The sequence below is a fragment of the Asticcacaulis sp. genome (assembly GCF_051956075.1).
GTDB lineage: Bacteria > Pseudomonadota > Alphaproteobacteria > Caulobacterales > Caulobacteraceae > Asticcacaulis.
Genome location: NZ_JBQCGA010000008.1, coordinates 1 through 114,420, shown reverse-complemented (window position 1 = coordinate 114,420; position 114,420 = coordinate 1). Strand labels below are relative to the sequence as shown.

At 63.6% G+C, this 114,420-nt stretch carries 99 protein-coding genes and 1 riboswitch; of the genes, 60 read left to right on the top strand and 39 right to left on the bottom strand.

Annotated elements, in window-relative coordinates; all coding sequences use genetic code 11:
* Window positions 1-243: 243 nt before the first annotated feature.
* Window positions 244-1,191, top strand: a complete 948-nt coding sequence (locus ACTHLA_RS02235; RefSeq protein WP_440184909.1) for a TraB/GumN family protein — start codon at window positions 244-246, stop codon at window positions 1,189-1,191.
* A 4-nt stretch (window positions 1,192-1,195) separates the two neighbouring features.
* On the opposite strand, the gene ACTHLA_RS02230 is transcribed toward ACTHLA_RS02235, so the two are convergent.
* Window positions 1,196-2,905 carry a hypothetical protein gene (locus tag ACTHLA_RS02230; protein WP_440184907.1) on the bottom strand — a complete coding sequence of 570 codons (1,710 nt, stop codon included), beginning with the start codon at window positions 2,903-2,905 and terminating at the stop codon, window positions 1,196-1,198.
* Between the two features lie 173 nt (window positions 2,906-3,078).
* Between ACTHLA_RS02230 and ACTHLA_RS02225 the strand changes: the two genes are divergently transcribed.
* The 6 genes from ACTHLA_RS02225 to ACTHLA_RS02200 all read left to right on the top strand — a co-directional run bounded on the left by ACTHLA_RS02225 (window position 3,079) and on the right by ACTHLA_RS02200 (window position 7,659).
* Window positions 3,079-3,789, top strand: coding sequence for a response regulator transcription factor (locus ACTHLA_RS02225; RefSeq protein ID WP_440184905.1), 711 nt, complete (start codon window positions 3,079-3,081; stop codon window positions 3,787-3,789).
* Between the two features lie 26 nt (window positions 3,790-3,815).
* On the top strand, window positions 3,816-5,426 hold the full coding sequence (locus ACTHLA_RS02220; protein WP_440184903.1) for a stimulus-sensing domain-containing protein: 1,611 nt from the start codon (window positions 3,816-3,818) through the stop codon (window positions 5,424-5,426).
* A 38-nt stretch (window positions 5,427-5,464) separates the two neighbouring features.
* Window positions 5,465-5,893 (top strand): HPr kinase/phosphorylase, encoded by a 429-nt coding sequence (locus ACTHLA_RS02215; RefSeq protein WP_440184901.1) that lies wholly within the window; start codon window positions 5,465-5,467, stop codon window positions 5,891-5,893.
* Window positions 5,894-6,031: 138 nt separating this feature from the next.
* Entirely contained in the window at window positions 6,032-6,436 is a 405-nt protein-coding gene (locus ACTHLA_RS02210; protein ID WP_440184898.1) for a PTS sugar transporter subunit IIA, read from the top strand.
* A 121-nt stretch (window positions 6,437-6,557) separates the two neighbouring features.
* Complete coding sequence (locus ACTHLA_RS02205; RefSeq protein ID WP_440184895.1) at window positions 6,558-6,854, top strand: HPr family phosphocarrier protein; 297 nt, start codon at window positions 6,558-6,560, stop codon at window positions 6,852-6,854.
* A gap of 4 nt (window positions 6,855-6,858) precedes the next feature.
* A complete protein-coding gene (locus tag ACTHLA_RS02200) occupies window positions 6,859-7,659 on the top strand; it encodes a hypothetical protein (RefSeq protein WP_440184893.1) in 801 nt (266 codons plus the stop codon).
* Here ACTHLA_RS02200 and ACTHLA_RS02195 read toward each other — a convergent pair.
* Window positions 7,651-9,237 (bottom strand): carboxylesterase/lipase family protein, encoded by a 1,587-nt coding sequence (locus ACTHLA_RS02195; protein ID WP_440184890.1) that lies wholly within the window; start codon window positions 9,235-9,237, stop codon window positions 7,651-7,653. The two genes, ACTHLA_RS02200 and ACTHLA_RS02195, sit on opposite strands and share 9 nt — an antisense overlap.
* 167 nt (window positions 9,238-9,404) lie before the next feature.
* On the opposite strand from ACTHLA_RS02195, the gene ACTHLA_RS02190 reads away from it, so the two are divergent.
* Window positions 9,405-9,605: a CsbD family protein gene (locus ACTHLA_RS02190; protein ID WP_440184888.1), complete on the top strand. Its 201-nt coding sequence runs from the start codon at window positions 9,405-9,407 to the stop codon at window positions 9,603-9,605.
* Window positions 9,606-9,725: 120 nt separating this feature from the next.
* Here ACTHLA_RS02190 and argJ read toward each other — a convergent pair whose 3' ends face one another.
* Together argJ and ACTHLA_RS02180 are read right to left on the bottom strand one after the other, a co-directional pair.
* A complete protein-coding gene (gene argJ / locus ACTHLA_RS02185; protein ID WP_440184885.1) occupies window positions 9,726-11,159 on the bottom strand; it encodes a bifunctional glutamate N-acetyltransferase/amino-acid acetyltransferase ArgJ in 1,434 nt (477 codons plus the stop codon).
* An 83-nt stretch (window positions 11,160-11,242) separates the two neighbouring features.
* Window positions 11,243-12,340, bottom strand: coding sequence for a peptidylprolyl isomerase (locus ACTHLA_RS02180; protein ID WP_440184882.1), 1,098 nt, complete (start codon window positions 12,338-12,340; stop codon window positions 11,243-11,245).
* A 265-nt stretch (window positions 12,341-12,605) separates the two neighbouring features.
* On the opposite strand from ACTHLA_RS02180, the gene secA reads away from it, so the two are divergent.
* The gene (gene secA / locus ACTHLA_RS02175) at window positions 12,606-15,476 is read left to right on the top strand and encodes a preprotein translocase subunit SecA (protein ID WP_440184880.1); all 2,871 of its coding nucleotides are present in this window, start codon (window positions 12,606-12,608) and stop codon (window positions 15,474-15,476) included.
* Window positions 15,477-15,656: 180 nt separating this feature from the next.
* Here secA and ACTHLA_RS02170 read toward each other — a convergent pair whose 3' ends face one another.
* Window positions 15,657-18,155, bottom strand: coding sequence for a glucan 1,4-alpha-glucosidase (locus ACTHLA_RS02170; protein WP_440184878.1), 2,499 nt, complete (start codon window positions 18,153-18,155; stop codon window positions 15,657-15,659).
* A gap of 657 nt (window positions 18,156-18,812) precedes the next feature.
* On the opposite strand from ACTHLA_RS02170, the gene ACTHLA_RS02165 reads away from it, so the two are divergent.
* From ACTHLA_RS02165 to ACTHLA_RS02155, 3 genes are all read left to right on the top strand, one after another.
* Window positions 18,813-19,832 carry a LacI family DNA-binding transcriptional regulator gene (locus ACTHLA_RS02165; RefSeq protein WP_440184875.1) on the top strand — a complete coding sequence of 340 codons (1,020 nt, stop codon included), beginning with the start codon at window positions 18,813-18,815 and terminating at the stop codon, window positions 19,830-19,832.
* A 366-nt stretch (window positions 19,833-20,198) separates the two neighbouring features.
* Window positions 20,199-23,048 carry a TonB-dependent receptor gene (locus ACTHLA_RS02160; RefSeq protein ID WP_440184872.1) on the top strand — a complete coding sequence of 950 codons (2,850 nt, stop codon included), beginning with the start codon at window positions 20,199-20,201 and terminating at the stop codon, window positions 23,046-23,048.
* Window positions 23,049-23,118: 70 nt separating this feature from the next.
* Window positions 23,119-24,612, top strand: coding sequence for a tryptophan halogenase family protein (locus ACTHLA_RS02155; protein WP_440184869.1), 1,494 nt, complete (start codon window positions 23,119-23,121; stop codon window positions 24,610-24,612).
* On the opposite strand, the gene ACTHLA_RS02150 is transcribed toward ACTHLA_RS02155, so the two are convergent.
* The 5 genes from ACTHLA_RS02150 to ACTHLA_RS02130 all read right to left on the bottom strand — a co-directional run bounded on the left by ACTHLA_RS02150 (window position 24,587) and on the right by ACTHLA_RS02130 (window position 30,903).
* Window positions 24,587-25,558 carry a hydroxymethylglutaryl-CoA lyase gene (locus ACTHLA_RS02150; RefSeq protein ID WP_440184866.1) on the bottom strand — a complete coding sequence of 324 codons (972 nt, stop codon included), beginning with the start codon at window positions 25,556-25,558 and terminating at the stop codon, window positions 24,587-24,589. The genes ACTHLA_RS02155 and ACTHLA_RS02150 overlap by 26 nt on opposite strands.
* Entirely contained in the window at window positions 25,555-26,721 is a 1,167-nt protein-coding gene (locus tag ACTHLA_RS02145) for an isovaleryl-CoA dehydrogenase (protein WP_440184863.1), read from the bottom strand. The genes ACTHLA_RS02150 and ACTHLA_RS02145 overlap by 4 nt, the downstream gene beginning before the upstream one ends.
* Window positions 26,722-26,806: 85 nt before the next feature.
* On the bottom strand, window positions 26,807-28,498 hold the full coding sequence (locus ACTHLA_RS02140; protein WP_440184860.1) for an acetyl/propionyl/methylcrotonyl-CoA carboxylase subunit alpha: 1,692 nt from the start codon (window positions 28,496-28,498) through the stop codon (window positions 26,807-26,809).
* On the bottom strand, window positions 28,498-29,280 hold the full coding sequence (locus ACTHLA_RS02135; protein WP_440184858.1) for an enoyl-CoA hydratase-related protein: 783 nt from the start codon (window positions 29,278-29,280) through the stop codon (window positions 28,498-28,500). Before ACTHLA_RS02135 ends, ACTHLA_RS02140 begins: the two co-directional genes overlap by 1 nt.
* A 15-nt stretch (window positions 29,281-29,295) precedes the next feature.
* Window positions 29,296-30,903, bottom strand: coding sequence for a carboxyl transferase domain-containing protein (locus tag ACTHLA_RS02130; protein ID WP_440184856.1), 1,608 nt, complete (start codon window positions 30,901-30,903; stop codon window positions 29,296-29,298).
* A 75-nt stretch (window positions 30,904-30,978) separates the two neighbouring features.
* Between ACTHLA_RS02130 and ACTHLA_RS02125 the strand changes: the two genes are divergently transcribed.
* Window positions 30,979-31,869, top strand: coding sequence for a LysR family transcriptional regulator (locus ACTHLA_RS02125; protein ID WP_440184854.1), 891 nt, complete (start codon window positions 30,979-30,981; stop codon window positions 31,867-31,869).
* Here ACTHLA_RS02125 and ACTHLA_RS02120 read toward each other — a convergent pair.
* Window positions 31,801-33,063, bottom strand: a complete 1,263-nt coding sequence (locus ACTHLA_RS02120) for a class I SAM-dependent methyltransferase (protein WP_440184852.1) — start codon at window positions 33,061-33,063, stop codon at window positions 31,801-31,803. The genes ACTHLA_RS02125 and ACTHLA_RS02120 overlap by 69 nt on opposite strands.
* A gap of 190 nt (window positions 33,064-33,253) precedes the next feature.
* Between ACTHLA_RS02120 and ACTHLA_RS02115 the strand changes: the two genes are divergently transcribed.
* Window positions 33,254-34,804 (top strand): hypothetical protein, encoded by a 1,551-nt coding sequence (locus ACTHLA_RS02115; protein WP_440184850.1) that lies wholly within the window; start codon window positions 33,254-33,256, stop codon window positions 34,802-34,804.
* An 11-nt stretch (window positions 34,805-34,815) separates the two neighbouring features.
* Here the strand turns inward: ACTHLA_RS02115 and ACTHLA_RS02110 are convergent, their stop codons facing one another.
* Together ACTHLA_RS02110 and ACTHLA_RS02105 are read right to left on the bottom strand one after the other, a co-directional pair.
* Window positions 34,816-34,971: a DUF3309 family protein gene (locus ACTHLA_RS02110; protein ID WP_440184847.1), complete on the bottom strand. Its 156-nt coding sequence runs from the start codon at window positions 34,969-34,971 to the stop codon at window positions 34,816-34,818.
* 99 nt (window positions 34,972-35,070) lie between these two features.
* Window positions 35,071-35,805: a GntR family transcriptional regulator gene (locus ACTHLA_RS02105; RefSeq protein ID WP_440184844.1), complete on the bottom strand. Its 735-nt coding sequence runs from the start codon at window positions 35,803-35,805 to the stop codon at window positions 35,071-35,073.
* Between the two features lie 268 nt (window positions 35,806-36,073).
* Here ACTHLA_RS02105 and ACTHLA_RS02100 point away from each other — a divergent pair, with 268 nt between their 5' ends.
* Window positions 36,074-38,614: a family 20 glycosylhydrolase gene (locus ACTHLA_RS02100; RefSeq protein WP_440184842.1), complete on the top strand. Its 2,541-nt coding sequence runs from the start codon at window positions 36,074-36,076 to the stop codon at window positions 38,612-38,614.
* A gap of 7 nt (window positions 38,615-38,621) precedes the next feature.
* Here ACTHLA_RS02100 and ACTHLA_RS02095 read toward each other — a convergent pair whose 3' ends face one another.
* Window positions 38,622-39,473, bottom strand: a complete 852-nt coding sequence (locus tag ACTHLA_RS02095; RefSeq protein WP_440184839.1) for a glutamate racemase — start codon at window positions 39,471-39,473, stop codon at window positions 38,622-38,624.
* Window positions 39,474-39,660: 187 nt separating this feature from the next.
* On the opposite strand from ACTHLA_RS02095, the gene ACTHLA_RS02090 reads away from it, so the two are divergent.
* On the top strand, window positions 39,661-41,199 hold the full coding sequence (locus tag ACTHLA_RS02090; RefSeq protein ID WP_440184836.1) for a GGDEF domain-containing protein: 1,539 nt from the start codon (window positions 39,661-39,663) through the stop codon (window positions 41,197-41,199).
* Here ACTHLA_RS02090 and ACTHLA_RS02085 read toward each other — a convergent pair.
* From ACTHLA_RS02085 to ACTHLA_RS02070, 4 genes are all read right to left on the bottom strand, one after another.
* The gene (locus ACTHLA_RS02085; protein ID WP_440184833.1) at window positions 41,169-41,531 is read right to left on the bottom strand and encodes a hypothetical protein; all 363 of its coding nucleotides are present in this window, start codon (window positions 41,529-41,531) and stop codon (window positions 41,169-41,171) included. The two genes, ACTHLA_RS02090 and ACTHLA_RS02085, sit on opposite strands and share 31 nt — an antisense overlap.
* Window positions 41,532-41,620: 89 nt before the next feature.
* Window positions 41,621-43,129 (bottom strand): 2-polyprenylphenol 6-hydroxylase, encoded by a 1,509-nt coding sequence (gene ubiB / locus ACTHLA_RS02080; RefSeq protein ID WP_440184830.1) that lies wholly within the window; start codon window positions 43,127-43,129, stop codon window positions 41,621-41,623.
* A gap of 11 nt (window positions 43,130-43,140) precedes the next feature.
* Window positions 43,141-43,929 (bottom strand): class I SAM-dependent methyltransferase, encoded by a 789-nt coding sequence (locus ACTHLA_RS02075; protein ID WP_440184827.1) that lies wholly within the window; start codon window positions 43,927-43,929, stop codon window positions 43,141-43,143.
* A gap of 75 nt (window positions 43,930-44,004) precedes the next feature.
* Window positions 44,005-44,487 (bottom strand): response regulator, encoded by a 483-nt coding sequence (locus ACTHLA_RS02070; RefSeq protein ID WP_440184963.1) that lies wholly within the window; start codon window positions 44,485-44,487, stop codon window positions 44,005-44,007.
* Window positions 44,488-44,703: 216 nt separating this feature from the next.
* On the opposite strand from ACTHLA_RS02070, the gene ACTHLA_RS02065 reads away from it, so the two are divergent.
* From ACTHLA_RS02065 to ACTHLA_RS02050, 4 genes are all read left to right on the top strand, one after another.
* Entirely contained in the window at window positions 44,704-49,719 is a 5,016-nt protein-coding gene (locus ACTHLA_RS02065) for an alpha-2-macroglobulin family protein (protein WP_440184824.1), read from the top strand.
* 82 nt (window positions 49,720-49,801) lie between these two features.
* Window positions 49,802-51,889 carry a penicillin-binding protein 1C gene (gene pbpC / locus ACTHLA_RS02060; protein ID WP_440184822.1) on the top strand — a complete coding sequence of 696 codons (2,088 nt, stop codon included), beginning with the start codon at window positions 49,802-49,804 and terminating at the stop codon, window positions 51,887-51,889.
* Window positions 51,890-51,958: 69 nt separating this feature from the next.
* Window positions 51,959-52,261 (top strand): BrnT family toxin, encoded by a 303-nt coding sequence (locus ACTHLA_RS02055; protein WP_440184820.1) that lies wholly within the window; start codon window positions 51,959-51,961, stop codon window positions 52,259-52,261.
* On the top strand, window positions 52,197-52,478 hold the full coding sequence (locus tag ACTHLA_RS02050; protein ID WP_440184818.1) for a BrnA antitoxin family protein: 282 nt from the start codon (window positions 52,197-52,199) through the stop codon (window positions 52,476-52,478). Before ACTHLA_RS02055 ends, ACTHLA_RS02050 begins: the two co-directional genes overlap by 65 nt.
* Before the next feature lies 1 nt (window position 52,479).
* Here the strand turns inward: ACTHLA_RS02050 and ACTHLA_RS02045 are convergent, their stop codons facing one another.
* Window positions 52,480-54,138: an MFS transporter gene (locus ACTHLA_RS02045; protein WP_440184815.1), complete on the bottom strand. Its 1,659-nt coding sequence runs from the start codon at window positions 54,136-54,138 to the stop codon at window positions 52,480-52,482.
* A gap of 141 nt (window positions 54,139-54,279) precedes the next feature.
* On the opposite strand from ACTHLA_RS02045, the gene ACTHLA_RS02040 reads away from it, so the two are divergent.
* The 3 genes from ACTHLA_RS02040 to ACTHLA_RS02030 all read left to right on the top strand — a co-directional run bounded on the left by ACTHLA_RS02040 (window position 54,280) and on the right by ACTHLA_RS02030 (window position 56,311).
* Entirely contained in the window at window positions 54,280-54,543 is a 264-nt protein-coding gene (locus tag ACTHLA_RS02040; RefSeq protein ID WP_440184813.1) for a hypothetical protein, read from the top strand.
* A gap of 58 nt (window positions 54,544-54,601) precedes the next feature.
* Window positions 54,602-55,219 (top strand): carbonic anhydrase, encoded by a 618-nt coding sequence (locus ACTHLA_RS02035; RefSeq protein WP_440184810.1) that lies wholly within the window; start codon window positions 54,602-54,604, stop codon window positions 55,217-55,219.
* 183 nt (window positions 55,220-55,402) lie between these two features.
* Window positions 55,403-56,311 carry an aldo/keto reductase gene (locus tag ACTHLA_RS02030; RefSeq protein ID WP_440184807.1) on the top strand — a complete coding sequence of 303 codons (909 nt, stop codon included), beginning with the start codon at window positions 55,403-55,405 and terminating at the stop codon, window positions 56,309-56,311.
* Between the two features lie 230 nt (window positions 56,312-56,541).
* Here ACTHLA_RS02030 and ACTHLA_RS02025 read toward each other — a convergent pair whose 3' ends face one another.
* From ACTHLA_RS02025 to rimO, 3 genes are all read right to left on the bottom strand, one after another.
* Complete coding sequence (locus ACTHLA_RS02025; RefSeq protein WP_440184805.1) at window positions 56,542-58,149, bottom strand: tryptophan halogenase family protein; 1,608 nt, start codon at window positions 58,147-58,149, stop codon at window positions 56,542-56,544.
* A 66-nt stretch (window positions 58,150-58,215) separates the two neighbouring features.
* A complete protein-coding gene (locus ACTHLA_RS02020; RefSeq protein WP_440184803.1) occupies window positions 58,216-59,898 on the bottom strand; it encodes a M61 family metallopeptidase in 1,683 nt (560 codons plus the stop codon).
* Window positions 59,899-59,953: 55 nt separating this feature from the next.
* Window positions 59,954-61,369, bottom strand: a complete 1,416-nt coding sequence (gene rimO / locus ACTHLA_RS02015) for a 30S ribosomal protein S12 methylthiotransferase RimO (RefSeq protein ID WP_440184800.1) — start codon at window positions 61,367-61,369, stop codon at window positions 59,954-59,956.
* 124 nt (window positions 61,370-61,493) lie between these two features.
* On the opposite strand from rimO, the gene fsa reads away from it, so the two are divergent.
* Window positions 61,494-62,147 (top strand): fructose-6-phosphate aldolase, encoded by a 654-nt coding sequence (fsa, locus tag ACTHLA_RS02010; protein ID WP_440184797.1) that lies wholly within the window; start codon window positions 61,494-61,496, stop codon window positions 62,145-62,147.
* Between the two features lie 135 nt (window positions 62,148-62,282).
* Here fsa and glmM read toward each other — a convergent pair whose 3' ends face one another.
* Window positions 62,283-63,908, bottom strand: a complete 1,626-nt coding sequence (gene glmM / locus ACTHLA_RS02005; protein WP_440184794.1) for a phosphoglucosamine mutase — start codon at window positions 63,906-63,908, stop codon at window positions 62,283-62,285.
* Between the two features lie 284 nt (window positions 63,909-64,192).
* On the opposite strand from glmM, the gene glmS reads away from it, so the two are divergent.
* Window positions 64,193-66,028 carry a glutamine--fructose-6-phosphate transaminase (isomerizing) gene (glmS, locus tag ACTHLA_RS02000; protein WP_440184792.1) on the top strand — a complete coding sequence of 612 codons (1,836 nt, stop codon included), beginning with the start codon at window positions 64,193-64,195 and terminating at the stop codon, window positions 66,026-66,028.
* Window positions 66,029-66,193: 165 nt separating this feature from the next.
* A complete protein-coding gene (locus ACTHLA_RS01995; protein ID WP_440184789.1) occupies window positions 66,194-67,252 on the top strand; it encodes a glycosyltransferase in 1,059 nt (352 codons plus the stop codon).
* Here ACTHLA_RS01995 and ACTHLA_RS01990 read toward each other — a convergent pair.
* Window positions 67,229-68,005, bottom strand: coding sequence for a glycosyltransferase family 2 protein (locus tag ACTHLA_RS01990; RefSeq protein ID WP_440184786.1), 777 nt, complete (start codon window positions 68,003-68,005; stop codon window positions 67,229-67,231). The two genes, ACTHLA_RS01995 and ACTHLA_RS01990, sit on opposite strands and share 24 nt — an antisense overlap.
* Before the next feature lie 153 nt (window positions 68,006-68,158).
* Between ACTHLA_RS01990 and asnB the strand changes: the two genes are divergently transcribed.
* Complete coding sequence (asnB, locus tag ACTHLA_RS01985; RefSeq protein ID WP_440184783.1) at window positions 68,159-69,949, top strand: asparagine synthase (glutamine-hydrolyzing); 1,791 nt, start codon at window positions 68,159-68,161, stop codon at window positions 69,947-69,949.
* A gap of 88 nt (window positions 69,950-70,037) precedes the next feature.
* Here the strand turns inward: asnB and ACTHLA_RS01980 are convergent, their stop codons facing one another.
* The gene (locus tag ACTHLA_RS01980; protein ID WP_440184780.1) at window positions 70,038-70,718 is read right to left on the bottom strand and encodes a hypothetical protein; all 681 of its coding nucleotides are present in this window, start codon (window positions 70,716-70,718) and stop codon (window positions 70,038-70,040) included.
* A gap of 205 nt (window positions 70,719-70,923) precedes the next feature.
* Window positions 70,924-71,334, bottom strand: a complete 411-nt coding sequence (locus tag ACTHLA_RS01975) for a hypothetical protein (RefSeq protein ID WP_440184778.1) — start codon at window positions 71,332-71,334, stop codon at window positions 70,924-70,926.
* A 174-nt stretch (window positions 71,335-71,508) separates the two neighbouring features.
* Between ACTHLA_RS01975 and ACTHLA_RS01970 the strand changes: the two genes are divergently transcribed.
* The 9 genes from ACTHLA_RS01970 (at window position 71,509) to ACTHLA_RS01930 (ending at window position 79,016) form a co-directional block, all read left to right on the top strand.
* Window positions 71,509-72,009: an SRPBCC family protein gene (locus tag ACTHLA_RS01970; protein WP_440184775.1), complete on the top strand. Its 501-nt coding sequence runs from the start codon at window positions 71,509-71,511 to the stop codon at window positions 72,007-72,009.
* Window positions 72,002-72,313, top strand: a complete 312-nt coding sequence (locus tag ACTHLA_RS01965) for an ArsR/SmtB family transcription factor (RefSeq protein ID WP_440184772.1) — start codon at window positions 72,002-72,004, stop codon at window positions 72,311-72,313. Before ACTHLA_RS01970 ends, ACTHLA_RS01965 begins: the two co-directional genes overlap by 8 nt.
* 140 nt (window positions 72,314-72,453) lie before the next feature.
* A complete protein-coding gene (locus ACTHLA_RS01960) occupies window positions 72,454-73,665 on the top strand; it encodes an LL-diaminopimelate aminotransferase (RefSeq protein ID WP_440184770.1) in 1,212 nt (403 codons plus the stop codon).
* A gap of 388 nt (window positions 73,666-74,053) precedes the next feature.
* Window positions 74,054-74,281 (top strand): hypothetical protein, encoded by a 228-nt coding sequence (locus tag ACTHLA_RS01955; RefSeq protein ID WP_440184767.1) that lies wholly within the window; start codon window positions 74,054-74,056, stop codon window positions 74,279-74,281.
* 75 nt (window positions 74,282-74,356) lie between these two features.
* On the top strand, window positions 74,357-75,190 hold the full coding sequence (gene dapF / locus ACTHLA_RS01950) for a diaminopimelate epimerase (RefSeq protein WP_440184765.1): 834 nt from the start codon (window positions 74,357-74,359) through the stop codon (window positions 75,188-75,190).
* On the top strand, window positions 75,187-76,581 hold the full coding sequence (gene mtaB / locus ACTHLA_RS01945) for a tRNA (N(6)-L-threonylcarbamoyladenosine(37)-C(2))-methylthiotransferase MtaB (RefSeq protein ID WP_440184762.1): 1,395 nt from the start codon (window positions 75,187-75,189) through the stop codon (window positions 76,579-76,581). The genes dapF and mtaB overlap by 4 nt, the downstream gene beginning before the upstream one ends.
* Entirely contained in the window at window positions 76,581-77,534 is a 954-nt protein-coding gene (gene ftsY / locus ACTHLA_RS01940; protein ID WP_440184759.1) for a signal recognition particle-docking protein FtsY, read from the top strand. The genes mtaB and ftsY overlap by 1 nt, the downstream gene beginning before the upstream one ends.
* Window positions 77,531-78,247: an inner membrane-spanning protein YciB gene (locus ACTHLA_RS01935; RefSeq protein WP_440184757.1), complete on the top strand. Its 717-nt coding sequence runs from the start codon at window positions 77,531-77,533 to the stop codon at window positions 78,245-78,247. The genes ftsY and ACTHLA_RS01935 overlap by 4 nt, the downstream gene beginning before the upstream one ends.
* Window positions 78,248-78,362: 115 nt before the next feature.
* The gene (locus ACTHLA_RS01930) at window positions 78,363-79,016 is read left to right on the top strand and encodes a MarR family winged helix-turn-helix transcriptional regulator (RefSeq protein ID WP_440184754.1); all 654 of its coding nucleotides are present in this window, start codon (window positions 78,363-78,365) and stop codon (window positions 79,014-79,016) included.
* 18 nt (window positions 79,017-79,034) lie between these two features.
* Here the strand turns inward: ACTHLA_RS01930 and ACTHLA_RS01925 are convergent, their stop codons facing one another.
* Entirely contained in the window at window positions 79,035-79,304 is a 270-nt protein-coding gene (locus ACTHLA_RS01925; RefSeq protein WP_440184752.1) for a hypothetical protein, read from the bottom strand.
* Window positions 79,305-79,398: 94 nt separating this feature from the next.
* Between ACTHLA_RS01925 and ACTHLA_RS01920 the strand changes: the two genes are divergently transcribed.
* Window positions 79,399-80,940 (top strand): ArnT family glycosyltransferase, encoded by a 1,542-nt coding sequence (locus ACTHLA_RS01920; RefSeq protein ID WP_440184750.1) that lies wholly within the window; start codon window positions 79,399-79,401, stop codon window positions 80,938-80,940.
* A 299-nt stretch (window positions 80,941-81,239) separates the two neighbouring features.
* Here the strand turns inward: ACTHLA_RS01920 and ACTHLA_RS01915 are convergent, their stop codons facing one another.
* Together ACTHLA_RS01915 and ACTHLA_RS01910 are read right to left on the bottom strand one after the other, a co-directional pair.
* Window positions 81,240-82,286, bottom strand: coding sequence for a 1,9-bis(guanidino)-5-aza-nonane synthase (locus ACTHLA_RS01915; RefSeq protein WP_440184747.1), 1,047 nt, complete (start codon window positions 82,284-82,286; stop codon window positions 81,240-81,242).
* 142 nt (window positions 82,287-82,428) lie between these two features.
* A complete protein-coding gene (locus ACTHLA_RS01910; protein ID WP_440184744.1) occupies window positions 82,429-83,706 on the bottom strand; it encodes a type III PLP-dependent enzyme in 1,278 nt (425 codons plus the stop codon).
* A 356-nt stretch (window positions 83,707-84,062) separates the two neighbouring features.
* Between ACTHLA_RS01910 and ACTHLA_RS01905 the strand changes: the two genes are divergently transcribed.
* From ACTHLA_RS01905 to phnE, 3 genes are read left to right on the top strand one after another with little or no spacing between them, the layout of a single operon-like run.
* Complete coding sequence (locus ACTHLA_RS01905) at window positions 84,063-84,887, top strand: phosphonate ABC transporter ATP-binding protein (protein ID WP_440184741.1); 825 nt, start codon at window positions 84,063-84,065, stop codon at window positions 84,885-84,887.
* On the top strand, window positions 84,877-85,917 hold the full coding sequence (phnD, locus tag ACTHLA_RS01900) for a phosphate/phosphite/phosphonate ABC transporter substrate-binding protein (RefSeq protein WP_440184738.1): 1,041 nt from the start codon (window positions 84,877-84,879) through the stop codon (window positions 85,915-85,917). Before ACTHLA_RS01905 ends, phnD begins: the two co-directional genes overlap by 11 nt.
* An 11-nt stretch (window positions 85,918-85,928) precedes the next feature.
* Window positions 85,929-86,717, top strand: a complete 789-nt coding sequence (gene phnE / locus ACTHLA_RS01895) for a phosphonate ABC transporter, permease protein PhnE (protein WP_440184735.1) — start codon at window positions 85,929-85,931, stop codon at window positions 86,715-86,717.
* A gap of 360 nt (window positions 86,718-87,077) precedes the next feature.
* On the opposite strand, the gene ACTHLA_RS01890 is transcribed toward phnE, so the two are convergent.
* Window positions 87,078-88,139 (bottom strand): glycosyltransferase family 4 protein, encoded by a 1,062-nt coding sequence (locus tag ACTHLA_RS01890; protein WP_440184732.1) that lies wholly within the window; start codon window positions 88,137-88,139, stop codon window positions 87,078-87,080.
* A 400-nt stretch (window positions 88,140-88,539) separates the two neighbouring features.
* On the opposite strand from ACTHLA_RS01890, the gene ACTHLA_RS01885 reads away from it, so the two are divergent.
* The 4 genes from ACTHLA_RS01885 to ACTHLA_RS01870 all read left to right on the top strand — a co-directional run bounded on the left by ACTHLA_RS01885 (window position 88,540) and on the right by ACTHLA_RS01870 (window position 92,673).
* Entirely contained in the window at window positions 88,540-89,118 is a 579-nt protein-coding gene (locus tag ACTHLA_RS01885) for a TetR/AcrR family transcriptional regulator (protein ID WP_440184960.1), read from the top strand.
* Between the two features lie 45 nt (window positions 89,119-89,163).
* Window positions 89,164-89,547: a GxxExxY protein gene (locus tag ACTHLA_RS01880; RefSeq protein ID WP_440184730.1), complete on the top strand. Its 384-nt coding sequence runs from the start codon at window positions 89,164-89,166 to the stop codon at window positions 89,545-89,547.
* A 636-nt stretch (window positions 89,548-90,183) separates the two neighbouring features.
* Window positions 90,184-90,561 (top strand): aspartate 1-decarboxylase, encoded by a 378-nt coding sequence (gene panD / locus ACTHLA_RS01875; protein WP_440184728.1) that lies wholly within the window; start codon window positions 90,184-90,186, stop codon window positions 90,559-90,561.
* A gap of 240 nt (window positions 90,562-90,801) precedes the next feature.
* On the top strand, window positions 90,802-92,673 hold the full coding sequence (locus ACTHLA_RS01870) for a ribonucleoside-diphosphate reductase subunit alpha (protein ID WP_440184725.1): 1,872 nt from the start codon (window positions 90,802-90,804) through the stop codon (window positions 92,671-92,673).
* 78 nt (window positions 92,674-92,751) lie between these two features.
* Here ACTHLA_RS01870 and ACTHLA_RS01865 read toward each other — a convergent pair whose 3' ends face one another.
* Genes ACTHLA_RS01865 through ACTHLA_RS01855 form a run of 3 tightly spaced genes read right to left on the bottom strand, consistent with a single transcriptional unit; the run spans window position 92,752 to window position 94,112 of the window.
* The gene (locus ACTHLA_RS01865; RefSeq protein ID WP_440184722.1) at window positions 92,752-93,384 is read right to left on the bottom strand and encodes a glutathione S-transferase family protein; all 633 of its coding nucleotides are present in this window, start codon (window positions 93,382-93,384) and stop codon (window positions 92,752-92,754) included.
* 26 nt (window positions 93,385-93,410) lie between these two features.
* Entirely contained in the window at window positions 93,411-93,881 is a 471-nt protein-coding gene (locus ACTHLA_RS01860; RefSeq protein WP_440184720.1) for a VOC family protein, read from the bottom strand.
* A 12-nt stretch (window positions 93,882-93,893) separates the two neighbouring features.
* Complete coding sequence (locus ACTHLA_RS01855; protein ID WP_440184717.1) at window positions 93,894-94,112, bottom strand: zinc-finger domain-containing protein; 219 nt, start codon at window positions 94,110-94,112, stop codon at window positions 93,894-93,896.
* 126 nt (window positions 94,113-94,238) lie between these two features.
* Window positions 94,239-94,344, top strand: a riboswitch (SAM riboswitch).
* Window positions 94,345-94,393: 49 nt separating this feature from the next.
* On the opposite strand from ACTHLA_RS01855, the gene metX reads away from it, so the two are divergent.
* The 4 genes from metX to ACTHLA_RS01835 all read left to right on the top strand — a co-directional run bounded on the left by metX (window position 94,394) and on the right by ACTHLA_RS01835 (window position 98,186).
* Entirely contained in the window at window positions 94,394-95,398 is a 1,005-nt protein-coding gene (metX, locus tag ACTHLA_RS01850; protein WP_440184714.1) for a homoserine O-succinyltransferase MetX, read from the top strand.
* A gap of 6 nt (window positions 95,399-95,404) precedes the next feature.
* Window positions 95,405-96,574 carry a cystathionine gamma-synthase gene (metB, locus tag ACTHLA_RS01845; protein ID WP_440184711.1) on the top strand — a complete coding sequence of 390 codons (1,170 nt, stop codon included), beginning with the start codon at window positions 95,405-95,407 and terminating at the stop codon, window positions 96,572-96,574.
* Window positions 96,575-96,579: 5 nt separating this feature from the next.
* Window positions 96,580-97,206, top strand: coding sequence for an SAM-dependent methyltransferase (locus ACTHLA_RS01840; RefSeq protein ID WP_440184709.1), 627 nt, complete (start codon window positions 96,580-96,582; stop codon window positions 97,204-97,206).
* Window positions 97,207-97,316: 110 nt separating this feature from the next.
* Window positions 97,317-98,186, top strand: coding sequence for a hypothetical protein (locus ACTHLA_RS01835; protein WP_440184706.1), 870 nt, complete (start codon window positions 97,317-97,319; stop codon window positions 98,184-98,186).
* On the opposite strand, the gene ACTHLA_RS01830 is transcribed toward ACTHLA_RS01835, so the two are convergent.
* Window positions 98,168-98,668: a CAP domain-containing protein gene (locus ACTHLA_RS01830; RefSeq protein WP_440184704.1), complete on the bottom strand. Its 501-nt coding sequence runs from the start codon at window positions 98,666-98,668 to the stop codon at window positions 98,168-98,170. The genes ACTHLA_RS01835 and ACTHLA_RS01830 overlap by 19 nt on opposite strands.
* A gap of 121 nt (window positions 98,669-98,789) precedes the next feature.
* Window positions 98,790-101,375: a bifunctional aconitate hydratase 2/2-methylisocitrate dehydratase gene (acnB, locus tag ACTHLA_RS01825; RefSeq protein ID WP_440184702.1), complete on the bottom strand. Its 2,586-nt coding sequence runs from the start codon at window positions 101,373-101,375 to the stop codon at window positions 98,790-98,792.
* A gap of 168 nt (window positions 101,376-101,543) precedes the next feature.
* Here acnB and ACTHLA_RS01820 point away from each other — a divergent pair, with 168 nt between their 5' ends.
* Genes ACTHLA_RS01820 through ccmB form a run of 3 tightly spaced genes read left to right on the top strand, consistent with a single transcriptional unit; the run spans window position 101,544 to window position 103,698 of the window.
* Window positions 101,544-102,344, top strand: coding sequence for a response regulator (locus ACTHLA_RS01820; RefSeq protein WP_440184699.1), 801 nt, complete (start codon window positions 101,544-101,546; stop codon window positions 102,342-102,344).
* Window positions 102,345-102,398: 54 nt separating this feature from the next.
* Window positions 102,399-103,034: a heme ABC exporter ATP-binding protein CcmA gene (gene ccmA, locus ACTHLA_RS01815; RefSeq protein WP_440184696.1), complete on the top strand. Its 636-nt coding sequence runs from the start codon at window positions 102,399-102,401 to the stop codon at window positions 103,032-103,034.
* Window positions 103,027-103,698, top strand: a complete 672-nt coding sequence (gene ccmB, locus ACTHLA_RS01810) for a heme exporter protein CcmB (protein WP_440184694.1) — start codon at window positions 103,027-103,029, stop codon at window positions 103,696-103,698. The genes ccmA and ccmB overlap by 8 nt, the downstream gene beginning before the upstream one ends.
* On the opposite strand, the gene ACTHLA_RS01805 is transcribed toward ccmB, so the two are convergent.
* Window positions 103,695-103,988, bottom strand: a complete 294-nt coding sequence (locus ACTHLA_RS01805) for a hypothetical protein (protein WP_440184691.1) — start codon at window positions 103,986-103,988, stop codon at window positions 103,695-103,697. The genes ccmB and ACTHLA_RS01805 overlap by 4 nt on opposite strands.
* Before the next feature lie 130 nt (window positions 103,989-104,118).
* Here ACTHLA_RS01805 and ccmC point away from each other — a divergent pair, with 130 nt between their 5' ends.
* From ccmC to ACTHLA_RS01785, 4 genes are all read left to right on the top strand, one after another.
* A complete protein-coding gene (gene ccmC, locus ACTHLA_RS01800) occupies window positions 104,119-104,820 on the top strand; it encodes a heme ABC transporter permease CcmC (protein WP_440184688.1) in 702 nt (233 codons plus the stop codon).
* A 16-nt stretch (window positions 104,821-104,836) separates the two neighbouring features.
* Window positions 104,837-105,004: a heme exporter protein CcmD gene (gene ccmD / locus ACTHLA_RS01795; protein ID WP_440184685.1), complete on the top strand. Its 168-nt coding sequence runs from the start codon at window positions 104,837-104,839 to the stop codon at window positions 105,002-105,004.
* Window positions 105,001-105,537 (top strand): DsbE family thiol:disulfide interchange protein, encoded by a 537-nt coding sequence (locus tag ACTHLA_RS01790; RefSeq protein WP_440184682.1) that lies wholly within the window; start codon window positions 105,001-105,003, stop codon window positions 105,535-105,537. The genes ccmD and ACTHLA_RS01790 overlap by 4 nt, the downstream gene beginning before the upstream one ends.
* A gap of 116 nt (window positions 105,538-105,653) precedes the next feature.
* Window positions 105,654-106,130, top strand: coding sequence for a VOC family protein (locus tag ACTHLA_RS01785; RefSeq protein ID WP_440184680.1), 477 nt, complete (start codon window positions 105,654-105,656; stop codon window positions 106,128-106,130).
* Window positions 106,131-106,310: 180 nt separating this feature from the next.
* Here the strand turns inward: ACTHLA_RS01785 and ACTHLA_RS01780 are convergent, their stop codons facing one another.
* Together ACTHLA_RS01780 and ACTHLA_RS01775 are read right to left on the bottom strand one after the other, a co-directional pair.
* Complete coding sequence (locus tag ACTHLA_RS01780; RefSeq protein ID WP_440184677.1) at window positions 106,311-106,517, bottom strand: SlyX family protein; 207 nt, start codon at window positions 106,515-106,517, stop codon at window positions 106,311-106,313.
* A gap of 12 nt (window positions 106,518-106,529) precedes the next feature.
* A complete protein-coding gene (locus ACTHLA_RS01775) occupies window positions 106,530-107,393 on the bottom strand; it encodes a prephenate dehydratase (RefSeq protein WP_440184675.1) in 864 nt (287 codons plus the stop codon).
* A 273-nt stretch (window positions 107,394-107,666) separates the two neighbouring features.
* On the opposite strand from ACTHLA_RS01775, the gene ACTHLA_RS01770 reads away from it, so the two are divergent.
* The gene (locus ACTHLA_RS01770; RefSeq protein ID WP_440184672.1) at window positions 107,667-108,335 is read left to right on the top strand and encodes a c-type cytochrome; all 669 of its coding nucleotides are present in this window, start codon (window positions 107,667-107,669) and stop codon (window positions 108,333-108,335) included.
* An 86-nt stretch (window positions 108,336-108,421) separates the two neighbouring features.
* Here the strand turns inward: ACTHLA_RS01770 and ACTHLA_RS01765 are convergent, their stop codons facing one another.
* Window positions 108,422-109,834 (bottom strand): helix-turn-helix domain-containing protein, encoded by a 1,413-nt coding sequence (locus ACTHLA_RS01765; protein ID WP_440184670.1) that lies wholly within the window; start codon window positions 109,832-109,834, stop codon window positions 108,422-108,424.
* Window positions 109,835-110,017: 183 nt separating this feature from the next.
* Here ACTHLA_RS01765 and ACTHLA_RS01760 point away from each other — a divergent pair, with 183 nt between their 5' ends.
* From ACTHLA_RS01760 to aceB, 4 genes are all read left to right on the top strand, one after another.
* On the top strand, window positions 110,018-110,188 hold the full coding sequence (locus ACTHLA_RS01760; protein WP_440184667.1) for a hypothetical protein: 171 nt from the start codon (window positions 110,018-110,020) through the stop codon (window positions 110,186-110,188).
* 5 nt (window positions 110,189-110,193) lie between these two features.
* Window positions 110,194-111,483, top strand: coding sequence for an isocitrate lyase (aceA, locus tag ACTHLA_RS01755; protein WP_440184665.1), 1,290 nt, complete (start codon window positions 110,194-110,196; stop codon window positions 111,481-111,483).
* A 158-nt stretch (window positions 111,484-111,641) separates the two neighbouring features.
* Window positions 111,642-111,800 (top strand): hypothetical protein, encoded by a 159-nt coding sequence (locus ACTHLA_RS01750; RefSeq protein ID WP_440184663.1) that lies wholly within the window; start codon window positions 111,642-111,644, stop codon window positions 111,798-111,800.
* Window positions 111,801-111,950: 150 nt separating this feature from the next.
* Window positions 111,951-113,522 carry a malate synthase A gene (aceB, locus tag ACTHLA_RS01745; RefSeq protein WP_440184660.1) on the top strand — a complete coding sequence of 524 codons (1,572 nt, stop codon included), beginning with the start codon at window positions 111,951-111,953 and terminating at the stop codon, window positions 113,520-113,522.
* Window positions 113,523-114,420 lie beyond the last annotated feature (898 nt).

Here is a 114,420-nt window from a genome sequence, read left to right as displayed (position 1 = left end):
TCGGGGAGCCTCCCCAGCCTCTGCGAACCCGAAGGTCCGTTCCCGTGCTGGCGAAGGGGTCTGTTTTCGGAGCGCGCAAAGCCTCGCGCGCGGATGTGGCCGGTTCAATGACGCAAAAGCCGGGACGAGTCAAGCCGGGTGGAGTCAAGGCCGCGCCCCGGAATGCCGGGTCGGATGCAAACGCTCTGGGTTGTCGCCTTGGCTCGTGATAATCTCGCCTCGAACAAACGGGAGGGGGAAGGCGTGTTCAGGCGCTTCATTATAACCATTGCCGCCCTATGGGGCTGTGCGTCCACCGGCTTTGCACAGAACCCGAACGACGCGCGCTGGTCCGATGCGGTCACCGTCGTCGTGCATGCGCCGCCGACCATCACCGTACATGGGCGCTGTCCGGCCATGTGGCGGCTGTCGCGCGGCGGCGCCAGCGTCTGGGTGCTGCCGGTCCTGCTCGACGCGCGCGGCGATGGCTGGGACACAGGTTGTTTTACGCGCGCGCTGAAGGGCGCCAATGTCCTGTTGCTCAACAGCCCCTATACCGGCGTCAAGGCGGACTACCGGTATCTGCGCGCGCCTTTGCGCCTGAAAAATGTCGTGTCGCCAGAAACCTATGCCCGCTATGTGGCGGCGGCCAGACGCGTCCATGACGATCCGGCCCGCTACGATGTGCTGACTCCCGCGTGGGCGGCCTATCCTTTGTACGGAGACGCCTATGAGACGCATTTCCATCACGAAAGCGCTCCCGCTGACGCGGCGGACATGGCAAGGCGACGCAATGTGGCTGTGCAATATGTTCCTTTTTTCGACGGTGGGCCGCGCCTGCGCAATGCACGCAACGGCCTTGATCTCGCCGGACAGGAGGCGTGCCTGAACAGCATGCTCGACCGGCTGGACTTCACCCTCGGCGACATGGACGCCGAAATCCGCGCCTGGAAACGCGGCGATCTGGCCACGGTGCTGAAACTTTTCCCCAAGCGGGACGACCGCTGTACGCCGCCGGACGTCGCCACGGATGTCCCGGCGGAAAACAGTAACCGCTGGACGCAAAGCGTGATGGATGCGCTGGACAAACCCGGCAAGAGCATCGCCGTCATACCGCTCGACTGGTTCCTCGATCGCGGCGGCGTACTCGACCAGCTTCGCGGGGCGGGCGTCGAGGTCGCACCGCCTTCGGCCCTGCAGGACGCGCCGTAAGAGGCTACGCCGCCAGACCCGCCGCCTGCATCATCGGGCGCAGGCTGGCCAGAATCTGCGGCTGGCCCATCAGCGCCTGCCGCACGGAGGATTCGCGCAGCAGCTTCATCGCCGTCTCGCGGGCCTCATCGGCGAACGGCCCCTGCGGCGCGGTCTGGCCTGCGGCGAAGCCCATAAGCATGACCAGCTTCTGCACGGGAGTCGCCGGACTGCGCAGCACATGCGCGATCAGCTTGCTGTCCTGCGCGATCAGGGCGCCGATCTGACCCAGCCTGGCGCAGATGTCGTCGCCGTCCTTGTCGACAAGCTGGGCGGCGCGCACGCGCGTCTGCAATTTCCCCAGATGCTGCAGGCGCTGTACCGGTGGCAGATGCGACTCGCGTAAAAAACGCTCAAACTTCGTCTGACCGACAAAGGTCAGGAGCCAGCGCGCCGCCTGCCGCTTATTGGCGGCGCCCGCCATGTTTTCGCACAGCCAGATCAGCCGCTCGACCTCTTCGCCCGCATCGTCGGCGTCCTCCATCAGGGCGGTGACGAAATCGGCGGTCGCCAGCTTCTTCGAGCGTTCGGTAAAGGCGTCCTTGATGTCGTCGCGCTGTCCCTCGTCCTTACCGGCGGCGGTCATGCACAGGGCCAGGGCGCGCAGCGTCTCGATCTCGGCCATGGCGTCGCCCGGACACAGGCGGCGCGGGCCTTTCAGTTCGGTGACGCAGCGCCTCGAAACAATATAGTCCAGTTGCGGCATATGGCCGTCCTGAATCAGGCGGCTATACCCGGCCAGCGCGCCGTCCAGCGGCGGCATCATGCGGGCCACGCGCGCATCGTGCTGCGCGATCAAGGCGACTTCGCGCGCGGCGGCCAGTTGCGTCAACAGGGCCAGCGACCGGCCCAGATCCAGCTCCGCGCCGGTCAGGTCCGCCAGACTGCCGCGACCGGAAAAGATTTCCACGACCGGCATTTCGATCACCTGCATCGCCCAGGCGCGGTCGGCGACCACCCCGGACAGTTTTTCCGCCAGATCGAGCAGGGCGGCCAGCTTGGCGGCGGGGCCTTTGGCGTCTTTAAGCCGCCGCGCCAGAGCGCCGCCCAGCACATAGGCGCGCTCCGGGTGGTCGCGCAGCCGGTCGACTGTCGCGACAAAGCCGTCCGGCGTCAGATCGGGAAACAGATTCTTTTGCCCGTCCTGAATGACGCGCGCGCAGGCGCGGTCGAACAGGGCCTGCCAGCGGCGGATCAGTTCGTGCAGCGGCACGCCGGTGTCCTGACTTTCCGGCACGGACAGCTTCTGCGCGACATGCAACAGGTCGTTGCCGGAGGCGTCGAGTTTTTCGGCCAGATGCGGGCTGTGCAGCAATTCGAACGGCGTGGCGTCCATGCGCCGCAGCCAGTCTTCGAGCAGGCGGGCGATCTTTTCGCGCGCGGGCTGGGTGTAAAGGTCGGACGGGCTGGCGCAGACCGCGTCGGTTTCGCGAATGATGTGCGGCTTCTTCTCCGGCGCGACGACGCCCTTTTCCATCAGGCGGTGCGAGCGAAACTCGCCGGTTTCCGGGTCGAAGGTCTCCTTGGAGACGCGCACGGCGGCGCGACCGTCGGCCAGCAGGTCCTCGGCGGCGGCGAGGGCCTGTTCGCGCGACTCGGTGGCCATTTCCAGCCCCCACGACGCCTTGACGTTGCGGCGCGAAAACACTTCATAATGGACAGGACGGTCTGTCATTTGGCGCATTTGCCCCTTGATTTCGCAACAAAACCTACACACATCCCGTTAAATTATCCTTGAAAGTCCGAAATTTGCCGCGTTGACGCCCTGAAAAGAACCAGCTTAGGGTAAAATGGGATAGGCAGACGAACAGCGGCGCCGTCGTGCGCCGAAACCCCTGAGGAGACCTCATGGCCCGAATCACTCTGGTCGATGACGACGAAAACATCGTGACCAGCGTCTCGCTGGCGCTGGAAAGCGGCGGCCATACCGTACAGGCCTATTATGACGGCGCCGCCGGTCTGGCCGCGCTGGAAAAAGACCCGCCCGACCTGGCCATTCTCGACGTCAAGATGCCGCGCATGGACGGCATGGAGGTGCTGCGCCGCCTGCGCGCCACCTCCAATCTGCCGGTCATCATCCTGACCTCAAAGGACGACGAGATCGACGAGGTTCTGGGCTTCAATCTCGGCGCCGACGACTATATGCACAAGCCGTTCTCGCAGCGCCTCCTGCTGGAGCGCGTCAAGGCGGTCTTACGCCGGGCGGGCATTGTCGAGCAGGGCGAGGCGCCCGACGTGACCGAGGCGCGGAACGCCAAGTCGCTGAAACGCGGCAAGCTGGTCATGGACGCGGCGCGCCACGAATGCACCTGGGACGGCAAGCCCGTGCGGCTGACCGTGACCGAATTCCTGCTGCTGCACGCGCTGGCGCAACGTCCGGGCTTCGTCAAGAGCCGCGACAATCTGATGGACGCCGCCTATGACGATCAGGTCTATGTCGACGACCGCACCATCGACAGCCACATTAAGCGCATGCGCAAGAAGTTCCGCGTCGTCGATCCCGAATTTGATTCCATCGAGACCCTGTACGGCGTCGGCTATCGCTATCGCGAAGCCTGACCTGTGCGCAGGGCGGGCTGATCCCGATGGCTGACCGACACGACAGCGGCGACCTGGAGCGTCCAACTTCGTTACGCCCATCTTCATTGCGCCCGGCTTCGCTCCGTCTGACCTTCGGGCGCTCAAAGCTGGGACGGCTGATTTTCGGCCTTAACCTGATCGGCCTGCTGATTATCGCCATCGGCGCCCTGGTGCTGTCGGACTTACGTCGCGGCCTGATCGTCAGTCAGATGGATTCGCTGACCTCGCAGGCCCAGGTGGTCGGCGAGGTGATCGCGGTGGTCGCCACCGAAGGCGAACCCGAGCCCATGCTCGACGAGGACAATGCGCTGGAGGTGATGTCGCGCTTCATCCCCGCGGGTGAGCGCGCGCGCCTGTTTGACGCGCAAGGCAAACTGATCTCCGACTCCTACGTTGTGTCAGACGCCATTGACGTTTCGCAACTGCCGCCAGCGCGGAAAAGCAGCGCCCCGCCGCCGCCGGACAGGTCCGCGCTCAAGGCGTCGCGCCGCAGAACCGCTGAGGCGCAGCTTGAGCGCGAGGTCAGACTGGCTCTGAGCGGTCGCACCGCCGCCTCGGTGCGGCTGGACGAACGCGGCAAGAAGGTGGTGTCGGTGTCGATCCCCTTGCGCCGCGTCAAGGAGGTGCTGGGCGTTCTGACGCTGGAGCGCGGCGACGTCGATAAGATTGTCTGGGCGCAGCGCTGGGCGATGGCGCCGTTTATCCTGATCGCCTTTGGCGTCAGCCTGTTATCTTCGCTGCTGTTGTACTGGCTGGTCAGCCGTCCGATCGACCGTCTGAGCGCCGCCGCCGACCGCGTGCGCATGGCGCAGACGCGCGCCATCTCCCTGCCCGATCTGGAAAGCCGCAAGGATGAGATCGGGACGCTGGCGCGGTCGCTGGAAAGCATGACCGAGACCCTGTGGCGGCGCATGGAGGAAATCGACCGTTTCGCCGCCGATGTCAGCCACGAGATCAAGAATCCGCTGACCTCGATCCGCTCGGCGCTGGAAACCCTGCCCATGGTCAAGGATGAAGCGGCGCGCGAGCGGCTGATGAACGTGCTGGCGCAGGATGTGCGCCGTCTCGACCGCCTGATCACCGACATCTCCAACGCATCGCGCCTCGACGCCGAACTGTCGCGCGACACGCCGCGTCGCGTCGATGTCGGCGCCCTGCTGGAAGACATTGTCTCGCTCTATCAGCAAAGCCATCTGCCGGGGCAGGTCGGGGTCGTCCTGCGCCGCGACCTGCCCGCGAAAATGCGCGTGTCCGGTCGCGAAGGCCCGCTGGGCCAGGTGTTCCGCAACCTGATCGACAATGCGCGCTCCTTCTCGCCCGAAGGCGGCGAGGTGCGCGTCGCGGTCGCATCGTCGGGCGATCCGGCCCTGCCCGTGGCGATCACGGTCGAGGACGACGGCCCCGGCATACCGGAGGAGAATCTCGAAACCGTCTTCCAGCGCTTCTACACCTCGCGGCCCAAGGGGACGCGCTTCGGGCAGAATTCCGGCCTCGGCCTGTCGATCTCGCGTCAGATTGTCGAGGCGCACGGCGGTCGCATCTGGGCCGAAAACCGCAAGGACGCCGACGGTCAGGTCACCGGCGCGCGCTTTACGATTCACCTGCCGCAAGCCTGAGCTTTGCACGGGCCGAAGTCTGTGCGTAGATGCCGCCCATGAGCCAGCTTCTTCTTCACGCCACCAGCCTCAGCCTGCCGGTCGGAATGGCATGGCGCGGCGTTCTGATCCTCGGCCCGTCCGGCGTCGGCAAGAGCGACCTGGCCCTGCGCGCCCTGCAGGCTGGCTGCGCCCTGGTCAGCGACGACTATTCGCGCCTGTGGTCGTCGGGGGGCCACCTGTACGCCGGTCCGCCCGAAACCATAGCGGGTCGGATGGAGATACGCGGCCTTGGCGTCACCGGGGTGGCGCCGCGCGCCTTTACGCGCGTCCATCTGGCCGCGCTGGCGCAGGACGAGACGCCCGAACGCCTGCCGGAGACCGAGATCACCGATTTTCTTGGCCACCGCATCCCCACCATCCGCGTCAATCCGCGCCAGGCCTCCAGTTTAAGCAAGCTGTTGACCGCCCTGCGCGGACGCGTGTGAGCGACAGTTTTCCATCACAATACGCTTCACGCGAATTCTGTTTTGCAGTGCGATGAAATCGGGCATATGATGGCGAACTTCCGCAGGCGCGAACATGACGCTGGGGAAGCTGTAAGGGCTTAGGGACACAAAGGCTTTATGATCGGATTGGTGATCGTTACGCATGGCCGTCTGGCGGATGAGTTCGTCGCGGCCATGGAGCATGTCGTCGGCCCGCAGGCTCAGGTGACCGCCATCTGCATCGGCCCTGAGGACGATGTGGCCCGTCGCCGTCAGGATATTCTGGACGCCACCTTCGCCGCCGACACCGGCGACGGCGTCATCCTGCTCACCGACATGTTCGGCGGCACGCCGTCCAATCTGGCCATTTCGGTCATGGAGCAGACCAAGGCCGAGGTGATCGCCGGTCTGAACCTGCCCATGCTGATCAAGCTGGCCTCCTTGCGCAAGAACGAAACCCTGAGCCAGTGCGTGTGCCACGCTCAGGAGGCCGGGCGCAAATACGTCACCGTCGCCTCCTATGTGCTTTCCGGCGATAACTGACGCATCGCCTGGGAATTTTGCTTGCTCTACCGCTTCGCTGCTTGAGAGCTGAACGACAACTAACCCCTTTACGAAAAGCGCAAATCTCCCCATTCTCAGTCCTCTACCGGGAGGATGAAGCGTGGGCGACACCGACAATCCGGCGGACGCGGTTCGCGCTGAGGTCGAAATCTGCAACAATAAGGGCCTGCACGCGCGGGCCTCGGCCAAGTTCGTCAAACTGGCCTCGAACTTCGACGCCCAGATCTATGTGATCAAGGACGATAACCGCGTTGACGCCCAGTCGATCATGGGCCTTCTGATGCTGGCCGCCGCCAAGGGCTCGCACATCGCCATTGAGGCCGAGGGCGCGCAGGCGCGCGAAGCGGTCGCAGCCCTGTCCGAGCTGGTCGCCAACAAGTTTGACGAAGAGGCGTAAAGGCGTGCGCGGCAAGCTGCTCCTTCTGCTCACCGCTCTGTGTCTGTCGGCGCCCGCATGGGCGCATGCCGAGGGTGAGACCGGCGACGGCGCCAATCCGCTGCTGGCCCCCGTTAAGCCTGCGGTCCCCAGGCGCAGAGCGAAGCCCAAGGCCAAACCGACCCTGCCCGCCGCGCCGATTCCCTACACGGCCTACACCGCCGGCAAGGCGCCCGCCGCCAGCCCGGCCATCGCCAAGGCCCTGACGCCAGATTCGACCCCGCATTCTGCGCCGTCCGCCGCGCCGCTGACGCCCCTGCCGCCGCCGGTGGCCGTCGGCGAGGTTCCGGCGCCCGCCCCCGCCCTGCCGCAACAGCCCCTAGCGGCCCCGCCGCCGCCCGCGCCGCAGGCGGCGGCTTCTGCGGCGCAGCCGACCGCCCCCGCAGAGATCAGTCTGAAATGCGACACCCAGGTCACCGAGGGCAAACGTCAGGTGTCGCGCGGAAGCTTCTATATCAACCTGTTTCCGTCACCAGTCTTCCCCGATGCGCAGGCCGATTTCAAATTCCTGTTCGTCGATCCAGCGCATAAATCGCTGATCCGCGACTCGATCTGCCTTGATACGTCCTGTTCGGCTACGGTCTCCGGCGCCGCCTATTATCTGGTCAACCGCCGCACAAAGCACGGCGAAGCGCTGCGCATCACGCTCGACCGCAGCAATGGCGCCTTCTACGCCGAGGAGATCGACAAGGGCATGACCGGCGGCGCGCATCTGGGCGAACAGGGCTGGTGTACGCCGCAGAAGCTGCCGTCCGCGCTATTTTGATGCCGCATCGGCGGCCTTGGCCGTCACGTCCAGCCGCGCCTTCCACGGATCGGCGACCGCCTTGGCGCCTGCATCCGGCGTGAGGATCAGCAACTCGTCCTTCGTCGCGTCATAGACCGGCCATTGCGGCAGGCCCGCGCCGTTCGGATCACCGGTCTTGGCGAAATTGGCCCAGTAGGCGTGCATCAGCCGCGCTGCGGCATGATCCTCAGCCGTCGCCGCCTCGCCATAACGCGCCTCAACCGTCTCGAACACGAAGGGCAGTTCGCTGGCGTGCGGCGCGCCGAAGGGCGAACCGGCCTTTTTCTGTGAGGCTGTGTAATCGAAGCGGTATTCATAAACGGTGCGGCCATGCGCGCTCAAGGCCTGCGCGGTCAGGCGCGCGGGCTCCTCCATGACCTGATCCATGCCGACCTCGGCGTTCAGCAAGGGCAGAGGCGCAGAACCGTCCGGGTCGTAGGCCTTGCGCGCGGCGTCCGCCTCCGCGCCGAAACTGGCGAACAGCGCGTCCTTATCGGCAGCGAATTTCGGCATCAGATCGCCGCTGGTGGCGCCGACCATGACGGATGCGCCGACATCGCGTCCGGCGGCATAGGCCTTGTCCGGGTCTTCGACGACGATATGGCCGTCCAGCATCGGCCCGGCATAGGTGTCCGGCTGATAATCGGCCAGGCCAAGACCGCTGACAATGGCGTCGGCGGGCAGGGCGCGCAGCGCCTTCAGCGCCGCAGGGCCGGTTCCGTCAATGCCGTGCGCTTTTGCAAAGGCGACGCCGATGTTCTCGCCGGACGGGCGGCCCGGTCTGTCGTCATGCAACAGGCGCGGCCCCATCAGATTGCCACGCCCGCCACCCGATTCGATGATGGCGCGGTTGAACAGCCCCTTGCTTTGCGGCGAAGTCAGAAGCGTGTGCATGGCCGCGCCGCCCGCCGATTCGCCGAAAATCGTCACCTGATCGGGATCGCCGCCAAAGGCCGCGATATTGGCCTTCACCCATTTGAGCGCCGCAATCATGTCCATATAGGCGTAGTCGCCCAACTGGCCGTGATCGGCGTCTTCCTTCGTCAGTTCGGGAAAGCCGAAGAAGCCGAAACGCCCGACGCGGTAGTTGAAACTGACAAAGACGATTCCGTCGCGCGCGAACGCCTTGCCATTATAGATGGCGGGCGAGGTTCCGCCCGACACGTAGCCGCCGCCATACACCCAGACCATGACCGGCAGCTTCTCGCCCGACTTCGTATCAGCGGGCCGCCAGACATTCAGATAGAGGCAATCCTCCGACGGCTTAACGCCAAGCGGCGCATCGTCGCCGCGTAAGGGGTGTTGCAGGCAGTCCGGCGCAAAATGATCGGCGACGCGCACGCCCGTCCAGCCCGGCGCCGCCTGCGGCGCGCGCCAGCGCAAATCCCCAACCGGCGGCGCGGCGTAGGGAATGCCCTTGAAGCTCTCGACATCGTACTGGGTGACGCCCTCCACCGCGCCCTGCGGCAGGGCGACGGTTTGGGCCAAGGTGGTGCCGGGCAGGGCGGCGGGTAAGGTCAGGGCCAGCAGGGCGGCGACGGCGCTCAGGGTTTTCATAGCGGCTTCCTCCATTTTTGCGCAACCCTATCACGATGGCGCCAGCGCGCAAACCGCCGGATTTACGCGCTTCTTATCTGGCGGCGCGCTTAGGGCTTGGAAAATTTAGACGGCGCTGCGCTAAAGTGTTTTTCCATGAAATTCAAAGAGTTTTAAGGAGATAGATTATGAACAACGACCGTATCCAAGGTAGCTGGGATCAGGTGCGCGGCAATGTCCAGAAGATGTGGGGCAAGCTGACCGACGACGACCTCAACGTCATCGAAGGCGACCGCAAGGTTCTGGCCGGTAAAATCCAGGAACGCTACGGCATCGCCAAGGACGAGGCCGAAAAGCAGATCGACGAGTGGAACCGCACCCACCACTGATCCTGCCAGATTTGTCCCGACAGCATTGCCGACCCGGTTCCCGCCGGATCGGGTTCGGCATGACGGGCGGAAAAGCGTCTCCTCAGATGCGCTTTTCCGCCCAATTTTTTTGACCTGTTTTTACGATCGGTAATCGCCGTTGATGCTGATATAGCCGTGGGTCAGGTCACAGGTATAGACGTGCGCCGAGGCGCGCCCGACGCCGACATCGACGCTGATCTCCAGTTCGGCCTGTTTCATATAGGCGCTCATCGCCGCCTCGTCATAGCCGCGCGCCACAGCGCCGTTTTCCGCCGCGACGAGATCGCCGAAACGGATGCTTAAGTGTTCGCGATCGACCGGCTCTTCGGTCTTGCCGACCGCCATGACGATGCGGCCCCAATTGGCGTCCTCGCCCGCGATGGCGGTCTTGACCAGCGGGCTTTCGGCGATCGACTTGGCGATCTTGCGCGCCGAGGCCGGACTGGAGGCGCCGGTGACATTGACCCTGACGAATTTCGACGCGCCTTCGCCGTCGCGCACCAGTTGCGTGGCGAGGCTATGCATGACCTTTTCCAGCTTGGCCTTGAAGTCGGCCAGCCGCCGATCGCCCGCGCGCGCGATGCGCGGGGCGCCCGCCGCGCCGGTGGCGAACAGCAGGCAGGTGTCGTTGGTCGAGGTGTCGCCGTCCACCGTCACCGAATTGAAGGTGGTCCGGGTATAAAGCGCCAGCAGGCTTTGCAGCACGCCGGGCGCTAAGGTGGCGTCGGTGACGATGAAGGCCAGCATGGTCGCCATGTCCGGCGCGATCATACCTGAGCCCTTGGCGATGCCATTGATGCGCACCTGCACGCCGTCGATCTCCGCCGTTTCCGACGCCCCCTTGGGGAAGGTGTCGGTGGTCATGATGGTCGCCGCCGCGTCCGCCCAGACGTCGGCGCTTAAGTCGGCCTCAAGTTGCGGTATCTTCGCGGCGATCTTGGCGTCGTCCAGCACTACGCCGATCACGCCGGTCGAGGCCAGCATGATGTCGCGCTGGCGGCAGTCGATGCGCCGCGACAGGGCCGAGGCGGTGCGGCGGGCGGCGTCGGCCCCGGCCTTGCCGGTAAAAGCGTTGGCGCAACCGGCGTTGACGATCAGGGCGCGCACATCGCAGCCCTCATTGGCCGCCAGTTGTTTCTTGCACCAGTCCACGGGCGCCGAGCCGATGGTATGGCGCGTGAATACGCCCGCGCAGGTGGTCCCCTCGTCGAAGACCATCAAAAGGGTGTCCTTGCGTTCGTGCCTGTAAAAGCCTGACCGCGCCGTCGCCAGACGCGCGCCCGCAATCGGCGGCATGGCGGGCAGGGGCACGGCCAGCGGCGAGACGTCGAGACCCGGCTTTCCCGGCGCGGCGGGCGCTTTTTCGGGCGCGCTTTCGAGCGTCGGCGCCAGATGCCCGGCCAGATCGGCGACCGGCTGCACGGCGCGCTTGACGGCCTTGGCCAGCGGATCGAGCGCGCGTTCCAGACCACCTTGCGCCGCGCGGGTCTTTTGCGGGTTTGAAGGCGTGTCGGAAGCGGGCGGTCTGGCCATGAGCGCATCTCCAGTAAAAAGGCGCGATAAGGGGTTCAGCCCTTATCAGAGCCGGACCGCTTCGCCAATGGAGCAGACGGAAATTACTTCTTCTTCAGCTTGGGCGGCGCGAAGAAATGATGGCCCGGCGGCAGGGGGTCGCTCTTGAGCAATTCCTGCGACTTGCTGACCGGTTTGGCGTGGGCCAATGACGCCGAACTGGACGAAGCCGACGCCTTCGAATCGACGGCGGGCGCCGCGTTCGACGCGGAGTCGGCGTCAGCGGAATCGGCGGCCTCCATCGCCGCCGTGGCGGCGGCGGGCGGCGGCTCGGCATTGGCGCCGGAGGGCAGCGGAATCAGCCGATCGACCTTGGCGTGCTTGCGCAAATCGGTCAGCAGCCCGGCGACCTGATTATAGATCAGATAGCGCATAATGATCGGGCGCTCTTCATCGAGCGTCGGAACCTCTTCCGGGCGGCGGTCTTCGATGCGGAAGATCGCCCAGCCGTCATCGACCTTGACCGGGCCGACCGTGTCGCCGACCTTGGCGGTGGTCAGGGCGTCCTTATAGGCCTGCGGCATCACGTCTTCGCTGACATAGCCCATATCGCCGCCGCCAAAGCGCGTGGCCTGATCGACGGATTTCTCCATGGCCAGCGCCTCGAACACGGCGCCGCCCTGCACGGCCTTGAGCGCCGCGTCGGCCTCGTCCCTGGTGCGCAGCACCATGATGCGCGCATGCACCTCATTGGAGGTCTTGGCCAGCTTGACCTGCTCGTTGTACTGCGCCTGGATCGCCTTGTCGTCGATATCGCGGTCGATGGTGTTCTCGACCAGAAGGTCGCCGAGGATGCGCTCGCGCGCCGCCTGCAGACGGCGCTGGGCGGCCAGCGATTTGTCGAGCCCCTTCCTGACGGCGGCGGCGGCCACCAGGCGCTGGTCGATCACCTCTTCCAGCGTGCGCGAAAACAGCGCCGAGGTCGCGTCCAGAGGCTCGCCCTGGCCGATCGAGCCTTGCGCGACCGCCTCATTGCGCACATCGGAGGTCCAGATGGTTTCGCCATTGACGCGCGCCACGGCGACGTCGCCGGGTTCGGGCGGACGCTCCGGCGCGACGGTTTTCTGACAGGACATCAAGGTCAGGGCCGCCGCCACAACCGGCAGCAGGATCAGGGCGCGCAAGCGCGGGCCAGCCATCATAAAACTCCCCGAAACCGGTTGGAACGCTCGCTGACGCCAGCAAGAACCGGACCACAGATTGACATATACTATTCCGCCGCCTAAGTCAGAGGCCGTGCTTGAAAAGCGGTTTATCCGGCCTATTTGACACCTATCGTCTTACGATCCCGTCAATAAGCAGAAAAACGACGCGCCTTTCAATAACAACCCTCTACATCCATCAGGTTAATCCGGCGCGAAGGCCGCGCGGGTTCGCTTTTTGGGACTTTAGACACCAAGGTTTCTCATGCTGGCTCTCGCCAAAACGCTTTTCGGCTCCTCCAACGACCGCAAGGTCAAGTCCCTGATGACGCGCGTGCAGAAGATCAATGCGCTGGAGCCCAGGATGAAGGCGATGAGCGATGAGGAGCTGCGGGGGCAGACCGTGTTGTTCCGCGAGCGCATCGCCAAAGGCGCGACGCTCGACTCGCTTCAGGACGAAGCCTTCGCGGTGGTGCGCGAAGCGGCGTGGCGCGCCATCGGCCAGCGCCATTACGACGTGCAGCTTGTCGGCGGCATGATCCTGCATCAGGGCGGCATCGCCGAGATGCGCACCGGCGAAGGCAAGACCCTGGTCGCGACCGCGCCCGTCTATCTCAACGCCCTGCTCGGCAAGGGCGTCCACCTGATCACGGTCAACGACTATCTGGCCAAGCGCGACGCCGACTTCATGGGCCGCGTCTATCGCTTCTTGGGCCTGTCCACCGGCGTGATCGTGCAGGGCCTGTCGCAGGGTCAGCGCAAGCAGGCCTATGGCGCCGACGTCACCTACGGCACCAATAACGAATTCGGCTTCGATTACCTGCGCGACAACCTGGCCTATAGCCGCAATGAAATGGTCCAGCGCGGCCACCATTTCTGCATCGTCGATGAAGTCGACTCGATCCTGATCGACGAGGCGCGCACGCCGCTGATCATTTCCGGCCCGACCGAGGACCGTTCGGAGCTGTACAAAATTCTCGACGCCACCATTCGTGAGCTGATCAAGGATCCCGACACGTTTGAGCTGGACGAAAAGCAGCGTCAGGTGCTGCTGTCCGAACTCGGCTCCGAACGGCTTGAGGAAATGCTGGCCGAGGCGGGACAACTGGCCGAGGATTCGGCGGGCCTCTACGATCCGGTCAATATCTCGCTGGTTCACCACGCCAATCAGGCCCTGCGCGCCAACACGCTCCACACGCTGAACAAGGACTATATCGTCAAGGACGGCGAGGTCATACTGATCGACGAATTCACCGGGCGCATGATGGTCGGACGCCGTCTGTCGGAAGGCCTGCATCAAGCCATCGAGGCCAAGGAGCGCGTCGAAATCCAGCCGGAAAACCAGACCCTGGCCTCGGTGACGATCCAGAACTATTTCCGCATGTACGAAAAGCTGTCCGGCATGACCGGCACGGCGGCGACCGAGGCGCAGGAATTCGGCGACATCTACAAGATGGACGTGCTGGAAATCCCGACCAACCGCCCGATCCAGCGCATCGACGACAATGACGAGGTCTATCGCACCGAAAAGGAAAAGTTCCACGCCATCGCCGCGCAGGTCGCGTCCTGCTATGTGCGCAAGCAGCCGATCCTAGTCGGCACGGCCTCGATCGAAAAGTCGGACGAGCTGTCGGACTTCCTCAAGACTTACGCTTACAAGGTCGAGCTGTCGCGCGAACTGAAACCGCAGTACGCCAAGGCGGACAAGAAGGAGCTGCAAAAGCTCGGCGACGAGGCCTATGACATCGTCTATAAGACCGGCAAGGGCATTCCGCACAATGTTCTCAATGCGCGCCAGCACGAGCAGGAAGGCGACATTATCGCCGACGCCGGCGTGCCCGGCGCGGTGACCATCGCCACCAATATGGCCGGTCGCGGCACCGACATCCAGCTCGGCGGCAATGTTGATATGCGTGTGCTGAAATGGATTTCCGACCAGGAGGCGGCGGGCGTCGAGGTCACGCAGGAGCAGATCTTCGCCAAAAAGGGCGAGATCGAAGCCCAGGTCGCCGTCCTCAAGGAAGAGGCGCTGGCGGCGGGCGGCCTGTTCGTGCTTGGCACCGAACGCCACGAAAGCCGCCGCATCGACAACCAGCTTCGCGGCCGCACCGGCCGTCAGGGCGACCCCGGCCGCTCGAAATTCTTCCTGTCGTGCGAAGACGACCTGATGCGTATCTTCGCGGGCGACAAGCTCAACGCCATGATGAAGACGCTCGGCGTCGAGGACGGCGAGGCGATCACCTCCCCCCTGCTCAACGGCGCCATCGCCACCGCCCAGAAGCGCGTCGAGCAGCGCAACTACGAAATCCGCAAGAACCTGCTCAAATATGACGATGTGGTCAACGACCAGCGCAAGGCGGTGTTCGAGCAGCGTCAGGAGTTCATGGACTCCGAAGACCTTTCCGAACTGATCGCCGAATTCCGTCAGGACACGATTCAGGATCTGGTCGCCCAGCATCTGCCGCCCAAGGCCTATGCCGATCAGTGGGATATCGACGGCCTTAACGAACGCATCCAGGCCCTGACCGGCCTCGACCTGCCGCTGCACGACTGGGCGCAGGAAGAGGGCATCGCCAATGACGAGTTCGAGGAGCGCCTGCAAAAGGCCGCGCAGGAAAAAATGGACGAGCGCCTGCGCCTGCTCGGCGACGAGCAGATGAAGGCGCTGGAAAAGCAGTTCCTGCTGCAAATGATCGACATGCACTGGCGCGAGCACCTGATGCACCTCGATCACCTGCGCGCGGTGATCGGCCTGCGCGGCTACGGCCAGCGCGATCCGCTCAACGAATACAAGACCGAAGCCTTCACCATGTTCGAGGCCCTGCTGGTCAATTTGCGTCAGTCGGTCACGCGCTGGCTGATGACGATGGAGATCCGCTTCCAGGCGCCGGAAGAAGCGCCGCCGGAGCTGCCGCAGGCCCTGTCGCAGCGCCGTCAGTTCCAGGAAGTGCATCTCGACCCGCTGACCGGCCACAATGAACGCGCCGCCAAGCTCAGCGACGATCTGTCGCCCGAAGCCCGCGCCGCCCTGCCGCACTCGGCCCTGCCCGGCGGCTGGGAAAACACCGCCCGCAACGGCCTCTGCCCCTGCGGCTCCGGCAAAAAGTTCAAACACTGCCACGGCGTGCTGGTCTAGATTTTAACCCCTCTCCCCTCAACGAGGGGAGAGGACGAGAGCCAAGCCGTCAGGCGCAGGCGATCGGGTGAGGGGCCTGCCCGCCGACCAAGCGCAAACGTCTCATGGTTCCGCCTCGACCACAAAAAAAGCCCCCGAAGCTTGGGCTCCGGGGGCAGTTGGGGTCAAAGGGGTTGAGACTTAATCTTTGACCGAACTGAAATGCGCATAGGTCGCGTCGTTGCGGTCCCAGACCGCCTTGTCGCGTAAACTGCGCAGAAGCTTGACGTATTCAGCATGGCTCCAGGCCAGCGGCGTGGCCGAGTCCGTGCCTTCGCCCTTGAAATAGCCGTGCGGATCGGGCGAGCCGACGCCGTCCCAGACCTGTTCAGGGATCATCAGGCCCTCATTGGCGAAGTCCTCCATGCCGCGCACATAGACATTGCGGATGGCGTCGATATCGGCCTTGGTGGCGCCGCCGGGCTTTTGCGCATCGAGCGCCAGTTCGTAATGGCCGCGCTCGCCGGTGAAGATCGGCCAGACCCGACCGCGCTGATCCGGGCTCATCTGGCCGTTGACCGCATAGTCGCCGCCCGTCGTCTTGTCGCCATAGCCGTCATTGCCGTAGCGGCGGAAGCCGGGAATGACCGCATCCGAGCCGGGGAAGGTGAAGTCGTAGCGCACGCGCAGATTGTCCGGTAGATCCTGATCGTCAACCACCTTCAGCGAGGTCTCGATCTTCGGATCATTGGCCGGACGCACGCCATAGCGCACCAGTTCGAGGAAGCCCGCATCGACCATCATGTCGGACGGCATGGCCGGATGGCCGTTACGCGCGTCCTGATCGCCGGGATGATTGGCGTCCTCGCTGCGCGAAATGCGCAAATAATAAGAGGCGGGCTTATCGTCGCCCATCACCTTGCCGTCGGTGGTGTAAAGGCGTTGCTCCAGCTTGGCCGAATAGGCGTCGGCCTGGCCCTGATAGAGCCTGGCGTCGTCCGTATCGCCCGCCTCGGTCGCGATCCCGGCGGCGGCGGTCAGGCCCGCGATGACGGCGGCGGTGGTCGAGGGCGAATAGCCTTCCTGCTCCTCCCAACGCTCCTGCTGCGAATAAGGCGGCGTGATGGTCGCGTGATTCCAGCCAAGGCCGACCTGACCGCCCTTGGACAGAAAATCGGCGGCGGGCTTCAGCATTGTCTTATACGAGGTCATCAGCTCATCGTGCGAGATCAGGCCCAGCTTTTCCAGACGCGCGCCCAAAAGGATCGGCATGGCGGTCTGATCAAGCTGCACGCCCACCCATTCCGGCGTTCCGTCAACGTGCGACTTCTGCTGGAACCAGCCGGAAACGCCGGTATTGCCGGGCGTGTCGGGACGGACCTGCACCGTCGGCAGATAGCGATAGGCGGCCACGGGGGTCTGCTTGTCGCCGAGCGCGGCCAGCGCCATCGCGACCTGATAAAAGTCACGCGGCCACACGGCCTTGTAACCGGTTGAGGATACGTCCGTCTCCAGCGCGTCGCCCCACGGGTTCGACAGCGATGCGATCAGCGCGCCCGCCGAGGTGTGATCCTCCTGCGTCTTCAGCGTCAGGGCCGAGGCGTAGAGCAGTTTGCCATCGTCCTCCGATTCCGGGATCAGGCTTTTCAGCTCTGTCAGCGAGGCCAGATAGTCCTCCCAGCCGACCGCCGCGCCTTTACCCTCAAAATTGGCCAGCACCTTGGCATAGCCGGTCTTCAACGTCCCGGCGGCCTCGGCGTCGGCGGCCTTGACGTCCGGTCCGAAACCGAGCGCCAGATCGAAGCTGGCGGTTTTCGCGACCGTCGGCAACTGGCCGACCAGAACGATATTGCCCTTCACGCCGCCCGTGGAGTCGCGCTGCGCGATCAGGGTCTGACGCTGCGTCAGATCGTCAACGCCATCGGTGACGCCGGTGAAACCGACATTATGCGCCCTGAACGGCACGCTGGCCTTGAGCGACAAAGCGACGCCCCCTTGCCCCCCATTATCTTGCCAGGCATTCAGAGCCGCCGCGCTGGCTGCGCCCTGATCGTCGCCGGACGTATTGGCCATGCTGGGGTCGAGGATGACATAGGGCGTCACCTTACCTTTCAGCGCCTTGACCGTGACCCGCATCATCACGCTCTGACGGTCGGGATCGGTGAACACGTCCTTGATGATGACGAAGCGGCCCTGTTTGTCGGTATTGGTCAGGCGATAGGCGGGCGCCAGCGGGCGACCGGCGCTGTCCGTATCAATGTAACTGACGTGGCTGGTCGTGTCCTTATCCTCGAAGGCGGTCCAGCCCCCGGAAGCGTCATGACCGACGACGGCGATCTGCATTTCGCGCATCTGCGCCTCATGGATGCGCCCGTACATGGTCTCGGTCAGCACGCCCTGCGCCAGCGAGAACCACACCTTCGACACACGCCCGGTGACCGCCTTATCGCTGAACTGATCGTCCTTATTATAGGCCTCATAGGCCGTGCCGATGCCCTGCTTGCCGGCATAGGCCCAGGGCGAGGCCTCGCCGGGGCCGTTGGTGGCGGGCGCGTCGGCGTTCAGGGTCGGATTATGGTTTTCGGGCGTGACGGCAGGCGAGCCTTCTTCCGCGCGCGCTGACGCGGAAACGAGGGCCAGCATCGCTGACGCCGCCAGAAGGACGGGCTTCAGCCCGCCTGTTTTCACCCGATAACGCATAAACCTCTCCTGAAATCCGCTGTGGGCGGACGCTTTTTCGTTTCAGGCAGGCATACTGAGAATCGTCGTCCGCGTCGCGTTGCATACGTATTCTCAAGACGCGGGGACAGTATGAATACGAATTCCGCGCGCTGCGAAGCGATGAAGCGGACAAAAAAATCCCCTTGGCCGAAACCGGACAAGGGGAAGTTTATGTTGAGAAGATACCACTTACAAAGCCTTCGCCCTGTAATTGGCGTATCCCGGTCGCGTCACAACAACCGGAATTTCAGAGCAGGCGAACGGCGCGTAAATGTGTTCTTGCGCCAGGCCTGAAGGTTATGTGTAAGCGCTTACATTGCGCCGCTGAAAACGAAAAAGAAGCTCAATATTTTCGCAGCGGAACTTTGAAAGCGCTTTCAAAAATCTCAGCGTATGAATACGCTAGGTCCATAGTCTTATAGTCTAGCAAAGCTTTTGCCAAGCCGCAATTTTGAATACGTATTCAAAAAATACGATTAAGACGACGCGGCAACAAAATCCGTATAATTGAAAGCGCTTTCATTATTGATCCGCCTACAGAAGCCGACTTGCCCCTAAGCGGGAAATCATGTGACATGCGGATGCGCCTCCGGTCATGCGCGGTGGCGGCGTCATAATATTGCGGGAGCGCGGCGTATGGAAAAGCTTTCGGGCAAGATCAGGCTGGAGGATCTGGCCAGAATTGCTGGCGTATCGGTCGCGACGGTGTCGCGCGCGCTCAACGATTCTCCGGCGGTCAACCGCGTCACCAAGCGCCGGGTCTGGAAGATCGCGCGCGACCATAATTACGTGCTCAATCAGGACATGCCCTTGTCGATGTCCGGTTCGCAGGCCACCATCGCCATCGTCATTCCGCCGCCGCATGGTCGCGAAGGTCGCTTTTCCGATCCCTTCTATCAGGAAATGATCTCCGGCGTCGGCGAGGCGGCGCGCGACATGGGCTGCGACCTTCTGCTGTCGCACCTGACGCCGCGCAGTCAGAACGACCTTGTCGCCCTGATGCAGAATATCAAGGCGGATGGCGTGATCTTCCTGGGTCAGAGCTATCTGCACGACCGCTTCAATCATTTGGCCGAAACGACGCGCAACTTCATTGTCTGGGGCCAGGAACTGCCGGGGCAGAAATATTGCACGGTCGGCTCGAACAACGCCCAGGGCGGGGCGCGGGCCACCGCGCATCTGGCCCGTCTGGGGCGCAAACGCATCGCCTATTTCGGCGAAACCGAAGGCTCAGAGATGAAGCTGCGCTTTCAGGGCTATCTGAACGGGCTTGAGGAGGCGGGACTTGCCTTCGATCCGCGTCTGGTCGTGCAGACTCACTTTGAACTGGCTTCGGCGGAGGCGGCGGCGCTGAACCTGATTAATAAGGGCGTCGAATTCGACGCCCTGTTCGCCTGTTCCGATATTATCGCCTTCGGCGCCATTCAGGGGCTGGCGCGCGCCGGGCGCAGCGTGCCGCAGGACGTGGCGGTGGTCGGCTACGATAATATCCAGTTGGCCAGCCTGACCCGTCCGGCCCTGACCACGATTTCGCAGGATATGGCGCGCGCGGGCAAGCTGATGGTGTCCAAGCTGATCGGCTCGATCTCCAATGACGAAAGCCACTCGGAAATCGTCTCGACCGAACTTGTGGTGCGCGAGTCCTGCGGCGCCTGATATCCGCGAAACGAACAGCAAGCTTGCACAAATTTGCAAAAAATTACATTGTTCGTCAAAAAATTGACGCTGAGACAAGGGCGTTTTCTGGGTTATCACCTCCTTGTATTGTATGATTTTATCTCATTAGAGAGCGCTTCCAAACGCAATAGCGTTACTTTGCGGCCACAATCTTACAAATAGTTTAGGTTTTTGACTGCAAAATTTTGCAAAGTATTGCAAAAAGCACCGACCTGAGTGATCACCTCATTACAGGCGGCCAGCAGAGCCGCCATCGAAACGGGTTGAGATGTCAACGAAAGGCCTTTGCACGCGAAGACGGCAAGGCCTTCGACTGCCAAAACGCAACACCAGGAGGAAGTTCATATGCACAATTCCAAGGGTCGTAAGGCGGCGTATCGTTCACGCCTGCTGACCTGCGGCGCGACGCTCGCCATCGTCGCGGCGTGCGCCGTCCCCGCCGCTCACGCGCAGGACGCCAATACCGCACAGCAGGCTCCCGCCGCGTCCGACGACACGACCACCGTCGTCGTCACCGGCATCCGTAAGGGGATTCAGGACGCCATCACCGCCAAGAAGAAAAGCGCGCAGATCGTCGAAGCCGTCTCGGCCGAAGACATCGGCAAGCTGCCGGACCAGTCGATCGCCGAATCGCTGGCGCGCCTGCCCGGCATCGCCGCCCAGCGCACCAATGGCCGCGCCCAGACCCTGGCCATCCGCGGCCTCGGTCCCGACTTCACCGTCACCACGCTCAACGGTCGCGAACAGGTCTCGACCAACGACAACCGTTCGGTTGAGTTCGATCAGTATCCGTCCGAGCTGATCTCGCAGGTCGTGGTCTATAAGACCCCGAACGCGGGCATGACCGATCAGGGCATCGCCGGCACCGCCGATCTGCAGACCGTGCGTCCGCTGGCCTATGGCAAGCGCGCCCTGGCCGTCAGCGTGCGCGGCGAGCAGAACAGCGAGTCGGCCCGCATCGGCGGCATGAAGAACACCGGCAATCGCTATTCGCTGACCTATATCGACCAGTTCATGGACAAGAAGGTCGGCGTCGCTTTCGGCTACGCCCATACCGAGTCGCCCTATCAGACCCTGAAGAAGGAGTCCTGGGGCTATCCGACCTGTTCGGCCTGCGCCCCCGCGGATCAGAACCTGCTGATCACCGGCGGCGAAAAGGACGCGGTCGATTCCTCGTTCCTGAAGCGCGACGGCTATATGGGCGTGCTGGAGTTCAAGCCGAACGACCAGTTGCACATGACCTTCGACGCCTACCATTCCGACTTCCAGGAATTGCAGCGCATCGCCCGCCTCGAATATCCGCTGGCCTGGGGCGCCAATCAGCTTGAGCCTGGCTATTCGACCAACAGCGAATTCGTCTCCGCCGGCACGTTCGACAAGGTCAAGACGGTGGTGGAAAACTACGTCAACCAGCGTAAGGACAAGCTGGACGCCTTCGGCTGGAACACGACCTACGACCTGAACGACAAGTGGTCTTTGATGGCCGACCTGTCCGAATCCAAGGTTGACCGCACCGACGTGCAGGTGGAATCGACCGCAGGCACGGGCCCCAACGGTTCGGGCGCCACCGATACGGTCAGCTTCACGCAGCAGGGCTTTGGCCTGACCACGCTCAAGAGCAATCTCAACTATGCCGATTTCGACACCATCTTCCTGACCGATCCGGGCGGGTGGGGCGGTCCGCTTGCCTCGTCGCGCGCCGGTTATGCGCGTGAACCGCACGTCACGGACAAGATCGATTCGGCGAAGCTGGCCGCGACGCGCAAGTTCGATTCCGGCTTCCTGAGCGACATCTCCGTCGGCTACGATCATACCGAGCATCGCAAGCACAAGGATGGCATCGAAGGCTATCTGGGCCTGCCCGGCGGCGTCGCCCAAGCGTCGATCCCCAGCCAGTACCGCAACGGCACGACTCAGGCGGGTTTCCTGGGCAGCTCCGGCGGCATGGTGTCCTATGACGCGCTCGGCCTCTATGAGAGCGGCTATTTCACCTATGTCGAGGAAACGGCGGCTTCGGCTGTGCAGAAGACCTGGACGGTGAACGAAACGCTCGACACCTTCTATGTCAAGGGCGATATCGACACGACCCTGTGGGGCCTTCCGGTCACCGGCAATATGGGCCTGCAATCAGTTCACGCCAATCAGAAGGCGACGTCGTTCTATACTGACGGCACGGCTGCCGGCGTGACGCCGCAATCGGGCGGCGCCAGCTATACCGACATCCTGCCGACCCTGAACCTGAACTTCCAGCTCGCCGACGACACGGTCATGCGATTCGGCGCCGGCACGACCATTGCGCGTCCGCGCATGGACGACATGGCGGCGGGCACCAGCTATTCGACGGCGGTCAACACCAACCCGTCGATTATCGGCGCGAACAAGTATTACTGGAGCGGCGGCGGCGGCAATCCCGCCCTACGTCCCTGGAAGGCCAACGATTTCGACCTCTCGGTCGAGCACTATTTCGGCCGCAAGGGTTATGTGTCGGGCGCGATCTTCTATAAGGATCTGACCACCTTCATCTACAATCAGACCGTTCTGAAGGACTATACCGGCGTTGATCCGTCGGGCGCCTGCTGGGCGGACGCCGCCCATACCGTCAAGGTGATCGACAATACGGTCGGCAGCCCCTACAACGGCCAGTGGGTCTGCGCTCAGGCCGACGCCAACCGTATCGGCACGACCTCGGCCCAGGCCAATGGTCACGGCGGCTATATCAAGGGCGTCGAACTGACCGTGTCCATGCCGGGCGAGCTGATCGCCCCGTGGCTCGACGGCTTCGGCGTGATCTGGAGCGCCTCCTACAACGCCTCCTCGATCAACCCGACCGGCACGAACGCCTATGACGTTCCGGGCCTGTCCAAGGAGGTCATGAACACCACGCTCTACTATGAAAAGCATGGCTTCTCGGCGCGGATCAGCAACCGCTACCGCGGCGACTTCCTCGGCGAAGTGCCTGACTACACCAACAGCCTGAGCAACACCTGGGTGCATTCGGAAAACGTCGTGGACGCCCAGCTTGGCTACAGCTTCGAAGACGGTCCGCTGAAGAATCTCGCCTTCAGCCTGTCGGCCTCGAACATCACCAACGAGCCCTTCTACACCTATCAAGGCAAGGGTCTGCCGGATCATATCCTGCGCTATGAAAAGTACGGCTCGACCTACCTGTTCGGCGTCAGCTACAAGTTCTTCTAAGAACACGACGCGACAAGATGACGCCTGCCGGTTCGCTCCGGCAGGCGTTTTCATTTTCGGGGAAGGCCTCATGACTCAGAAGATCGAACATCTCGTCATTCTCGGCGGCGGTACGGCGGGCTGGATGGCGGCGGCGATGGCGGCGCGGACCTGGGGCGAACGCCTGCGCATCACCCTGATCGAATCCGACGCCATCGGCACGGTCGGAGTCGGCGAGGCGACGATTCCGCCGCTGATCTCGCTGCTGCGCTTTCTCGGCCTCGACGAAGACCTCACCCTGCGCAACATTCAGGGGACGTTCAAGCTCGGCATTGAATTCGACGGCTGGCGGCGCGAAGGCGAGGCCTATATGCACGCCTTCGGCACGCCCGGCTCGCCGCTTGGCATCACGCCGTTTTATCAGTACTGGCTGCGCCGTCATCTGAACGGCGACCCGTGCGGGTCGTTATGGGACTACAGCCTCAACACCCAGATGGCCTATGCGGGCAGGATGTCGCGCGATGCGCGCATCGAAGGCAATCTGCCCGGCCCGGACCGCGCCTTTCACTTCGACGCCGGACTGCTGGCGCAATTCTTACGCCGCGGTTGCGAAGCCTCCGGCGTCGTCCGTCGCGAAGGCAAGGTCGCAGGCGTTAACTTGCGCAGCCACGACGGCTTTATCGACTCCCTGACGCTCGACAGCGGTGAAAGCGTCGCGGGCGATATGTTCATCGACTGTTCGGGCTTTACCGGCGTGCTGATCGAGGGCGCGCTCAAGGCCGGGTACGAAGACTGGACCCACTGGCTGCCCTGCGACCGCGCCGTGGCCGTCCCGACGGGGCGCTCTGGTCCAATTTCGCCCTATACCCGCTCGACGGCGCGCAGAGCGGGCTGGCAGTGGCGCATTCCTTTGCAGCACCGCACCGGCAATGGCCACGTTTTCTGTTCCGCCCATATGGACGATAACGTGGCGGCGCGCCTCCTGCTCGATCATCTCGACGGCGAACCGTTGGCCGAGCCGCGCGTGATCCGCTTCACCACCGGGCGGCGCAAGGCGAGCTGGGTGAAGAATTGCGTCGCGCTCGGTCTTGCTTCCGGTTTTATGGAACCGTTGGAATCGACCTCGATCCACCTCGTTCAGGCGGTGATGACGCGCTTTCTGGAGTTTTTCCCCGATCAGGGTTTCAACCCGATCGAGATCGACGAGTTCAACCGTCGTTGCCGCCGCGACTATGAGCTGATCCGCGATTTTCTGATCCTGCATTACCACGCCAATGAGCGCGATGAGCCATTCTGGCGCGACTGCCGCAACATGGCCATCCCCGACTCGTTAGCGCACAAGCTCGACTATTTCCGCCAGCACGGGCGGCTGCTGATCGAGGAGGGCGACCTGTTCCGCGAGGCCAACTGGGCGCAGGTGCTGATCGGTCAGGGCGTGCTGCCCAGGGCCGCCGCGCCCCTGACCGAGGCGGTCGGCGCCGAGGCGCTGGCGCAGTTCATGAGCGGCATGCAGGCCGCCATGCAGCGCTCCGTATCGGCCATGCCCTCACACGACGCCTTTATCGCCCAGTATTGCCGGGCCTGAGCGCCAAAGCGACCTTCGAGCGCGGCGGATGGCCCAGCACCCCATTGATAAACCACGCCGCTTCGACAACGGCGTCCAGATCGACGCCCGTGTGAACGCCCAAGCCGTTCAGCATGTACAGCACGTCCTCGGTCGCGACATTGCCCGCCGCCCCCGGCGCATAGGGACAACCGCCCAATCCGCCCACGGACGAATCCACGGTAGCGATACCGTAGCCGAGGCTGGTCAGGATATTGGCCAGGGCCTGACCGTAGGTGTCGTGAAAATGCACGGCGATCTTTTCGACCGGAATGCGCTTCAAAACGGCGTCAAGCAGGCGCTGCGTCTCGGCGGGCGTGCCGACGCCGATCGTGTCGCCGAGGCTGATTTCGTAACAGCCCATCTCCAGCAGGCGCTCCGCCACGCGCACCACGGCGTCGGGCAGGATCGGGCCTTCATACGGGCAGGCGATCACGCATGACACATAGCCGCGCACGCGCACCCCATCGCGCGCCGCCGCCGCGCAGACCGGCGTAAAACGCGCCAGACTCTCCGCAATCGAGCAGTTGATATTCTTCTGGCTGAAGCTTTCCGACGCTGCGCCGAAAATCGCTGCCGTGTCCGCACCCGCACTGCGCGCCGCTTCGTAACCGTGCATGTTCGGCGTCAGGACGGGATAGCGTGCGCCCGCCTTACGCTGGATTCCCGCCATGACCTCCGCCGCGTCGGCCATCTGCGGCACCCATTTGGGCGACACGAAACTGGCCGCTTCGATCTGCGATAGTCCGGAGGCGGACAATTTGTCGATCAGCGCGATCTTGTCCGCCGCCGACACGCTTTGCGCCTCCGCCTGCAAACCGTCGCGCGGCCCGACCTCGTACAGTGTGACGGCTTTTGGACATATTTCTCCGCCCCCGTTCACGGGGGAGGGGGACCGCGAAGCGGTGGAGGGGGGAATCCAGCTCACCGGGTTTCCTCGAATAATTCCCGCCCGATCAGCATACGGCGGATCTCCGACGTCCCGGCCCCGATCTCATACAGCTTGGCGTCGCGCCACAACCGCCCGACCGGATACTCATTCGTATAGCCATTGCCCCCAAGGCACTGGATCGCCTCGCCCGCCATCCAGGTCGCCTTTTCGGCTGCGTAGAGGATGCAGCCCGCCGCGTCCTTGCGCGTCGTCTCGCCGCGATCGCACGCCGCCGCCACCGCATAGACATAGGCGCGGCAGGCGGCCCAGGTCGAATACATGTCCGCGACCTTGCCCTGCATAAGCTGGAAGGTTCCAATGGGGCTGCCGAACTGTTCGCGCTGATGCAGATAGGGGATCACGGCGTCGAGGCAGGCGCGCATGATGCCGAGCGGCCCGCCCGACAAAACGACGCGCTCATAGTCGAGCCCCGACATCAACACTGACGCGCCGCGCCCAACAGGCCCCAGCATATTGGCTTCGGGGACTTCGCAATCCGCGAACACCAGCTCGCCGGTGTGCGAACCGCGCATGCCCAGCTTGTCGAGCTTCTGCGCCACCGAAAAGCCCGCAAAGCCCTTTTCGATCAGGAAGGCGGTGATGCCTTTCGACCCGGCGGCGGGATCGGTCTTGGCATAGACGACCAGAACATCCGCATCCGGGCCATTGGTGATCCACATCTTGCTGCCATTCAGCACATAGCGGTCGCCTTTTCTTTCGGCGCGCAGCTTCATCGACACCACGTCCGATCCCGCGCCGGTCTCCGACATGGCCAGCGCCCCGACATGCTCGCCGGAAATCCGCTTCGGGAGATATTTCGCCTTCTGGGCCTCGGAGCCGTTGCGCACGATCTGGTTGACGCACAGATTGGAGTGCGCGCCATAGGACAGGCCGATACTGGCCGAGGCGCGCGAAATCTCCTCCATCGCAATCGTGTGCGCCAGATAGCCCATGCCCGCTCCGCCATAGGTTTCCGGCGCGGTCAGGCCCAGAACGCCCATCTCGCCCATCTTGCGCCACAGCGGCATCGGGAACTGGTCGTCGCGGTCGGCGGCCTCAGCCAGAGGCGCGATCTCGACCTCGGCAAACCGCCGCACGCCTTCGCGCAAAGCGTCAATCTCCTCGCCGTGGCCGAATTGCAAATGCGGAAAGTCGATCATGGTCATATCCTTGCTTACATCCCTCCCTGCGAAGCGGGGAGGGGGGACCGCGAAGCGGTGGGAGGGGCGTCCGGCATTGTCACCGTCATTCAATCTCAACCAGCAGCGCCTTGTCGGCGACCTGATCCCCGGCGGCGGCATGCACGGCGCGCACCACCCCGTCCTTAGGGGCCTTCAGCGTATGCTCAATCTTCATCGCGCCGAGGATCAACAGCTTGTCGCCCTTAACGACCGTCTGACCCGCCGTAACAAACACATCCAGCACCGCACCCGGCATGGGCGCATGCACCTCGCCGCCTGCCTCCAGCGCGTCCGACGCCCCGGCCTCCAGCCATAACGGATCGGCGGACGGCAGATTGACGCGCCAGCCGGTCGGTTCGCCCCAAGGATCGTCCGTACACGGCGTCACATCCGGCCACGGCGTCAATAACCGCTCCAGATGCTGGCCGATAAAGCCCGTCTCCAGCTTACTCGCGCCGAAATCGGCGTCCGAAATCAACCGGCGCAAAAAGCTCAAATTGGTCGCCAGTCCCTCGACCCGCGTGCGGATCAGCGCCTCGCGCATGGCGGCGATGGCGGCGGCCCGGTCGCGGCCATGCACGATCAGCTTGGCGATCATCGGATCGTAAAACACGCTGACCGCGTCGCCCTGCTCGACCGCGCTTTCGATGCGGACGGGCGGAAAGTCAAGCCGCGTCAATGTCCCCGTGGCGGGCAGAAAATCGTTCTGCGGGTCTTCGGCATAGAGCCGCGCCTCGATGGCATGGCCATTGACCCTGATCTCATCCTGCGTCTTCGGCAGCGGTTCGCCCGCCGCGACGCGCAACTGCCATTCGACCAGATCAAGCCCGGTAATTTCCTCCGTGACCGGATGTTCGACCTGAAGCCGCGTATTCATCTCCATGAACCAGAAGTTCGCCGCCTCAACGCCCTTCGAGACATCGACAATGAACTCCACCGTGCCTGCGCCGCGATAGCCAATCGCCTGCGCCGCCCTGACCGCCGCCGCGCCCATTTCGGCGCGTAAGTGTTCGGGCAGGCCGGGGGCGGGGGCCTCCTCGATCACTTTCTGATGGCGGCGCTGCATCGAACAGTCGCGCTCGAACAGATGCACGACCTGGCCGAAGCTGTCGGCGAACAATTGAATCTCGACGTGACGCGGCGTCTCGATATATTTCTCGATCAGCACCTTGGGGTCGGAAAAGGCGTTTTGCCCCTCGCGCTGCGCTGACAGAAGCGCATCGGCGAAATCCTCGGCGCGATCGACCCGGCGCATCCCCTTGCCGCCGCCGCCCGCCACCGCCTTGATCAGCACCGGAAAGCCGATTTTGCGCGCTTGTTCGAGCAAATGCTCCGTGGACTGATCATCGCCGTGATAGCCGGGCGTCACCGGCACCCCGGCCCTGTCCATCAACGCCTTGGCCGCGCCTTTCAGCGCCATGGCCCGAATGGCGTCGGGCGTCGGGCCGATAAAGACGAGCCCCGCCGCCGCGCAGCCTTCCGCGAACTCGGCGTTTTCCGACAAAAAGCCATAGCCCGGATGGATGGCCTCGGCCCCGGTCTCCAGCGCCACCGCGATAATGCGATCGCCGCGCAGGTAGGATTCGGCGGCGGGCGCAGGCCCGATCAGCACCGCCTTGTCGGCCTCGCGCACGAAGGGCGCGTCCTTGTCGGCCTCGGAATAGACGGCCACGGTCTTGACGCCCATGCGGCGGCAGGTGCGGATGATGCGGCGGGCGATTTCGCCGCGATTGGCGATCAGGATGGTCTTGAACATCACGCGCTCCAGTCCGGCTTACGGCGATGCAGGAAGGCGTCGATGCCCGCCTTGCCCTCATCCGACATGCGGCGCGCGGCGATGCGCTGGGCGGTCAGGTGGCGCGAATCGTGGCCGTCCGGGTGGCGGGACAGGTCGTGCAGCAAATCCTTGATATCGGCCACCGCGCCCGGCGCGGACTGCAAAATGGCGTCGAGAATCGGCGCAGCGGCGGCGCCCGGATCGTCGGCGACCTCATGCACCAGGCCGATGCGCTGCGCCGTCGCGGCGTCGAAACGCTCGCCGGTCAGCATATAGCGCCGCGCCGCCGCCATGCCGGTTTTCGCCAGCACAAACGGCGAGATCACCGCCGGGATCAGCCCCAGGCGCACCTCGGTCAGTCCGAACAGGGCCTGCGGTGTCGCAATCACCATATCGCAGCAGGCGACCAGCCCGACCCCGCCGCCAAAGGCCGCGCCATTGATCAGGCCGATCACCGGTTTGGCGCAGGCGTTCATGGCGGCGAACATATCGGCCATGGCGAGCGCGTCGGCGCGATTGGACTCCTCGTCCATCTCCGCCATGCGCCGCATCCAATTGAGGTCCGCTCCGGCGGAAAAACTCTGGCCCGCTCCGGTTATTAGAATAGCGCGCACGCCGTCCTGCTGGCCCAAGGCGTCGAAGCTTTCATGCAGCTCCGCGATCATGTCCTCATCGAAGGCGTTATGCACCTGCGGGCGGTTGAGCGTCAGGCGGACCACGCCGCGCGCATCGCTGTCCAGGGTCAGGGTTTTCATCGTCATGATCGTCTTTGGACCTCACATCCTGAAGACGCCGAACTTCGTCGGCTGGATCGGCGCATTGAGCGCGGCGGAGAGGCCGAGGCCCAGCACGCGGCGGGTGTCGGCGGGGTCGATCACCCCGTCGTCCCACAGCCGCGCCGAGGCGTAATAGGGGTGGCCCTGCGCCTCATAGGCGTCGCGGATCGGGGCCTTGAAGGCGGCCTCGTCCTCGGCGCTCCATTGCCCGCCCTTCGCCTCGACGCCGTCGCGCTTGACCGTGGCCAGCACATTGGCCGCCTGCTCGCCGCCCATGACCGAGATGCGCGCATTCGGCCACATCCATAAAAAACGCGGATCGTAGGCGCGCCCGCACATGCCGTAATTGCCCGCCCCGTAGGAGCCGCCGATGATGACGGTGAATTTCGGCACGTTCGCGCAGGCGACCGCCGTGACCATTTTCGCGCCGTGGCGGGCGATGCCTTCGTTCTCGTATTTGCGCCCGACCATGAAGCCGGTGATGTTCTGCAAAAAGATCAGCGGCACGCCGCGCTGGGCGCACAGCTCGATGAAATGCGCCCCCTTCAGCGCGCTTTCGGAAAACAGCACGCCATTATTGGCGACGATGCCGACCGGGAAACCGTAGAGATGCGCAAAGCCGCAAACAAGCGTTTCGCCATACAGCGCCTTGAACTCATCGAATTCCGAACCATCGACCAGCCGCGCAATGATTTCGCGCACCTCGAAGGGCTGGCGCGTATCGGCGGGAACGACGCCGTAAATTTCCTCGGCGGCATAGAGCGGCTCGACAAGCGGACGTACGGCCAGATCGACGCGCTTCTGGCGGTTCAGATGCCCGACAATGCGGCGCGCGATCCTAAGCGCGTCCATATCATTGGCGGCCAGATGGTCGGCGACGCCCGAGACGCGCGCATGCACATCGCCGCCGCCCAAATCCTCGGCGCTGACCACCTCGCCGGTGGCGGCCTTGACCAGGGGCGGACCGGCCAGAAAGATGGTGCCCTGCTTCTGCACGATCACGCTTTCATCGCTCATGGCCGGGACGTAAGCGCCGCCCGCCGTACACGAGCCCATGACGACGGCGATCTGCGGGATACCCTTGGCCGACATCTGCGCCTGATTGAAGAAGATGCGGCCGAAATCGTCCTTGTCGGGAAAGACCTCGTCCTGATGCGGCAGATTGGCCCCGCCGGAATCGACCAGATAGACGCAAGGCAGGTTGTTCTGCTGGGCGATCTCCTGCGCGCGCAGGTGCTTCTTGACGGTGAGCGGGAAATAGGCCCCGCCCTTGACCGTGGCGTCATTGCAGACGATCACGCACTCGGTCCCGCTGATGCGGCCAATGCCGGTGATGATGCCGGCGGCGGGGGCTGCGTCCTCATAGACCTTGTGCGCGGCCAGCGCCGAAAATTCCAGAAACGGCGAGCCGGGATCGAGCAATCCGGTGATGCGGTCGCGCGGCAGGAGCTTGCCGCGCGCAACGTGCTTTTGCCGCGCTGAGGCCGAGCCGCCCTCGGCGATGTGCGCGGTGAGGGCGCGCAGGTCGGCGACCAGCCCGCTCATGCGCTCGGCATTGATGCGGAACTCGTCGGAAGCGGGGTCGATCTGGCTTTTATAGACGCTCATGGCCTGCACTTTACCGTCGCCCTATCAATTGGAAAAATTGATAGTAAAAATTCTCATCATAGATATGATCTATGGATGGAACTCTATCTGCTGCGCTATTTTCTGGCCGTGGTCGAGACGGGCAATTTCACCCGCGCGGCGGCGTCCTGCCTGATCACCCAGCCGACCCTGTCCGCCGGGATCAAGCGGCTTGAGGACGAGCTGGGGGCGGCCTTGTTCGTGCGCTCGAACCGGCGCGTGCATCTGACGGCGGCGGGGGCGCGCTTTCTGCCGCGCGCCAAGGCGATCCTGCACGAGGTCAATATGGCCAGCGCCGAGATCGCCGACGCCGAAGCCGCCAATGTGCTGCGGCTTGGCGTGTTGCAGACGATTCCGGCGCGTCTGGTCGCCGACCTGCTGCGCGGCTTTGACGCCATCATGCCCGATGTGCGCTTCGACCTGTTCGACGGGGCCGAGCAGGAGCTGCTGAACCGGCTCGATGAGCGCGGGCTCGACCTGGCCCTGTCGCTCCGCCGCGTCGATCATGACGAGTCCACGCCCCTGTTCCGCGAAGGCTATCGCCTCGTCCTGCCGCGCACCCACCGGCTGGCCGGGCAGGCGGAGATCGCAGCCGAGGATCTGGCCCGCGACGCCATGATCGTGCGCTCGCGCTGCGAAGTCCTGTCCGAGACCAGCCGTCATTTCACCGACCGCAATGTGCGCCCGCCGCTCGCCTATCGCACCGCGCAGGACGAGCGCGCCCTGATCATGGTCGGGGCCGGGGTCGGGGTCACCGTCATGCCGGAGAGCTATCTGGCCAGCCATGAGGCGTCCGATGTCGCCTTCGCCCGGCTGCACGGCTTTACGCCGACGCGCACCATCGCCCTGTTCCCGCCGCGCTATGCGCTGTCCGGGCGGTTACTGGACGCGGCGCGGGCGTTCACGCAGTTTGCGCGACTCTTCTTCAAAGCTGACGACCTCGGCTGACATTTCGCGCGCCATCATATAGTCGCGCGTGATCGGCAGGCTATCGACCCGCTTGGCCACCTGCACCTGGAAGACCATCAGGTCGGAATAGCGGAAGCCCAGTTCGCACCAGCACAGATAGAATTCCCACATGCGGCAGAAGCGGTCGTCATAGAGGTCTTCGATCTCCAGCCGGTGCGCCATGAAGCGCTCGCGCCAGCAGCGCAGCGTCTCGGCATAATGGAGGCGCAGAGGCTCGACATCGGTGACCCACAGGCCGGATCGCTCGACCGACTGCATGATTTCCGACAGGCTCGGGATATAGCCGCCTGGGAAGATGTACTTATCCAGCCAGCTTGAGCGCGCGCCCGATTCCCCGCGCCGCCCGATCGTGTGGATCAGCCCGACGCCATCGTCCTTCAGCCGGTCATAGACGGTGTTGAAATAGGTGTCGAAGGCCGCCTTGCCGACATGCTCGAACATGCCGACGCTGACAATGCGGTCGAACTGGCCCTCGACCTGGCGATAGTCGCACAGGGCGAAGCGCACGCGCGCATTGACGTCCGGCGCCTGCGCGCGCTGTTCGGCGACCGCCAGTTGCTCGGTCGAAAGGGTGACGCCGGTGACATTGACATTGGCGCGCTTGGCCAGGTGCAAAGCCATGCCTCCCCAGCCGCAGCCGATATCGAGCACGCTCTGGCCCGGAGAGAGCCTCAGCTTGTCGGCGATATGGTCGCGCTTGGCGGTCTGCGCCTCCTCCAGCGTCATGTCGGGGCGGCGGAAATAGGCGCAAGAATATTGCATGTCCTCATCGAGAAACAGCCGGTAGAGCCGCTCGGAAAGGTCGTAATGGTGCGCGACATTGCGCCGCGACGCCTTGAGCGAATGGGCGGGCAGGAACTGGCGTAGCCGGTTGAGAAACCGCATGAAGGCCGACCGCGGCGGCAGGGACGGCATGTTGAGCCCGATCAGCTCCATAAAGCCCCACAGATCGCCGCGTTCGATGATCAGATCGCCGTCCATATAGGCTTCGCCGAGATGGAGATAGGGATTGAGGCCGACCTTGCTTGCCGCCCACTTGCTGCTGAACCAGATGGCGATGTCGAGATCGGGCCGGTCGGGCATGAGTTCGCCAAACTGCCATGTCACGTTCGGATTGACGCGCACCGTCAGGCGGCCACGCTTGATAAATTTCGCCAGATACGCTTGTAACATCCTGTTTCCCTTAGAAAAGTGTGAAACCAGACGCCATGCGCGCCCCGGAAAAGCGCATGCTGCCGCAGAGCCTACCAAAAGACGTGCGGCGGCGCAAAAAACCCATCATGATTGCACCGTCGGTTGTAAGAAAGCGGTAATTGGCGACGGGATTGACACGGACGTCGTCGTCTGCGCCTAGGACAGAACCATGCCTGCGACCTCGCGCCTCTATATCGGATCTATCGCCGTCCTCCTCCTGCTGACCGCAGGGCTGGCGATCGCCTTTGGCTATATCAGCGTCGATTCCTGGTATTACATGCTGCTGGCGCAAGGCTTGCGCGACGGCCATCCGCTGCAACTGCACGGGCAATATATGGCGGTCTATCCGCTCGGCTATCCGGCCCTGCTGGCCTTGACCGCGCCTCTGGCCCGCCCCGAGGTGATGATGATCACCGCCAAGCTGGTCAATATCGCGCTTCTGGGGGCGGACGCCTGGCTGATCTGGCGGGCGTCCGGCCATGTGCTGATGGCGACGCTGGTGGCGATCAATCCGGTTAGCCTGGTGATCGCCATGTATTCCTGGTCGGAAAATCTCGAACTGTTCGCCATCTGCGCCAGCCTGTACCTGATCATCCGGCTAAGCGAAGCATCGAACCGTTTGCAGTTGGTTCTGCTGGCGGGCGCGCTGATCGTGGGCGTGTTTGCGCGCTACTTCTTCTCGCCCTTCGCCTTCCTGCTGTTTATCGCCGTGCTTGTCGTCTTTGGCCGCAAGGTGGCGTGGCGCGTCTTTCCGGCCTTCTGCGCGGCGGGGGCGGTCTATCTGGCCTATCAGGGCATCAACTGGGCGGTGACCGGCTACGCGACCGGCATGCCGCGTCATCCCGCACCCGAAGCGTCGCTGCTGCTGATCCGGGAGTTCCTGGCCGCCGTGGGCTGGAACGGATTGAAAATCGCCATCGCCGCCGGACTGTTGGTCGGGATCGCGCGCCTCGGCGCAGGGGCGGAGTTGGCGGGAGCGGACTTTGGGCGAACGCGAAAGGCGTCGGCGCTCGTTCTGGGCGCAGGCCTGGCGTTTCTAGGCCTTGCCTTCGCCTTGCGCATGCGCACCTATTTCGATCCGTTCAATACGCGCACGATCGGCTACGGTCTGGTGCTGGTCGCGGCGGCTCTGGTCGGGCGATGGACGCCCGCACAGCCTGGCCGCTTTGCGCTTACGGCGCTTCTGGCGTGTGGCCTGTTCTCCGTCGTGTTCGCCGACGATTTCGCCATTCCGCAGGACATTCATGACCTGATCACGGACCCTGGCGATTACAGTCTGCCTGCGGCGTCGCTGGCGACCTTGCGCGGTCCCGCGCCCGACGCAGACGTCGTGGTGTCGTTTCAACTGCCAGTGACGGGTCTGGACTTCGGCAATGTCGATAATGTGCCGGAGGTCTGGTACGGGCCTGACGTAAAGACCCTCGCGCCGTTTGGCGCGCCCGACAATCCGCCCGAAAGCGCTGCGGCGTTCGAAGCACGACTTGCGGCCCTGCATCCCAAGGCCTGCAAGGTGGATTTCACGCCCTTCGCCATGCCATCAGATTTCGACGCTTACCTGAACGCGCGCTATCTGATCGACCGGCGCTGGTCCTTCCGCGACCTGCGTTTCCACAAGGTGAAGATCGACGTCCTGTCGCCCGATGTCCGCGCCGTCCTGCAGCGCGGCTTCGTCGCCGGACGCCTTCGCCCGTGCGCGCAGGTTTTCCCCCCGCGCAGATGACCTGTACAGGCCTATATATGCCCTAGCAGGACCAGCACGATGATGATGACCAGCAACAGACCCAGTCCGCCGCTCGGGCCATAACCCCAGCTACGGCTGTGCGGCCAGGCGGGCAGAGCGCCCAACAGGATCAGGATCAGGACGACGATCAGAATGGCGCCCAGCATGACGAGGCTCCCTTTTTGTTATAGGAAAGGGTAGCCTAAGGCCGCAGGGCGTAAGGAGGATATGCGGTGCCGCGCGCGCATTCATAAAAATCGGAAATGTCAGCCGTTCAGTTCCGCCACCACGTCATAGGCGTCGCCGCGATACCAGGAATGGGTGAACTCCGCCGCGCGCCCGTCGGCCAGAAAGCCGCGTCGTTCGATGAACAGGCCCGGATCGCCGACGCGCACGCCCAGAAGCTGCGCCTGTTCAGGCCCGAAAGCAACGGCGCGCAGCCGTTGCAGCGCGCGCACCGGACGCTGGCCCGCCGCCTGCAAGGCCGCATAGAGCGACTCCCCCACGCTGTCGAGCGAAGGCAGGCAATAGCCGGGAATGGTCGAATATTCGAGCGCCATCGTCTGTCCGTCGGCGAAGCGCAGACGCTGGAAACGATAGACCAGAGATCCCGGCGACAGGCCAAGAGACAAGGATTCCTCTGGCGTCACCGCCCCCTGCGACCGGTTCAGCCATTCCGAATGCGGCTTGCGTCCGCGCGAGATCATGTCTTCGGAAAAGGAGGACAGTTTGGAGAAGCTTTTTTCGACGCGCGCCGCCACAAAGGTGCCCGCGCCGCGCCGCCGCGTGATCAGTCCCTCCTCGACCAGCCCATCGACCGCCTTGCGCACGGTCAGACGCGACACGCCGAACTCATCGGCCAGATCGCGCTCCGGCGGAATGGCGGCTTCGGGACTGAGCAGCCGCGTGACGATGGCGTCGCGCAGAATCTTCTGTAACTGCATATAGAGCGGCGCGGGGTCGTCGGACGCCAGCGCGCCGACCGTATCGACAAATGACATGCCCGCCCTCCCCGGCGAACTGGACTTTATGGGCGGACGCATCATTTGGATGTGACGGCGGCGTCCGTTGCAGAATCAGGCTTTTCTATCGAAGTTCACCCTAAGGTATCGCCTGGAGAGCGTCAATGCGAAGAACGTCGTTCGCGTGTCGGCGCTGTAAATTGGTTATATATTGGAGCTGTATAAGACACATAAAGGTATTGCCAGTCGATTGACAAGCCGCACAGCGTGCGCCACCTTGCGCACAACACAAAAGGGAGGGAAGGGCATGATCCCGGCTCGTAAACTGCGCCTGCTGACCACCGCAACGATCGGATTGGCCCTGACGGCGTCCGCAGCCCTGGCGTCCACCTCGCAGACCGCTCTGGACGCCTTCGCCGCGCATCTCGGCTATCGCTATACGGTGCTGAACAATCAGGCCGGACCCAATGATTTCACCAGCGAGCTGGACCTGACCCTGCCCGACGCCGCTATTCCACAGGACTGGTCGCTCTATTTCGGCATGGTCAATGCGGTCAAATCCAGCGACAGCGACGTTTTCGACCTGACCCACATCAATGGCGACCTCTATCGCCTGACGCCCAGGCCCGGCGTCACCTTGCGCCCCGGCGCGACCTACGCCATCACCCTGACGGCGGAAGGCCATTATTATTCGCGCTTCCACGCCCTGCCCAACGCCTATCTGGCCGTGGACGGGCTGACGCCGCGCGTCATCGCGGCGGCCCGCGCCAGCTACGATCCGGCGACGCAGATGGAAGACCTGCCCTTCGTCGCGCCGATGACCGATGCGGCGAAGCTGGAGATCGCCAATCCGCAGGATCAGACGCGCTGGCTGACCCCGGAGCGCGCCTTCGCTGAAAACGTCGCCCATCAGGCCGCCTTTGCCCCGCCGACCACCATCATCCTGCCGACTCCGGTCAGCGTCACATCCCTCACCGGCGACACGCTCGACCTGAAACGCGGCGTACGTCTGAGTCTGAGCGGCCTCGACCACGCCGACATCGCGGCGGCGCTCAAGGACGGCGGCTGGCGCGAAACCGCTTCGGGCCTGCCCATCAGCATATCCGTCACCGGTCAGGGCGCGCCGGACTCCTACAGCCTGACCGCGCAGAAGGACCGCATCATCATCACCGCCGCGGACAGCGCCGGGGCCTTCTACGCGCTGGAATCGCTGGCCCAGCAGGCGCGGTTCGAACATGAGCGCCTCAAGCCGCTGGTCATTACCGACGCGCCGCGCTTTGCCTTCCGCGGCTTGCATCTCGACCTGGCGCGCAATTTCGAGAGCAAGGCGCAGATCCTGAAGATCATCACCGTCATGGGACAGGAAAAGCTCAACAAGCTGCACCTGCATCTCGGCGACGACGAAGGCTGGCGGCTGGCGATCGACGGCCTGCCGGAGCTGACCGAGATCGGCGGACGCCGCTGCCACGACCTGAGCGAAGATCGTTGCCTGCTGCCCGAACTGGGCGCGGGCCCGGACGGAAAATCCGGCGTCAACGGCTATCTGACCCGCGCCGATTATATCGACATCCTGAAGGCCGCGAAGGCGCGCCATATCGAGGTCATCCCGTCCCTCGACATGCCCGGCCATTCGCGCGCCGCCATCCGTTCCATGGAGGCGCGCGCCCGCCGCCTGATCGCCGCGGGCAAGCCGGACGAAGCCGCCGAATACCGCCTGACCGACCCGGACGATAAAACCGTCTATGACAGCATCCAGCACTATGACGACAATACGCTCAATGTCTGCATGCCTTCGACCTACCATTTCATCGATCATGTGATCGACGCCATCAAGGCGATGCACGAGGCGGCGGGCGAGCCTTTGCGCATCTACCATATCGGCACGGACGAGACGGCGGGCGCCTGGAAGGACTCGCCGCTCTGCCAGAAGATCATGGCCAATGAGCACCTGACCCCCGAACAACTGGGCCAGCGCTTCATCGTTAAGGTCGCGAACATGCTGGCCGCCAAGGGGATCGAACCGGCGGGCTGGAGCGACGGCATGGGCGCGGTCGATCCGGCGCAACTGCCCAAGGTGGTGCAGTCCAATTCGTGGGGCGGCCTGTTCGCGGGCGGCGTCGCCAGCGCGCAGCAACAGGCCGATCAGGGCTGGAACGTCGTGCTGTCCACGCCCGACGTGCTTTATTTCGACATGCCCTACGCCGCCGATCCGAACGAGCGCGGCTATGACTGGGCCTCGCGTCAAACCCCGGTGTTCAAGGTGTTCGCCTTCCTGCCGGACAATTTGCCCGCCAACGCCTCGGTGATGAAGGACACGCTGAACCGACCGGCCAGCATCGCGGATACGACGCCCCTGACCGACGGTCACCGCATCACCGGCATGCAGGGCCAGCTCTGGTCCGAGACGGTGCGCTCGCCCCTGATCGCCGACTATATGCTGTTCCCGCGCGTCGAGGCCCTGGCCGAACGCGCCTGGCGCAAGGCCGACTGGGAGCCGGACTATAAACCCGGTCAGGCTTACAGCTATGGCGATGGTCAGGTTGACGCCGCAAAACTCAACGCCGACTGGAGCGCCTTTAACGTCAAGCTGAAGGCGCGACTGGCGACGCTGGACGCGGAGGGAATCATCTACCGTTTGCCGCCCCCCGGCGCCCGCCTGACTGGCCCCCGATTGACCGGCGCCGTGCTGGAGGCCAATACCGCCTATGGCGATCTGGCTATCCAGTATCGCGAGCATGGCGGCGGCTGGAAATCCTATAAGGGTCCGGTCGCGGTCAGGGGGCCGGTCGATCTGCGCTCCGTCGCCCCTGACGGCAAACGCGTCAGCCGTACGGTGACGGTGAAATAAAACAGCGTCACACCGCCTCAAACCTCAGCGGACCGCCCCAGAAGGCCTCCGCCAGCGGCGGCTGCGCGCCCGGATCGCCGGTGGTGAAGAACCGGCGCAAACCGCTGTGGCCGATCTCATAGTCCGGGTGGCGGCGGATATAGTCGCTCAGCGCCTGCGCCGTCGGGGCGGGCTGGCTGATCAGCTCGGTTCCTTCCGGCAGCACCTCGCGGAACAGGTCGGCGACGATCTCATAATGGGTGCAGCCCAGGATGGCGCGGTTGGGCCAGCGCCCGATGCGGGCTTTCAGCGCCTGAGCGTAGGAAGCGATCAGGTCGCGCATCTGCTCGCGCGCCGCGCCCTGCTCGATCATGTCGGCCAGACCCGAACAGGCGACGGTGAAGACGGCCAGATCGTCGCGGCGTTTGTCGATCTCGATCTCATAGACGCGCGAGCGCGCCGTGGCGGCGGTCGAAAACACGCCGATCACGTCCAGCTTCTCGATCTTGGGGCCGCGCCGGTCGGCGGCGTGCTCCCACGGCAGGCCGGTCGCCGCCTCGATGGTCGGCACAATGATGCCCAGCACGTTCACCTTGCGCCCGCTGGTCCGGCGATACTCGGCCAGCCAGCCCGACTGCAGGCGCCGCAACGCCACCGCCGAAGCCGTATTGCAGGCCAGCACGACCAGCGACGCCCCCGCTGCAAACAGCGTCTCGCAACCCGCGCGCGTCAGATCGACGATGGCCTCGCCCGGCTTGTCGCCATAGGGGGTGTTCTTCTGATCGGCCAGATAGAGAAAGTCGGCGTCCGGCATGGCCTCGACCAAGGCGCGATGGATGGACAGGCCGCCAATGCCGGAATCGAAAACGCCAATCGCCATAAGAGACACACCGGATGAAACAACAACGGAAAGCCTTGTCCTAACCGGTTTGCCTCACGGCGTAAATGGCGTCGTGAAGGGCGTGGACCGCTTCGCCTTGGCTAAGGCCGGCTTAACCATCTGGCTTAGGCCGGAATTAAAAGCAACGCGCTAGACTGGGGCCTTTCCATCAGGAGGCATCCCCCGCTTGCCGAGGTCCGTCCCGCATTCCGTCGCATCCCCGCGCAAAGCGCGTCGGCGCCTTTTCGCCGACGCGCGCATCGGACTGGCGACGGCGGCGGCCTATGTCGTCGCGCACCTGAGCCTGATCCTGCTGCTCCCGGCGCACGCCAAGACGATCTCCTACCTGTTCCTGATCGCCGCGCCGCTGCTGGCCTCCGCGGCGAGCTTCGCCTGCGCCTTGCGCAGCCGCGCCGCCCTCAACTGGATCGGACTGGGCGCCGGGCTTCTGCTCTGGGCCTGCGGCATGGCGTCAGGCTTCTATATGGATGTCTTCGCGCCCAACGGCAGCGATACGTCGGGCCTGTCCATCCTGCTTTACGTCCTTTACGGCGTGCCGCTCGCCTTCGTGCTGGCCAGCCCGAAGGGCGATGTGTGGAGCGCGCGCCTGATCGACGCCGGACTGGCGCTGGCTCTCGGCGGTCTGTTCTTCACCGCCACCTTCACCTTCGCCACCATGACGGCGGCGAAGGGCGAAGGGCTGTTCGACCTCAGCCTGATGCTCGACGCGCAGAACCTGTTCCTGCTCGTCTTCAGCCTGACCCGCTGGCGCGCCAGCGACACGCCGTCGCAAAAGGACTATTTCCGCGTCGCGGCGATGTTCGCCGCCGCCTATGTGCTGATGGCGACCTATATCAATCATGTCGAAGGCGAGTCGGATTACGGCGCGCCGGTCGACGCGCTGATCGACCTGCCCTTCCTGTTCCTGCTCGGCCTCGCCTTACGCCGCCTTTATGGTCCCCTGCCGTCGCGAATGGCGCTGGCGGGGGCGCGTCTGGCCATGATCGTGCGCGCCGTCAGCCCGATCATCCTGCCGCTGGCCCTGTTCGCCGTTTCCTGCCTGCTGATCTTCTTTAAGCCGTGGTTCGCCGTCACCGGCTTCCTCGCCGCCCTGATCGGTTACAGCCTGCGCACCGTGCTGGCGCAGTTTCGCGTCAGCGCCGACAACGCCAAGCTGGAGCGGCTGACGCGCATCGACCCGCTGACCGAGCTGGCCAATCGCCGTCATTTCGACGACGTTCTGGCGCGTGAGGCGCGCCGCGCCGTCCGCGCCGATGCGCCCCTGTCGCTGCTGATGATCGACATCGACCATTTCAAGTCGCTCAACGACGCCTACGGCCATGTCGAGGGCGACCGCTATCTGCGTCAGGTGGCGCGCGCCCTGTCGGCCTGCGCCTCGCGCGGCGGCGATCTGGTCGCGCGTTATGGCGGCGAGGAGTTCGCCATCGTCCTGCCCGATGTGGCCGCCGAAGACGCCCTGTGCGTGGCGCGCAACGCCCTGAGCGCCGTGGTCGGTCTGGCCCTGCCGTCGCCCGCGCCGCGCGGCGTGGTCACGGTCAGCATCGGCGCCGCCACGCTTGCGCCTGACGCCGATCACGCAGCCCTGCTGGCGGCGGCGGACGCAGCGCTTTACCGCGCCAAGGCGTCGGGCCGCAATCAGGTCGTTCTGGATGGCGCGAGCGCTTTGACGCCCGATCAGGCCATGCGTTCATATTTGTCGAAATAGTCGCGCGCCCTGGCGACCAGTTGCGAGTCGGTCGGCTGGTCGATGGTTTCATAGGCGATGATCGCGTCGATCAGGTTCGGGCGGTGCTTTTCGACATAGTGGCGGAAGTCGCTGAGCGAGGTGCGGTTGCCGGTGATCAGAATGGCGTCCAGCCCCGCCAGCGCGTCGCAGACCTCGGAAAAATAGTCGTGCAGATCGCGCACGCCGCTCTCGTGCTGCGCGGTGTTGTGGCGGTGGGCGGCCAGATGCGCCTGCCGCGTGAGGCTGGCGTTGAAGCGGATAATGTCCGCCGAATGATGATCGAGACGCACGACGGCGTGAACGAGGGCCATGACAAATCTCCTGTGCAAGACGCCAGAAGACTATAAGCCCGTCGCCGCTTTTAAGGACTGCGGCGCATCAACGCAGGCGATGTCAGGCCTTATTTCAGGGCCAGCCAGACCATGACGCCCAGCGACAGGGCGGAGACGATCAGCGCGATCAGGGCCAGACCCTGCGAGCGGCGGATGTCATGCCGCAACGCATCGCGCGTCGTCAGCGTCGCGCGGATGCGCTCGGACGGGTCGTCATTGAGCCGCTGCTTCACCGCCTCGAACAGCCGCTTTGCCTCGGCGACGGGCGACAGCTCGCGTGAAATCCAGTCCCTGACCACCGGGCGCGCCGCTTCCCAGAGATTGTGTTCGGGATAGATGCGCCGCGCCACGCCCTCGACCGACACCATGGTCTTTTGCAGCAGCACCAGTTCGGGCCGCAGGTGCATGTCGAACTGCGCGGTGATCTCGAACAACTGCGTCAGAAGGCGGCCCATCGACACCTCGGTCGCCTGACGGCCCAGCACCGGCTCGCCAACGGCGCGCAGCGCCTGCGCAAAAGAATCGACATTCTGGTGCGCGGGGACATAACCGGCCTCGAAATGCACCTCGGCGACGCGCTTATAGTCGCGACGCAAAAAACCCCACAGCATCTCGGCCAGATAGCGCCGCTCCTTGGGACGCAAACGACCGATAATGCCGAAGTCGATAGCGGTGATCTTCGCCGGGGCGGCGATGAACAGATTGCCCTCGTGCAGATCGGCGTGAAAGACGCCGTGATCGAGCGACTGCGACAGGAAGGCGCGGATCAGATTGTCGGCCAGTTCCTTGTGGTCGAGACCGGGCAGGGCCAGGGCTTCCGGGCGCGACAGAGGCACGCCGTCCGCCCATTCGGTGACGATGACGCGGCGCGACACCTGATGCCAGACGACGGCGGGCGCCTTCATCCACGGCTCGTCATTGATGATCTTGCCGATCTCGTCGCAGGCCGAGGCCTCCAGCCGCAGGTCCAGCTCAAGCTGCAACGATTTGGCCACGGTGGCGACGAAGGCTTCCGGCTCCAGACGGCGCGAGGCCGACACGAAGGTCGCCATCAATTTGGCGCCCAGAGCCAGCATATCGACGTCGCGCGAAACGGTCAGCTCAATGCCGGGGCGCAGAATCTTGACCGCCACATCGCGCCCGTCCAGCAGTCTGGCGCGGTGCGCCTGCGCGATCGAGGCCGAACCGATCACCTCGCCGAACTCCGAGAAGATCTCATCGACCGGCTTGCCCAGAGATTCGCGGATTTCCGCCTCGGCCACGGCCTTGGAAAACGGCGGCAAGCGGTCCTTGAGATGGGTCAGGTCTTCGATAAAGCGCTCGCCGAAAATATCGCCGCGCGTCGATAAGACCTGCCCCAGCTTGATAAAGGCCGGACCCAGCCGCTCAAAGGCCAGCGCATAGCGCTCGCCGGGCCGCAATCCGCTCTTGCGCGCCAACAGACCGCGCAAAACTCCGGCGAAAAAGCGCGGAACCGGCGGCAGCAGCGGCGAGACCTCTTTCGGGATCAGCGCGTCATAGCGCAACAGGGTGAACCCCGCGCGCGTCAGCCGCAGCCATGATCCGAGATTCGCCATTGCTTACGAGCCTATTTCCAGCCTTCGTGCAGGGCGCAGACCCCGCCGGAATAGTTGGTGTAGGTGACGCGCGTAAAGCCCGCCTTCTGCATCATGCCGCGGAAGGTCTCCTGATCGGGGAAGCGCTTGATGCTCTCGACCAGATACTGATAGCTGTCGCGGTCATTGGCGATCAGCTTGCCCATGAACGGGATCAGCTTGAAGCTGTAGGCCTCATAGACGGTCTCGACCAGCGGCGATTCCGGGTGTGAGAATTCGAGGCAGAAGAAGCGCCCGCCGGGTTTCAGCACGCGATAGGCCTCGTCGATAGCCGCCTGCACGTCGCCGACATTGCGGATGCCGAACGAGATGATGTAGGCGTCGATGCTGTCATCGGGCAAGGCCAGGTTCATCGCATCGCCGACCGACCACGAGATTTCGGGCTCATAAAGGCCCTTCTTCTCCGACTTGTCGCGACCGGCCATGATCATGGCCTCGTTATAGTCGATGATGCGGATATCGGCGTCGGCGGCCTCATGGCCGCGCATCTCGCGCCGGGCCTTGGCCTGCCGCGCCAGTTTCGCCAGACGGCGCGCAATATCGCCGGTGCCGCCCGCGCAATCGACGATGATCTCGCCGGGCTGCGGATTGAGCCGCGCGCAGGCCGCGTCCTTCCACAAATGATGCACGCCGCCCGACATGACGTCGTTCATCAGGTCGTATTTGGCGGCGACATTCCTGAACACGCCATGCACCAGCGCGACTTTCTCGCGCTGCTCGACGTCACGGAAACCGAATGGGGAGGTCTTAACTTCGGACATAGCCGCTGTTTAGCCCGAAACCGCTCAATTTGCGAAGGGATTTTGCATCCGCGTTCCGAGGCGTCGCGTCGCAGCCTAAAACTTCCCGTCCGCCTTGTCGGAAGCGCGTCTGAACGGCCCCTTATAGTCGGGGACATTGCGGCGGCGGCGGTCGGGGCCGACATAGGTCGCCGACTTGACCCAGCCGCGTTCGTTATTGATCACGCTTTTCAGCCGGTCGATCAGGGCGCGCGCGGTCAAAGGCTTGGCGATGAATTCATTGACGCCTGCGTCGCGCGCGTCGATGACGTGACTGCGGTCGGTATGGCCGGTCATCATGATGATCGGCACATAGGGGTTGGGGCTGTCCGTGCCGCGCCGCACCAGCTTGGTGAACTCCACCCCGTCGAGCTGCTCCATCATCAGGTCGATGATCACCACATCGGGCCGCCAGTCGCGCACGATCTCCAGCGCGTCAATGCCGTCCGAGGCTTCGCGGATCAGATTGATGCCCATAGATCGCAGCATGGTCGAGACGATCACACGCATATAATGATTGTCATCGACCACCAGCACCATGACTCGATCGAACGGATTGGACAAAACGCTGTACTCTCCCTGCCGGGGCCTTTGGGGCTGTCGCAATATGCGAATCACTACCCCGCTTTTGCAAATTTCCAAAACAAAGATTGATCTTTGTCAAATTCCGCGATTGAGTCGCTGCGAAGACGAACAGGCGAGGGGCGGGCCGGTTAGCGGTCACATCATGCCCCGGCTTTTCCGGGGAGTTCGATCATGATCAACTGGGGCGACAAGACGCTGATCGCGGCCGCGGCGGCGGTGCTGATCGCAGGTTTCGGCGTCGGCTTCCTGACCGATCATGCGCTCAGCGGCGGCCCAAACGGTCACGGGGTCGCCAAGTCCGGCGCCACCGCCAGCGCAACCGCCGAGGGCGATCCGCTCACCCCCTATACCGGCCTGTTCGGCAAGCCGCGTGACAAGAACGCCCCGCGCGCGGGTCAGGCCAAACCGGCGGACTTCGCCGTCTGGAAGCAGAACCTCGACACTTCGGGAAACACGCCGAAAGCCTGCATCGAAATGTCGCGCCCGCTTGATCCGTCCAAGCCCTATGGCGACTATGTGGTGGTGTCGCCCGCCCTGCCATCCGCCCCCGCCATCTCGGTCAAGGACGACACCTTGTGCGTGTCCGGCTTTGGCTTTTCCGACCGCCGCATCACCCTGCTCAAGGGCCTGCCCGCCAAGAACGGCGACACGCTTTCCGCCAACGCCGATCTCGATTTCAGCGTCGGAACCCAGCCGCCCTATGTCGGCTTTGCGGGCAATGGCGTGGTGCTGCCGCGCGAGGACGGCGACGGCGTGGCTATCGAAACGGTCAATGTCTCGTCCCTGGCCGTCGAAGTCTGGCGCGTTTCCGACCGCAATCTGGTGCGCAAGTCGGTGGCCGCCCCCGATCCGGTCGCCGAGGGCGAATACGACTATAGCTGGGGCGACGATTCCGCCGACGATATCGGCGTCAAGATCTGGACCGGCAAGCTGCCCGTCAAGATGCAGAACGGCCAGCGCGTCACCACCGTCTTTCCGCTCGGCGCGGTGCTGAAGACGCTGCAACCGGGCGCCTATATCGTCAAGGCGCGCGACGCTTCGGGCGGGCGCGACAAGAAGCCCGACGACCAGCCCGCCCAGGCGCGGCGCTGGATCCTCTACACCGACAGGGCGATGATGACCTATAAGGGGCCGAACGGCCTTGACGTGGTCATGCGCTCGCTGAAGACCGCCAAGCCGATGCCAGGCGTGCGCGTCGATCTGGTCGCGACCAATGGCGAGGCGCTGGGTAGCGCAACGACCGATTCCGACGGCCACGCCGCCTTTGCGGGCGCGCTGCTGAAGGGGACCGACGCCCTGACGGCCAAGATGGTCATGGCCTACGGGCCGAACAACGACTACACCGCCTCCGACATTACGCGCGCGCCGATGGACCTGTCCTCGCACGCCATCGGCGGACGGCAGGAAGGCGAGAGCGGAGACGGCAGAGCCAGCGCCTTTGGCGTCGATCCTTATGTCTATACCGACCGCGGCATCTATCGTCCGGGCGAAACCGTGCATCTGGTCGCCCTGATGCGCGATCCGCAAGGCCGCGTGATCAAGGACCGCAAGGGCGCTCTGGTCGTCTATCGCCCGTCCGGCGTCGAGGCCTTCCGCTACGCCTTCGCCGCCACGCCGCAGGGCTTTGCGGGCAAGAACATCACCCTGCCGAAATCGGCGCCGCGCGGCCAGTGGACCGCCAAGGTGCTGCTCGACGGCATGGACGATGCGGCGGGATCGGCCTCGTTCGCGGTCGAGGACTTCGCGCCGCAACGCCTCGGCGTCGATATTGACGCAGGCGCAAGCCAGCCGATCACCGGCCTCGACCAGACGCGCCCGGTCACCGTGACCGCCCACTATCTCTATGGCGCCATCGGCTCCGGCCTTCAGGTCACCGGCGAGGCGCGCATCAGCGCCGATCCGGCGCCCTTCGACGCCTATAAGGCCTATACCTTCGGCGACGATTCCCAGCCCTACCAGGAAAAATATGTCGATCTGCCCGCCACGACTACGGACGGGCAGGGCAAGGCCGTCTTCCCGTTCAAGGCGTCCGAGGCAGGCGATACGACCCAGCCGCTCAGCGTGCTTCTGACCGCCTCGGTGTTCGAGCCGGGCGGGCGCCCGGTCAAGGAGAGCCAGACGCTGAAAATCCTGCCCTCGCCGCTTTATCTCGGCGTCAAGGTCGATCAGCAGGAGACGAAAAACTGGCGCGACACGCCGCAGATGATGTTCAACATTGTCGGCCTGACGCCGCAGGGCGCGAAGACCGCCGTCAAGGGCGTGCATGTGCGGCTGATCTCGGAGGTCTATGACTATGACTGGTATGTCGAGAACGGGCGCTGGAACTGGCGGCGTACGCACCGGGACGTGCTGATCTCCGACAAGGTGATGGACCTCAACGCCAATACCGGCCTGACCTTCGCGCGTGGCCTCGACTGGGGCGATTACCGCATTGAGGTCGAGGCGCCTGGTTTGGCGAAGACCGTGGACCGCTTCTCGGCGGGCTGGGGCGGTTCGGACCAGAGCGAGATCGGCGCGCCGGACTTCGTGCGCCTGAGCCTCGGTTCGAAAACCTACAAGCAGGGCGACACGGTCGAGCTGACGCTGAAAGGCCCCTATAAGGGCGAGGCGCAGGTGGCGGTGGCCAGCGACCATATTATCGACCTGAAAACCGTCTCGGTCGGCGATAACGGAACGACGGTGCGGCTGAAGACCTCGGCGGACTGGGGCGGCGGGGCCTATGTGCTGGTCAGCCTGATGCAGCCGCGCGATCCGGTCGCCTCGCCCAAGCCGCGCCGCGCCATCGGCCTGATCTATGTTCCGCTCGATCCGGGACCGCGCAAGCTCGATGTCGAGCTGCCGGTCAGCGACCAGCCGCAGCCGCCCAAGCGCGACGCGCACGGTCACGCCTATATCGAGGTTCCCATTCAGGTGAAGGGCGTGCGCTTCGGCGAAAAGGCGCGCGTCAGCGTCGCCGTCGTCGATCAGGGCATTCTCAACCTGACCAAGTTCGCCGCGCCCGATCCGGTCAAATGGTATTTCGGCAAGCGCGCCTTGGGGATAGATTATAATGACGATTACGGACGCCTGCTCGATCCCAATCTCGGCGCGGCCTCACCGCTGGAATTCGGCGCCGACGAAATCGGCGGCGAAGGCCTGACCACGACGCCGATCCGCACCGTGGCGCTATGGTCGGGCGTGCTCGACTTGGGGAGCGACGGCAAGGCGACGCTGCGCCTGCCCATCGACAAATTCTCCGGCGAGCTGCGCGTCATGGCGGTCGCCTGGACCGACAGCGGCGTCGGCTCGGCGCAAGCCAGGATGATCGTGCGCGAGCCGGTGGTGGCCGACCTGTCCCTGCCACGTTTCTTAGCGCCCGGCGACACGGCGACCGCGACGCTGGAGCTGGACAATGTCGATGGCAAGCCCGGCCTCTATCAGGCGGTGATCAAGGGCCTCAACGGACTGGCCGTCGCCTTTGAAAAAATGTTCCACCTCAATCACGGCGACCGGGCCATTGAGGGCGTACCTATCCACGCGCCGCAGACCACGGGCGTCTCGACCGTCAAGCTCAATATCGACGGTCAGGGCTATCATTTCGACGACAGCTTCAACATCCAGACCCGCAACGGCTGGGGGCCGGTCACCCGCGTCGATGTCGCGTCGCAAAAGGTCGGCGAGGTCTGGACCCCGCCCGCCAACCTGCTGAGCGGCTATCAGCCCGGCTCGGTCAGCGTGCAGGTCAGCTATTCGCCGTTCCGCAATATCGACCCCGGCCCGCTGGCCGCCGCGCTCAATGTCTATCCTTACGGCTGCACCGAGCAGGTGACCTCAGCGGCCATGCCGTGGCTGTTCGTCAGCGAATCCATGGTTGGTAAAACGCGATCCGCGCCCGCCGAGGCCGCCCTGCAACAGGCGGTGACGAAGATTCTCGACCGCCAGAGCGCCGACGGGGCCTTCGGCCTGTGGCGCGCGGGCGACGGCGAGGCGGACGGCTTTATCGGCGCCTATGCGACCGACTTCCTCTTGGAAGCGCGGGCGCGCGGCGTGTTTGTGCCGCAGGACGCCATCGACAAGGCGCTCAACGCCATGCGCGATCTGTCCAAGCCGGACGGCTACACCAGCCTGAACTACCGCCTCAGCGTCCCGGACGAATGGCATTGGCTGGGCGCTTCGGGCGAGCAGATCACCAAACAGATGCGCTCGCGCGCCTCGGCCTATGCGCTCTATGTGCTGGCCAAGGCCCATTCCGGCGATTTGGCGCGGCTGCGCTGGTATCAGGACGCGCAGTTCAAGGACGAACAGTCGCCGCTGGCGCGCGCGCAGGTGGCGGCGGGTCTGGCCATGATGGGCGACAAGGCGCGGGCGCGGCTGGCCTTTACGCAGGCGATCCAAAAGCTCGGATACGCCGATCCGAACGACTGGTATCAGTCGCCGCTGCGCGATCTGGCCGGGGTGATCGCTCTGGCCTACGAGTCCGGCTTCGACGACATCGCCCGCTCGCTGGTCCCGCGACTGGAGAACGCCATGAAGTCGCCCGCCGACATGAACACGCAGGAGGAGGCTGGTGTTCTGCGCGCCGCCGCCTATATGCTCAAGGCGTCGGGCGTGCCGAAGATCGACGCGCAGGGCGTCAGCGCCCTGCCGGGTCCGGGCCTGCACTATGGCGTCGGCGCCCTCAGCGCCGCCCATATCCGCAACAGCGGTTCTGGCCCGATCTGGCGCACAGTGACGGTGATCGGAACCCCGGCGCAGAGCCCGTCCGCCGACAGTCACGGCCTGAGCCTGAGCAAGACCTATTATAGTCTTGACGGGTCGCGGCTCGATCCGTCGCATGTGACGCAAGGCGCGCGCGTGATCGTGGTCATCACCGGCCGCTCCGACCGCGCCGAGGAACGGCCCATCGTGGTCGATGATCCTCTGCCCGCCGGTTTCGAGATCGACTCGGTGCTGTCCGCCGAGGACGCGCAGAACGGCCCGTTCGGCTTTATCGGCAAGATCAGCGACCTCAAGGTCTCCGAGGCGCGCGACGACCGCTATGTCGCCGCCCTCGACGTCTCGTCCGATCACGGCTTCACGCTCGCCTATATCGCGCGCGCCGTGACGCCCGGCGACTACTACCTGCCCGGCGCCGAGGCGAAAGACTTCTACCGCGCCGACACGTTCGCCCGCACCAGCGGCACCCGCACCTCCATCGCGCCGCGATGAGACTGCGGTGGGCAGCATGACAACCCCATCATCCTCCCCCGTTCACGGGGGAGGGGGACCGCGAAGCGGTGGAGGGGGGAACTTGCCTGACGCCCTCATCCGCCCGCTGGTCAAGGCGCTCATCGTCCTGATGGCGCTCGAACTCCTGCTGGCGGTCCTCAACCTCGCCTGCCCGCCCGACATGACCAGGGCGATGCGCGCCTCGCCGGTGGTGCTGGACCGCAACGGCGTCTTCCTGCGCGCCTTACCCGTAGATGACGGGCGCTGGCGCATCCGCGCCGATCTCGACAGCACCGATCCCGTCTTCCTGCACAATCTGCTCGGCGTCGAGGACGAGCGCTTCTACTGGCACCCCGGCGTCGACGCGGCGGCGATTGCCCGCGCCCTCCTGTCCAACCTGCATGCGGGCGGCATCGTGTCCGGCGGCTCGACCATCACCATGCAGACCGCGCGCCTGCTCAGCCCGCACCCGCGCTCCTATGGGAACAAGGCCATCGAGGCCCTGCGCGCCCTGCAACTGGAGCTGCGCTATTCCAAGCGCGACATATTGCAGCTCTATCTGACGCTCGCTCCCTATGGCGGCAATCTCGAAGGCGTGCGCGCCGCCTCGCTCTCCTATTTCGGTCATGAGCCCGACAGCCTGACGCTCGACGAACAGGCCCTGCTGATCAGCCTGCCGCAGGCCCCCGAAGCGCGCCGCCCCGACCTGCATCCGAAAGCCGCGCAAGGAGCGCGCGACCTGATCCTGCGCCGCATGCAGGCGCAGAACCTGATCGGCGCGCAGGCGATGACGGAGGCCATGCAGGCGCCCGCCGCCCGCAGCCGCCTGCCGTTCCCAATGCTGGCCTGGCATCTGGCCGGACGGCTGGCGCGGCAGGTAAAGGGCCTTCAGGCGACGATCCACACCACCATCGACGCCCGCCTGCAAACCCGGCTGGAGCAGATGGCCGCCGCCACCGCCAAGGCGCAGGGACCGAACGTCTCGGCGGCGGTCATGGTGGTCGATATCCGCACGCGCGGCGTGCTGGCCAGCGTCGGCGGCGCGGGGCTGGACCGGCCCGGCGGCTGGCTCGACATGACGCAGGCCCTGCGCTCGCCCGGCTCGTCGCTCAAACCCTTCATCTACGGCTTCGCGTTCGAGAACGGCGTGGTCGCGCCCGACACCCGGCTGATGGACGCGCCGACGCGCTTCGGCGACTATCAGCCGGAGGATTTCGACCGCAGCTTCCACGGCGAGGTCTCGGTCAAGGAGGCGCTGATCAATTCGCTCAACGTCCCCGCCGTCGCCGTGCTGAGCCGCATCGGCCCGGACGTGTTTCAGGCGCGGCTGGCGGCGGTCGGGGTGAAGCTGGTGCGACCGAAATCGAGCCTGCACGATGCGGGCCTCGCCCTGGCTCTGGGCGGCGCAGGCATCAAACTGGCGGACCTGGCCGAGCTTTACGCCGGTCTGGGCGATCATGGCCTCGTCAAGCCGCTGGCCTATGAACTGAAGGACGAACAGGCCAATCTCAAGGTGTCGGGCAAGCGGCTGATGCGCGCCGAGGCCGCCGACAAGGTGATCGGCATCTTACGCGAAACCCCGCCGCCGCCCGGACGCCTGCCGGGGCCTCTGATGCGCGTCGCCAACCGCCCTGCCTATAAGACCGGCACCTCCTACGGTTATCGCGACGCGCTGGCGGTCGGCGTGGCGGGCGGCTATGCGGTCATGGTGTGGACCGGACGCCCCGACGGCGGCGCGCGCGCCGACGCCACGGGCCGCGAGTCCGCTGGCCCCCTGTTGTTCGACACGTTCGATCTGCTGCGCGCCCCGTCGCAGGCGCCGCAGGCCATTGCCCCGCCCGGCGCGCCGCTTGCCCTGCAAACCCTCGACGCGGCGCAGGACCATTTGTCGATCCTGTTCCCGCCCAATGGCGCCACCGTCTATGTCGAAACCCAAGGCCGCGCCGTGACAGACCTCAAGGTCGCGCGCCCGCTCAAACTATCAGCCCACAGCGCCGCGCCGATCCAGTGGTATGTCGATGGCCAGCCGCTCAAACCCGATGACGAGGGCGATTTCGACTGGTCCCCGCCGCAGGAAGGCTTCTACGACCTGACCGTCACCAATGCATCCGGCCAATCCGCCAAAACCCATGTCCGCGTCGTCGCCATCCCCGATGGCGGGCGGCCTTGATGGTATGTACAAAAAAGTGTACACTTACAAAATATAGTCGTTGCGCCAGCACAATCTAGGCTGCGCGGCATGGAGTTCCAGTTCGATGAGCAAAAGCGCCAGGACGTCATCCGCACGCGCGGCGTCGATCTCCTCTATGCGGCTTTGATCTTTGAACAGGCCGTACTCACCCGCGTCGATGATCGCCAGGATTACGGCGAAACGCGCCTGATTTCGCTGGGCATGGTGGCGGACGAATGTTTCGTCGTCGTCCATACCGAACGCGAGGGCGTGACGCGGTTGATCACCGCCTGGAAAGGAGGACGCGATGAACGCGACATCTACCAAAAGCATCTCGCTGGATCAGATCCGCCAGATGCAGGACCGGGATGAACTGGTCCACGATCCGAACGCGCCCGAAGGCGAATCCCTCGGCGCCGACTTCTGGGCCAAGGCCGAGATTCGCCAGCCGAAAAAGCCGCGCTCGGTGCATCTGAAACTCGACCCGGACGTGTTCGACTTCTTCGTCGCCGAGACGCACGGCAAGGGCCATCTCACCCGGATGCAGGACGTGCTGAAAGCCTATATGACGGCGCGCAAGGCGGGCTGACCTACTCGATCGCGTGCAAATCGCGCCCGTGGGTTTCCTTCAGGAACAGCAGCGACACCACGGCCGCCACGCCGCCGGTGATCACCGGATACCACAGGCCGAAATAGACATCGCCCGACGCCGCCACCATGGCGAAGCTCAAAGCGGGCTGGATGCCGCCGAACCAGCCGGTGCCGATATTGTAGGGCAGGCTCATGGCGGTGTAGCGCACGCGCGTCGGGAACATCTCGACCAGCAGCGAGGCCATCGGCCCATAGAGCGCGCAGCAGGCGATGGCGAACACCACCAGCACGGCGAACATGATCCAGAGATTGCTCTTGGCCGGATCGGCCTTGTCGGGATAGCCCGCCTTGGTCAGCGCCGCCTTGAGCTGGCCGGTCAGACCGGCCTTCATCGCCTTGACGCCCGCCTTGTCCAGCCCCGCCGCCGAGCCGACGGCGAGGGTCTGGCCGCCGACGCGGATCATGGCCTCGGCCTGCCCCGGCGCGTTTTCGCTTTTGTAGGGCGTGTTGATCCCGGCGGCGACGCTGCGCGCCACGTCGCACGGCGAGGTGAAGGTCTTGGTGCCGATCAGGTCGAACTGGAAGTGACATTGCGCCGGGTCGGCGATCACCGTGACCGGCGCCCGCTGCATGGCGGCCTCCAGATCGGGATTGCCGTACTTCATCAGGGCGTGGAAGCCGGGAAAGAAGCTGACCACGGCCAGCACCATGCCGAACAGCAGCACCGGCTTGCGCCCGATGCGGTCGGACAGGGCGGCGAAGGTGATGTACAGGAAGGCCGACACCAGGGTCATGCCCATGATCAGCGTGTTCATCACCTTGGGGTCGATCTTGACGATCGCGGTCAGAAACACCTGGGTGTAGAAGAAGGCCGTGTACCACAGCACGCCCTGCGCCGTCATGAAGCCGAACAGGGCGATCAGCATGCCCTTGAGATTACGCCAGCGCGTGAAGATCTCCGCCAGTGGGGCCTTGGCCACCTGACCGGCCTCGTGCAGCGCCTTGAAGGCCGGGCTCTCCGCGGTCTTGGCGCGGATATAGACCGAGACGGCCAGCAGCCCCGCCGACACCACGAACGGAATGCGCCAGCCCCAGTCGTCGAAGGCCTCCGGCGTCATGGCGCGGCGCGTGGCCAGAATGACCAGCAGGGCGGCGATCAGGCCGAAGGCCGCCGAGGTCTGTATCCAGCCGGTGAACTGGCCGCGCTTGCCCGCCGGGGCGTGTTCGGCGACATAGATGGCCGCGCCGCCATATTCGCCGCCCAGCGCAAAGCCCTGAACGATGCGCAAACCCACCAGCAGCAGGGGCGCGGCGTTGCCGATCTGCGCATGGGTCGGCAAAAGGCCGATGGCGATGGTGGCCAGTCCCATGACCAGAATGGTGTAAAGAAAGGTGCCCTTGCGCCCCTTGCGGTCGCCGATATGGCCGAAGACCAGCGCGCCGATCGGCCGGGCGATAAAGCCGACCGCAAAGGTGGCCAGAGCCAGAATGACGCCCAGCGCCCCGGCATTGGCGAAGAAGTTTTTCGCAATGGTCGCGGTCAGCGTGCCGAAAATGAAGAAGTCGTACCATTCGAAGGTGGTGCCCGCCGCCGAGGCCGCCACAATGGTTTTCAATCCGCCAAAGCCCTTGTTTTCCGACACTTTCGCCCCTGTCATCCTGCCTGATCCGTTTTTATGGCCCCCATTTGACCAATATCGCGGTTATTGGCAAGCCTGTTGCCGCTGCTGTCGTTAACCTCTGGCGGGTCGCCGGATTTGCGGTTAAGCTTGGCTTCCGATCGAGGAAGGGGCCTGAACATGAAATTTCCCGCACCCGCACGCGCGCCGGAAGGCCCTTCGGCTGGCCTGACCTCCTATGCCCGCCGTCCACGCATCCGGCCCGTACAGATCGCGATCAATATCTTTGAGGCCCTGCTGGGCCTGCTTGGCGTGGTGGTGATCATCCTCGCCCTGCGTTACGGCTCATTTGAAAAGGCGGGCGCGGCGCTGGACGGCGCTTTCGGCTGCCTGAAGCACGGTCTGGCGGGCATGATTGCGCATTTCAGTAGCGAAAAGACTTGATCCACAGGCTGCGCGGTTTATAGGTCGCCGCGATTTGAGGTTTGGGAGAACAGGTTTCATGCTGGACGCGCTTATCGAGAACAACCGCCGCTGGTCGCATCGCAAGACCGAGATCGACCCGCAGTTCTTCCGCCGTCTCGTCGCCCAGCAATCGCCCGAATATCTGTGGATCGGCTGCTCCGACTCGCGCGTCCCCGCCACCGAAATCGTCGATCTCGATCCGGGCGAGATGTTCGTCCATCGCAACATCGCCAACCTGGTCCCGCCGCAGGACTCAAGCTGCCTGAGCGTCTTGCAGTTCGCCGTGCAGGTTCTGAAGGTCAAACACATCCTCGTCGTCGGCCATTATGGCTGCGGCGGCGTGCGCGCCTCGCTGGAATCGAATGGCGACAGCCTGATCGACCACTGGCTGTCGCCGATCCGCGAAGTCGCCCACGCGCACCAGCACGAACTGGACGCGCTGGACGACCATGACAAGTTCGACCGCCTGTGCGAATTGAACGTCAAGCAGCAGGTGCGCAATCTCAGCGTCAATCCGATCGTTCTGCGGGCGTGGCGCGAAGGCCAGCCCCTGGCCCTGCACGGCTGGGTCTATGCGCTCAATAACGGCTATGTCACCGATCTGGGCGTCACCGTCACCTCGCTTGAGGACCGTCAGCGCCATTTTGACGTCTGATGCGGTTTACCTTTCGGTCATAGCGGTTAATCTGCGTTAACCCATCGAATTCATTACCAAAAAATAATCGAACCGCATCGGTTTTTTTTCGCGCGTAAAGACCTTCTTCAGGATTTCAGCCGCACATTCCAGCCGTTACGCCGAGGTTAAGGCGTAGGGTTAATTTTGGAATAAGCAAACGGCATGACGGCCATCCTCGGTCTGGGGACCGCGCAATTCGGCGGCGACTACGGCATATCGAACACGCGCGGGCGCGTGGGCGAGGACGAGGTGCGTTCGATCCTGCAACTGGCCGCCGACTGCAAGGTGCTGGCTCTGGACGCCGCCTGGTATGATGGCGATGTCGAACGCATCGTCGGGCGCAACTGGCCTTTCCCGTCGCCGTTCAAGCCGCAGATCCGCACCCTGCCTCTGGACAAGGGGCTCGACTGGGTGGAGTCGCGCCTGCGCCGCAGCGTCGAACATATGGGACTGGCGCGCGCCCACGCCGCTCTGGTCGATCGCGCCGAAGACCTGACGGGAGAGCAGGGCGACGCCCTGTGGGCGCGGCTGGAAAAGCTGAAATCCGAAGGTCTGATCAGCAAGATCGGCATTTCCGCGACCCATGCCGATCAGCCGCTCCTGCTGGCCAGACGCTTCAAGCCCGACCTGATGCAGGTGCCCGCCTCGATCCTCGATCAGCGCCTGGTGCGCTCCGGCGAGATCAGGGCCATAGCCGATCTCGGCGTCGAGGTGCAGATTCGCGAAGTCTTTTTGCAAGGCCTTCTGTTCCTGCCGCGCGAAGCCCTGCCCGCCAATCTGAGCGCCATCGGCCCGCATCTGTCGCGCGTGCGCCGCATCATGGCCGAATGCGGCGCCGATCCGCTGCACGCGGCCCTGTCCTATGCGCTGAATATCGACGGCGCAGCCTCGGCCATCGTCGGCGTGACCTCGGCGGCGGAGCTGCGCGCCATCATCGCCGCCTCCGAACGTCCGACCCCGCGCATCCCGTGGGAATCGCTGGCGCTTAATGACGAGGTCGCGCTCGACCCGAAACAATGGTTCGCCGACCTCGGCGAACGCGCGCAACGCCGCCTTGTGCGGGTGGCTTAAGAGCCAGATCGCGCGGCTATTGGCGCCTCGTCAGGCGGCTTTGAAAAGAGAACCACAGATTACGCAGATTTACGCAGATTTTTTCGGCGCGATCTTGATTAGCTTCTGCGAGCGCCTGTCCTTAAAGGCGCTTCGCGCCGAAAACCGCATGCTTTTCAGGCTCTATGCCGGGAACCCGCAAAAAAATCTGCGCAAATCTGCGTAATCTGTGGTTCCCCTTCCTTTTCAACCTAACCCGCCGCCGCGCAGTACTGCCGGATAAAGTCCGCATGGCTCGGCGCGTCCTTCGCCATCGCCTGCACGTCGCGGCGCATATGGGCGCACACCTCCGTCAGATCCTGAAGCGGGAAGTTGTCCGTGAACGGGTCATAGGCGTCGGGCTGGATGTCGAATCCGTCCCACATGCACAGCCAGGACGGATCGAAGAAGCTGTCGTGATCGTAGCGCACAAAGACGCCGCGCGCCTTCCACGCCTCGTACTTGGCCTGCAATGTGTCGGGAATTTCCATCTCGCGGCACGCCCGCCACAGCTCGCCGTCCGACCGCTTATTGGCCCAGTAATGCAGGATGATGAAGTCACGGATGCGTTCATATTCCAGCCCTGCGCGACGGTTATATTCCTCCGCCAGAGCCGGAGCGCAATCGCGGTTCGGAAACAGTTGCAACAGCTTGTCGATTCCGACCTGAATCAAGGTGATGCTGGTCGATTCCAGCGGCTCCAGAAAACCGCCCGACAGGCCGATGGCCACCACATTACGGTCCCACAGCTTTTTCGCATGACCCGCCGTAAAGCGCACAAAGTTCGGCTCGCCGATCACTTCGCCGTCCAGCTCGGCGCGCAAAGCCGCTTCGGCCTCATCATCGCTGATCTGAGCGGACGCATAGACATAGCCATTGCCGACGCGGTGTTGCAACGGAATCCGCCAGGTCCAGCCCGCCGTCATCGCCTTCGAGCGCGTCAGCGGCAGAAAGTTGTCAGAATTTCCGAGGGCCGATGCATCGGCCTGAGGCAAGGCCGACTGGCCGCCCGAGCTTATGCGAGGAGAAGCCTGCGTGGCGTTTGAACGCAAAAAATTATGCTTACAGGGAATCGCCACCGCCCGGTCGCACGGCAGCCAATGGCTCCAGTTGTTGAACCCAGCCTGCATGGCGCCCTGAATCAGCAGGCCGCGAAAACCGGAGCAGTCGATAAACAGATCGCCCGCGACCTCGGCGCCGCTGTCCAGCTTCACCCGCTCGACAAAGCCGGTTTCCGGCTGCTGGACGACCCCGGTGATCTTCGCGTCGATGCGCGTCACGCCGCGCTGTTCGGCATAGCCGCGCAACAGTCGCGCAAACAGGCCCGCATCGAAATGCACGGCCCAGTCATAGATGAGAAAATCGCCGCGCGCCTGCGGGTCCTGAGGCCGGAAACGCCCGGCATAGGCCATGGCGTCGCCGAGGCAGTAGTCGCTGAGCGGCCACGGCTCGCCCGCTTCGCGCAGCCTTTGCCAGATGTGGTGAAATTCGACCGGCCCGCCGGGCAGGCCATAACGCCCGAAGGAATGGAAGAAGCGATGCCCGGCCTCGCGCCAGCCATCGAACTCGATGCCTAACTTGAACGAGCCATTGCTTGCCTTCATCACCTCAAAGGCGTCGAGGCCCAGCGAGGCGAAATAGCTGCGGATCGCCGGCACGGTCGCCTCGCCGACGCCGATCGTGCCGATGGCGGACGATTCGACCAGCGTAATGCGCACATCGCGCTGCGCCAGCCGCTGCGCCAAAGACGCCGCCGTCATCCAGCCAGATGTGCCGCCCCCGACAATAACAATAGACCGGATCGGTTCGCGTGAAGCCATGTGCGTTTCCTTTTTGCCGAACCTTAGCCCAGCCCAAGGCGCGCAGGCAATGCGGCTTAATGGCGTTCAGTTGTTGGCTACGGCTTCGGTGCAGGTCTGTACCTGCGCCTTCGTCAAATTGTCGGGCATGACGACCCTCTGACGCTCATACGTCGCCTCGCCCTGAGGCAGATAGGTGATAATTTGTGTCTGGCCGTCCGGCGTCTTGACGCGGAAGCTATACGGCACTGTTGCGTCATCGGAATCGCCGCTCAATCGCGCCAGATAGGTCATGCCGTCGCGCAGACCGGCCTTATAGGCGTTGCTGTCGGGATTAACGCCCGTAAAGACGCCCGTGGCGCCTGATTTATCGGCGTCATAACCGCGGTCGAGCACAGGCGACTGTTCAGTGACGACCTTCAGGCAGCCCCCCAAGACGTCCGCTGTCAACAGGATCGGCACGCCGTCGGTAATATGCTGTTGCAAATCGCTGCGTTCATCGATCCCGAAGCCGTCCATGACCTTGGTGACGCGCGCGACGAAGCTCAGCTTGACGAAGTCAGGATCAGCCTTCGCCGTCGCCTGCATGGCGTGCATCATCTGATCGAGCGTTACACCCTTGGCGCGCCAGTCGGCATTCCACTGCGCGGCCAGGATTGCGCCGCGATCATAATCGGTATGGCTGACAGCATCGTCGCTACTCCAGAAATCGGCGGCGGCCTGATGGTTCGGCGCATTGCGGTCGGCCGACAGGGCGTAGCGGTTCAGCGCCATATTCCAGGCGGAGATATAAGCCTTCAGGTCGATGATCCCGGCGCGCAGGGCCAGTTTACGGCTGTAATAGTCGGTCAGCCCTTCCGAGAACCAGTAACCGGTTGCGCCTTCGGGTTCCGCTCCGCCCAGGGCAATCGGGTTCCAGGTGTGGAAATATTCATGGGCGTTATAAAGATAGAGGATGTCTGGCGATATGTTGTGCGTGGCCATGACGTCGAATCCATCGGAGACGCCGGTGCCCTCATAGGTCTGACCCGCTCCGGCGTCGATCTGGGACAGGGTGATGAGGAAATGATCCGGCCCTTCGCCCCAGAAATCATTTTCGGTCTGCATGGCGTGCAGGAGGTTGCGGTTCATGTTGGCCATATCGAACTGGAATCGCCCTTTGCTGGCGACGGTAAGGTCAGAATCACCAATTTTCAGGTGGACCGTTCGCAGATCGATGCCGCCCAGCACGACGCTGCGGACCACGTCGCGCACCGCGCCGCCTGATGGCGACATGCTGGCCGCGATGGTCCATGCGCGTGGAAATGTAGGTTCGTAGCGCGCAGCTTCTGTTTCGCGCCCCTTTGGCCAGGCGAACATGTCCGGTCCGAAGACGTGAAAGCCGTCCGGCGCGATCACAGGCAGGCTTGTCATATCGGCTGGCGGGACAATGCCAGCCTTTAGATTGGCATCGAGGCGATAGCTGACAACAATGTCTGCGTTCGGCTTGGAATGCAACCGGCGTATGTCAGGCGTCGGCGCTTCAACCTCACTGGCGCCGGTAATCTGAAGGTTGTTAAGGTATTTATAGAGGTCTTTCTCACCGCGATAATGGTTCGGCAATTGCAGATCGGTGACGCCATCCGTATCGGCTGGAAAGCGCATCTCAACGCGCAAGGCCTGTAACTGGCCGTTCCGCATGACTGGTGACAGGCGATAATCGACCTCCGCGCGCGTCGCCAGAGGCGTTGCCAATACGGCCAATGCGCAGATGGTTATCGTCAGTTTCATGATTGCCCCTCGTCTTCACACCAGACTGGCGATGAAAACGGGCGGCTTTATGACTTTAAATCCGTGAAATCAGATTGTGCATCCGCTTCTTCTGCACCGCCCCCGGCACACGCCCAGGAACACGATTGAGCTTGATCAGCCCTTCCGGTTCGCCCCACAGGTCGTAGGCGTCGGCGCGGGTGACCTTGGCCTTGACCAGATCGCCCGCCTTCAGGCCGGTAAAGCCTTTCAGGAAGATATGGCCGTCGATCTCCGGCGCGTCGCCACGGGTGCGCGCAATCGCCGTCCCGTCATTGCGGATATCATCGACCAGGCAGTCCTCGACGCGCCCGACCTTGGCTTGCAGCTTCTGCGCCGAAATGCGCGAGGCGACCGCCATAAAGCGCGCCAGGCGGTCCTGCTTGACCTCCTCCGGCACATGATCGGGTAAGGCCTGCGCCGCCGCGCCGGTGACGTTCTCATAGGCGAAGGCGCCGACGCGGTCGAGCTGCGCCGCCTCCAGCCAGTCGAGCAGCAGGTTGAAATCGGCCTCGGTCTCGCCGGGAAAACCGACCACGAAGGTCGAGCGCAGGGTGATGTCGGGGCAGACCTCGCGCCACGATTCGATGCGTTGCAGCGTCTTATCCTGATTGCCCGGACGCTTCATAGCTTTCAGAATCTTCGGGCTGGCGTGCTGGAACGGAATGTCGAGATAGGGCAGGATCCTGCCCTCCGCCATCAGCGGAATGACGGCGTTCACATGCGGGTACGGATAGACATAGTGCATCCGCACCCAGACGCCCAGTTCGCCAAGCCCGCGCGACAGGTCTTCGAATGAGGCGTTCCAGTTCTGGCCGCGCCATTCGCTCTGGGCGTATTTGATGTCGAGCCCATAGGCTGACGTGTCCTGCGACACCACCAGCAATTCCTTCACCCCCGCCTGCGCCAGCTTCTCGGCTTCGCGTAAGACCTCAGCCACCGGGCGCGAAGCTAGATCGCCGCGCAAAGACGGGATGATGCAAAAGGTGCAGCGGTGATCGCAGCCTTCGGAAATCTTCAAGTACGCGTAGTGTTTCGGCGTCAGATGCACGCCGGGATCGTTTTCGGGGATTAGCGGGCGGAACGGATCGGGTTTGGGCGGGACGATGTTGTGGACCGCGTCCATCACCGCATCATACTGATGCGCGCCGGTGATGGCGGCGACATTGGGGAAGCGTTCGCGGATCAGATCGGCCTCGCCGCCCATGCAGCCGGTGACGATCACCTTACCGTTTTCGTTCAGCGCCTCGCCAATGGCGGCCAGGCTCTCCTCCTTGGCGGAATCGAGGAAGCCGCAGGTATTGACCACCACCACATCGGCCCCGCCATAAGAGGCCGAGGTCGCATAGCCTTCGCCGCGCAGGCGGGTCAGGATGCGCTCGGAATCGACCAGCGCCTTGGGGCAGCCAAGGGAGACAAAACCGACGCTGGGTTGCGATGACGATGTGGTCATGAACAAAGTACTTGAGTTTACGGGGGCGGGGATTTAAGGCGCTTCCATAATCACAAATCCGTCTTCAATGAAAGCTATTCCTGACAAACGCGCTCAGGGATGCTTCCCTCTAAAGGAATAGCTCATGCTGCTTTTCGCCGATACCGCCGATACGAAAGTCCTCGCCGAACTGAAAGAAACCGGCCTGATCGATGGTGTCACCACCAACCCGACCATCATCGCCAAGTCGGGCCGCAACATGTTCGAGGTGATCAAGGAGATCTGCGAGCTGATTGACGGCCCGATCTCGGCCGAGGTCGCCGCGACCGACGCCCCGACCATGATCAAGGAAGGCGAAAAGCTGGCCGCCATCGCCTCGAATGTGGTGATCAAGGTGCCGCTGACCATCGAAGGCCTGAAAGCGACCAAGGAATTTTCGGCGCAGGGTCTGATGACCAATGTGACCCTGTGCTTCTCGGTCAATCAGGCCCTGCTGGCCGCCAAGGCGGGCGCGACCTTCGTGTCGCCGTTCGTGGGCCGTCTCGACGATCAGGGCGCGGACGGGATGCAGCTGATCCACGACATCCGTCAGGTCTATGACAATTACGACTTCGACACCGAGATTCTGGCGGCCTCCTTGCGCAACACGTCGCATATTGCCGAGGCGGCTCTGGCGGGCGCCGACTGCGCGACCCTACCGCCGCAGGCCTTCAAGGACATGTTCAAGCACCCGCTGACCGATAAGGGGCTGGAGACGTTTCTGGCCGACTGGGCGAAGACCGGACAGAGCATCCTCTGATCTTACGGGGCGTGGGGGCGATTGCCCCCACATCTTATCACTTAACAAAACACCCGGCCCAAAAGGCCGGGTGTTTTGTTAAGTCAAAAGGCTTGGGGCCAACTGGCCCCAAACCCCATAAGCGCGGAGCAGACTCTACCCCGCCATCACCCCGGCAATCTCCTCAACCACCGCCTTGACCAGCCCCGCATCATCCCCCTCGGCCATCACCCGGATCAGCGGCTCCGTCCCCGACGCGCGCACCAGCACCCGGCCCGACCCGTTCAGGCGTTCCTCGCCCGCCTTGATCGCCGCCTTGACCTCATCGCGCTCCATCGGGCTCGACCCGGAATATTTCACATTTTTCAGAAGTTGCGGCACGGTCGAAAACTGCTTGCCCAGCTCGCTCATCGGCTTGCCCGTCTCCACACGCTCGGCCAGAACCTGAAGCGCCGCGATCAGACCGTCGCCGGTCGTCGCATAGTCGCTCAGGATCACATGCCCCGACTGCTCGCCGCCGATATTGAACCCGCCCTCGCGCATCCGCTCCATCACATAGCGGTCGCCGACCTTGGTGCGCTCCAGGGCCAGACCCTGCTTCGCCATAAACCGCTCCAGCCCCAGATTGGACATGACCGTCGCCACCAGACCACCGCCCTTGAGCAAACCTTTACGCGCCAGCGACCCGGCGATGATCGCCATGATCTGATCGCCATCGACCAGATTGCCGTGCTCGTCGCAGATCACCACCCGGTCAGCGTCGCCATCAAGCGCAATGCCGATATCGGCGCGCAGCTCGCGCACCTTCTGCGCCATCGCCTGCGGCTGGGTCGAGCCGCACTTTTCATTGATATTGATCCCATCCGGCGCCACGCCGATCGGAAACACCTCCGCGCCCAGTTCATACAGCGCCAAAGGCGCCACCTTGTACGCCGCGCCATTGGCGCAATCGACCACCACGCGCAGGCCCGCCAAAGTCAGATGACGCGGGAAGGTCGCCTTGGCGATCTCGACATAGCGCCACTGCGCGTCATCGACCCGCTGCACGCGGCCCAGCTTGTGCGCCTCCGCGATGCCCTCCAGGATATTGCCGTCCATGCGCGCCTCGATGGCCAGCTCGACCTCGTCGGACAGCTTGTAACCGTCCGGCCCGAACAATTTAATCCCATTGTCGGCGAACCCGTTGTGCGAGGCCGAGATCATCACCCCTAAATCCGCGCGCATCGAGCGCGTCATCATCGCCACGCCCGGCGTCGGCAAAGGCCCGAACAGGCGCACATCCATGCCGACCGAGGTGAAGCCCGCCACCAGAGCCGGTTCGATCATATAGCCCGACAGGCGCGTATCCTTGCCGATCACCACCAGATGGCGGCGGTCGGAATCGGACATGAACATCTTGCCCGCCGCCATGCCGACGCGATAGGCGACCTCGGCGGTCATCGGGAAGCTGTTGGCGCGGCCTCTGATGCCGTCGGTGCCGAAATATTTGCGCGTCTTGTTCATCGCGGACATGTGCGAAGCCATTTCTTCATTACGATTGCGGATCGGGTTGTAGCCATAGAGCGACAGGGCCTGACGAAACTCGTTCATCTTGGCGGTGGCCAGGGCGATAAAAGCGGCCTCCAGCTTATCGACCGTCTCCGGGCGCGGCGCCTTGGTCGAACCGTTCAGCGCGCGGAACAAACTCGATTGCGCGACGCCCGCCGCATCGGCGACATCCTTGATCGACACGCCCGACGCGCTCATCGCGTTTTGCAGCCGGTCCCATTTGGTTTCGCTCATGGCCTTTAGTGTCCTGAATAAAGGAGAATGGGCGCAAACTAAACCCCTTGGCGCATATTTGCAATCATTTCATTGCATAAATTTGCCAGTCACCAGACCAATCTGCGTTAAAATTGCATTCATCATGTTGCAATTGGGGCTTTTGGGCCAAAGGCGGCCATATTTTCGCTTAATCAGCCGAAATTACGTAATGAATTGTCATTCGAATTTATAGCAATTCAAAAATTGGTATGCTATGCGTAAAATGCAATATGGCCTCGCGCCGAGCCTCAGGAGACGTCAGCATGTGCGGAATCATCGGTATTATCGGTCAGCAACCCGTCGCCCCGCGCCTGCTGGAATCGCTTCGCCGCCTCGAATATCGCGGCTATGACTCGGCGGGTATCGCGGTGGCGACCCCAACCGGCGTCGAACGCCGCCGCGCCGAAGGCAAGATCCGCAATCTCGACGCCGTCCTGCATGACGAACCGCTTACCGGTCAGGTCGGCATTGGCCACACCCGCTGGGCCACCCACGGCGCGCCGAGCGTGCGCAACGCCCATCCGCACGCCTATGGCGCGGTCACCCTGGTTCACAACGGCATTATCGAAAACTATGCCGATCTGAAGGCCGGTTTGCAGGCGAAAGGCCACGTCTTCGAGTCCGACACCGACACCGAGGTCATCGCTCACCTGCTCAATGACGCGCTGGAAACGCAAGCCCCGCGCGCCGCGTTCCAATCCGTGCTGGACCAGCTCCACGGCGCCTATGCGCTGGCCATTCTGGTCCGCGGCGAGGACGAGACGATCTTCGGCGCGCGCCGCGGCTCGCCTCTGGTGGTCGGCTGGGGCGAGAACGAGATGTTCCTTGGCTCCGACGCGCTGGCGGTCGGGCCGTTCACGCAGCGCGTCACCTATCTCGAAGAAGGCGACTGGGTGGTCATCACCCGCACCGGCGCCGAAATCCATGAGGCCAGTGGCGATCTGGTCCATCGTCCGGTGACCACGGTGTCGGCCTCGGCGGCTCTGGTCGAAAAGGGGTCTTACCGGCACTTCATGGAAAAAGAAGTGCATGAGCAGCCCGAAAGCACGCAGCGCACCCTGTCGGCCTATCTCGACCCGGTGGCGGGCGCGGTGCGCGCCGACATCAAGGCCGGTATCGACTTCGCCAAGGTGAGCCGCCTGCAAATCATCGCCTGCGGCACCGCCTATTATGCGGGCGCGATCGCGCGCTATGCGTTCGAGACGCTGGCGGGCCTGCCGGTCGATGTCGAGGTCGCGTCGGAATTTCGCTACCGCAGCCCGGCCATGACGCCGGGAACTCTGGCGGTCGCGGTGTCGCAATCGGGCGAAACGGCGGACACGCTGGCGGCGCTGCGCTGGTGCAAGGATCAGGGCTTAAAGACCGCCGCCCTGGTCAATGTCCATACCTCGACCATGGCGCGCGAAGCCGACCTGATGTGGCCGACCCATGCCGGGCCGGAGATCGGCGTCGCCTCGACCAAGGCCTTCACCGCCCAGCTTTCGGCCCTGCTGGCCCTCGTCGTGGCGGCGGCGGCGCAGCGCGGCCGCATCGCCCCGGCGGATGAAGCCTTCTACGTCCAGCAACTGCTCGAAGCGCCGGGCCTGATCGCGGAAGCCCTGCATATGGACCCGGAGGTGGCGCGTGTCACATTCGATCTGTCGAAGGCGCGCGACGTCATCTATCTCGGTCGCGGCGACATGTTCCCGCTGGCGCTGGAGGGCGCGCTCAAGCTGAAGGAGATCAGCTATATCCACGCCGAAGGCTATGCGGCGGGAGAACTCAAGCACGGCCCGATCGCCCTGATCGACGAAAACACGCCGGTGGTGGTGATCGCGCCGGACGACGAACTGTTCGAGAAAACCGCCTCGAACGTGCAGGAGGTCGCCGCGCGCGGCGGCCGCGTGGTCATGATCACCGACGCCCCCGACAAGGCCCCAACCCTGTCCGGCGACGCGGCCAAATCCCTGAAGCTCATCAAGGCCCCGGCCTGCCACAGCTTCATCGCGCCTTTGGTCTATGCCGTCCCGATCCAGCTCCTCGCCTACCACACCGCCGTCCACAAGGGCACCGATGTGGACCAACCGCGCAACCTCGCCAAGTCGGTGACGGTGGAATAACCCCGCCTTGGGTGAAAGCAAGGTTAGCGCAGCAACGACCCGAACGGCGTGACGGCGCCTTGGCGATGAAGGGGTTTTGTTCGACGACACATCTATGCTGAACGCCGATCTTGGCCTAAGTGTCGGCGATCGGCGGCACGCCTGCCCTCATGCACGGACTACGCCATGGCGCGACCTTTAAGGATATTGAACATCATGCTGGCGCGGGTGCGCGGCGGCGTTGAAAGCATGGCGCTGACCTATCATGAAGCCCTCAGGTCGCAAGGGTTTGACGTGCTGAGTCTTGGCCATCCGCAAGGCGTTCTGGCGGAGAACCTTCCGCCCCTGGAGTTCAAACCTGTCAAGGCGCGCTTCAACCTGGATCCCATCGCCATGCTCCGCATCGCCCGGCTGAGCCGGGCATTTCAACCCGATCTCGTCCTGACCCATGGCAACCGCGCCGCCGGACTGGCGCTCAGCCCCATCCTGTCCATTGATGATCGCGTCGTCTGCGTGCTGCATAACGCTTTTTTCAAACCGCACCTCAGGCATTGCCGCGCCGCCCTGTGCGTCAGTTCCAGCATATTGGAGGCGGCGCGCGCCTATATGCCTGAGGTCGACCTGCATCTCATGCCCAATTTTGCCCGGCTTGACGTCGGCGCCGTCCGCAGGCCAAAGCCGGACGCGCCGGTCCCAGACGCGCCAGTCATTGTGGCTCTGGGCCGCCTGCATGAGCAAAAAGGATTCGACGTCCTGATGAACGCCGCCGCGCACCTGCGCCAGATGGGCCTGGATTTCCGGCTTCTCATCGGAGGCGAGGGCGAGGAGGGCGTCCGTTTGCGCGCGCAGGCCCACAGGCTGGGCCTTGGCGACACGGTCGTTTTTCAGGGATGGATCGATGATCGCGCCGCATTTCTGGCGCAGGGCGACCTCATGCTTGTGCCATCGCGCTACGAACCGTTTGGTCTGGTCGTGATCGAAGCCCTGGCGGCGGGTCTTCCGGTTATCGCATCTGATCTTGAGGGGCCACGCGAAATCCTGGATCGCGGGCGACTTGGCGCCGTCGTGCCGGCCGAGAACCCCGAGGCGCTGGCGAAGGCCGTCCAAACGGCGCTGGATCAGTACCCGCAGACCTGTAAGCGGGCGGCGATGGCGCAGCAGGAGGCCCTCAAAACCTATGGTTTCGAGGCCGGGGCGGCGCGTCTGGCCCAGGTCTTACGTTCACTTTGCATCGCCGCGCACTGACCGATTGGCGCGCATCATCTTGAACAGGCGATAAAAGCGCGCCTCGGCGGCCAGATGCGCGCTGATCACCCCGTCCAGCCCACCGGTGAAATGCCGTCGCATTATAAAAAACTTCAAGAAAGTCAAAGGGTATTCAAGCGGAACGCGCAGCCACAGCGCCCAGTTCGGCTTTTTCAAAGTGCGCGCCTGCAAGGAGGCGTAGGCGTCGAGCTTGGCCTTTATGTGGGCGTAGGAGCGCGCGGAATGATGGAGGACGGGCGCGCGTAGCTGGCCCACGGCGTGCGCGCCGGCGTCCACGGTGTCGTGTACGGGACTATCGCGAAAACGCATGACGCGCCGGTCGTAGAGACGAATGTAATTATTATAGTCGGCCCAGAGCCGGGGCGTCATCTTGCCGGGATAGATGTTCATGATGCGCAGCCTGTAACCTGGCCGATCTGGCCCGGCGGCCATCAGCCGGGCGATCTCATCGCGCAGCCGATCCGACAGATATTCATCGGCGTCCAGATTGAGAATCCAGTCATGCCGGGCGCAATCTTCGGCGAAACGCTTTTGCGGGCCATAGCCGCGCCAGTCGTGATGGACGACGCGCGCCCCGGCCGCTTGGGCGCATTCGACGGTCCCATCGGTTGAACCGCTGTCGATGACGACGACGTCATCGGAGAGGCCACGCGCGGCCTCAAGGCAGCCAAGGATGCGATCAGCTTCATTTTTCGCGATAATACAGATGCTTAATTGGTTTGCAGAAGGCATCTTGTCACGTCTGAAATTTTGTTACATCCATATGACACCGCGCCGCCGCGCTGTCTGTAAATTTCTTTACGGCATACGGTGCGCGGTGGTGTCAAAATATAATGATTGCGCCGCCTTATCAGGTCAGGCGCCTACCGGGGAAGACACGTCAATATGTGCGGAATCGCAGGCGTCATGAGACGCGAAACGCCGCCGGAAGCGGCGCACTTGCAGGCCCTGACCGAAGCGCTCCATCACCGCGGCCCCGACGGGTTCGGCGTTCATGTCGAGGGTTGCGTCGGCCTCGTACACACCCGCCTCGCCATCATAGACATCGTCCACGGGCAGCAGCCCTTTGTCAGCGCTGACGGCGGCGTCATCGCCATCGCCAACGGCGAAATCTACAATGACCCGGAACTGCGCCGTGAAATGAGCCGGGCCGAGTTTCGCACCGGCTCGGACTGCGAATGCGCGCTGCATCTTTACCAGGCGCATGGCGCGCGCTTCGCCAGCGCCCTGCGCGGCATGTACGCCATCGCCATTTACGACCGTAAGGCGGACCGGCTCGTGCTAAGCCGCGACCGTTTCGGCATCAAGCCGCTCTATTATGTCTGCCGCGACGACCTGTTCGCTTTCGCCTCCGAGCCCCAGGCCCTGATCAAGGCCGGCCTGGCCGCGCCGTCCCTCAATCCCGCCGCCATCGCCGAACTGCTGCAAATGCAGTTTGCGACGGGCGAAAAGACCCTGTTCGGCGGCGTATGCCGGGTGCTGCCGGGTGAGACTCTGGTGGTTGAGCAGGCCCGCATCGTCGAACGCTTCCGCCAGGGCGATGTCTTCGCCGCCGCCAGGTCATATCCGCCGGCCGTCGCCTTGCAACAGCTTGAGCGCAAGCTACTCGAAAGCGTATCGGCCCATATGCGCTCCGACGTCCCCTATGGCCTCTTCCTGTCGGGCGGCGCCGATTCTGCGGCGTTGCTGGCCGCCATGAGCCGACTCAGCGACACGCCTGTCACAGCCCTGACCGCCGCCTTTCCCGAGATGGCGCACAAGGACGAATCCTTGAAGGCGCAGAGACTGGCCAAGGCTTGCGGCGCGGATCACCATATTGTCGAGGTCGTCGAACGGGACTTTCTCAACACCTTGCCCGCCCTGGCCGCCTGCCTCGACGATCCGGTGGCGGACGCGTCCGCCCTGCCCATCTATACGCTCGGCGCGGCCGCGCGCGATCTTGGGCTCAAGGTCGTGCTGAGCGGCGAAGGCGCCGACGAACTCCTCGGCGGCTATAAGCGCTATCGTCGCGCACGCTGGTTGTGGGGGCTATGGCGTGAACGGACGCGCACGCGCGGCATCGTCGAACGCTCGCCGGGCTGTTCCGGCGTGCTGGCGCGCTGGCGCACCGGTATCGCGGCGGCTGAAGGGGTAAGGCGATCCGAAGATTTGAGCCCCATCCAGCGCCTGCAGGCCATTGATTGCGCAGAATGGCTGCCCAACGACCTGCTGCTCAAATTCGACCGCTGCCTTATGGCGCATGGCGTCGAAGGACGCACGCCCTATCTCGACTCGCAATTTTCTCCGTTCGCGGCGAATCTGTCCGACGATCTGAAGGTGCGCGGCAAACACGGCAAGTGGCTGTTGCGTCAATGGCTGGCCGAGAACCTTCCCGAAAGCGCGCCCTGGGCGCGCAAGCAGGGCTTCGTCGCCCCCGTCGCCTGCTGGACACAAGGTCACGCCGCGCGCCTCGTCCCCCTGCTCAGCCGACACCCCGCCATAATGGACATGAGCCTTGAAGGTCATGTCGAACGCGTCTTCGCCGATGCTCGCCAGGGACAGGCGGCGTGGAATCTGCTGTTCTACGCCCTGTGGCATTCCGTGCATTGGCAAGGCGTTGACGCCAGCGGCGATATTTTCGAAGTGCTTGACGCGGGCGGGCGGCAGGCCCTGTCCGTCCAGACGGAAGCCGCGTAAGCGCATTTCATGCTCTTGGTCCATTCTCTTGGTCCATTCTCCGGGATGGACAAAAAGCGTCAATGACGGATCAGGCCGCTGGCCTTTGTCATGACTTCGCGCCGATCTGGGCCAGCGCCGGTACGGCGTTAAAGCGCACACTTGTCGCGCCTGTCCAGTCGGCGGGCGCGAAAACCACCTGAGCGGCGTGCTTGTGGCCCTCCTTGTCAGTGAAGGCCGCCACGGCGGGCAGGGGCCTGGCTGCGCCATTGGCGAGGATGACCTCGCCCGACGTCACGCCGTAAAACACGACGCGGTCAAGGTTCGGTACGGCCAGGGCCAACAGCCCGGCCAGCGTCTTCGATCCGGCATGGGCCTGACTGACCGCCTGAGCCAGAGCGCGGGCGTCCATCGTCTGGGCGAGGGCGGCGTTGGGCGTGACATTGAGTTCGACGCCGAACCTGGCGCCATCCGGACGCACATAGGTCACGGTGGCGGTTTTCAGTTGTGCGGGCGTCGGCAGCGGTGACAGATCGGTCGGCTTGGCGGTGTCGATGGGGATTGCGCCGCCGCCCTCGTGGAGGGTCAGGCGCACCTGTTCGGGTCTCGCGCCCTGGACGTGCAGGCGGTAGCTGAGGTGAAACTGGCTGCGATCGGCGGGCGCCAGTTTGTAATAGCTGTCCAGAAACGGAAACAGCTTGTCCGCCGGAACGGTCTTGGTCTCGGCAAACGCGGTCGTAGCGGTCAGGGCCGCGCCCAGCAGGACAGCGGCGGCAAAGATCGTGCGCATGGTTGTGAGTCCCCGGTTGTCAGAAGATCATCTCAAACAACCCATTGCGCCCGATTTGTGGCGGGCTGATCTTGGGCGCGATCCGATGAAGCGGAAACCCCTTCTGGCTTCACCGCACCGCGCTTCACTTATCATCACGACGACATACAGGTCAGATGATCGTCAAGGCCTCGGTCTTGACTGACCTGGCTAACATCCGGCGGGCCTACCAGCGCGGATGATGAGGGTGATGACGCATGCCGTGGCGCTCATGCCGCATGGGAGGCCGCATCGGCGTCACCACAATCTCGCGCACCTCGACGCGGCGTTCACGCGGGACGCCGTCCACAAAGTACGGTCCGTCCGGGCGCATGATCACCGGATGGCGGACCGTATCGCGCGCGGGAACGCCACATCCGCAGCCGACCTCGGCCTTGCGGATGACGGTCTTATGCACGACCTTTTTCACGACGACCTTTTTGGCGGGCGCTTTATAAACGGCTTTATGAACCGTCTTATGCGCGACCGGCCTGTGCACCGGCCTGACCGCGCAGTCGGCGGCCTGCGCCGGAAGGCTCAGGCTCAGGCCCAGAACAGCGGCGCCGGCGAGGGCGGCGGGAACGAACAGCTTGATCATGGCGTATCTCCTTCATGTCCAACAGACGACGCCCGGCAGTATGGTTAAGCCTATCTGAACGCGCCTTGATCGCGACATTCATCTGCGTTCATCCGTGACGCGAATTAATGTGCAACTTTTTGGTTGCCAATTGCGGCCGCCCGGCCTAGGCTCAAGCGACATAAGGAGCCCGCCATGTCCGACCTCAACACCGCGACCGCCATCGTCAAGCAGACCACGCTCAAGGCCAGCCTGCCGCGCGTCTGGCGGGCGATTTCCGATCCGTCCGAATTCGGCCAGTGGTTCGGCCTGCGCTTCGACCGGCTGGCCTTCGTGCCGGGCGAGACCATCACCGGCGCCATCGCCCCCACCGTCGTTGATGCGGAGGTCGCCAAACGGCAGGAGCCGCACCCGGGCAAGCGTTTCTCCATCCGCAACGTCGCGCTCGACCCGATGCAGCGCTTCGCTTTTCAGTGGCATCCGTTCGCCATCGACCCGGACGCCGACTATGATAATGAGCCGATGACCACCGTGACCTTCGCGCTGGAGGAGGTCGATGACGGCGTGCGCCTGACCCTGACCGAAACCGGCTTCGAGCTGATCCCCGAAGCGCGCCGCGCCGTCGCCTTCACCGCCAATGACGGCGGCTGGACCGCGCAGATGCGTCTGATCGCCGGATGGCTGGCGCGTGGCTGAGGCCGAGATTTTCGCGGCTTTAGGCGACGCCACCCGCCTGCATCTGGCGCAGCGCCTGCGCGACGGCCCGGCCTCTTTGGTGCGCCTGACCGAAGGCATGGGCATGAGCCGTCAGGCCGTCGCCAAGCACCTGAACGTCATGCAGGCGGCGGGTCTGGCGGCCTGCGAACGGCAGGGCCGCGAAAGCCTGTGGCGCCTGCAACCGGAGGCCCTGCAACTGGCCCGCAGCCAGCTCGACGCCCTGTCGGCGGCCTGGGATGTGCGCCTTGAGGCCCTGCGCCGCCATGTCGAGCGCGAGCATTAGGTAAATCTCCCACTTGACGCAAAAATTTCCGAAACATTTGCGCGACTGCCCGAAAATTTTGCGCGCAGGGGGATGACAAAGGCGCGCGGATGCGCCATATGGCGCTTTCCCTCTAACCGTTTTCTGGTCCAGTTATCGCCATGCGCGACTTTTATCGCATCCGCCGCCTCCCGCCCTATGTCTTCGAAGAAGTCAACAAGGTGAAGGCAAGGCTGCGCGCACAGGGCGTGGACGTGATCGACTTCGGCATGGGCAATCCCGACATGCCGACCGCGCCGCACATCGTCGACAAGCTGGTCGAGACGGTGCAGAAGCCGAAATCGCACGGCTATTCGGTGTCGAAGGGCGTGCAGGGCCTGCGCAAGGCGATGGCGGGCTATTATGACCGCCGCTATGGCGTCAAGCTCAATCCCGACACCCAGGTCGTCGCCACGCTCGGCTCCAAGGAAGGCTTCGCGAACCTCGCCATGGCGATCACCGCGCCGGGCGATACGGTCATCTGCCCGAACCCGGCCTATCCGATCCACGCTTTCGGATTCCTGATGGCGGGCGGGGTGATCCGCCACGTCCCGGCCCTGTCGCCGGAGCAATATCTGTCCGGCATCGACAAGGCGGTCAAGCATTCGGTGCCGACCCCGTCGGTGATGATCGTCTCCTATCCGTCCAATCCGACGGCGCAATGGGTCGATCTCGACTTCTATAAAGAGGTCATCCGCCTGGCCAAAAAGCACGACCTGATCGTGCTGAGCGACATCGCCTATTCGGAAATCTATTTCGACGACAATCCGCCGCCGTCCCTGTTGCAGGTCGAGGGCGCCATCGAGCGCTCAGTCGAAATCAACTCCCTGTCCAAGACCTATGCGATGGCGGGCTGGCGCGTTGGCATGGTGGTCGGCAATGCCGAGATCTGCGCGGCGTTGGCGCGGGTCAAGTCCTATCTCGACTATGGCGGCTTCACGCCGATTCAGGTCGCCGCCGCCGCCGCCCTCAACGGCCCGCAGGACAATGTCGAGGAGATTCGCAACACCTACAAGTCGCGCCGCGACGTGCTGATCGAGTCGATGAAGCGCGCGGGCTGGGACATTCCGCCGCCCCCGGCCTCGATGTTCGCCTGGGCCAAGATTCCCGATAAATTCGCCGATATGGGCTCGATGGAGTTCGCCAAGATGCTGATCGAGGAGGCGCATGTCGCCGTCGCGCCGGGCCTTGGCTTCGGCGAATATGGCGAAGGCTATGTGCGCATCGGCCTCGTAGAGAACGAACACCGCATCCGTCAGGCCGCGCGCAATATCAAAAAGCTGTTGCTGCCGGAAACCAAGGCGGAAACCGAGCGCGCCGCGAAATTCGCCTGACGGTAACCTGAAGCCTTAGAGCGCCGATCTGATGGACTCAGATCGGCGCTCTAAGTTTTTGTTGTGTCGCTCTTCCTTATCCAAAAAGTGGAACCACTTTTTAGGGAAACGCTCTAAAAATGTGATCAGGAAGGTATGACAGCCCTGTCATACCTTCTTTTGGCCTTCTTTTGCGTATGAAACGCTCTGGCTTTCGTGTCACAGGCGTGTCGCAGAGATTAAAGATGTGTTTATTTTCTTTGACTCAGGACAATTTGTGGGCTTCACTTCCTTCATTGTGCAGCGCACATTTTTTGCAGGATTTTGATGCCGGGGGGCATTTAGCCACATGGACGCGTCGTAAGGCGAAGGTCATGGTGATCCTCCTCTGACAAAAGGAGCGTGCAGCGTGGTCAGTCTGGAGTTCGATCTCAGCACCGAATCGGAATCGGACGCCTTTTTCGGCGCCTTCTTCAAATTCGTCGAAGCGGCGGAAGTCAATGACGCCGACGCCATCTCTGTGCGCTCCGATCCGGCGGGCGACCATCAGGTCAAGGTCGTGACCTTCGCAGACGCCTTTCAGGCCGATCAGTTCAAGACCTACTGGACGCAACGCCGCCGCTGGCTGGGCCTGTAACGGTTTCGCCGCCAAAAGCTCTAAACTCTTAAAAGCCCTGTAAGTCGCGACGGTTTGCGACTATATAGGCCGCAAATGACCCGCTCTTTTCTGAAAATGAACGGCCTTGGCAATGATTTCGTTGTCGTTGACGCCCGCAAAGACGCCTTTGCGCCCGCGCCGGAGGAGATCCGCGCCTGGGGCGACCGCGCGTCCGGCGTCGGCTTCGATCAGTTGATCAGCATCGAAAGCAGCGACAGCGGCGACGCCTTCATGCGCGTGTGGAATTCTGACGGCGGCACGGTCGAGACCTGCGGCAACGCCCTGCGCTGCGTCGCCTGGTATCTGAATCAGGACGCCTCCGACCGCACGCTGAAAATCGACACGCTGGGCGGCGCGACCAAGGCCCGCGTCCTGCGCGCCGACGCCAAAACCGGCACGGCCAGCGTCGATATGGGTCAGCCGCGCCTCGACTGGCGCGAGATTCCGCTGTCAGAGGAGATGGACACGCTGCGGCTGGAGCTGAAGGTCGGGCCGTATGACGCGCCGCTCTACCACACGCCCTGCGCCGTCTCGATGGGCAATCCGCACGTCGTCTTCTTCGTCGATGACGTGTCAAAGGTCGATGTCGCGGCCACCGGCTCGCTGATCGAAAACCATCCCTTGTTCCCCGAAGGCGTCAATGTCGAATTCGCGCAAGTGATCGACCGCAACACCATCCGCATGCGGGTCTGGGAACGCGGCGCAGGCATCACCAAGGCCTGCGGCACGGGCGCCTGCGCCACTCTGGTCGCCTGCGCGCGCCGCGGCCTGACCGACCGCACGGCGACGGTGATCATGGACGGCGGCCCGCTGCATATTCAGTGGGCGGACAATGACCACGTCTTCATGACCGGCCCGGTCGAGGTCGAGTTTGAGGGCGAACTGTGAGCAAACTCGATATCGTCACTTTCGGCTGCCGCCTCAACAGCTATGAGAGCGAGGTCATCCGCAAGACCGCCGCCGAGGACGGGCTGGACAACGCCATCATCTTCAACACCTGCGCCGTGACGGCTGAGGCGGTGCGTCAGGCGCGTCAGGCGATCCGCCGCGCGCGCAAAGAGAACCCGCAGGCGAAACTGATCGTCACCGGCTGCGCGGCGCAAACCGACCCGGACGCCTTCGCGCAAATGGGTGAGGTCGATTTCATCATCGGCAATGCCGACAAGCAGAAAAAGGGCGCCTATGCCCTGACGCCCGACAGCGCCCGCATCGTCGTCAATGACGTGTTTTCGGTGAAGGAAACGGCGGGCCATCTGATCGACGGGCTGAAAGATCGCGCCCGCGCCTTTGTCGAGGTGCAGAACGGCTGCGACCACCGCTGCACCTTCTGCATCATCCCTTACGGGCGCGGTAATTCGCGCTCGGCGGCGGCGGGCGATGTGATCGCGCAAACGCAGAAACTGGTGGCGGAAGGCTATAATGAGGTCGTGCTGACCGGGGTCGATCTGACCTCATGGGGCGCCGACCTGCCCGGAACGCCGCAACTCGGCCATCTGGTCGCGCGCATCCTGAAACTGGTCCCCGATCTCAAGCGCCTGCGCCTGTCCTCCATCGACGCCGCCGAGATCGACGATACGTTGCTCGGCGTGCTGCGTGACGAAGAGCGCCTGGCTCCTTATCTGCACCTCAGCCTGCAACATGGCGACGACCTGATCCTGAAGCGCATGAAGCGCCGCCACCTGCGCGCCGACGCGCTGAAACTGGTCGAAACCGTGCGCAAGGCGCGTCCCGACATTGCGCTGGGCGCCGATCTGATCGCGGGCTTCCCGACCGAGAGCGAAGAGGCCTTCGCCAACACCCTGTCGCTGATCGACGAGGCCGGGCTCGCCTTCGTCCACGCCTTCCCGTACAGCCCGCGTCCGCAGACCCCGGCGGCGAAAATGCCGCAACTGCCGCGCCCGGTCATCAAGGACCGCGCGGCCCGTTTGCGCGCCCACGCCGAAATCGCCCTGCATCGCCACCTGAACGCCCAGATCGGCCGCACCGTCTCCTGCGTGGTCGAAAAGCCCGGATTCGCGCGCGCCGCCGACTTCACCGAGGTAGTGTTCCAAGGCGACGCCACGGTGGGCGGCCTCGCCGACATTCGCATAACCGGCCATGACGGCAAACACGCTGTCGCCCTCTTATCCTCCCCTGTAGCGCAGCGTACGGGGGAGGTGGATTTTGCAAGCGTCCGCTTGCAAAAGACGGAGGGGGCAATCCCCGCCATGACTGTTTCCTCTACCGTCTTTCCCCCCTCCCCCGTGAACGGGGGAGGACGAAATGCAATGAGACCTTAATGACCGAAGAGAAGAAAAAGGGCTGGTTCCAGCGCCTGACACAAGGCCTGTCGCGCACCTCGCAGAACCTGACCGAGTCCGTCACCCAGGTGTTCGTGCAGAAGGAAGCGCTGGACGATGCGGCGCTTGAAGACCTCGAAGACCTGCTGATCGAGAGCGATCTCGGCCCCGCCGTCGCCGCCACCATCGCCGACAAGATGGCGAAGGCGCGGTTTTCTTCGACCAAGGACTCCGATGCCGTGCGCGCTGTGCTGGCCGAGGCCTTGGCTGAGGAACTGGCCGGTCACGAAGCGACATTCGATCCCCTGTCCGGCCCCAAACCCTATGTCGTGCTGTTCGTCGGGGTCAATGGCTCCGGCAAGACGACGACGCTGGGCAAGATCGCCGCTTCACTGACCGCAAAGGGCGCCAAGGTGCTGGTGGTGGCGGGCGACACCTTCCGCGCCGCCGCCGTCGAACAGCTTAAAGTGTGGGCCGAGCGCGCCAAAGCCGATTTCATGGGCCGCAAGACCGGCGCCGATGCGGCGGGCCTCGCCTATGACGCCTTCGTGCGCGCGAAGGAAGAAGGCTATGACGTCGTACTGATCGACACGGCGGGCCGCCTGCAGAACAAGCAGCAACTGATGGACGAACTCTTGAAGGTGGTGCGGGTGATCAAGAAGGTCGATCCCGAAGCGCCGCACGAGACGCTTCTGGTGCTGGACGCCACGGTCGGGCGCAACGCCCTGTCGCAGGAGCAGATTTTCGGCCGTCAGGCCTTTGTGTCGGGTCTGGTCATGACCAAGCTCGACGGCACGGCGCGCGGCGGCATCCTGATCCCGGTCGCCAAGGCGTCCGATGCGCCGATCAAGCTGATCGGGGTCGGCGAAGACATAGAAGACCTGCACGAATTCAAGGCGCGCGATTTCGCCCGCTCCATGGTCGGTCTCGAACCGCTCGGAGGCGAGCAATGAGCGGCGAAAACCTCAAGGACGAGATCGAAACGGGCGACAAAATCGTTGACCGCGCCGGGGCGCAGGCCGCTGAAAAGCTGGGCGAAATCAATCCCGAACTGGCTTTGCAGGCGGGCCAGCCGAAACAGAACACCGTCAAGCTGGCGGTCGATTACGGCCCGCTGATCGCCTTCGGCCTGACCTTCCTCGTCTGCCGCTTCCTGAAACTGACCGACAAGAGCGAGCCGCTGATCATCGCGTCAGGCGTGCTGGGCGTCGCCTCGTTGTTCGCCTTTATCGGCGGCCTGCTGCTGGAAAAGCGCATCGCCTGGATTCCGCTGTTGTCGGCCCTGATCGCCATTCCGTTCTCGCTGCTGACGGTCTTCTTCCACGACACCGTGTTCGTCAAGATCAAGATGACGATCATCGACGTGCTGATCGGATCGGTGCTGATCGGCGGCCTGCTGCTGAAAAAACAGCCGCTTAAGGCGCTGCTCGGCGAGGCGCTGAAGCTGAAGGAGACGGCCTGGCCGCGCCTGACCCTCTATTACGCCCTGTTCTATTTCGCGATGGCGGCGATCAACGAGGTCGTCTGGCGCACGCAGAGCGACGATGTCTGGGTGACGTGGAAGATGATCTCGATCATCGGCGGACCGGTCGTCTTTTCCATCGCCCTGCTGCCGTTTTTGATGAAAAACATGCTTGTTGAACCGGATACGGACGGTCAGGCGTAATTTTTCCTTCCGTGTGCGGAGCAAGATGTCGTAAATTCGTCATCGTAACATGCCACTGTGCCGCCACATCCTTTGGAGGGGCAGGGCGATGAAGGGACGAAAAAGCGGTAAATCCATGCACGACGCCTCCGTCCACGCCACACTCGATGATTCGCCATCGCATCTTCTGCACCGTGTGTTGCAGATCGCGCTTGAAATCTACAGCGCCGAACTGGGCGACGGCGCCCTGTCGCAACGTCAGTATGCGGTCCTGAGCGCGCTCGACGGCGCCGAAGGTTTAACGCAGGCCGATCTCGTCAAGACCACCGGCATCGACCGCTCGACCCTGGCCGATCTGGTCGCGCGCATGGCGGCCAAGGGGCTGCTGGCGCGTGAACGCTCGGTAAGCGACGGGCGCGCCAATCTGGTGCAACTGACCGACGAAGGCCACGCCGCTCTCGCCGACGCCGCGCCGAAGGTCGCCGCCGCCGACGCCAAAATCCTCGAACTGCTGTCGCCGCCGAAACGCGACAGCTTCCTCAAACTGCTGCGCAAACTGGTCCACGCCCGCGACGGCGAGACGTCTGAGGACAGGCCCGAAAAAGCCGCGCTGAAGGCGCAGAAGAAGGCGGATAAGTCGGAGAAGAAAAAGAAGTCCGGCGAGGATAAGCCGCGCAAGAAGGACAAACTGGCGAAAAAGCTGAAAAAGCTGCCCATGCCGGACCTGTCGCCGGGCGTGACGGGCGAAGACGACGAACGGGTGCATGCACCGGAAGAAAAAACGGCCTAAAAACCGCAAAAAACCCGATTAAACGACAATATTCACAAAAGAACCCGGACGTTTCACCGTCTGGTCTGAACCCGTTGCTGACAAAGGGGCGGAGGCCAGCGGCGACGCTTTTTGGATGTCCGCCGCCGTATAGGTCGCGGGCGTCACCTTTGGCGCGGTCACCTGCTGAAAAAACGCCTTCTGCGCCGCCAGAGCGCTGGCGAATCCGTTGCCTTGCGCCGCCGGGCGCGGCTGCGCGGCCTGCGGATTGAGCATGTGCGACAGGGAGGGCGTGATTGGGGTCGTCATAGGCAAATTATGCCGCAGATCAGGTATTTAAATGGTTAACAACCTTAAAGCTTTGCGCAAACGGATGTTTACGTTTCCCCGCTAGGATCGCGTCATGCCGATCCTGCGCGCCGCCGCTCCGACCTACCGACAGTCCGCCCTCGACGCCCTGCGCGGCGTCGCGGCGCAACGCCCGCTGCTGACGACGGCGGGGCTGCTCCTGCTCTGGACCTTATTGATCCGGCTGCCTTTTTTGCACGTCATCCATGACGACGAAGCCTTCTACGCTGTCGTGGCGCAACGCTGGCTGCACGGCGAACTGCCCTATGTCGCCAGCTATGACGTCAAGGCGCCGGGCGTCTTCGCCGTCCTCGCCGCGTTTCAGGCGCTGTTCGGCGCGCATCTGCTCGTCATCAAGGCCGTCGAGATCGCCTTCACCGCCTGGGGCGCGCTGGCGCTTTACCGGCTGTTGCAGCCTGTCGCGGGTCCGGTCTGCGCGGGCATCGCCGTCGGCGCCTATCCGCTCTATTCGCTATTCATGCTGGGCGTCGCCGCGCCGTGCCAGTTGATTGAGGCCGCCTTTACGATCGAAGCCTTCGCGCTGGCGCTTGCCGCCGACCGCGCCGGACGCCGCCGCCTTATCCTGATGGCCTTGAGCGGGCTGATGATGGGATGCGCTGTCATGACCAAGCAGACGGCGGCGTTTACGGCGCTTGGCCTGTTCGGCTGGGCGGCGTGGCGCAGCCGGGCGCGGCGCGACCTCTTGCCGCTTGCGGCGTTCTGCGCGGCGGGCCTGTTGCCCGCGCTGGGTTTCTCGGTCTGTTTTCTGGTCTGCGGGCATTTCCGCGACGCCTTCGACGCCGTAGTCGTGAACGCGCTCAGCCGTTCTCAAACCAACATGTCCAGGCCCAGTCCGCTGGGCGTGTTGCAGCGCGTGGCGCAATTTCCCGCCTTCCTCAAACCGATTCTGGTCATCAGCGTCGGAACCCTGCTGGCGCTGCTGCGCTTGCCGCGCCTCAGGGCGGCGGTCGGCGGCGCGTCTTTGGCCCTGCTGCTGATCTGGAGCCTGAGCGAAGCGCTCGGCATCCTGGCCTGCCGTTCGCCGGACATCTGGTACGGTTTCGTGCTGATTCCGCCGTTTCTGGCGCTGGCGGCGATCGTGCTGTGCCACGGCGTCGCCTTTCGTCCGGACCAGCGCGCGGCTTGGATCGCGGCCTATCTGCTGGCTGCGGCGGCGCAGCCTTTTCTCGTGGAGGGCGGCGCTCTGTTCCTGTCCGGACCTTTCCATGCGCCGGATTATACCGGCAATGTGCGCAGCGCGGCGGCGCTGAGGGCCGCAGGGTTGAAGCCGGGCGGTAACCTGCTGGCGACCGGTCGCGGCCAATACGTTTATCTGATGACGGGCGCCCTGCCAAAAGCCAGATATTTCAACGCCATGCACCTGATGTGCGCCTTTCCGACGCCGGACCCGGACCCATTGGTGGCGGCCTTCGCCTCGCGCCCCGATTTCGTGCTGGTTTCCAATCCCAGCCTTTACATGGGCTGTCAGCTTCCCGCCCGCGCCGCCGAACTCCAGAATGAACTGGCCGCGCACTATGTCGCCATCGGTCACGCGCGCGGCGATTGGGACAGCTTCACCATTTATCGCCGCAAATAAAGCCGCAATGCAAACCACAGGGCGAGCCTGATGGGGTGCAATGGCTCTGCTCGCATTGCATGTCGCCCAAAATGCAAAACGGCGAGCATTGGGGGGCAATGCTCGCCGTCGCATGTCGCCGGTTTCGAGGGGGGGGGATGATCCCGGCGACTAACTTGTCAGTTCACAATAACGACTCATCGTGAACCCTTATACTCCATGTAATACTTTGTGCGGAAAATGGAAGGCCGCAGTGCAGCAATTTTCTCTCTATTCTTGGGATAATTGCCCAACTCACACGGAAGTGAACACTTATTTCCTTATTGGAACAGTTTGGCCCACCGCGGCTTCTCGCGCGACTTCCACGCGCCGCGATGATAGGCGTCCGAACCGATCAGCGGCACGACCGTGGTGGCTTCGGCGAAGACCATCTGTTCGTGTGTGGTCTGCACCTTGCCCCATGAGGCGGCTTCTTTGAGCGTCGAGGACGAACAGGCGCCGTCGCGCACATCGGCGACCGTGATCTGCACCGCATACTTGTGCATGTCGGCGTCCTTGCCGAGGATTTCGGCGCAGACCACCGTGTCCTGGGCGAAGTTCTTCGGCACGCCGCCGCCGACCATGAACAGGCCGGTCGTGCCCGCCGCGATCTTGATGTCGGTCAGTTCGCGGAAATCGGCGACCGCGTCGATCATCATATAGGGCTGCTTCGCCGCCATGCGTTCCTTCTGGTGCTTGACCAGGCCGAAACCGGCGGAGCTGTCGACAAAGGCCGGACAGAAGATCGGCACGCCTTCTTCATAGGCGGTCTGGATCAGGCTGCCTTCCTTCTTGGCGTTGCCTTCGGACAGCCACTTGCCCATTTCCCAGATGAATTCGCGCGAGGAATAGCCGCGCGGCTCAAGACGGTTGGCGATCTCCAGAATGGTGTGGTCGCAGGCCTGCAGTTCTTCTTCGTCGATATAGGTGTCGTAGATGCGGTCGATATAGTTGTCGCGCAGCACATTATCGTCCACCTGACCGGCTGCCTGATAGTGCTTGAAGCCGAGCGCTTCGAAGAAGTCCATATCGACGATCGAGGCGCCGGTGGCGACCACGGCGTCGATCATGCCGAACTTCACCATGTCGCGATAGACGTGCATGCAGCCGCCGGCCGAGGTCGAACCGGCCAGGATCAGCCAGGTCGAGCAGCCCTTGTCGTTGAGCGCCATGTTGAAGATGTCGGCGGCGCGGGCCGTGTCGCGCGACGAAAACGACATCTTGCGCATCGAATCGATGATCGGGCGCGCGTCGTAGGAGGTGATATCGACATGCTCGACGGTGTTCTGGAGCAGTTCGGCTTTAGAATTGGAAGTTTCAGCGTTCATCTCTGTGTTCCTTTTGAGAGAGACATAGGTGGACGCCCGTCATTGACCCGGTTTCCTCAGACGGAGCGATGAGGCGGGTGTAGCCGACAATCATGTCAGGCTGATGCGCGGCCCCTATAGCGGAAGGGGCCGCTCTTGGCAATTATTTCGACTTCACGATCCGCTTCTTGCCGCGCTTGCCGCCCTTGGGGCGGTTCAGACGCACGACCTTGTTGTCGTCGGGATCGAAGGCCGAACGCGGATTGTTGATCGAGCGCGGACCAAGGCCGAACAGCGAAGCCATCGGCGCGTCGTCAAGGAACACCGTATCGGTCTCGCCATAGCCGTTAAAGCGCGTCCCCATGGTCACGCCATAGGCGCCCAGCATGCCGATCTCGACATAGTCGCCTTCGGCCACATCGGCGGGCAGCCAGAACGGCCCCGGCATGGAATCGATGGAATCGCAGGTCGGGCCGTAGAAACGGAACGGCTTGAGCGTCTCGGACTCAACCTCTTCGTCCTGCCGGTGCAGGCGGACCGGGAACGGCCATTTGGCGTGGGTGGCGTCGAACAGATTGCCGTAGGAGCCGTCATTGAGATAGAGGGCGTCGCCCTTGCGCAGCTCAACCTTGGTCAGCACCGAGGTCGATTCCGCCACCAGGGCGCGGCCCGGCTCGGCCCAGAGCTGCGTCTCCTCATGCACCTTCATCTCGTCGAAGGCGCGGTTGATCGCATCCATATATTCGCTGAGCGCGGGCGGCACCATGCCCGGATAGACCGACGGAAAACCGCCGCCGACATCGACCACGTCCGCGAACACGCCCGCGCGCACCAATGAGCGCGACGCCGACAGCATGGCGGCGGCATAGGCGGTCGGCTTCATGCACTGCGAGCCGACATGGAAGGAGACGCCCATCAGGCCGGAGGTCGCCTGCCGCGTCGCCATCAGCAGCGACGGCGCCTCATGCGCCTGCGCGCCGAACTTGTTGGTCAGGGGCAGGTTCGCGCCTTCGCCGGAGGTCGCCAGCCGCACGATCAGGTTCAGATCCTTGGCGCCGCCGGTGGCGTCGAGAATCTTGCGCAATTCGTCATGCGTATCGAGGCTGAAGGTGCGCACGCCGTAATCGAAATAGGCCTTGGCGATCGAGACGCGGCTCTTGACCGGGTGCATGAAGGCCAGCCGCGCCGAGGCGGGCAGGACGCTGCGCACCAGCTCGATCTCGTTCAGCGAGGCGACGTCAAACGACGTAACGCCCGACGCCCACAGGGTTTCCAGCACCCATGCGGACGGATTGGCTTTGACGGCGTAGAAGACATCGCCCTTGAAATTGGCCTGAAACCATTGCGCGGCAACGGAGACCGGCGCACGGCGCACGAGGGCGACGGGGCGTTCCGGCGGTTGCTTGCGGACCAGGTCCAGGGCTGATTGGTAGCTATCCACCAGAACATCCCTTGTTGTTAAAGGCCGCGCACCGCGCTGCCCAAAATTACCCAGGCCGGCGTTAGCAATGGGGAATGGAACCTTGAGGGTCCGCCGGAACGGGCTGATATAGGCGAATTTTCCCCTGTGTAAAGCCTTATTTGACGGCTTTTCGTATCCAAAGATACCAGATTTGCCTTGAAGGCTCAAATCACAACGACTTCAAAGGGTTTTGTGCGCGGACCCTGCAGAAATTTACGCCGCGACTGCGAAAGACGGTTGCAAACGTCATCAAATCGTTAATAAGACTCTCTAACGCTAGAGGTTTAGAGTTTCGCCGCCGCCGTATCCGCGCGGCAAAGATGTAAAGGCTGTGCATGACGGCGCCCCTCGTCGAGGTCAAGGCAATCAGCAAGACCTTCACCCGCAAGGCCGCCGCCGCGGGCGGCAAGACGACTCACAAGGCGTTGGACGCTGTGTCGTTCGTCATGGACCGGCCGGAGCGCGTCGCCCTGATCGGGCCGTCCGGTTCCGGCAAATCGACCCTGCTGCGCGCCATTTCCGGCCTGCACGCCATTGATCGCGGCGACGGAACGGTCAGCGTGCTGGGCCAGCCGGTGCAGGCCAATGGCCGTTTAAGCCAGGACGTGCGGCGCATCCGCACCCGGATGGGCCTGATCGCGCAGCAGTTCAATCTGGTGCCGCGCCTGTCCCTGTTCACCAATGTCGCGCTCGGTTTCCTCGGCAAGATTTCGGCCTTGCGCGGCCTGTTCGGCCTGTGGTCGGCGGACGAGAAACAGAAGGTGATGCGCGCGCTCGACCATGTCGGCGTCGCGGCGATGGCCGGGCAGCGCGCCAACACCCTGTCGGGCGGCCAGCAGCAGCGCGGCGCGATTGCGCGCGCCATCGTGCAGGACGCCGAGGTGGTGCTGGCCGATGAGCCGGTCGCCTCGCTCGATCCGGTGACGGCGCGCAAGGTGATGAAATTGCTGGTCGATCTGAACGAACAAAGCGGAGTCGGGGTGATCGTCACCCTGCACCAGGTCGATTATGCGCGCGCCTATTGCAACCGCATTCTGGCGCTCAAGGACGGCAAGGTCGTCTATGACGGCCCGAGCGCGCAACTGAGCGATGAAACCCTGCGCGATATCTATGGCGCGGAAATCGAAGACGCCTATTGGGGTGAAGATCATGCAAGCTAAGACATTTCTTTCCGGCGCCGCTCTTGCTGTGCTGCTGATGACCGGCCTCAATGGCTGCGACAAAAAGAGCGAAGCGCCGGCGGCGGACGGTAAAACCCTCACCTTCTCCATTCTATCTTTCGAGAAGTCTCAGAATCTCGACAAGATGTGGCAACCCATCCTTCAGGACATGGAAAAGCAGACCGGCCTGACCATCAAGCCCTACTATTCCAGCAACTACACCTCGCTGATCGAGGCCATGCGCTTCAACCAGACCCAGGCCGGTTTCTTCTCCAGCGCCTCAGGTCTTGAGGCGGTGCGCCGCGCCAATGGCCAGGTCTTCGCCCACACCACCAATCCGGACGGTACGGACGGTTACGAAAGCCTGATCATCACCCGCGCCGATTCCAAGGTGACGCTCGACGATGTGCTGAAATGCGACCACAAGCTCAATTTCGGCATGGGCGACGTCAAATCGACCTCCGGCACCATCGCGCCCAAGGCGTGGCTGTTCCTGCCGCACAAGATCGACACGGACAAGTGCTTCCGCAATGTCCGCGCCGGGTCGCACGAGGCCAATGTCGAGGGCGTGATCGCGGGCGTGGTCGACGCCGCCACCGCCAATTCCGATACGCTGAAAGAACTGAACGACACGCCCGCGGGCCGCGAAAAGCTGGCCAAGATCAAGGTTCTGTGGTCGTCGCAACCCCTGCCCAAGGGCGTGATCGAATACCGCGCCGACGTCGATCCGGTGATCAAGGAAAAGCTGCGCTCCTTCTTCCTCAGCTATGGTCAGGGAACCGGGCCGGAGGCCGAGCGTCAGCGCGCCAATCTGAAAGTGATGCAGTGGGGACCGATGCAGCCCGCCGACGAATCCTACCTGCTGCCCGAACGCTATCTCGAAGCCATTGTCGCCGAGGACGAGGCGAACCAGTCGGGCGATGCGGCCAAGATCGCCGCCGCCAGGGCCGAGATGGACGCGGTCGAAAAGGCGCAGGCCGCCGCCGCCGCCAAAACCGCGCCGCAAGCCCCTGCGGATGCGAGCCATTGATGAGCGACGCAATGGCGAAACTGGCGCCGCCGACCACCGGCATGGCGCAAAGGCTGGCCAACTGGCTGGCTGTACTGGTCTTCGTCGCTTTTCTGGCGGTGAGATTCAAGGGCGCGCATATTTACGACCTGCACAAGCTGGTCGATAATTCGGCCAATACCGGCGCCTATCTGAGCGACTATCTGCACCCCGATTTCACGGACGGCGCGCACTACGTCAAGGCGATGTGGGAGACGCTGGAGATCGCCATCTGGGGCACCTTCCTGTCGATCCTGCTGGCTGTGCCGATCAGCTTTTTATGTTCGCGCAACATCGCGCCCCTGTGGGTGGTGCAGCCGATGCGCGGCCTGATCGCCCTGTTGCGCGCCTTTCCCGACATCGTGCTGGGGACGGCCTTTCTGGTCGCGGTGGGCTTAGGTCCGCTGGCCGGGGTGCTGGCCCTGACGCTCAACAATACCGGGACGCTGGCCAAGCTGTTCTCCGAGGCGGTTGAGGCCATCGAAACCGCCCCCGTCGAAGGCGTGCGGGCCACCGGCGGAACGCGCCTGCACGAAATCGTCTGGGGCGTGATCCCGCAGGTCGGGCCGCTGTGGACCTCGTTCGCGCTGTACCGTTTTGAATCGAACGCGCGCTCGGCGACCGTGCTGGGCCTGATCGGCGCGGGCGGCATCGGCCAGCTTCTGTTCGACAATCTCAACAGCTTCGCCTACCAGCAGGTCTCGGCCATCGCCCTGATCATCGTCGTGGCGGTCACCCTGATCGACATCCTGTCGCAACAATTGCGCAAGCGGTTGATATAGCGTTTTCCCAAAAAGCGGCTTTGGAAATTGTATCCACAGATGAACACGGATGAGAGACGGTGATGTTTACGTCGTATTGAGCTGTCTCTGAATGCATAGCTTATGACGCGCCTTGCGCGTCAAGACTTATCTTTTCAGTCCGCCCATATCGATGACATCATGAATTTCCGTGTTGTCCGTGTTTTCCGTGGCCAAATATCTCTTGATGCGACTTGGAGCGCAGTAACCGACGCACGAGCGGAGGCCCTGAATTTGAACCACGGAAAGCACGGACAACACGGAAAAGCATAGGGTTGAATACCGGTCATTATGATCCAGATGAAAATCCGTGTTCATCTGTGTGCATTTGGGGATAAAAAATTACGCCGCCTTCTTCCGCCGCAACTGCCGCAGGCGTTTCCAGAACTTGGTGCGCGCCGGTTCGGGATAGGGCTCCAGATTGCGGATGAACTCCGCCGCGCATTCCGGCCAGGAGAATTTCTCGGCATAGGCGCGCACCGCCTCGCGGTCGATTTTCAGCGCTTCCGCAATGGCCTTGCCGAGATCCTCGTCGATCGCGCCCGCGCCGGAGCCGGGGATCAGGTCGATCGGGCCGTGGGCGGGGAAGGCGGCGACCGGCGTGCCCGCCGCCATCGCCTCGGTGATGACAAGGCCGAAGGTGTCGGTCAGGGACGGAAACACGAAGACATCCGAATCCGCATAGGAGCGCGCCAGCTCCTCGCCAAAACGCGGGCCGGTGAACACCGCTTCGGGATATTTCGCCTTCAATTCCTCAAGCTGCGGCCCCTTGCCGACGATCACCTTGGTGCCGGGCAGGTCCAGCTTGAGGAAGGCCTCGATGTTCTTTTCGACCGCCACGCGACCGATATAGGTCATGATCGGACGCGGCAGATCGCCGAAGATCGGCTCCAGACCGGGGCGGAAGGTCTCGGTGTCCACGCCGTGCGTCCACGGCGAGATGTTCTTGAAACCGCGCGCCTCCAGATCCTTCTGCAAGGTCGGGGTCGCCACCATCACGCGCCCGGACGGCTTATGGAACCAGCGCATGAAGGCGTAGCCCCAGCTCAACGGGATCGGCAGGCGCGCCGAAATATATTCGGGAAACTTGGTGTGATAGCTGGTGGTGAAGGGCAGCTTCCATTCCAGGCAGACGCGCCGCGCCGCCATGCCGACAAAGCCCTCGGTGGCGATATGGATCGCGTCGGGCTCGTAGTCGAGGATGATCTCGCGCACCTCCTCATAGCAGCCGAGCGCCAGCTTGACCTCGGGATAGTCGGGCCAGGAGACGGTCTTGAACTGGTTATAGTCGATGATCTTGAATTCGTGGCCGAGCTTTTCACATTCCTCGATCGTCTTGCGCAGGGTCGTCACCACGCCATTGACCTGAGGCTCCCAGGCGTCTGTCGCCAGCAAGATACGCAAAGTGAAAAATCCTTCCGTCTGTCCCGCTTCTTCCATGCCCAATGCGCGACGGATTGGCAAGTCGCCAATGCAGGCGACCGCTTTTCCTGAGATTTTTGACGCCTGCGTCGCTTTGTGCGGCGCACAATTTGCAAATTCCTCGCAAATGACGCCCGTAATCGCGTCTATCGCGCTTGCTTTAGGGCGGAAATGCCATATTTTTAAAAGCGAAACACGTTTTGGCGTAACGCAGCTTCAATGCAGACCGCATCACGCCCTGAAAGACACGCAGATGAGTGAAACCGGGAAAGAGCCGTCATCCCTACCGCAGGTGCGCAATCCATCGGGCGCACGCGGCGGACGTGACGCCAGGGTGAAGGAAGGCGGCGCCAAGGATACGCCCAAGTCGCGGCGCACCCGCGTGCAGATTCTGGAAACGGCGATGCGCCTGTTCGCCGAGCTGGGCTATGACCGCGCGGGCAACGCCGCCATCGCCGAGGCCTGCGGCCTGACGCGCGGCGCCATGCTCTATCACTTCCCGACGCGCGAAGCCCTGATCGAAGCCGCCGCCTGGCACATCCACGCCGCGCGCGAAGCCGCGTTTGAGGCCGAGGCGAAAAAGCTCAAGCCCGGTCAGGACGCGCTGGACGGCGCCATCGACGCCTACTGGCGGCTGCTCGACTCGGCGCCGTTCGCCGCCTTTCTGGCGCTGGAGCGCGCCGCCCGTCAGGACGCCGAGGTGGCGCGCGCCATCGCGCCCGCGCAGGAAGCCTTCGACAAGGGCGCCATGGGGCGGCATACGCCCAACTTCATCATGGCCGGCGCCGATGCGCGCTTTCAGGTCAGCCGCGACCTGGCGCGCTTCGCGCTGGAAGGCATGCACCGCACCGGCCTGACCTACGACCACGACGCGCGCGTCGAGAACCTGCTCACCGTCATCAAACGCGCCGTCCACATGCTCAACCGCAAGGGCGACATCACCGACCTGTGGTCGGAATAGACAGGCCCCGTCGCGCTTTGGGGACATCGGGGGGACGTGAACAGGATGAGCGAAGGCGGATTGCTTTACGAAGACGAGGCCTACGCCATTCGCGGCGCGGTCTATGAAGTCTCCCGAGAAATGGGCGTCGGCTTTCTGGAATCGGTTTATCAGGTGTGCCTGAAACGTGAATTCGCCGCCAGACATATTCCCGCTGTTTCGCAACCGAACCTCAATCTGAGCTATAAAGGCGCTGTTCTCGACCTGTGCTTCCAGCCGGATTTCATCTGTTATGACAAGATCATTGTGGAGTTGAAAGCGTGCCCGGCTCTTAGCGATGTGCATCGGGCGCAAACCATCAATTATTTGCGGGCGACAGGCCACAGGCTGGGACTGCTGGTTAATTTCGGCGCTTTTCCTAAAGCGCAGGTCGAGCGGATTGTGCTGTGAGAGATATTTGAACCACGGAAAGCACGGAAAACACGGAAATCCATGGCGTCATGGATATAGGTGGACTGAAAGATAAGCCTTGACGCGCAAGGCGCGCTGTAGCGCCACCAGCTATGAACCGCGCCATTGCCAACCCTGCGCTTTTCCGTGTTTTCCGTGCTTTCCGTGGTTCAAATCTTAAGGCCCCGCTTACATCGGTGGCTGCGCCCCACCTTGCGTTACAACAGATGTTAGACCGCGGAAAGCACGGAAAACACGGAAATCCATGGCGTCATGGATATAGGCGGACTGAAAGATAAGCTTTGACGCGCAAGGCGCCCTGTAGCGCCATCCGATATGAATCGCGCCATTGCCAACCCTGTGCTTTTCCGTGTTTTCCGTGCTTTCCGTGGTTCAAATCTTAAGGCCCTGCTTACGTCGGTGGCTGCGCCCAAATTGCGTTACAAGAGAGGTTAGACCACGGAAAGCACGGAAAATACGGAAATCCATAGCGTTATGGATATAGGCGGGTTGAAAGATAAGCTTTGACGCGCAGGGCGCGCCGCAGCGCCATCCGCTATGAACCGCGCCATTGACAACCCTGTGCTTTTCCGTGTTTTCCGTGCTTTCCGTGGTTTAAACCTTAAGGCTCCCCCCATGCGTCAGTTGCTGCGTTCCAAAATCCACAACGCCTATGTCACCGAAGCGAACCTGGCCTATATCGGTTCGATCACCATCGACGAGGATCTGATGGACGCGGTCGGATTGTGGGAAGGCGAGCGCGTGCTGGTGGTGTCCAACACCTCGGGCGCGCGGCTGGAGACCTATGTGATCACCGGCGAACGCGGTTCGGGCAAGATCGCCATGAACGGCGCCGCCGCGCACCTGATCGCGGAATCGGAGCAGATCATCATCATGGGCTTTGAGCTGACGGATAAGCCGATTATCCCCAGTGTCGTGCTGGTGGACCGCCATAACAAACTTGACCGGTATTTAAGCGAAACCCCCGACACGATTCTTTCACAGAAATCGTGATTGGGGCGAAAAAGTGTCGCACTTTCGCAACCCCTTGAGCCGCTTGGCGAAAAGCAAAAATTAAGCTTTCATTTACGAAAAATCTTCACCACGACGGGCTTCCCCCCATTGACGATGAGCGGCCCTTATGTCCCCATATATCGGCGGACGGGGCGCTGCAGACACTAGATATAGTTGTTAACAGTCTCCTCCGAGCGGGCGCGGCGTAGCGCAAGGCTCCAGTATCAGGGTGAATGTACGATGTCTTTGAGTGAAGCGGCCAATCGTGTTGCTCCTGTCGCCCAAAAGGCGAATATGATGGTGCGTCCCAAGGCGCGGCCTGAGCTGAAGCTGCATCGCTCCGTGGTCACCGACCCGTCGCGCGACGCGCTTCTGACCGAATTCGGCAAGACGACGCTCGACGACCGCTATCTGATGCCGGGCGAGACCTATCAGGACATGTTCGCGCGCGTGGCGACCACCTTCGCCGACGACGCCGACCACGCCCAGCGCATCTATGACTATATTTCGCGCCTGTGGTTCATGCCGGCGACGCCGGTGCTGTCGAACGGCGGCGCGGCGCGCGGCCTGCCGATCTCCTGCTTCCTGAACGCGGTGCCGGACAATCTCGAAGGCATCGTCTCGACCTGGAACGAAAACGTCGCCCTGGCCTCGAACGGCGGCGGCATCGGCACCTATTGGGGCGGCGTGCGCTCGATCGGCGAAAAGGTCAAGGGCGCGGGCCAGACCTCGGGCATCATCCCGTTCATCCGCGTGATGGATTCGCTGACCCTGGCGATTTCGCAGGGCTCGCTGCGCCGTGGCTCGGCCGCCGTCTATATCGACATCTTCCACCCGGAGATCGAGGAGTTCCTCGAAATCCGCAAACCGTCGGGCGACTTCAACCGCAAATCGCTGAACCTGCACCACGGCATCGGCATCACCGACGAATTCATGGAGGCGGTGCGCGACGGCACGCCCTTCGCCCTGCGCTCGCCCAAGAACAACGAGGTGCTCCGCTATGTCGATGCGCGTTCGCTGTGGCAGAAGATTCTCGAAATCCGCCTGCAAACCGGCGAGCCGTACCTGATCTTCTCCGACACGGTCAACCGCGCCATGCCGCAGCACCAGCGCGAACTGGGCCTGAAGGTGCGTCAGTCGAACCTGTGTTCGGAAATCATGCTGCACACCGGCGTCGATCATCTGGGCCGCGACCGCACCGCCGTCTGCTGCCTGTCCTCGGTCAACGCCGAGACCTTCCTCGAATGGCGCGACGCGCCGGGCTTTATCGAGGACGTGATGCGCTTCCTCGACAATGTGCTGGAGGACTTCATCCAGCAGGCGCCCAATTCCATGGATTCGGCCATCTATTCGGCGATGCGCGAACGCTCGGTGGGCCTTGGCCTGATGGGTTTCCACTCCTTCCTGCAAAGCCAGGGCGTGGCGTTTGAATCGGCGATGGCCAAATCTTGGAACATGCGCCTGTTCAAGCATCTGCGCCGCGAGGCCGATAAGGCCAGCGTCAAGCTGGCCGAGGAACGCGGGCCGTGCCCCGACGCCGCCGACCGCGGCGTGATGGAGCGCTTCTCGCACAAGCTGGCCATCGCGCCGACCGCCTCGATCTCGATCATCTGCGGCGGAACCTCGGCGGGCATCGAGCCGATCCCGGCCAATATCTACACCCACAAGACCCTGTCCGGCTCGTTCGCGGTCAAGAACCCCTATCTGGTCGAGCTGTTGCAGGCCAAGGGCCAGGACACGTCCGAGGTCTGGGACTCCATCGTGCAGCACGAAGGCTCGGTGCAGCATCTCGACTTCCTCAATGAGGACGAAAAGTCGGTGTTCAAGACCGCCTTCGAGATCGACCAGCGCTGGGTGGTCGAACTGGCCGCCGACCGCACGCCGGAAATCTGCCAGTCGCAGTCGCTCAACATCTTCCTGCCCGGCGACGTCGATAAGTGGGATCTGCACATGCTGCACTGGACGGCGTGGGAGCAGGGGCTGAAATCGCTCTATTATCTGCGCTCCAAATCCGTGCAGCGCGCCGCCCACGCCGGCTCCGAAGCGCGCGAATCCGTCGAAAAGATGGAAACGCCCAAGACCGACTACGAGGAATGCCTGGCCTGTCAGTGACCGGCCGTCACCCTTCCGAATGATCAAGGGGAAGGCCCGCCGGCCTTCCCCTTTTGCCGTTAAGATCGGCCGTCTCGGTCACGCCCACAACCCGGCCTTCGTCCGGTCCATTGCCGTAAAGAAGGCTTGCGCTTCGATGCGGGCCAGCCATTGGCGGACGTGCTCGAACGGGGTGAGATCGACGCCGCCTTCGGGGGCGTGGGCGACGTAAGAATAGCAGGCGAGGTCGGCCAGGGTCAGACGGTCGGCGACCAGCCAGACCGAACCGCGCAGGATTTCGTCCATGACATGCAGGAAGTCGTGGGCGATCTGGTGCGCGGCGTCGATATCCTGCGGCGCCTTGAAGATGTTGATGCGCCGCGCCGCCGCGAGGCCAAAGGCGATCGGGCCGGAGGTCTTGCCCAGCCACGCCATGACATGCGCGAAGTCCGCCGGATCGCGCGGCAAAAGCGCGCCGTCGTCATAGGTCAGGGCCAGATAGGTCATGATGGCGATGGAGTCCCAGACCACCACGCCGTTATCGTCGATCACCGGCACCTGACCGAACGGATTAAGCGCCAGAAATTCCGGCGTCTTCTGCTCCTTGGCGGCCAAATTGACCTCGATGCGCTCATAGGGCAGGTCGAGCGCGCGCAGAAGCAGCTCGACGCGGTGGGCATTGCCCGACAGGCGCATGGCGTAGAATTTGATCGGGGTCTGAGGCCGTTGCATGAGTCTTCCCTCCGACGGCCGCGCCGTCACCAGCTTCCGGTATTGATCATCGACGCCCACGGCTGGGCGGGCGCGAGCGCGAGCGCGGGGCCTTTTTGCAGAAGCTCGACCGATATGCCGTCGGGCGAGCGCACGAAGGCCATCTGACCGTCGCGCGGCGGGCGGTTGATGCTTACGCCCATAGCGGCCAGATGGCGGCACAGGGCGTAGATGTCATCGACCTCATAGGCCAGATGGCCGAAATTGCGTCCGCCGCTATAGGTTTCCGCCACGCCGTTTTCGTCCGGCCAGTTCCAGGTCAGCTCGACCTCGGCCTGACCGCGCAGGCCGTCGTGCGCGCCAAGATGCGCGTCCTCGTCCGCCGACAGGAAGATCAGGCTGTAGCGGCCCTGTTCGCTGTCGTGGCGGCGGACCTGACGCAGACCCAGGCCTTCGCAGAAGAAACGCAAGGCCGCGTCCAGGTCATTGACGCGGATCATGGCGTGCAGAAAACGCATCCGGCGGCGGCCTTAGTGGTCGCCTTCGGGACGCGGCGAGGGATCGGCGTATTCGTGGGCGTGATCTCTGTGGACGAATTTGCGGTCGCAATAGCCGCATTCGACCACGCCGTCCTCACCCAGCTCGTAATAGGTCAGCGGGTGACCCAGCGCGCCGCCGCCGCCATTGCAGGCGACCTTGTGCGTCTCGACATAAATGACTTCGGGGGGCGGAATCAGGGCATCGCTCATGGCGGCGCAAACCTCTACTTGCAAACGTCCGTTTCTCCTTAATCGACAACGCCCGGCCCGGCAAGACGGGGTGCGCGGTTTTGGCGGCCTCTTGACGCAAATGCGAAATTGCGCGCATAAGCGGAACACTCATCGAGACCAGCCGAGGGACAGGCCCGACGACGCTGGGGCAACCGCTGCGACGCAGTATGGTGCCAACTCCTACGGGGCTCATTTCCCCGAAAGATGAGAGACGCGAAGTCCGGGCGAGTCCTCGTCCGTCGGTCTCTCGACTGGTGTCGATGTCATCTGAATCAGAGACGATTATGAACGCCATTACGCCCAATGCGCCCGACCTTATCGGGACCGATATCACCGCCGTCCTGCCCGCCGATTTCCGCCTGCAAAGCGGGCAGAGGCTGGAGCAGAAGGACGTCGTGGCGCGGCTTTACGGGCCGAAGGACGGGCCGGTGGTGGTGGCGGCGGGCGGCATTTCCGCCGGGCGCGTGCTGTTCGCCAAGGAGGATTCGACCGAGACGGCGCCCGGATGGTGGGAAGGCGTGGCCGGTCCTGGCGAGGCGCTGGACCTCAACCGCTTCCGCGTTCTGTCCATCGAATTCGCGCCGCGCCTGCCCGCGTTGCGCGTCTATACCATCTCGACCCACGATCAGGCGCGGCTGGTGAAGCTGCTGCTCGACCAGATCGGGGTTGAGCGGATCTACAGCTTTATTGGCGCGTCGTATGGGGCGATGATCGGGCTGGCCTTCGCCGAGCTTTACCCCGATGCGGTCGAGCGTTTGTGCGTCATCTCGGCGGCGCATCGCGCGCACCCGATGGCGACGGCGTTCCGCGGGCTGCAAAGGCGGCTGCTCAAGTTCGGCGCCGAGAACGGCAAGCCCGCCGAAGGGATTTCGCTGGCGCGGCAACTGGCCATGACCACCTACCGCTCCGACGCCGAGTTCGCCGAGCGCTTCGACGGGCCGCCGCCGGAGGAGGCTGGCGGGAACTATACGGTGTGCGGCTATTTGCGCGCGCGCGGAGACGCCTATGCGGCCACCGACGTCAATCGCTGGATCTCGATGTCGGACAGTCTGGACCGCCACCGCGTCGATCCGAAAAAGATTAAGGCGAAGGTGTTTCTGGCCGCCGTGCCGACCGACCGACTGGTGCCGTATGACGATATGAAACTGCTGCACGAGCAACTGGCCGACAGCGTGTTCATCGACTTCCCCTCGCTTTACGGGCACGACGCTTTCCTGAAGGAAATCAATCTTGTGTCCGAAATTGTCCGCACTTCCTTAGCGTAAAGAGCCATGACCAAGGACTATCTCAAAGACGCCGCCCTTGCCACCAAGGCCGTCAATATCGGCGTGGACGCTGACCCGACGCATGGCGCGGTCATGCCGCCGCTTTACCTGACCACCAACTATTCGTTCGCGGGCTTTGGCGAGAAGCGCGGCTATGACTATGCGCGCTCCGGCAATCCGACGCGCGACGTGATCGCCGAGGTGATCGCCGAATTGGAAGGCGGGGCGGGCGCAGTGATGACGGCGTCGGGTCTGGCGGCGCTCGACCTGCTGTGGCAGGACTTGCCCGGAAACAAGCGCGTCGTGGTTCCGCACGACTGTTACGGCGGCACGCAGCGGCTGTTGAATGCGCGGCACAGGCAGGGGATTATTGATCTTGTCTATGTCGATCAGGGCGATGACGCGGCCATCAAGGCGGCCCTGTCCGAGCCGACGGCCCTGTTGCTGCTGGAGACGCCGTCCAATCCGCTGATGCGGCTGGTCGATCTCGAAAAGCTGATCGCGATGGGCCATAAGGCCGGGGCGAAGGTGGCGGTGGACAACACCTTTCTGTCGCCCGCCCTGCAGAACCCGATTAAGTTCGGGGCCGATTTCGTCGTCCATTCGACGACCAAATATATCAATGGCCACTCCGACGTCATCGGCGGGGCGCTGGTCTGCACGACGCCGGAGGATGTCGTCGCCTATCGCTGGTGGGCCAATTGCCTGGGCTCGACCCCGGCGGCGTTCGATTCCTACATGACGCTGCGCGGGGTGCGCACCTTGTTCGTGCGTCTGCGTCAGCAGCAGGAGAGCGCGCAGGCGATTGCCGAGTATCTGGCCGCGCACCCCATGGTGGCGGTCGTGCATTATCCGGGCCTGGCATCGCACCCGCAGCATGAGCTGGCCAAACGCCAGCAAAAGGGCTTCGGCGCCATGATGAGCTTTGAGCTGAAGGGCGGGCTTGCGGCGGTCAAGACCCTGCTGGCCCGTATTGAATTGTTTTCGCTGGCGGAATCGCTGGGCGGGGTGGAGAGTCTGATCGTGCATCCGGGCAGCATGACCCACGCGGCCATGTCGCCGGAAGCGCAGGCGACGGCGGGCATTACCGAGGGACTGTTGCGCCTGTCCATCGGACTTGAGGACAAGGACGATCTGATCGGGGCGCTGGACCGCGGCCTCAACACGATAGGATAAGAACGATGGGCGAGGCAGAGACACGCATCACACAGGACTTCTGGAACGCGCGCTACGACACGCCGGACTATATTTTCGGCACGGCGCCCAGCGCCTTTCTGCGCGATTACGCGGCGCTGATCCCGCCGCGCAGCCAAATCTTCCTGCCCGCCGACGGCGAGGGCCGCAACGGCGTCTATCTGGCGCAGCTCGGCCATCAGGTCGCAGCGGTGGACTATGCCGAAAACGGCGTCGCAAAGGCGCGCAGACTGGCCGCTGAGGCGGGCGTAACGCTCGATATGCGTCAGGCCAATCTCAAGGGCTATGACTGGCCGGAAGCCGCCTATGACGCCATCGCCGCCATCTTCATCCAGTTCGCATCGCCCGATTTCCGCGCCGAAATCTTCGCCGGGATGACGCGCGCGGTGACGCCCGGCGGGCTGATCCTGCTGCACGGCTATACGCCCAAACAGCTCGATTACGGCACGGGCGGGCCGTCGGAGGTCGACAAGCTCTATATCGAAGACCTGCTGCGCGACGCCTTCGCCGACATGGATATCCTGACGCTGAAAGCTTACGAGGCCGAACTGGACGAAGGTCCGGCTCATAGCGGGCGCTCGGCCCTGATCGACCTGATCGCGCGCCGTCCCTGACGGGACCGGTCGGACCGGCAAAGATTAACAAAAATTTAATCCGGGGCTTGCCAAGGTCATATATTGCGTTGCAGGATAATCGCTTCTGCAACCACATGGCTGAGGGCGACATGCTGAAACACCTGCTTCTGGCGACATCTGTACTGGTTCTTGTGGCGTCGCCCGCCGTGGCGAAGACGAAGAAGCCTGCGCAACCTGCGCCTGTGGCCGCCAACGCCATCGTGCAGGCCGAGCAGGATTTCGCCGCCTTCACCGCGACGCACGGCCATGACAAAGGGTTTTTCGCCTGGTCCACGCCCGACGCGCTGAGCTTTGAACCGGCGCCGGTGAAGATTCACGCGCAACTGGCCGACAGGCAGGCCGAACCGGACGCCGCCTCGACCCTGACATGGTGGCCGTCGCGCACCGGCATGGCCAGTTCCGGCGATCTCGGCTACGATCTCGGCGGCTGGACCGACGGGGACAAGGCGGGCTGGTTCCTGACCGTGTGGCAAAAACAGGCCGATGGTTCGTGGAAATGGATCATCGACACGACGGCGGGGACGGCGGACGCCGCCTCCCTGCCCGCCAGGACCGCGCTGGGCGGCGATATTCCGCCCTTTGCGCAGAGCGACAGCCCGAAAACCGCCTGGGACGAGCTGAACGCCGCCGACGGCGCGCTCGATAAGGCGCTGGCGACGCAGGACGCCAACACCGCCTATACCGGCTATCTGACGCCGATCTCCAACGTGCTGAGCGACAGCGCCGCGCCTGCGACCACGCCGGACGCCGTGGCGGCGGCGCTGGCGGCGCGCCCCGCCGGTCTGACCTGGAGCCTCGGCGCGACCACCCCGTCGGTGGCGGGCGATTTCGGGACGACCTGGGGGCAGGCCGCCGACGCCAGCGGCGTCAAGGGCTATTATGTCCGCGTCTGGCGCAAGGACAAGGCCGAGCCGACCGGCTGGCGCATCGTGATGGACCTCTATCGTCCGGCGAGCTGATCCCGACGCGGCCCCGGCATGGCGAAAACCTGCGTCCAGTAAGCGCGGTAGCCGCGCGTCGCCGCATCGCCCGCGCCGTCCACCACCGCAATGCCGGTCTCGCGATAGGCGCAGGTCAAGATATTGGCGCGGTGGCCGGGACTGTTCATCCAGGTGGCGACCGCGTCGCGCGGATCGTCGCTGTTGGCGGTGATGTTCTCGCCGACCATCTGATAAGCGTAGCCCTCGGCCTGTACGCGCGCGCCCGGCGTCGAGCCGTCCGGGTCATTGTGCGAAAAGACGTGGGTATGCGCCATGCTGCGGCTCTGGCGTTCGGCGGCGGCGGTCAGGCGCGCATCAAAGCGCAGGGGCTGACAGCCATGCTCGGCGCGCGCCGCATTGATCAGGTCCAGCGCCTCGAACGCGGCGCGGCTGGGTTGCGCCATGGCGGCGGACGCCGCCAGCATGGGTGCGATCAGACAGACAGGCAACAGGATACGCATGGGACACCGCCATCACAGACACTGCCGTGATGTCAGCCGCAAATCCTGAATCAAATATGAAAACGCCGGTTCAGAAGTCCGAACCGGCGTTCACATTTATCTTGACGACGCAGGGGTTCGCTTAGGCGGATACCGTATCGGCCACCGTCTTATAGTCTTCGATCTGGTCGAAATTCATGTAGCGATAGATCGTATCGCCGGACGCATTCACCACGCCCATCTCCGACTGATATTCGGAAAGGCTCGGAATGCGGCCCAGCTTGGAGGCGATGGCCGCCAGCTCCGCCGAGGCGAGGAAGACGTTGGAATTCTTGCCCAGACGATTGGGGAAGTTGCGCGTCGAGGTCGAGACGACCGTGGCGCCTTCGCGCACCTGCGCCTGATTGCCCATGCACAGGGAGCAGCCCGGCATTTCCATACGCGCCCCGGCGCCGCCCAGCGTGTTGTAATGGCCTTCCTTGCTCAGTTCCGCCGCGTCCATCTTGGTCGGCGGCGCCACCCACAGACGGGTCGGAATGTCCTTCTTGTCCTTGAGCAGCAGCGAGGCGGCGCGGAAATGGCCGATATTGGTCATGCACGAGCCGATAAACACCTCGTCAATCTGTGTGCCAGCGACGTCCGACAAAAGGCGCGCGTCGTCCGGGTCGTTCGGGGCGCACAGGATCGGCTCCTTGACTTCATCGAGATTGATCTCAATGACGGCGGCGTAGTCGGCGTCCCTGTCGGCTTCGAGCAACTTCGGATCGGCCAGCCACGCCTCCATCGCCTGAATACGGCGCGACAGCGTGCGCGCGTCCTGATAGCCGTCGGCGATCATATTCTTCATCAGCACGATGTTCGAGGTCATGTACTCGATGATCGGCTCCTTGTTGAGCTTGACCGTGCAGCCCGCCGCCGAGCGTTCGGCGGAGGCGTCGGTCAGCTCGAACGCCTGTTCGACCTTGAGGTCCGGCAGGCCCTCGATCTCCAGCACGCGGCCGGAGAAGATATTGACCTTGCCCGCCTTGGCGACGGTCAGCAGGCCCTGCTGGATGGCGTAATAGGGGATGGCGTGGACCAGATCGCGTAAGGTTATGCCGGGCTGCATCGCGCCGGTGAAGCGCACCAGCACCGATTCCGGCATATCGAGCGGCATGACGCCGGTGGCCGCCGCGAAGGCGACAAGGCCGGAGCCCGCCGGGAACGAAATCCCGATCGGGAAACGGGTGTGCGAATCGCCGCCGGTGCCGACCGTGTCGGGCAGCAGCAGGCGGTTGAGCCACGAATGGATCACGCCGTCACCGGGGCGCAGGGACACGCCGCCGCGATTGGCGATAAAGGCGGGCAGTTCGCGGTGCGTCTTGACATCGACGGGCTTGGGATAGGCGGCGGTGTGGCAGAAGGACTGCATGACCAGGTCCGCCGAGAAGCCGAGACAGGCCAGGTCTTTCAACTCATCGCGCGTCATCGGACCGGTGGTGTCCTGCGACCCCACGGTCGTCATTTTCGGCTCGCAATAGGTTCCGGGGCGGATGCCCTGACCTTCGGGCAGGCCGCAGGCGCGACCGACCATCTTCTGCGCCAGGGTGAATCCCTTGCCGGTGTCGGCGGGCTGGGCCGGCAGGCGGAAGGTGGTGGAGGCGGGCAGGTTCAGGAACTCGCGCGCCCGCGCCGTCAGGCCGCGACCGATGATCAGATTGATGCGGCCCCCGGCGCGCACCTCGTCGAGCAGGACCGGGCTTTTCAGCGCGAATTCCGCAATCGTCGCGCCGTCCTTTTCGACCTTGCCGTCATAGGGGTAGATGTCGATGACATCGCCCATGTCGAGCGCCGAGACATCGACCTCGATCGGCAGGGCGCCAGAATCTTCCTGGGTGTTGAAGAAGATCGGCGCGATCTTGCCGCCCAGAGTGACGCCGCCGAAGCGCTTGTTCGGCACGAAGGGGATGTCCGCACCCGTAGCCCAGATGACCGAATTGGTCGCCGATTTGCGCGACGAGCCGGTGCCGACCACATCGCCGACATAGGCGACGAGATGGCCCTTTGCCTTGAGGTCTTCGATGAACTGGATCGGGCCGCGCTTGCCGTCTTCTTCCGGCGTAATGCCGGGGCGGGCGTTCTTCAGCATGGCCAGATAGTGCAGCGGAATGTCCGGGCGCGACCAGGCGTCCGGCGCGGGCGACAGATCGTCCGTATTGGTTTCGCCGCTGACCTTGAACACGGTGACGGTGATCTTTTGCGCAACTTCCGGGCGCGAGGTGAACCATTCGGCCTCGGCCCAGGACTGGATCACGGCCTTGGCGTTCGCGTTACCCGCCTTGGCCAGTTCGGCGACGTCATGGAAGAAGTCGAACATCAGAAGCGTCTTCTTCAACGCCTCCGCGGCGATCTGACCGACGACCGGATCGGCCAGCAGGTCGATCAAGGGCTTAACATTATAGCCGCCCACCATGGTCCCCAAAAGTTCAGTCGCCTTTTCGCGGCTGATCAGGGCGACCGCGAAATCGCCGTGCGCGACGGCTGACAGGAAGGAGGCCTTGACCTGCGCCGCGTCATCGACGCCGGGCGGCACGCGATGCGTGATCAGGTCCAGCAAAAACGCCTCTTCGCCTGCGGGCGGGGCCTTGATCAGCTCGATGACCTCGGCGGTCTGCTGCGCGCTCAGCGGCAGGGGCGGAATGCCGAGGGCGGCGCGTTCGGCGGCGTGTTCGCGATAGGCTTGCAACATGGATCGGACCTTTTCGGGTATGTGGCGGCAGGCTTTTTGGCGGTCCCATATCGCAGTTGCGATGAAAATGACAGGTCGCGACGGCAAAAAAGAAGGCCGCCATAAACCCGGCCTTAATCGAATGGGGCTTAGCCTCTTGCGCGACCGACCACCCGCGACCGGAATTCCATGGACCTGACCGCCCTCATTCTGGAAGACAGCGCCACGCAGGCCCAGATCATCGGGCGTATGCTGGAGGCGGACGGCTGGCATTACATCCATTGCGAAACCGTGCGCGAAGCCTCCGAGGCGCTGGCGGTCATGGAGGTTCACGCCCTGCTGCTCGACATCTATGTCGGCCAGCACAATTCGCTTCTGCATATCGAGCGCTTCAAGAGCATGGCCAGGGGCGCGCCGATGATCTTCATGTCGGCGGGCGGCGGCGGTTCGGGCGCGATGGAGACCTTAAGCGCAGCGCGTAAGGCGGGGGCCGCCTATGTGCTGCAAAAGCCGTTCACGCCGGGAACCTTACGCGGCATTATGGGCGCCATCGAGCAGGACCGGCTGAAAGGCCGCAAGCGCCCGCACGCCCTTGTCATCGACGATTCGCGCACGGTGCGCAAAATGCTGGTCAACAGCTTCAAGAGCGCCGACTATCGCGTGTCGGAGGCCGACAGCATGGAGGCCGCCTTCGCCGATTGCGACATCGCCCACGTCGATCTGGCCGTGTGCGACATCTTCATGCCGGGCATGGGCGGGGTGCAGGGCATGGCCATGCTGCGTCAGGCCTGGCCGCGCATCGGCATCATCGCCATGTCGGCGGGCATGGACGGCAAGATGAACGAGGCGCAGGCTCTGGAAGCCGCCGCGCGCGTCGGCGCCGATTCCTGCATCGCCAAGCCGTTCACCGCCCAGGCCCTGCTGATGCGCGCCGAAAGCGTGCTGGCCGCCAAACAGATGGCGCAGGCGAAGGCGGGCGAACTCGCCTGACCGGAAAAGCTGTCTGACTGGAAAAGCCGCCCGGCTTGGCTTATGCGTGTGTCCATGCGCCTGATCATCGACTCTCTGCGCCTGCGCAAAGGCTATAACCGGCTGGTGGACGGACTGGACCTCGTCCTGTCGCCGGGCGAGGCCCTGAGCCTGTCGGGCGAGAACGGCGTCGGCAAGACGACCCTGCTGCGCGCCATTGCAGGCTTTGCGCCGCCCGATGGCGGAACGATCCGCTTCGAGCGGGACGGCGCGCCGCTGGAGGCCGAGGTCGCGCAAGCGCGCCGGATCCACTATCTCGGCCATCACGACGCCCTGTCGCCATCGCGCACCGTGGCGCAGGAGCTGCGCTTTCAGGCCGACTGGCTGGGCGGCGAGGTCGCCGGGCTGGAGGCGTTAAATCTGGCGGCGCTGAAGCTGGCGCCGCTGATGGACCTGGACACGCGCTATTTATCCGCCGGTCAGAAGCGGCGTTTAAGCTGCGCGCGGCTGTTGCTAGCGAAGCGGCCCTTATGGCTGCTGGATGAGCCGATGGCGCCGCTCGACGCCGGGCATCGCGATCTGCTGGCCGGACTGATGCAGGCGCATCTGGCGCAGGGCGGGTCGATCATCGCCGCCGTGCATGATCCGCTGCCGTTTGCGACGCGCAGCTTGCGCCTGACGCGGCCCCAAATGGAGCGCGCCGATGCTTAAGGCGGCTTTGGGGGCGGCTTTGGCGCTGTTGCGGCGCGATCTGGGGCTGTCGCTGACGCGCGGCGGCGGGCCTTTGCTGGCGGCGGGCTTTTACCTGACCCTGACCGCGATGGTCCCGTTAAGCCTCGGCCCAGATCCGACCATACTGACGCGCATCGCGCCGGGTCTGGCCTGGCTGGCCCTGGCCCTGAGCAGCCTGATGGCGCTGGAGCGCCTGTTCGAGCGCGACTATGAGGACGGACTGTTCGACCTGTTGCGGCAGGGGCCTTTGCCGCTCGAAGCCGTGGCGCTGGTCAAGATTGCGGCGCAGTGGCTGGGGTCAGGGCTGATTCTGGCGATCATGACGCCGGGGATCATGCTGGTGCTGGGCGGGCGGCTCGACATGGCGCTCAACGGGCTTTTGGCGGCGCTGCTCGGCTCGCTGAGTTTTGCGCTGATCGGCGGCGTCGGCGCGGCGCTGGCTCTGGGAACGCGCAAGGGCGGGGCCCTGATGGCGCTGCTGGTGCTGCCGTTTTACGCGCCGCCGGTGATTTTCGGCGCGGCCCTGATGGCGGGCGGCGCCGCGCACCTGCAGGCTCTGGCCTTTCTGGCCGCCTATGCGCTGTTCGCCCTGGCGCTCGGCCCCGTCGCCATGGGCGCGGCGCTCAGGCACGGCCTGTCTTAAAAAACGCCGCGTTTCAGCCGGTGGACACGGTAGCTGGAATGGCGTCCGGCCTCCTGACGACCGAGGCGCTGGCGCGCGATCAGATGCGCGGCGGCCATCATCAGGGTCAGGCTCCCCAGCAGGGCGGCGGCGGTCAGGCTGCGCGCCACGCCGTGCAATATGGTGAAACTGGCGCCCGCCATGATCAGCGCGGCCAGCCACGCCGCCCAGCGGCAGCCCGCGCGCAGGCCGCAATGATAGAGCGCAAAGACAATTGCGGCCAGAACGACCGGAACCGTGAGCGTTATCAAGGCTCATCCTCCCGTAACCCACGGAAAGCCTAGCACAAACGGATCAGAAATCTGTTAACGGACAAACCGCTTGCCCGTATGGGCCAAAGCCCCTATCCCTAGGGGGCAAGGTAACCCTATCGCCGGTCGGATGATCAACTTTCTCGCCAATCCCGAACGCTTCAGCCGCGTGACGCGGCCCTTGCGGCCATGGCTCGCGGGGCTGTTCGCGGTGGTGCTGGTCTGGGGGCTTTATCTGGCCTTCGCCTCGCCGGAAGATTATCAGCAGGGCGATACGGTGCGCATCATGTACATCCATGTGCCGTCGGCATGGATGGGGCTGATGGTGTACGGCCTGATGGGCGTCGCCTCGTTCTTCGGCCTGATCTTCCGGCATGCGCTGGCCGACGCGGCGGCCAAGGCGATGGCGCCGATCGGGGCGGTGTTCACCGGCCTTGCCCTGATCACCGGCGCCCTGTGGGGCTGGCCGATGTGGGGGACGCCGTGGCAGTGGGACGGTCGCATGACCTCCGAACTGGTGCTGTTCCTGTTCTACATCGCCTATATCGCCCTGCATGCCTCCATCGAGGACGAGACGCGCGCGGCGCGCATGTGCGCGATCCTGGCCCTGGTCGGGCTGGTCAACCTGCCGATTGTGCATTTTTCCGTGCTGTGGTGGAACGGGCTGCATCAGGGCAACCGCATCGAAACGACCGGCGCGATCCTGTGGCCTTTGTTCGTCATGGTGGCGGCGTGGCATCTGCTGTTCGCCTGGCTGTTTCTGGTGCGCATCGACGCCGAGATTCTGGAGCGCCGCTATCGCGCCCTGCGCGCCAGACTGAGTTATCAGTGAGCCGGAAGTTGAAAACATGATGACGCTCGATCTCGACATGGGCAAATACGCCGTCTTCGTCTGGGGCAGCTATGGCGTGACCTTCGCAGCGCTTTCGGCGCTGGTCGTCCTATCGCTGCGCGCGCAGGCGGTCCGGCGCAGGAAGCTTGAGGCCCTGCAGCAGGCGGTGGAGGATAAGCGATGACCCCGACGTCACTGAAGCGTCTGCTTTACGCCCTGCCCCTGATCCTGTTCGTCGGCGTGCTGGCCGTGCTGGCCTACTATAATTTCCACAAAAAGGCGCAATACGAGCCGCGCGCCATGGTCGGCAAGTCCGTGCCGACAGTGGTGCTGGACGATGTGCAGGGCGGGCCGTCCTCCGACCTGAAAAGCCTGCTGGCCGGTCACAGCAAGCCGGTTCTGGTCAATGTCTTCGCCTCGTGGTGCGTGCCGTGTCAGGCCGAAAATCCGCAACTGATGGCGCTGAAAGCGAAGGGGGTGACCATCATCGGCGTGGCGTGGAAGGATAAGCCGCAGGACACGCTCAACTTTCTGGCCCAGCACGACAATCCGTATGTCAAGACGCTGAGCGATCCGAACGGCGACATGGCGCTGGACCTGGGCATTTCCGGCGTCCCGGAGACCTTCATCGTCGCGCCCGACGGGACCATCACCGACAAGATCACCGGCCCGATCGTGCCGGACACGCTCGATTCGGTGCTGAAGGAAGTGCAGTAAAGCGTCAGCGTGTCGGACCCGTTACAAACCGCGGGCGCGCGAATCCGCCCGTTCCTGCTGCCATTTACCGACAGCGTGGCGGCGCAGTCTGATCGGAACACAGCAGGAGACGCATCATGAAAGCCAGGAACACAATCTGCCTCTGGTACAAGGACGACGCCGAAGCGGCGGCGAACTTCTACGCTCAGACCTTTCCCGACAGTCAGGTGACCGGCGTTTTTCGCGCCCCGACGGATTTTCCCGGCGGCAAGGCTGGTCAGGTGCTGACCGTCGAATTCACGGTCTGCGGCGTTCCCTGCATGGGGCTGAACGGCGGCGATGTGTTTCATCACAGCGAGGCCTTCTCCTTCCAGATCGCCACCGACACGCAGGAGGAGACCGACCGCTATTGGGACGCTATCGTCGGCAATGGCGGTCAGGCAAGCGACTGTGGCTGGTGCAAGGACAAATGGGGCCTGTCGTGGCAGATCACGCCGCGCGCCCTGACCGACGCGATGGCGCAGGGCGGCGCGGTCGCGCAGCGGGCGTTCGCCGCCATGATGACCATGCAGAAGATCGACATCGCGAAGATCGAGGCGGCGGTGCGGGGTTAGGATTGACCTTTGATACGCGCCAGGCTTGATGCGGCGCCGCTTATGGAGGCGGCGTAAGGTTTATCCACAGATTACACAGATGTTCAAGGCGACTTCACGCTACCGCTATCGGCGGAAATGGCCGCTATGCGCCCCTATGCCATGAGCGCTTTGCGCTCGTCGTCCACGCCCAATATGTCGCTAATAATGCGGCGGCGTGGTCGCCGGGGCGGCTTCGGTTGTGCGCTCCTCAAGGCCGAACAGGCGCTCGCTCAACGTGCGCAGCGAATTGCCCATGCGGTCGAGCGTCTTCCACTGCTGGGCAAGCTGTTCGGACAGTTCGTCGATCGTCTTCTGCTGGTGGGCGACGATTTCTTCCAGCTGCGCGATGCGGTCCTGATCGTTCATGGCTGGCCCCCCTTATTGCTGGCCTGCTGACTGGCGGAACGGGTCCATCGGATAGGTGCCGAGCATTTCGACATCGACGGCGAAGAAGCGCAGCTCCTCCAGCGCGCGTTGCAGCGGCGGATCAGATGGGCGCCCGACGACATCGCAATAGAACATGGTCGAGGCGAAGCGTCCGTTCTCGATATAGGATTCCAGCTTGGTCATATTGACGCCATTGGTGGCGAAGCCGCCCAGCGCCTTATAGAGCGCGGCGGGGATGTTCTTTACGCGGAAGACGAAGCTGGTCATGCAGGGCGCGTCTTCGGGCGGCGCCGCAGCGCGCTCGGCGGAGGTCAGCACCAGGAAGCGCGTGGTGTTATGGCGCGCATCCTCCATATTGCGGCGCAGGATTTTCAGGCCGTACAATTCCGCCGAGACTTCCGGGGCGATGGCGGCGCGGTCCGGTTCGCGCGTCTGGGCCAGCGCCCGCGCGGCGCCCGCCGTATCGTGGAAGACCTCGGCGGTGATGTTCAATTCTCGGAGGGCGATCCGGCATTGCAGCAGCGCCATGGCGTGCGAGGCGGCGACCTTGATATCCTCCAGCTTCGCTTCCGGCACGGCCATCAGCATCATCTCGATGGGTAAGAAGCGCTCGCCGATGATTTTCAGCCCCGAATGCGGCAGCAGGTGATGCACGTCCGAGACGCGGCCCGCCACGGAATTCTCAACCGGAATCATGCCCAGTTCGCACGCGCCCGACGCCACGGCGGCGAAGGCGGCCTCGAAGGTCGGATACGGCGTCGGCGCATGATCGGGGAACCAGCGCCGCGACGCCTGATGGCTGAAGGCTCCGGGTTCGCCCTGGAAAGCGATCTTGCGCGGCGTGTCGGGGGTCATGTCGGCCTCAAATCAGCGAGGGAAAACGCCCCGCATATACGTTTTTGATCGGTTGCGGGAGGGGAAAAACGCGCGCCGCCCTGGCTTCGACGCGCGCATGGTGCGACGATTCGCCGCGCCTGCGGCGCTTTTGCCGCCTGCCCCCAAAAGGCGTCTTGCGTCTTCGGCGGGGCCGTGTCACACAAGGACCGACAAGATAACGCCATAATATAGGCGCTGCGGCGACGTCGCAGACGCGGGCGTGAGGAAACACGATAAGGGGTAGCCGAGCCGATGAGCGGTGATCTGCAGGGTAACAAGATTTTGGGCGCCGTGCTGGCGGCGGGTCTGGTCATCATGGTGGTGAAGATCGGTTCCGGCTATATTTACGAACAGAAGCCGCCCGCCAAGCCGGGCTATTTCATCGACGTGCCGGTGACGGAGGCCAGCGGCGGCGAGGCCGCGCCGGTCGATACGCCGCCCGATTGGGGCACGGTGCTGCCCGCCGCAGACGTCGCCGCGGGCGAAAAGGTCTTCGTCAAGTGCGAGGCCTGCCACAACAATGCTCAGGGCGGTCCCAACATGACCGGCCCGAATCTGTGGGGCGTGGTCGGCCGTCCGACCGCATCGCATCCGGGCTTCGACTATTCCGACGGCATGAAGGCGCACGCCAAGGAAAGCCCCAACTGGTCGTATGATCAGATCTACATGTTCCTCGGCGGCCCGCAAAAATGGGTCAAGGGGACTAAGATGACCTTTATCGGCGTCAAGAAGCCCGAAGACCGCATCAATCTGATCGCTTACCTGCGTTCGCAGGGCTCGTCCGGCTATCCGATCCCGGCGCCCAAGCCTGCGGGCGCGGCGACCTCGGCGGCGGCGACGCCTGCGGGAACGCCCGCCACCGCTTCGGCCCCGGCGGCCAGTGCGGCGGTCCCCGCCGACGCCAAGGCGGCGGCGAAATAGGCTCAAACCTGCGTCCGAACGGCCAAAGGCCGTCGTCCGTGGTTAAATCCCTTACGGAGTCGGCTTCATCTGCGGATAGGTTCGTCCTAAAACGGAAACGCCGTCACGCCCTTGATCCATTCGTCGACGTTCAGCGTCTTCACGGCGGGCGGGGCGGCGCGTTCGACACAGTTGGGCCGTTCGCACAGGCGGCACATCGGCCCGGTATGCACGGCGTTCGGCGCGTTCAGGTCGAGGCCCTGCGCATAGACCAGCCGCCCGGCATGTTTCAGTTCGCAGCCGAGGCCGATGGCCTGATCGGCATAGACGCCGCCCGCATAGCCGCGTCCTGAGCGCTCCAGGGTGCGCGAAACGGTGAAATAGCGCGCGCCGTCCGGCGTTTCGATCACCTGGGTCAGGATGCGGCCCGGCGTCTGAAACGCCTGATGCAGGTTCCAGCGCGGGCAGGCGCCGCCATAGCGCGAAAACGGAAACGGCCCGGCGGAAAAGCGCTTGGAGACATTGCCCGCGCAGTCGATGCGCATCAGAAAGAAGGGAACGCCGCGCGCCCCCGGCCGCGACAGGGTGGTCAGGCGCTGCGCCGCCTGCTCGAACGACGCCTCGAACGGGGCGCGCACCAGGTCGATATCGTAGCCGGTCTGTTCGGCCTCGCGCAGGAAGCGGCCATAGGGCATCAGGACGGCGGCGGCCAGATAGTTGAGCAGGGCGATCTTGTAGAGCCGCGCCGAGGCCAGGTCCGGCGCGCGCGCGGCCTCGACCATCGCGGCGATCTCGGCGCCATGTTCGGACAGGGCCAGTTGATAGGCGACCGCAAAACGCCGCGACGAGGCGCCGAGGCTTTCGGAAATCATCAGCCGCCGCCGGTGCGGATCGTAGCGGCGCTGATAGATCATCATCACCTGGGCGGGCATCAGGCGGATATCGACGCCGTGGCGCGCCGACAAACGCTGCGCCGCCGCCGCCTCCAGCGTGTGCGGATCATTGCTCAGGCTCTCGAACAGCGCTTCGCCGAGGTCGTCGAGATCGGGAAAGAAGTTGTGATGGCTCTGGATGCGGTCGCGCACCCAGTCGCTGGGCGACTCCTCGACCCTGTCCTCCGGCGGACGGGCCTCCAGCGCGTCGCGTTTGCGCCGCTCCTGATAGGCGCGGTAAAGCCGCGTCACCGCCTCGGCGGCCATGGGCGAGGACGCCGCCAGATCGGAGATTTCCCGGCGCGGCAGGCGTAAGTCCTTGAACAAAGGATCGGCGAAGATTTCGACCAGATCGGCCTCGCCCGACGGCTCGGACTCGTCGGTGAAGCTGCGCAGATCAAGATCATAGGTCGCGGCCAGTTTCAGCAGCACCTGCGCGGTCACCGGGCGCTGATTGCGCTCCAGATGATTGAGGTAGGAGGGCGAGACGCCAAGGTCCGCCGCCATCTGCGTCTGGGTCAGGTTCAGGTCGTAGCGCAGCCGCTTCAGCCGCCCGCCCAGAAACAGTTTTCGTTCCAGATCCGCCATGCGCGCCTCCAGGCCGCGTCATTAAGCCATCCTGACATTAAGTCACAAATTTACAAAACTTACAATGTCGTCTTTTTCCAAATGACGCGGTTTGCACGGCTGATAAGCTTCTAATTCCTGCATTTAAAGCGCTTAATGCTGTCACACCCAACGACGCCACCGCGTCGGGAAAGGAGACAGATTATGACAAATTCACCCATATCTACACCTCAACCGCCCCAGGATGCGGCATTTTACGCTGTCTCCTTTGGCCTGTGGGGCGGCGCGATCAGCCTGTTCACCCCCGGCCTGCTGCGCGCCCTGCGCACCGACGCCGCCCCGCAACCGACCTCCCCATCGCCTTCAGAAGGATGATCCCCATGACCACGTTCCGCGATCTTGTCCCCCATGCGCCGCAAGGCCGCTTCGACGGGATAATGCGACCCTATACGCCCGATGAGGTTCTGGCCCTGCGCGGCTCGCTGACCATCGAACAGACCCTGGCGACGCGCGGCGCAAACCGTCTGTGGGCCTTGCTGCGCGACGAGCCCTTCATCAACGCCCTGGGCGCCATGACGGGCAATCAGGCCATGCAGATGGTGCGCGCCGGGCTGAAGGCCATTTATCTCTCCGGCTGGCAGGTGGCGGCGGACGCCAACACCGCCTCGGCCATGTACCCGGACCAGTCGCTGTACCCTGCCAACGCCGCGCCGGAACTGTGCCGCCGCATCAACCGCACCCTGCAACGCGCCGATCAGATCGAGCACAGCGAAGGCGGCAGCCAACGCGACTGGTTCGCGCCGATCGTCGCCGATGCCGAGGCCGGTTTCGGCGGCCCGCTCAACGCTTTCGAGATCATGAAGGCCTTTATCGAGGCGGGCGCGGCGGGCGTGCATTTCGAGGATCAGCTCGCTTCGGAAAAGAAGTGCGGCCACCTGGGCGGCAAGGTGCTGATCCCGACTCAGGCGCATGAGCGCACCCTGACCGCCGCGCGGCTGGCCGCCGACGTGATGGGAACGCCGACCCTGACCATCGCCCGCACCGATGCGGAGTCGGCGCAACTGATCACCTCGGACATCGACGAGCGCGACCATCCGTTCATCGACCGCAGCGACCGCACCGTGGAGGGCTTTTACCGCCTCAAACCCGGCACGGGCCTCGACCACTGCATCGCGCGCGGCATCGCCTATGCCGATTACGCCGACCTGTTGTGGTGGGAGACCTCGCACCCGGACCTTGACGATGCGCGCAAGTTCGCGGAAGCCGTCCACAAGGTCCATCCGGGCAAGCTCCTGGCCTATAACTGCTCGCCTTCGTTCAACTGGAAGGCCAAGCTGGACGACGCCACCATCGCCAAATTCCAGCGCGAGCTGGGCGCCATGGGCTACAAGTTCCAGTTCGTCACCCTGGCGGGCTTCCACGCGCTCAACAACGGCATGTTCGAGCTGGCCGACGGCTATCGCGACCGCGGCATGGCCGCCTATTCGGAGCTGCAACAGCGCGAATTCGCCAATGAGGCGCGCGGCTACACCGCCACCCGCCACCAGCGCGAGGTCGGCACCGGCTATTTCGACAAGGTCGCCCTGACCCTGAGCGCAGGCCGGTCCTCGACCACCGCCATGAAGGAATCCACCGAAGCGGCTCAATTTCATTCCGTTGCCGCTGAATAGCGGCAACGGGTTCAAACGCCACGTAGGCTTACGCGCAAACGTGCGCGGCGGCCAGTCGGCCTTGCCAAGGGCTACGCCCTTGGAGGGCGGCCCCCTACAGGAGAACCACTAGGGAAACCAGCAATCGCGACGCCATCATCGCCTACTGCCTGGCGCCTTTGAACCTCAACCCCGACGCTGAGGCGATGCGCGAAACCCGTCGCCGCCTCGACCACGCGCTCAAGACCTTCCAGTCGCAGATCGCGCGGCCCGTTTCGGTCGATTTCTCGCGCATGCCCGCGCTCGTCATCAACGAAGCCGCCCACGGCTACGAATAGCCCCGCTCCCCCCCTCTCCCCTCAGACGAGGGGAGAGGACGGGAAACAAGCCGCGTCAGCGGCGCAGGTGACCGGGTGAGGGGCGCGGTTGCCGTTCCCGCTAAACCTTCTTACATCAAAGGAACCGCTCACATGCCTTTGGACGCGCCCATGCCGCTGCCCCACATCCACGCCCCCGTCACCGGACGCATGGCCGAGATCCTGACCCCGGAGGCGCTCGGCTTTCTGGCCGATCTGCACCGCCGCTTTGAGCCGAAGCGCCAGCAGCGCCTGACGGTGCGCCGCGCGCGGCAGTCGGGCTTCGATTCCGGCCTCCTGCCCGACTTCCTGCCCGAAGCGGCGGAGGTCCGCGCCGCCGACTGGAGCATTGCGCCGATCCCCGCCGACCTGATGGACCGCCGCGTCGAGATCACCGGCCCGGTCGATCGCAAGATGATCATCAATGCGCTCAATTCCGGCGCCAAAGTCTTCATGGCCGATTTCGAGGACGCCAATTCCCCGACCTTCGCCAACTGCATCGACGGCCAGATCAATCTGAAAGACCGCTGGGAAGGCCGCCTCGACCATACCGACCCAAGCACTGGCAAGGCCTACCGGCTCGGCGCCAACCCCGCCGTGCTGAAGGTGCGCCCGCGCGGCTGGCGGCTGGACGAACGCCACGTCACGGTCGATGGCCAGCCCATGTCGGGCGCCCTGTTCGATTTCGGCCTCTACATGTTCCACTGCGCCAAACTGAGTCTGGCGCACGGCTCCGGGCCTTACTTCTACCTGCCCAAGCTGGAGAACCATCTGGAGGCGCGGCTGTGGAACGAGGTCATCGTGTTCGCGCAAGGCTGGCTCGGTCTGCCGCACGGGACGGTCAAGGCGACCGTGCTGATCGAGACCCTGCCCGCCGCCTTCGAGATGGACGAGATCCTGTTCGAGCTGAAGGACCACATTGTCGGCCTGAACTGCGGGCGCTGGGACTATATTTTCAGCTTCATCAAGACCTTCGCCGAAAACCCGGCCTTCGTGACCCCCGACCGGTCGAAAATGACGATGGGCGAAGCCTTCCTGAACGCCTATTCGCTGCGCCTGATCCAGACCTGCCACCGTCGCGGCGCGTTTGCGATGGGCGGCATGGCGGCGCAGATTCCGGTCAAGAACGACCCCGAAGCCAACGCCATCGCCTTCGCCAAGGTGCGCGCCGATAAGGAGCGCGAAGCCTCGAACGGCCATGACGGCACCTGGGTCGCCCATCCCGACCTCGTGCCGGTGGCGATGGAGGTGTTCGACCGGCTGATGCCGGGGCCGAACCAGCTCCATATCCTGCGCGAGGACCATATCCTGCGCGAGGATGTGACGACGACGCAGGCCGACCTGCTGCGCCTGCACGACGGCGCGCGCACCGAAGCGGGCCTGCGCGAAAACATCCGCGTCGGCGTGCAATATATCGAGGCGTGGCTGCGCGGCAAAGGCGCCGTGCCGCTTTACAATCTGATGGAGGACGCCGCCACGGCGGAGATTTCGCGCACCCAGGTCTGGCAATGGATTCGCCACGCCGCCAAGCTCGACGACGGGCGCACGGTGACCAGGGACATGGTTCTGGCCCTGATCGACGAGGAGACGCAGCCCTTTTCAGGCGGTCGCTTCAACGAAGCGCGCGCCCTGTTCACCGACCTGGCCACCGCCGCGCACTGCCGCGACTTCCTGACCGTACCGGCCTACGCGGCGCTCGACTGACCCAGTAGCGCCGCCAGCCTTCCTCCAAAAGCGCCCCCAACGCGCTCTGAGCAGGGATTTAACCACGGACGACGGCCTTTGGCCGTCTTCACGGATCGCCGCTGACGCGGCGTACACGGACGAAAAGGAGAGCGCGGACGGCGCAGCGCCTTCACTTATCTACATGGCTAAAAATGTAATTATTTATGTGAATTTTACCCCATGTGGATTTCCATATATTTGGCGATAGATTTATTTGACACCTGGTATAACTGCGGTATGCGGCCTGGAGCATACTCAACCGCGTCCTAGCGACAATCAATTATACAAAATACATACAGCCGTGATTTCGGAACGCGCCAGCTTTAATTTGCGGACACACTAGACAGGCCCCGGATGTGCGAATATGACTCGTTGATATCACAAGCGGAGGGCGAAAAAATGAGCCCATGGTTTTCTAGGCGGAAAAGGCTTCTCTTTGGCCTAGGTTTTTTTCCCGTGAGCTGGCAAGGCTGGGCAATTATTCTACTTTATATTGTGGCTTGTTGCTTGATACGATTTGAGGCGCCTGCGCATACTTGGATCGTATTATGCGCGATTGCCGGTCTAACCGCCGCACTTTTCGCGTTGATGACGCTCAAGTCCAAATAATACCGGCATCAATGGAAATATCTCCGGCTTTTAAACTGTATTTCTTGCTCTTTTTTTTCTTTACGCTGACCGCTGCGGCACACCGTCAGACGTATTTATGGCGCGTCGTGACGCGACGCTAAAGTCTTCTAGCCCATCTAATTCACGGTAGGGGCAAAACGATGCAGCGGGTGTAGCGTAAAGCTTTGTTTTGGAATAGATTCTGGTTGTCGAAGCCTAAATCATTTCCAATACAGCCAAGGCCACACCCGCCATGGACCAAGATACC

Excerpts from the sequence above, each read along its gene's own strand:
- phnE (WP_440184735.1), top strand. The coding sequence starts at position 85,929 with ATGGCGAAACTGGCGCCGCCGACCACCGGCATGGCGCAAAGGCTGGCC.
- ACTHLA_RS01775 (WP_440184675.1), bottom strand. The coding sequence starts at position 107,393 with ATGACCCCCGACACGCCGCGCAAGATCGCTTTCCAGGGCGAACCCGGA.
- ACTHLA_RS01880 (WP_440184730.1), top strand. The coding sequence starts at position 89,164 with ATGAGCGAAGGCGGATTGCTTTACGAAGACGAGGCCTACGCCATTCGC.
- ACTHLA_RS02095 (WP_440184839.1), bottom strand. The coding sequence starts at position 39,473 with ATGGCGATTGGCGTTTTCGATTCCGGCATTGGCGGCCTGTCCATCCAT.
- ACTHLA_RS02100 (WP_440184842.1), top strand. The coding sequence starts at position 36,074 with ATGATCCCGGCTCGTAAACTGCGCCTGCTGACCACCGCAACGATCGGA.
- ACTHLA_RS02030 (WP_440184807.1), top strand. The coding sequence starts at position 55,403 with ATGACGGCCATCCTCGGTCTGGGGACCGCGCAATTCGGCGGCGACTAC.
- ACTHLA_RS02120 (WP_440184852.1), bottom strand. The coding sequence starts at position 33,063 with ATGTTACAAGCGTATCTGGCGAAATTTATCAAGCGTGGCCGCCTGACG.
- ACTHLA_RS01830 (WP_440184704.1), bottom strand. The coding sequence starts at position 98,668 with ATGCGTATCCTGTTGCCTGTCTGTCTGATCGCACCCATGCTGGCGGCG.
- ACTHLA_RS02050 (WP_440184818.1), top strand. The coding sequence starts at position 52,197 with ATGAACGCGACATCTACCAAAAGCATCTCGCTGGATCAGATCCGCCAG.
- ACTHLA_RS01920 (WP_440184750.1), top strand. The coding sequence starts at position 79,399 with ATGCCGATCCTGCGCGCCGCCGCTCCGACCTACCGACAGTCCGCCCTC.
- ccmA (WP_440184696.1), top strand. The coding sequence starts at position 102,399 with ATGCGCCTGATCATCGACTCTCTGCGCCTGCGCAAAGGCTATAACCGG.
- ACTHLA_RS01975 (WP_440184778.1), bottom strand. The coding sequence starts at position 71,334 with ATGATCAAGCTGTTCGTTCCCGCCGCCCTCGCCGGCGCCGCTGTTCTG.
- ACTHLA_RS02025 (WP_440184805.1), bottom strand. The coding sequence starts at position 58,149 with ATGGCTTCACGCGAACCGATCCGGTCTATTGTTATTGTCGGGGGCGGC.
- glmS (WP_440184792.1), top strand. The coding sequence starts at position 64,193 with ATGTGCGGAATCATCGGTATTATCGGTCAGCAACCCGTCGCCCCGCGC.
- ACTHLA_RS01980 (WP_440184780.1), bottom strand. The coding sequence starts at position 70,718 with ATGCGCACGATCTTTGCCGCCGCTGTCCTGCTGGGCGCGGCCCTGACC.
- ACTHLA_RS02070 (WP_440184963.1), bottom strand. The coding sequence starts at position 44,487 with ATGGTGCTGGTGGTCGATGACAATCATTATATGCGTGTGATCGTCTCG.
- ACTHLA_RS02065 (WP_440184824.1), top strand. The coding sequence starts at position 44,704 with ATGATCAACTGGGGCGACAAGACGCTGATCGCGGCCGCGGCGGCGGTG.
- ACTHLA_RS01770 (WP_440184672.1), top strand. The coding sequence starts at position 107,667 with ATGAGCGGTGATCTGCAGGGTAACAAGATTTTGGGCGCCGTGCTGGCG.
- ACTHLA_RS02085 (WP_440184833.1), bottom strand. The coding sequence starts at position 41,531 with ATGGCCCTCGTTCACGCCGTCGTGCGTCTCGATCATCATTCGGCGGAC.
- ACTHLA_RS01870 (WP_440184725.1), top strand. The coding sequence starts at position 90,802 with ATGTCTTTGAGTGAAGCGGCCAATCGTGTTGCTCCTGTCGCCCAAAAG.
- ACTHLA_RS02115 (WP_440184850.1), top strand. The coding sequence starts at position 33,254 with ATGCCTGCGACCTCGCGCCTCTATATCGGATCTATCGCCGTCCTCCTC.
- ACTHLA_RS02145 (WP_440184863.1), bottom strand. The coding sequence starts at position 26,721 with ATGATCGACTTTCCGCATTTGCAATTCGGCCACGGCGAGGAGATTGAC.
- ACTHLA_RS01785 (WP_440184680.1), top strand. The coding sequence starts at position 105,654 with ATGAAAGCCAGGAACACAATCTGCCTCTGGTACAAGGACGACGCCGAA.
- ACTHLA_RS01930 (WP_440184754.1), top strand. The coding sequence starts at position 78,363 with ATGCACGACGCCTCCGTCCACGCCACACTCGATGATTCGCCATCGCAT.
- dapF (WP_440184765.1), top strand. The coding sequence starts at position 74,357 with ATGACCCGCTCTTTTCTGAAAATGAACGGCCTTGGCAATGATTTCGTT.
- ftsY (WP_440184759.1), top strand. The coding sequence starts at position 76,581 with ATGACCGAAGAGAAGAAAAAGGGCTGGTTCCAGCGCCTGACACAAGGC.
- phnD (WP_440184738.1), top strand. The coding sequence starts at position 84,877 with ATGCAAGCTAAGACATTTCTTTCCGGCGCCGCTCTTGCTGTGCTGCTG.
- rimO (WP_440184800.1), bottom strand. The coding sequence starts at position 61,369 with ATGACCACATCGTCATCGCAACCCAGCGTCGGTTTTGTCTCCCTTGGC.
- metX (WP_440184714.1), top strand. The coding sequence starts at position 94,394 with ATGTCATCTGAATCAGAGACGATTATGAACGCCATTACGCCCAATGCG.
- ACTHLA_RS01995 (WP_440184789.1), top strand. The coding sequence starts at position 66,194 with ATGGCGCGACCTTTAAGGATATTGAACATCATGCTGGCGCGGGTGCGC.
- aceB (WP_440184660.1), top strand. The coding sequence starts at position 111,951 with ATGCCGCTGCCCCACATCCACGCCCCCGTCACCGGACGCATGGCCGAG.
- ACTHLA_RS02225 (WP_440184905.1), top strand. The coding sequence starts at position 3,079 with ATGGCCCGAATCACTCTGGTCGATGACGACGAAAACATCGTGACCAGC.
- ccmC (WP_440184688.1), top strand. The coding sequence starts at position 104,119 with ATGATCAACTTTCTCGCCAATCCCGAACGCTTCAGCCGCGTGACGCGG.
- ACTHLA_RS02105 (WP_440184844.1), bottom strand. The coding sequence starts at position 35,805 with ATGTCATTTGTCGATACGGTCGGCGCGCTGGCGTCCGACGACCCCGCG.
- ACTHLA_RS01970 (WP_440184775.1), top strand. The coding sequence starts at position 71,509 with ATGTCCGACCTCAACACCGCGACCGCCATCGTCAAGCAGACCACGCTC.
- glmM (WP_440184794.1), bottom strand. The coding sequence starts at position 63,908 with ATGAGCGAAACCAAATGGGACCGGCTGCAAAACGCGATGAGCGCGTCG.
- ACTHLA_RS02110 (WP_440184847.1), bottom strand. The coding sequence starts at position 34,971 with ATGCTGGGCGCCATTCTGATCGTCGTCCTGATCCTGATCCTGTTGGGC.
- secA (WP_440184880.1), top strand. The coding sequence starts at position 12,606 with ATGCTGGCTCTCGCCAAAACGCTTTTCGGCTCCTCCAACGACCGCAAG.
- ACTHLA_RS02160 (WP_440184872.1), top strand. The coding sequence starts at position 20,199 with ATGCACAATTCCAAGGGTCGTAAGGCGGCGTATCGTTCACGCCTGCTG.
- ACTHLA_RS01935 (WP_440184757.1), top strand. The coding sequence starts at position 77,531 with ATGAGCGGCGAAAACCTCAAGGACGAGATCGAAACGGGCGACAAAATC.
- ACTHLA_RS01915 (WP_440184747.1), bottom strand. The coding sequence starts at position 82,286 with ATGAACGCTGAAACTTCCAATTCTAAAGCCGAACTGCTCCAGAACACC.
- asnB (WP_440184783.1), top strand. The coding sequence starts at position 68,159 with ATGTGCGGAATCGCAGGCGTCATGAGACGCGAAACGCCGCCGGAAGCG.
- ccmB (WP_440184694.1), top strand. The coding sequence starts at position 103,027 with ATGCTTAAGGCGGCTTTGGGGGCGGCTTTGGCGCTGTTGCGGCGCGAT.
- ACTHLA_RS01765 (WP_440184670.1), bottom strand. The coding sequence starts at position 109,834 with ATGGCGGATCTGGAACGAAAACTGTTTCTGGGCGGGCGGCTGAAGCGG.
- ACTHLA_RS02035 (WP_440184810.1), top strand. The coding sequence starts at position 54,602 with ATGCTGGACGCGCTTATCGAGAACAACCGCCGCTGGTCGCATCGCAAG.
- ACTHLA_RS01865 (WP_440184722.1), bottom strand. The coding sequence starts at position 93,384 with ATGCAACGGCCTCAGACCCCGATCAAATTCTACGCCATGCGCCTGTCG.
- ACTHLA_RS01860 (WP_440184720.1), bottom strand. The coding sequence starts at position 93,881 with ATGCGTTTTCTGCACGCCATGATCCGCGTCAATGACCTGGACGCGGCC.
- panD (WP_440184728.1), top strand. The coding sequence starts at position 90,184 with ATGCGTCAGTTGCTGCGTTCCAAAATCCACAACGCCTATGTCACCGAA.
- ACTHLA_RS02055 (WP_440184820.1), top strand. The coding sequence starts at position 51,959 with ATGGAGTTCCAGTTCGATGAGCAAAAGCGCCAGGACGTCATCCGCACG.
- ACTHLA_RS01760 (WP_440184667.1), top strand. The coding sequence starts at position 110,018 with ATGACAAATTCACCCATATCTACACCTCAACCGCCCCAGGATGCGGCA.
- ACTHLA_RS02045 (WP_440184815.1), bottom strand. The coding sequence starts at position 54,138 with ATGACAGGGGCGAAAGTGTCGGAAAACAAGGGCTTTGGCGGATTGAAA.
- ACTHLA_RS02155 (WP_440184869.1), top strand. The coding sequence starts at position 23,119 with ATGACTCAGAAGATCGAACATCTCGTCATTCTCGGCGGCGGTACGGCG.
- acnB (WP_440184702.1), bottom strand. The coding sequence starts at position 101,375 with ATGTTGCAAGCCTATCGCGAACACGCCGCCGAACGCGCCGCCCTCGGC.
- ACTHLA_RS02195 (WP_440184890.1), bottom strand. The coding sequence starts at position 9,237 with ATGAAAACCCTGAGCGCCGTCGCCGCCCTGCTGGCCCTGACCTTACCC.
- fsa (WP_440184797.1), top strand. The coding sequence starts at position 61,494 with ATGCTGCTTTTCGCCGATACCGCCGATACGAAAGTCCTCGCCGAACTG.
- ACTHLA_RS02215 (WP_440184901.1), top strand. The coding sequence starts at position 5,465 with ATGAGCCAGCTTCTTCTTCACGCCACCAGCCTCAGCCTGCCGGTCGGA.
- ACTHLA_RS02165 (WP_440184875.1), top strand. The coding sequence starts at position 18,813 with ATGGAAAAGCTTTCGGGCAAGATCAGGCTGGAGGATCTGGCCAGAATT.
- aceA (WP_440184665.1), top strand. The coding sequence starts at position 110,194 with ATGACCACGTTCCGCGATCTTGTCCCCCATGCGCCGCAAGGCCGCTTC.
- ACTHLA_RS02130 (WP_440184856.1), bottom strand. The coding sequence starts at position 30,903 with ATGAGCGTCTATAAAAGCCAGATCGACCCCGCTTCCGACGAGTTCCGC.
- ACTHLA_RS02075 (WP_440184827.1), bottom strand. The coding sequence starts at position 43,929 with ATGTCCGAAGTTAAGACCTCCCCATTCGGTTTCCGTGACGTCGAGCAG.
- ACTHLA_RS02220 (WP_440184903.1), top strand. The coding sequence starts at position 3,816 with ATGGCTGACCGACACGACAGCGGCGACCTGGAGCGTCCAACTTCGTTA.
- ACTHLA_RS01790 (WP_440184682.1), top strand. The coding sequence starts at position 105,001 with ATGACCCCGACGTCACTGAAGCGTCTGCTTTACGCCCTGCCCCTGATC.
- ACTHLA_RS01855 (WP_440184717.1), bottom strand. The coding sequence starts at position 94,112 with ATGAGCGATGCCCTGATTCCGCCCCCCGAAGTCATTTATGTCGAGACG.
- ACTHLA_RS02180 (WP_440184882.1), bottom strand. The coding sequence starts at position 12,340 with ATGATGGCTGGCCCGCGCTTGCGCGCCCTGATCCTGCTGCCGGTTGTG.
- ccmD (WP_440184685.1), top strand. The coding sequence starts at position 104,837 with ATGATGACGCTCGATCTCGACATGGGCAAATACGCCGTCTTCGTCTGG.
- ACTHLA_RS01840 (WP_440184709.1), top strand. The coding sequence starts at position 96,580 with ATGGGCGAGGCAGAGACACGCATCACACAGGACTTCTGGAACGCGCGC.
- ubiB (WP_440184830.1), bottom strand. The coding sequence starts at position 43,129 with ATGGCGAATCTCGGATCATGGCTGCGGCTGACGCGCGCGGGGTTCACC.
- ACTHLA_RS01925 (WP_440184752.1), bottom strand. The coding sequence starts at position 79,304 with ATGACGACCCCAATCACGCCCTCCCTGTCGCACATGCTCAATCCGCAG.
- ACTHLA_RS02125 (WP_440184854.1), top strand. The coding sequence starts at position 30,979 with ATGGAACTCTATCTGCTGCGCTATTTTCTGGCCGTGGTCGAGACGGGC.
- ACTHLA_RS01835 (WP_440184706.1), top strand. The coding sequence starts at position 97,317 with ATGCTGAAACACCTGCTTCTGGCGACATCTGTACTGGTTCTTGTGGCG.
- ACTHLA_RS02140 (WP_440184860.1), bottom strand. The coding sequence starts at position 28,498 with ATGTTCAAGACCATCCTGATCGCCAATCGCGGCGAAATCGCCCGCCGC.
- ACTHLA_RS02170 (WP_440184878.1), bottom strand. The coding sequence starts at position 18,155 with ATGCGTTATCGGGTGAAAACAGGCGGGCTGAAGCCCGTCCTTCTGGCG.
- ACTHLA_RS02210 (WP_440184898.1), top strand. The coding sequence starts at position 6,032 with ATGATCGGATTGGTGATCGTTACGCATGGCCGTCTGGCGGATGAGTTC.
- ACTHLA_RS02040 (WP_440184813.1), top strand. The coding sequence starts at position 54,280 with ATGAAATTTCCCGCACCCGCACGCGCGCCGGAAGGCCCTTCGGCTGGC.
- ACTHLA_RS01780 (WP_440184677.1), bottom strand. The coding sequence starts at position 106,517 with ATGAACGATCAGGACCGCATCGCGCAGCTGGAAGAAATCGTCGCCCAC.
- ACTHLA_RS01820 (WP_440184699.1), top strand. The coding sequence starts at position 101,544 with ATGGACCTGACCGCCCTCATTCTGGAAGACAGCGCCACGCAGGCCCAG.
- ACTHLA_RS01990 (WP_440184786.1), bottom strand. The coding sequence starts at position 68,005 with ATGCCTTCTGCAAACCAATTAAGCATCTGTATTATCGCGAAAAATGAA.
- ACTHLA_RS01960 (WP_440184770.1), top strand. The coding sequence starts at position 72,454 with ATGCGCGACTTTTATCGCATCCGCCGCCTCCCGCCCTATGTCTTCGAA.
- ACTHLA_RS02190 (WP_440184888.1), top strand. The coding sequence starts at position 9,405 with ATGAACAACGACCGTATCCAAGGTAGCTGGGATCAGGTGCGCGGCAAT.
- ACTHLA_RS02230 (WP_440184907.1), bottom strand. The coding sequence starts at position 2,905 with ATGACAGACCGTCCTGTCCATTATGAAGTGTTTTCGCGCCGCAACGTC.
- metB (WP_440184711.1), top strand. The coding sequence starts at position 95,405 with ATGACCAAGGACTATCTCAAAGACGCCGCCCTTGCCACCAAGGCCGTC.
- argJ (WP_440184885.1), bottom strand. The coding sequence starts at position 11,159 with ATGGCCAGACCGCCCGCTTCCGACACGCCTTCAAACCCGCAAAAGACC.
- ACTHLA_RS02135 (WP_440184858.1), bottom strand. The coding sequence starts at position 29,280 with ATGACGATGAAAACCCTGACCCTGGACAGCGATGCGCGCGGCGTGGTC.
- ACTHLA_RS01905 (WP_440184741.1), top strand. The coding sequence starts at position 84,063 with ATGACGGCGCCCCTCGTCGAGGTCAAGGCAATCAGCAAGACCTTCACC.
- ACTHLA_RS02020 (WP_440184803.1), bottom strand. The coding sequence starts at position 59,898 with ATGAAACTGACGATAACCATCTGCGCATTGGCCGTATTGGCAACGCCT.